Origin of the sequence: Nocardia rhamnosiphila NBRC 108938, from assembly GCF_000720425.1 — a bacterium.
In the GTDB taxonomy this organism is placed as follows: Bacteria; Actinomycetota; Actinomycetes; order Mycobacteriales; family Mycobacteriaceae; genus Nocardia; species Nocardia rhamnosiphila.
Genome location: NZ_JOAJ01000013.1, coordinates 1 through 113,431 on the forward strand (window position 1 = coordinate 1; position 113,431 = coordinate 113,431).

Below are 113,431 nucleotides of genomic sequence, written 5' to 3' on the forward strand. Positions count from 1 at the left end.
CGTCAAGGGCGAGAACATTCCGGAGCCGGGCATCCCGGAATCGTTCAAGGTTCTGCTCAAGGAACTCCAGTCCCTGTGCCTCAATGTCGAGGTGCTGTCCTCGGACGGCGCCGCGATCGAGATGCGCGACGGCGACGACGAGGATCTCGAGCGGGCGGCGGCCAACCTGGGCATCAACCTGTCCAGGAACGAAGCGGCCACCGTCGACGATCTGGCGAACTAGGGCGTTGGCCGGGTGCCGTGACGAATTACGGCACGGCATCCGGCCACCGCGTTCGAATCCAATAGAGAACTTTTGCTCGTATTCGACCCGCACAGGGGAAAGGAAGTTACGTGCTAGACGTCAACTTCTTCGATGAACTCCGGATCGGCCTGGCCACCGCCGACGACATCCGCCAGTGGTCCTACGGCGAGGTGAAGAAACCGGAGACCATCAACTACCGCACGCTCAAGCCGGAGAAGGACGGCTTGTTCTGCGAGAAGATCTTCGGTCCCACCCGGGACTGGGAGTGCTACTGCGGTAAGTACAAGCGCGTCCGCTTCAAGGGCATCATCTGTGAACGCTGTGGCGTCGAGGTGACCCGCGCGAAGGTGCGTCGTGAGCGGATGGGCCATATCGAGCTGGCCGCCCCGGTCACCCACATCTGGTACTTCAAGGGTGTGCCGAGCCGCCTCGGCTACCTGCTCGACCTGGCGCCGAAGGATCTGGAAAAGATCATCTACTTCGCCGCCTACGTCATCACCGCCGTCGACGACGAGATGCGGCACAACGAGCTGTCGACTCTCGAGGCCGAGATGGAGGTCGAGAAGAAGACCGTCGCCGATCAGCGTGACGCCGACCTCGAGGCCCGGGCCCAGAAGCTCGAGGCCGACTTGGCCGAGCTCGAGGCCGAGGGTGCCAAGTCCGACGTCCGCCGTAAGGTCAAGGACGGCGGCGAGCGCGAGATGAAGCAGCTCCGCGACCGCGCCCAGCGTGAGCTGGACCGGCTCGAGGAGATCTGGACCACCTTCACCAAGCTGGCCCCCAAGCAGCTGATCGTGGACGAGGTGCTCTACCGCGAGATCACCGACCGCTACGGCGAGTACTTCACCGGCGCGATGGGCGCGGAGTCCATCCAGAAGCTGATGGAGAACTTCGATATCGAGGCCGAGGCCGAGAACCTGCGCGAAACCATCCGCAGCGGTAAGGGCCAGAAGAAGCTGCGCGCGCTCAAGCGGCTCAAGGTCGTCGCGGCGTTCCAGACCAACGGCAACTCGCCGATGGGTATGGTGCTCGACGCCGTTCCGGTGATCCCGCCGGAGCTGCGGCCGATGGTCCAGCTCGACGGTGGCCGCTTCGCCACCTCCGACCTGAACGACCTCTACCGTCGCGTCATCAACCGCAACAACCGCCTCAAGCGACTGATCGACCTCGGTGCCCCCGAGATCATCGTCAACAACGAGAAGCGGATGCTGCAGGAGTCCGTCGACGCGCTGTTCGACAACGGCCGTCGCGGCCGGCCGGTCACCGGCCCGGGTAACCGCCCGCTGAAGTCCCTGAGCGATCTGCTCAAGGGTAAGCAGGGTCGTTTCCGGCAGAACCTGCTCGGTAAGCGTGTCGACTACTCCGGCCGTTCGGTCATCGTCGTCGGTCCGCAGCTGAAACTGCACCAGTGCGGTCTGCCCAAGCTGATGGCGCTGGAGCTGTTCAAGCCGTTCGTGATGAAGCGGCTGGTCGACCTGAACCACGCGCAGAACATCAAATCCGCCAAGCGGATGGTCGAGCGGCAGCGGCCGCAGGTGTGGGATGTCCTCGAAGAGGTCATCGCCGAGCACCCGGTACTGCTGAACCGTGCGCCCACCCTGCACCGCCTGGGTATCCAGGCCTTCGAGCCGCAGCTGGTCGAGGGTAAGGCCATCCAGCTGCACCCGCTGGTCTGTGAGGCGTTCAACGCCGACTTCGACGGTGACCAGATGGCCGTGCACCTGCCGCTGTCGGCGGAGGCGCAGGCCGAGGCCCGCATCCTGATGCTGTCCTCGAACAACATCCTGTCCCCGGCGTCGGGTCGCCCGCTGGCCATGCCGCGTCTGGACATGGTGACGGGTCTGTACTACCTGACCCGGCTCGACGAAGGCGCCAAGGGCGAGTACCGGCCCGCCAACGGTGACGGTCCGGAGCAGGGCGTGTACTCCTCGCCGGCCGAAGCACAGATGGCGGTGGACCGCGGTGAGCTCACCGTGCGGTCGACCATCAAGGTGCGGCTGACCGATCAGCGTCCGCCGCGCGATGTCGAGGCGGAACTGTTCCCGGAGGGCTGGCGGCGCGGTGACGCGTGGACCACCCAGACCACCCTGGGCCGGGTGCTGTTCAACGAACTGCTCCCCGGTGACTACGCGTTCATCAACGAGCCGATGCCGAAGAAGCGGCAGGCGACGATCATCAACGATCTCGCCGAGCGCTACCCGATGATCGTGGTCGCGCAGACCGTCGACAAGCTCAAGGACGCCGGCTTCTACTGGGCTACGCGTTCGGGTGTCACCGTCTCCATGTCGGACGTGCTCGTTCCGCCGGAGAAGGCCGAGATCATGGAGCGCTACGAGGCGCAGTCGGATCAGATCGAGAAGAAGTACCAGCGTGGTGCGCTCGATCACCAGGAGCGCAACAACGCCCTGGTCAAGATCTGGCAGGAAGCGACCGAAGAGGTCGGTAGGGCGCTGCGCGCGCACTACCCGGCCGACAACCCGATCATCACGATCGTCGATTCGGGCGCCACGGGTAACTTCACCCAGACCCGTACCCTCGCCGGTATGAAGGGCCTGGTGACGAACCCGAAGGGTGAGTTCATCCCGCGGCCGATCAAGTCCTCCTTCCGTGAGGGCCTGACGGTGCTGGAGTACTTCATCAACACCCACGGTGCTCGTAAGGGTCTGGCCGACACCGCGCTGCGTACCGCCGACTCGGGCTACCTGACCCGTCGTCTGGTCGACGTCTCGCAGGACGTGATCGTGCGCGAGCACGACTGCGGCACCGAACGCGGGATCATCGTGCACATCGCGGAGAAGCAGCCCGACGGCCTGCTCATCCGTGACCCGCACGTGGAGACCTCGGCCTACGCCCGGACCCTGGCCGCCGACGCGCTCGACCAGAGCGGCAATGTCGTGGTCACCAAGGGCGCGGACCTGGGCGATCCTGCGATCGAGGCGCTGCTGGACGCCGGTATCACCGAGGTGAAGGTCCGCTCCGTGCTGACCTGCACCACCGGCACCGGGGTCTGCGCGACCTGCTACGGCCGCTCGATGGCCACCGGCAAGCTCGTCGATATCGGCGAGGCCGTCGGTATCGTCGCCGCGCAGTCCATCGGTGAGCCCGGTACCCAGCTGACCATGCGTACCTTCCACCAGGGTGGTGTCGCGGGTGACGACATCACCGGCGGTCTGCCCCGTGTGCAGGAGCTCTTCGAGGCTCGGGTGCCCAAGGGCAAGGCGCCGATCGCGGAGGTCTCTGGCCGGGTGCGGCTGGAGGACGACGACCGCTTCTACAAGATCACCATCATTCCCGACGACGGCGGGGACGATGTGGTCTACGACAAGCTGTCCAAGCGTCAGCGGCTGCGTGTGTTCAAGCACGACGACGGCACCGAGCGGCTGCTCTCCGACGGCGATCACGTCGAGGTCGGCCAGCAGTTGCTGGAGGGCGCGGCGGATCCGCACGAGGTGCTGCGCGTGATGGGCCCCCGGCAGGTCCAGATCCACCTGGTCCACGAGGTCCAGGAGGTCTACCGGAGCCAGGGTGTGTCCATCCACGACAAGCACATCGAGGTCATCGTCCGCCAGATGCTGCGCCGGGTGACGATCATCGATTCGGGTGCCACCGAGTTCCTCCCCGGTTCGCTGACCGAGCGTTCGGAGTTCGAGGCGTCCAACCGTCGCGTGGTTGCCGAAGGCAACGAGCCCGCGGCGGGACGTCCGGTGCTGATGGGTATCACCAAGGCGTCGCTGGCCACCGATTCGTGGCTGTCGGCGGCGTCCTTCCAGGAGACCACCCGAGTCCTGACGGACGCGGCGATCAACTGCCGCTCCGACCGGCTCATCGGCCTCAAGGAGAACGTGATCATCGGTAAGCTGATCCCGGCCGGTACCGGTATCAACCGGTACCGCAATATCCAGGTTCAGCCGACCGAGGAAGCGCGTGCCGCGGCGTACGCGGTGCCGTCCTACGACGACACCTACTACAGCCCGGAGGGCTTCGGTGCCACCACCGGTGCCGCGGTCCCGCTGGACGATTACGGTTTCAGTGACTACCGGTAATCGGTAGGTAGCAACAGCGTTCGGCCCCGCACCGTTTCGGTGCGGGGTCGAAATGCGTTCCGGGCCGGGCTATCCGCCGGCTCGGTCCGGAAGGCTTTTCTGCAGTCCTTCCAGCAGCGCGGCCAAGCCGAATTCGAAACTTCTGTCGGGTGCGGCGGTGTATCCGGTGCCGGCCGCCGCCTCGATCAGGTCGCGCAGGCGGGGAAACTTCCGCGCGATCTCGGTGGCGGCGGTCGTGGTTTCGCGCAGCCGCGCCTCGGGGTCGCCGCCGCCGTGGGCGAGACGCCGGCCGATAGAGACATTGGCGGCCGCCTGAGCCGCTGAGTCGCTGAGCCGGTTCGGTTCAGCAGTGGGAATATGAATTGGGCATTTCGATCACATTGCGTACAAACGTCGTTCGTCCGAACAGTGATGAATAGCGTTGCAGCGCACTGTCTGCCGGAGTCGTCGAACAGTTGCCGAACCGACGACCGCCGGAGGGCTCATGACAATGCGAATCAACCGGCTCACGCGCGGTATTCGGGCACGTGTCGCGCGTCAGGAGGGCGGCAGCGCGGAGGTCACGAAGCCGGCGCGTCGCCGCCGATGGTTCCGGCGGCTCGCGGTGATCGGCGCGGTCCTGTTCGTGCTCCCCGCAATGCTCGGGGCGGCCGCGCTGGCCGCGACCGGGGATTCCGATTCGGTGGCGACTGCCGGTTTTCCGGCACTGAACTGGATGAACATCCGTGACTCCAGCGGCATCGAATTGACCCACTATCGGTTCGTCACCACACACGGGAGTCTGTTCGAGCCGCTGGAGACGGCCATTTCGATAGTGCTCGGGCTCGAATTCGCCGGCTATATCGTCATCGTGACGGGTGCGATCTGGGTGATCGGTTACACAATGAGTTTCCACTGGCTCGATCCGTTCGGGGACGCGCTGTCCGGAGTCGCCCGCAGCCTGCACGCGCAGCTCGGTATCCCGATGATGCTCCTCGTCGCGGCGTCTCTCGGCGCGTTCATCGTGGCGTGGTTCGTATTGCGCGGCCACCACGCGCGGGCCGCCACCCAGGCGGTGACCATGGTCGGGGTCGCCGTGATCGGGCCGGTCTTCATGGCCCAACCGCTCGAGGACGTCCTCTCTTCGCACGGGCTGATGTCGCAGGGGCGTGATCTCGGTATCGCGGTCGCCGCCGGGCTCACCGGGCATATGCACAGCGACCCCGCCGGACTGGTCGCGACAATGCAGGCGAATCTGGCCGATAATTTCGCCCGGCGCCAGGTCCAGGTGTGGAACTTCGGGCATGTGATCGACGACCGGCCGGGATGCGCGGCCGTCTGGTCGGCCGGAATGCAGTCGGGTTCGGATTCGGCCCTGGTGTCCGGGCTGCGTGCCTGCGGTGACGTGGCGGCGCAGCAGGCGGCGCTGAATCCGACCATGGGACAGGCCGGTTCGGGGCTGGTCGTGCTGATCTGCGCCGGTATCCTGCTCGCGTTCGGGACCTACCTTTCGGTCAAGATCATCTGGTCCGCTCTCGATTCGATCTTCCATGGTTTCGCGGCGATATTCGGTTTCGCGGCGGGCGGTTTCGTCTACGGCCCCACGCAGACGTTTCTGGTCCGCAATCTCGTGGACAGCTTCTACGGCGCCGTGGTGATGGCGGCGTACGTCATCTATCTGGGTTTGTACATCCTGTTCCTCGGCAACCTGTTCGACCAGGCGCGTGGTCAGGCGACCTTGGTCCTGATCCTCGGCGCGGTGGTGGAAATCGTCGGTCTGCTGCAGTTCCGGCGGTTCTCCGCCGCCCTGCGCCAGGGCAACGAGTGGATCGTGAACCGATTCTCTCTTGCTCTGCAGCAGGCGCCGGGCGGTGGTGCGGGCGGTGCCGGCGGCGGTTCGGCACTCGGTATGGGTTCCAGCGGAGTCGCGAACTCCGGCGTTCCAGGACTCGGGCTGATCGCCGGGGCCGCCGCACTCGGCACGTTGAACAGCACTCCGGCAGCGGCGTGGCTGTTCGACCGGGTCGCGCCGCTGGAACCGCACTCGCGGAAACGACAGAGCGCCATGCTCGACCAGTGGGGTGCGTGGAACATGCGATGGAACGGGGAGAAGATCGGTGGCCCGGACGGTCTGTTCACGCACGCCTTCCTCGATCGACTGCACCTCTCACACGCCGCCCGGGACGCGACGGCTGTCGCCAGCACGGCCGGCCGGGGTGGGGTGAACACGGCGCGGGGTGCGGCCGCCGCGGTCGACGGTGTACTCGTCGGCGGTGGCGGATTCCTCGGGCAGGTCGCCGCTTCGCTGCGCGGTGCCGGATTCACCGACGAGGAGATGATCCAGCGCGCGGTGGAAGCGCGGGGCTATGTGGTGAAACACGGTGGCGATGTGTCGCTGGCCGACAAGAATCTGGCCGAAGTCGTCGCGGCCTCGAATTACGCCGCGGCGATGAGCACCCCGGCGGCCCATGCGGAGCTGGAGCGGGCTGTCCTCGCCTACTCTCTCGGACGGGAGGGCGTCGAATTGCGGGGCATGGCGCGCCGGGCCGGCGAAGAGTATCTGTCCGCGCCGACCCGGGCGAAGCTCAACCGGATCCAGAAGGTCGCGACCGGCGAGGAGACGGCCGAGTACTCCGAGGAGGACGCGGCCCGGATCCTGCGCTGGATCGGTGACGAACACGCGCAACAGGTCTCCACCGCGATGACCTCTTTTGTGGTCAACCCGGCCGACGACGAGAGTCGCCGCCGCTTCTTCGCCGCGCAGAACGCGGCCGTCGACACCGATTACTGGGCTGCCGAAGCGACCCGATCGCCCGCCTCCGCCTTCGCCGTCGGCGTCTGAGTATCCGCATCGCTCGATTCGGTCCCGATGCCCGGCCCGGCCGGCGCGGCCGGGCGGGGCCGCGGCGTGGCGGTGCGCGCGTGGGTCGCATAGAGCGTCAGGCCGACGAAGGCCAGGCCGCCCACCAGATTGCCGATCACCGTGGGGATCTCGTTCCAGATCAGATAGTCGCCGATCGAGAAATCGCCACCGAGTAGCAGGCCGGACGGGAAGAGGAACATATTGACGATCGAATGTTCGAATCCCATGTAGAAGAACAACATGATGGGCATCCACATGGCGATGACCTTCCCGGACACCGAAGTCGACATCATCGCCGCGACCACACCGGTGGAGACCATCCAATTGCAGAGCACACCGCGAATGAAGAGGGTGAGCATTCCCGCCGCACCGTGATCGGCGTAACCGACCGTACGCGAGACGCCGATTTCACCGAGTTTCTGCCCGACTTCGTTGGGGTCCATCGAGAAACCCATGGTCACGATGACCGCCATCATGACCGCGACGGTGAACGCACCGAGGAAGTTGCCGGTGAACACCAGTCCCCAGTTGCGCAGCAGGGCTCGCCAGGTCACCCCGGGGCGCCGGTCCAGCCAGGCCAGCGGTACGAGGGTGAACACGCCGGTGAGCAGGTCGAACCCGAGTAGGTAGAGCATGCAGAAACCCACCGGGAACAGGACTGCCCCGAGTAGCGCCTGGCCGGTCTGCACCGTGATGGTGACCGCGAAGGCCGCGGCGAGCGCCAGGATCGCCCCGGCCATATAGGCGCGGATCACGGTATCGCGCGTGGACATGAATGCCTTCGCTTCGCCGGCGTCGATCATTTCTTTCACGAAATCCGCTGGTTTGAGATAAGACATGGCACGCCCTTCGGTTGTGGTCTTTCGTGCCGAAGTGTGCGATGCCGAGATTTCCCGCCCGTATCGTGCCGAGCGCACCCGTGTTACCGGGCCCTCACCGGATCTGTGCGGCGGTTTGTGCCCCGCGTGTGACCTTGTGGGACGGCCACGCCGATCATGATGTCTCGGAAGTAAACATTGTGATACCGATTCGGTTCGGCGCGTTCGGCGGTGGGAGGCTTTCGATGTTTCCCGATGCTAGGAGTCTCGTATGGAACCGATCATGAGCAAGCGCGCGGCCGCCGACCTCGTTGTCGCCGCCCGTATCCGCCAGGGGTTGTCCTGGGCCGATATCGCCGACGCTCTCGGTGCTCCGCTGGTTTGGACGACCGCGGCGTTGCTCGGGCAGCATCCGATGACGGCGGAGCAGGCGGGCAAGGTCTGCGACTTGCTCGGGTTGGACGATTCGGTGGCCGAAAGCCTCGCGTTGCAGCCGGCCCGCGGCGCCGATCCGGCGCTGATGAGCGATCCCACGATCTATCGCTTCGTGGAGGCGCTCTCGGTGTACGGGCCCGCGTTGAAGGAACTCATCCACGAGGAGTTCGGCGACGGGATCATGAGCGCCATCAACTTCAAGGTCGACTTCGCCCGCCGTCCCGACCCCGACGGCGATCGCGTGGTCATCACCTTCGACGGGAAGTTCCTCGACTATCGGTGGTGATCCGGGACCGCCGTCCGAGCGGTTCTCATTGGTTGTGCGGTAGTTCGTCGGCCAGCCGCTGGAGGTAGCCGGCGAACCGGCGGCGGTCGGCGGGGGACCAGTCGTCGGTGAGCCGGTCGAATACCTGCCGTTGCCAATCGTGCGCGTCGGCGAGCAGGCGGGTACCTGCGGGGGTGAGGTGCAGGGCGGTGCGGCGCCGGTCCAGGTCGGATTCGCGGCGTGAGAGGTAACCGGCGGTGGTGGCGTCGCGGACCATCCGGCTGGCTCCGGAATGATCGAGACCGAGCTGGTGGGCGACCGCGGTGATGGTCGCCTCGTCGGGGGCGTCGGCGGCACCGGCCACCGCCTCCACGACCTGGACGTGCTGAGCGTTGCCCAGCTCCGCGCTCTGCCCCCCGGCGCCGCGCTGTATCCAGCGCCGGGACCAGAACCGAACCAGGCGGAACAGGGCGGGCCCGCCGTCCGCGGGGGAGGAGCTGCCGCTCATATGGACCAATCTATCCTCTTCGAAAATTTCTATGCGATGCGCATGTATTTTATATGTGTACCGCATGTAATCGAGAGGAGGGGTCCATGTCCGACCCGAGTAACACCCCGCGCATCGTGCTCGACCACACCATCGTGCCCGTGCCGGATCGCGTGGCGGGGGCGACGTTCTTCGCCGAGCTCATGGGGTTGGCGGTGGGCGACCCGGCCGGCCCGTTCGTGCCGGTGCGGGTGAACGAGCATCTGACGTTCGAGTTCGACGACCGCGGCCGCGTCGAGCCGGGCCACTACGGCTTCCTGGTCGACGAGGCCACCTTCGACGCCGTCCTGCGACGGCTGGCGCAATGGCCCGCCGTCGAGTACGGGTCGGGGCCCGGGAGCGGCTGGGACCGGGATATCAACCACCTGGGCGGCGGTCGCGGCGTGTACGTCCGCTCGCCGGAAGGACACAGCTACGAAATGTTCACTGTGGCCTGTTGACAGCTCGCGGAGGCCCGGTTCAGCGCTCGCTGTCGAGTGCGCTCATCTGCGCCTCCGCGTACCGGCTACCGGCCACCGACCCGGCCGGTACCGCGGCCTCGATCGCGGCGATATCGGCCTCGGTGAGCGCGATATCCAGCGCGCCGAGCGCCTCCGACCACCGGGTACGGGTGCGCGCCCCGATCACCGGAACGATATCGTCGCCGCGGCTCAGTACCCAGGCGATGGCCAACTGGGCGGTGGAGACGCCGTGACGCCGCGCGAGGGCGGCGAGCGCGTCGACCAGGTTCAGGTTGGCGGCGAGGTTGCCGCCCTGGAAGCGGGGGGTGTGGGCGCGGTAGTCCGACTGTCCGAACCCGGTGTCGCGACCGGGAGCCGTATCACTGAGCAGCCCACGGGAGAGCACCCCGTAGGCGGTGATCCCGATACCGAGTTCGCGGCACACGGGCAGGATCTCGGCCTCGATCCCGCGCGAGAACAGCGAGTACTCGATCTGCAGATCGGCGATCGGGTGTACCGCGGCCGCGCGGCGCAATGTTTCGGCGCCGACTTCGGACAGGCCGATATGCCGCACATATCCCGCCTCGACGAGTTCGGCGATGGCGCCGACGGTGTCCTCGATCGGCACCGCCGGGTCCAGCCGCGCCGGACGGTAGATGTCGACATGGTCGACACCGAGCCGGCGCAGGCTGTAGCTCAGGAAGTTGCGCAGCGCGGCCGGACGGCTGTCGAACCCCTGCCAGGTGCCGTCCGGTCCGATCATGCCGCCGAACTTCACGCTGAGGACCGTTTCGTCCCGCGGACGGTCGGCGACCGCCCGGCCCACCAGCAATTCGTTGTGGCCCATACCGTAGAAATCGCCGGTATCGACGAGCCGGGCGCCGGAATCGAGTGCGGCGTGCACGGTGGCCGTCGATTCGGTCTCGTCGGCGGGGCCGTAGGAACCCGACATGCCCATCGCGCCCAGCACGATCCGCCCGACCGCCGGCCCGGTGTTGCCCAGTTGCGTCACTGCGATCTGTGTATTCGTCATACAGACCACTGTGGTGGACCCGTCCCGCTCGCGGCAGAGACGCTTTATCGGGGGAGCGGCGATCCCTGGCTCACCGCCCCGCGGTACGCGACAGTGGAGGTATGGATCGCCGCGAACTCGCCGATTTCCTCCGTCGCCGCCGGGAACAGCTCACCACCGAGGCGGTGGGGCTGCCCCCGGGTACCCGCCGCCGTACCCCGGGCCTGCGCCGCGACGAAGTGGCGCAGCTGGCCGGCATCTCCACCGACTACTACACGCGCCTGGAACAGGCGCGCGGGCCCCGGCCGTCGACCCAGGTGCTCGCCGCCCTGACCCGTGCGCTGCGCTGTACCGCCGACGAACGCGATCACATCTATCTCCTGTGCGAACACGCGCCGCCCGGCGGCAGCCGGACGGACAAACATGTCGGCCCCGGGCTGATGCATGTGCTCGCGAAACTGGACGATATCCCGGCAGCGGTCATCACCGACCTCGGCGAATGCCTGGTGCAGAACCGGATGCACACCCTGCTCTTCGGTGACCAGGCCGAACAGCGGGGCTGGAACCGGTTCTATGCCTGGCGGTGGTTCACCGAACCGGAGGCCCGGGCGATCGCTCCGCTGCGCGATACCGAGGGGCTCGCCCGCCGGCAGGTGGCCGACCTGCGGGCCACCGCCGCACGTCGGCCGAAGGACCCGGACGTCATCGAGTTCATCGGCGCGCTGCGAGCGAACAGTCCGGAGTTCGAGCGGCTCTGGAACGAGCACGAGGTGGCGGTCCGGCACTCCGACACCAAGAGCGCGGTGCACCCCGAGCTCGGGGTGATCGATATGTTCTGCGAGACCATGCTGACACCGAACGCCACCCAGCGGTTGCTCATCTATTGGCCGCTGCCGGGTACCGATGCCGCGGAGAAGATGGAACTGCTGCGCGTCATCGGCACCCAGCGGCTGAATGCGCCGGAGCGGCCGCCCTACTCGCGGCCCGCCGAGGTGAACGACATATCCGCGTAGCGCGGTCCGGCCACCCGGCCGGCGATCGGTTCCAGCCGGTCCAGTTCCGCCGCGGTCAGGGTGACCGCGGCCGCGGCGGCGTTCTCCGCGAGCCGGGTCCGGCGGCGGGTGCCGGGAATGGGCACCACCGGCAGCCCGTGGACCTGTCCCCGCGACTGCACCCAGGCCAGCGCGATCTGGGCGGGCGTGAGTTCGCGCGCTTCGGCGATCGCGTGCAGTGGGGCGAGGAGGGCGGCGTTGTGTGCCGCGTTGTCGCCCGTGAAACGCGGCATATGGCGCCGGAAATCGCTCTCGCTCAGCTCGTCGGTGCCGGGTAGGGCTCCGGTGAGGAAACCGCGGCCCAGCGGTGAATAGGGCACGAATGTGACGCCCAGTTCGGCGGCGGCGGGTACCGCCGTGCGCTCGACATCGCGGGAGAACAGCGACCACTCCGACTGCACCGCCGCGATCGGATGGACCGCGTGCGCGGCGCGCAGTTCCGCCCCGGTGACCTCGGACAGGCCGAGCGCGCGCACCTTGCCCGCGCGCACCAGCTCCGCCATGACACCCACACTGTCCTCGATCGGTACCTCGGGATCGCGTCGGTGCATGTAGTACAGGTCGATGGTGTCGGTACCGAGGCGGCGCAGGCTGGCGTCGACGGCCCGGCGGATGTAGTCGGGTGAGTTGTCGATACCGCGGTAGTGCGGGTCGTCGGCCTTGCGGACGATCGCGAATTTGGTGGCCAGCACGATCCGGTCCCGGTTGGCGCGGACGAAATCGCTCAGGAATTCCTCGTTGTCACCGGAGCCGTAGATATCGGCGGTGTCGAACAGGGTGATGCCGAGTTCGAGGGCGCGATCCAGGGTCGCGCGGGATTCCGCCTGGTCGGTGGGGCCGTAGAACTCGCTCATTCCCATGCAGCCCAGCCCCTGGACACCCACCCGGATCCCGGTGGTGCCCAGCGGAGCGGTCGGCAGTACTTCGGTCATGGTCTCGGGTATCCCTTCACGATGCTGCGTTGTCGGGTGACCGGGTGGCGCCGGCGGGGACGTGCTGCTCGTAGAGCGAGATCTTGTGATCCAGCACCGCCACGGTCTGTTCGAGTTCGGCGATACGTTCGAGGACATCGGCGCGGGTCTTGCGGAACATCGCGAGCCGTTCGGGAATCGTGCTCGCGCCGGCGCGGACGAGTTCGGCGTACCTGATCATGTCCGCCACCGTCATACCGGTGGTGCGCAACCGGGTGATCAGCGTCAGCCAGTCCAGGTCGCGGTCACTGAACCGGCGTTTGCCGGTGTGGTCGCGGCCGATATGGGCGAGCAGGCCGATGCGCTCGTACCAGCGCAGCGTGTCCTGGCTCAGACCGCAGTGCCGGGCGGCCGCCCCGATCGAATGCCGGGGGAGTTCCCGAGCCGGGTCGGTGACGTCCGGGCCGGGTTCGGTGATACTCACGCCGACTACTCTCCTTGCCGAAATCCATTGCGCCACAAGATTTTCTGTGTGGCGCTCGATATCCTCTCGTCGAACGAGGACAACGTTATCCACCTGGAGTGGACTCCAGGCAAGCGCTGATCGGCGGATCAGTTGCCGTGTGGTCGCCGGGCGCGGGGCCGCAGCTGCCCACCGGGCATCGGCGGCGCCGGAATCCGCTGGTCCGGAGTATGGCCGGCGATATCACCGAAACGCTCGGTGTTGTGCGACTCCCAATCGGTGCGGGCCGCCACGATCTCCGCGTGCTCGCGCGCGACGAAGTTCCACCACATCACCAATTCCTCCGCGAACGGCTCCCCGCCGATCAGGGCGAACCGGCCGCCGGAATCGCTGGACAGGTCGAGGCTGTCGCGGCCGGTGCCCAGATACAGCAGCGGGCCCGGCGTGAGCTCGCAGCCGGCGGCCGTGACCGTGCCCTCGATCGCCAGCAGCGCGTACTCGTACTCCGGCTCCAACGGCAACGTGGACGCGGTCGCGGGATCGATCTCGATATCGGCCCCCACCAAGGGGGTGTAGATCGTCGCCGGCGAGGCCACCCCGGCCAGCGAACCCAGCAGCACGGTCGCCCGCAGGCCCGGGGCGGTGTGGACGGGCAGATCCCGGTGCTGTTCGAAATGGGGAGCGATATCGCGGTGCCCCTCCGGCAGCGCGACCCACAATTGCAGCCCGCGCCCGGCGGGCGCCTCGGGCACCGTGTACTCCGAGTGGGCGATCCCGCGCCCGGAGGTCATCAGATTGAGCTGGCCGGGTTCGATGCGCACATCCGAGCGCACCGAATCCCGATGCCGGATCATTCCCTCGAACGGCCAGGTGACGGTCTGCAGACCGATATGCGGATGCGGATCGATATCCGGCGGCGCGTCGGTGACGGTCACCGTCGGAGCGCCGAAATAGTCCAGGAAACACCAGGCGCCGACGGTCGGCAGCTCCCGCTGCGGCAGGGTCCGTTCCACATAGGTGCCGCGCACACCGCCCAGCGGCACCTCCCGGGCCGGATACAGCCGCGTTATCGGACCCGGCCCGACTCCCGGCTCGCACAGGGTCTCGGTGGGGTGTGGATCGAGGTCACTCACCGCCGCCGACCACGTGCTCGTTGTACTGCGGATGCTTCTCCAGATAGCTCCGGATGAACGGGCACTCGGGCCGGATCCTGCGCCCGCGGTCCACGGTGTCGGAGATCGCGAACTCGGCCAGCCGGCTGCCCAGCCCTTTACCGCCGAACTCCGATCCGATCTCGGTATGGGTGAAGACGGTTTCCCCGCCGCGCTCGGTGTACTCGGCGAACCCGGCCAGTTCGGCGCCGTACCACACCTCGTAACGGTTCTCGCCGGGGTTGTGCACCACCTTGCTCTGCTCGGTCGCTTCGGTCATCTCCGCGGCTCCTTTCCGTGTCCGGCCATTTGCGCACGACGCCACGACCCGGGGCCGTACCGCCGAGCGCCAGCGTACTCAGCCGCACGCGACCCGGGCGCCGCGCTCGGACGGGCGATGTGGCCCCTGCCTGTCCAGGGGGGGGCACCGCCCGGAACACGCGCGCACCAGCGCATCCGGGGTCCGCCACGTAACCTGGGAGGATGGCCAAGGAAATCGACCGGGTCCGGGCGCGTTCGGCGTGGGCCACGGTCAGGGAGAGCCCGGTGATCACCGCGATCGCGGTGGCGCCGATCGTTGTGGTGTTCGGTCTGGTGTGGTGGCTGATCGGCGGCTGGGCGGCGTTCCTGCTGCTCGTCGTGCTCGGCGCCGGCGCGGTGTTCGGCGGCAAACTGCTGCGCTGAGTGTCAGCGCGGTACGTGGAAGGCCACCAGGTCGCCCGCCCCCGGGGCCACTCGGTCCCATTCGCCGGGTAGGCGCAGCACCGCCAGTGCGGACGTGGGGAACTTGCGGCTCAGCCGCAGGGCATCCTCGGTATCGTGCGCGGCCGCGAGGTCCCAGGCCGCCCACGGCATGCCCGGCGCATGCCCGATCACCAGCAGGGTCGAGACGGCGGGGTCGGTGAGCCCGACCAGTTCGACCAGATAACCGGACGTTGCCTCGTAGATCCCCGACTCGAACTCGACCGGCGCGGTGATACCGGTGGCGGTGAGTGTTTCCCGGGTACGGGTCGCCGTGGAGCACCGTACCGCGTCGATCGGCGGTTGGTTCGAGCGCAGCCAGGTGCCGGCCAAGGCCGCCTCCCGCTGCCCGCGCGGCGCCAGCGGGCGCTCATGGTCCTCGATTCCGGCCGGGTACGCCGATTTCCCGTGCCGCATCAAGATCAGAGTCCGAACCATGGGTCCACCGTAGGCACCCTCGGTGCAGAGATCCACCACACACTCGAGGCAAACTGAAAGCGGCGTCACAATAGAGATAGGCCCGGTGATCCCGGTCCACGCTCAGTCGTCACGCCCTGCCACCCGCGACCCGGACGGCACCAGCCCGCATATAAGTCTCGAGGATCTGCACAAATATGGCCTACGTAATCACGCAGCGTTGCTGTAACGACGCGAGCTGCGTTTCCGAGTGCCCGGTCGACTGCATCCGCCCGACTCCGGACCAGCCGGAATTCGCCACGACCGAAATGCTCTACATCGACCCCGACACCTGCATCGATTGCGGCGCCTGTGTCGACGCGTGCCCGGTGGAGGCCATCTTCTCCGAGGACGATCTGTCCGCGTCGCTGGCCCGCTTCCGGGAGATCAACGCGGCCTGGTTCGAGCGGCATCCGCTGGAGTCGAACCTGGATCCGATCGCGACCCCGGTGCGGCCGCCCAAGGATCTGGGTACGTTGCGGGTCGCCATCGTCGGCGCCGGCCCGGCGGCCGCCTACGCGGCCGACGAACTGTTGCGGCGCTGCGATGTCCAGGTGGAGATGTTCGACCGGCTGCCCACCCCGTGGGGTCTGGTCCGCGCAGGGGTGGCACCCGACCACCCCGGCACCAAAACGGTCGCGGGCATGTTCGAATCGGCGTTCCGCCGCGACACCCTGCAGTACTACCTGAACGTCGAAGTCGGTAAGCACATCACCCACGAGGAACTGCTGGCCCATCACCACGCGGTCCTCTATGCGGTGGGCGCCTCCTCGGACCGGCGGATGGGCATTCCCGGTGAGGACCTGCCCGGCAGCCATTCCGCGACCGAGTTCGTGGCCTGGTACAACGGGCACCCCGACTACGCCGACCGGGTCTTCGACCTCTCCGGCGAGCGGGCGGTCATCGTCGGCAACGGCAATGTCGCGCTCGACGTCGCCCGCGTGCTGACCGTGCACCCCGACGAGCTGGCGAAAACCGATATCGCCGACCACGCCCTGGCGGCCCTGCGCGGCAGCAATATCCGCGAGGTCGTGGTGCTGGGCCGGCGCGGCCCGCTGCAGGCGGCCTACACCTCACCGGAGTTCCTGGCGCTGGCGCACCTGTCCGGGGTCGATATCGTCATCGACCCGGCCGAACTCGAACTCGACCCGGCCTCGCAGGCGCTGCTCGACCACCCGGACGTCGAACCCTCGCTGAAACTGAAGTACGCGCTCGCCGAGGAGTTCGCGGCGAAACCGCCGACCGAGGGCAATAAACGGATCGTGTTCAAGTATCTGGCCGCCCCGACCGCACTCACCGGCACCGACAAGGTCGACGCGCTGGAGTACGCCCGCAACGAACTGGTGGAAGAGGACGGAATTCTCAATGCCCGCCCCACCAGCGAGATCGGCAGCCTCCCGGCCTCGCTGGTGCTCCGGTCGATCGGCTACCGCGGACAGCCCGTGCCGGACCTGCCCTTCGACGACAGACGCGCGGTGGTCCCCAACGAACACGGTCGCGTGATCGGCGCCGACGGTCGGCCTCTCACGGGGGTGTACGTCAGCGGCTGGATCAAACGTGGCCCGCGCGGGGTCATCGGTTCCAACCGGGTCGACTCCGAGGAAACGGTGGAAGGACTGATCGCCGACTTCATCGCGGGCAAGCTGGCCGCTCCGACCGCCGACCGGGACGCACTGCGCGCCCTGGTCCGGGAACGCCAGCCGGACCTGGTCGATCGGGTCGGCTGGAAAGCCATCGACCAGGCCGAACGCGGCGCCGGCAAGGAGTCGGGCCGGCCCCGGGTCAAGTTCACCACCCTCGCCGACCTGCTCCAGGCGGCCAAGGGCGGTAACTGAGAGCGACTGTCGACGGCCGGTGCCGGCCGGTCGTGCGGCACAGTGGGCCCGTGCCCGGAGCGATCCGGGGCACGGGCCCATGGTCGTCAACAGGGACCCGCTCGTCCTGATGCGGCCGGGTCACATTCTCGTACCGGTCCACACCCGACCCGAGCATGGAATGCCGACGCACCCCCCGTGCGTCGAGTTTTACGAGACACCTCGAAGGGTTGAGGCCCGTCTCGCCGTTTCGGCCTCGAAAGCGCATGAGCGAAGCTCGAGTCCCGAGGCCGAAACGGCGAGACCAAGGGGGCCTCAACCCCGCGCGCGCCAGCGCGCCAAAAACACAGCACCTTTACGAGCAGGTCACATACGCCCGCCTTCGCCGATAAGCACGCTCTGCCGCCGGCGCTTGGCGCACGCTCTGCCGCCGGCGCTTGGCGGTTGCACGCCTTGACCCCCGGGCTTCCCGGTCTCGCCACCGCCGACTCCGGGCCCGGTACTCGCGGTCTACAGCGGCGCTATACGGACGATCGTGGTGGTGATCCCGTCCACGACGAACCACAGGCGCAGGGTGGGACGGCCGGTGGTCCGGTCGCCCGGTTCGTACCGGCTGCGGACGCTGATGTGCTGCCGGGCCAGGACCGGCGCGACGTATTCGATAACCGCGCGGTGCGGGCCGCTGACCAGTTTGGGGTAGTCGACGAGATACTGCTCCACGGCCTGCCAGTAGCAGGTGTTGTTCACATGGTTGTACTGGTCGATATCGGTGGCCCGCAGCGGGAACGGCAGGTCGGTGTCGGATTCGGGTGGCGCGGGGTCGGTGAGCCAGGGACGCCAGCGGAGTCGCTGCTCGGCGGTGGTCTGGGCGAGGTAGGCCAAGCCCGCGTCACTGATCCGGGCGGGCATATTGTTCGACTCGTTGATATTGATCCAGAAACCTTCGGTTTCGATCAGGCCGCCCCGGTCGCTGGTGATGCGCACCCGCATATTCGCCCAGCGGGTGGACATACTCGAACACCAGCGTCGCAGGTGGACGTGGTCGGGCCACAGTACCGGGCGGACCACGTCGATGACCGTGCGCCGGATGATCCAGCTCGGGTCGCTCTGTTCCAGGACCGATTGCTGGAGGTGTTCCCAGGCGATGTCCTGGAGGTAGCGGGCGACACCGTCGAGGCGTACACGGTTGTACGGGTCCACGTCGCCGGCTCGCACCGGCCACGCCGTAACGAACCCCATGCCCTCCCTGGGAAGCGGGGCGAGTGGCTGATCGAGTGACACTTGTGCTCCTCGCGCGGCCGGTCGGGCCGCGGTACTTCTGCGTGTTTCCTGTGAGACGACTTTACGGGGCGTGTGTCACCGCGCCACGCCGAGCCGTCGGTTCGCTGTGCTCGGCGTGTGGCGGCGGTCAATATCCGACGTAGCCGGTGCCGTCGGAGACCCCGACGACCCCGGGCACATTGCCGAGCGAACCGTACCGTTCGATGGCGTACCTGGTGCCGGCGATGATGTTGTCCACCGGATTCCAGATATCGCCGTGACCGGGCAGTGAATAGGAGTTGAAGGTCGGGTCGATGGTCTGCATGAGACCCTTCGACGGGATACCGGCCGCGGCATTGCTGTCCCACAGATTGATGGCGTTCGGATTGCCGCCGGATTCGCGTTCGATGATCAGCGCGATGGTGGCGGCCTCGGAATCGTCGATGTCGTAGCCGTTCTCGCGCAGTACGCGGATGGCTTCCTCGATCCATTCGGCCTGGTCCCCGGTGGGCATGGCGGTGGGGACGCTTCCGGCGGAGAGCGCGGGGCCGCCCGCGCCGCTGTCGGTGCCGCCCATCAGCGAACTCGTCGGCGAGCCGCTGGTTGTGGGGTATCCGGAAGCGGGTTGCGGGCTGTCGCCGGTAGACGGCGGCGCGGTGGCGGCCGGGACCGTGGGCGCGGCGGCGGGCGGGCGGCCCGGTTCGCCCAATGTGCTGTAGGCGTTCTCGAGTTCGGTGACGGCCTGCTGCACCTGGGTGGCGGCCCGGTCCGCGGTGTCCGCGGCGGTTTTCAGGGCGTTCACGATATGCCACTGATGCGAGGCCGCCACGAGTCGCTGGCCCAGTTCGGTGCGCTGCATGTCGGGCGACTCGGCGGTCTCCCCGGCGGCCCGGCGCAGATAGTCGATCCGCGCCTGGGCGCTGACGGTGCCGTCGTCGGCGACCTCGAACGCGGGTAGCGGCGGTTGCGCGGTATTGCGGGCGGTGTCGCGCATCAGCAGGACCTTGTTCCTGGCCTCGATCAGATTGGCCACTTCGGCGCGTAACGCGGTATCGAGTTTCAGCAATGCCGCGCTCACCGCGCCGGTGCGGGTCCGTTCGGTGTCCATCCGGGTATTCGCGGCGGCTCCGGCGGGACCGGTCCAGTTCATCGCCCGGGTATCGGTGACCGCCGCGCCGGTGAGCCGGTCGAGGCGGCCGGCCAGCGTGGTCGCGTGGGTGGCGGCCGCGGTGAGGTGATCGGCCTGCCATTGTTCGACGTTGCCGAGGGTGAGGGTCATACCGCGGTCTCCGGCCCGACGGTGGTGAGCGCCTCGGTGACCTCCGCTTCGGTCATCTCGTAGTCGCCCGCGCTGGTACGCAGGGTGCCGGCGATCGTGGTGAGCCGGTCGCTCACCCGGCGCAGGCAGGCGGCGGTGAGATCGGCGGCGCGTTGCGCGGGCGGGCCGAAGCCGGTGCCGGGTAGTGCGGTGGCGGCCGCGGTGAACACCTCGGCGGTGTCGAGTGCGGTGACGGCGTCCGCCTCGGTGTCGAGCCGTCCGGCGAAACCGCGCAGCAGGCCGGGATCGACCCGGACCGTCGTGCCGGGCGCGCTCGTATCTTCTTCGTTCATCTGTCCCCCAAGGATTCCCACCCGTTGCTCTCGCGGCCGAGCCTAACAAAACGACGCTCTCCCCGAGGCGTGCCCGACCAGCGGTGATTCGATCGGTGGCGGCGCTCGTCTGCGCCGGTGCGGGCCGGCCCGGTCCGGGCGGGGGATGGACTCGTGCCGGTGGCGCCGATTAAGTTGATGAGGACGGGTGGATTGGTACATATCGACTGGCGCGTATCTATAACCGCCGGTCGGCGAACAGAGAGGTCGGCATATGCGCGCAGCTCAGGTCAGCAAACTCGAGGGGCCGGAAGCGATCGAGATCGTCGACATCCCGGAACCGCAGCCGCTGCCCGGCGGCGTGGTGATCGATGTGCACGCCGCCGGGGTGGCCTTCCCCGACGTGCTGATGACCCGCGGGCTCTATCAGATGAAACCCCAGCTGCCGTTCGTGGTCGGTGGCGAGGTCGCCGGTGTGGTGCGCGAAGCCCCCGAGGGGGCGCATGTGCAGCCCGGCGACCGTGTCTGTGCCCTGACCATGCTCGGCGGCGCCATGGCCGAAGTGACCCGCACCGCCGCCGAGATGGTCTTCAAACTTCCGGACAACATCTCCTTCGAGGCGGGCGCCGGAATCCTGTTCAACGATCTCACCGTGCACTTCTGCCTGCGCAACCGCGGCCGCCTCGCCGCAGGTGAATCCGTGCTGGTCCACGGCGCCGCCGGCGGGATCGGCACCTCCACCCTGCGACTGGCGGGCGCACTGGGCGCCGGCCGGGTGATCGCGGTGGTGAGCACCGAGGAGAAGGCCGAGATCGCCCGTGCGCACGGCGCCACCGATGTCGTGCTCACCGACGGCTGGCTGGACCGGGTCCGAGAGCTCACCGACAACCGCGGTGTCGACATCGTGCTCGACCCGGTCGGCGGGGACCGCTTCACCGACAGCATCCGCTCGCTGGCCCGCGGCGGCCGGCTGCTGGTGGTCGGCTTCACCGGCGGCGATATCCCGACGGTGAAGGTCAACCGGCTGCTGCTGAAGAATGTCGAGGTCGTCGGCGCGGGCTGGGGTGAATGGATGCTCTCGCACCCGGGGTACCTGGCCGAGCAGTGGGCCGAGGTCGAGCCGCTGTTCGCGGCCGGCAAGATCGCCGCGCCGCAGGCGGTGCTGTTCCCGCTGGAACAGGCCGCGCAGGCGGTGGCCTCGCTGGAAAAGCGCGCCGCCACCGGGAAAGTCGTGGTCACGGTTCGCTGAATGCGTCCGGCCCGCGGTGCGCGAGCTGCGGGCCGGACCGCCCGGACTCCGGAAACCACCGGCGACCTGCACCGCCGCCGGGAGCGATCTTTCGTCGGTATTGTGCACGGCATGCGGATCAGGTCGGCGATAGTCCTCGGGTTAACCGCGGCGTTTGCTCTGACGGGCTGCGGATCCGGCCAGAGTTCCGAGGAAGCCGACGGGCCGCGGGGGCCGGCGCCGAAGGTGGCCGCGCTCGGTCCGTTCGTGGGGGAATGCGGACATGTCACCGATAACGAGGTACGCGACGTAGGGGGTCTGCGGCAGATCGTCCAGTCGTACAAGAACGCGGTCGGTTGCAACTGGCAGTCGGGTGGACTGGGCGGCGCCTCGATCACCTTCGCCTCTTATCGGGGTAGCCCACTGGAAAGAGAGAAGGCCTGGGTCACCACGCACGGCCGTCCGCCGGAGCCGATCACCGTCGGCGGCCGCAACGGCTTCGCGGCACTCGATCCCACCGGCACCATCTGCGATCTCGCTGTCCAGCTCGACGACGACTTCTTCGAATGGTCGACCTCGCTGGGTTCGTTCAGTACCGACCGCGGTAATCCATGCGATCGCAGCCGGGCGCTGGCCGAACTGACCATCGAGCGGCTGGAGTGAAGAGATGCAACGTCTGCGAAGCCGTCACCGGCGACTGCGTACCGCCGCCGCCACACTGGCCCTGCTGGTTGTCGCGGTCCTCGGCGCCGGCTGCGGCAGTACCGTCCAAGGGACCGCGCTACCGGTCGGCGGCGGCGAATCGGTGGATACCGACCACATCGACAAGCTGCTCCGTGAATGTGATGTGGTGACCGAACAGCAGATCATCGACGCACTCGGCGGCAACACCTATATCAGCGATTCGTTCTTCGGTGCGGTCTGCATGTGGGATATCGGCGGCGGCTCCGGAATGCTCACGCTGAACTGGTACGAGAACGGGTCGTTGCGCACCGAACAGGCGACCAACGACAAACTCGGTTACACCAGCACGAAAACGACCGTGCAGGGGACGATCGCGCTGGAGGTCCGGCGGCCGAACGACCCGAATTCGTGCGGGATGACCGCGAGCGCCGCCGACTCCGGGGTGATCGGCTGGTGGGTGAACGCCTCGGGCGGCACGGCCGACCCGTGCGCGGCCGCCAAGAAACTGCTCGAGCTCACGCTCAATATCGCCCGGTAGCGCCGCATCGATGCGTCGCGCCGTGCTGCCGCGGGAGACCCGGGTGGACCGGGGAACAAGCGGCGGTATCCGGCGGTTGAGTAGGGAACGCGAGAATGCCCGGGAGGGGTCGAGAGCCGGAATCCGAGGGGCCGTGTCCGGCCCGCCATATCACAACATCACCCCGGTTTTGACCCTATTCACTACGCCCGAGTACAGTGGACCGCTGTGCCCGGAAGGATACGGGCAAGTTCGAGCGTAGACGTAGGCCAGCGAGAGCGGCTGACGATTCCAGCGTGCCTGTAAATCGGGCCCTGAACTGCGCGCGACACGCCCGACCTCGGGACGCGAGAAACGTGGTTGGACGTGCGGGTGAAAGCTCGATGAACAGCCCTGACACCGCCATAACCGATAAAAGGAAAGCCGGTATATGCCAACCATCAACCAGCTGGTCCGCAAGGGTCGCCGCGACAAGGTCGCCAAGACCAAGACCGCGGCCCTCAAGGGGAGCCCGCAGCGTCGTGGCGTGTGCACCCGCGTGTACACCACCACCCCGAAGAAGCCGAACTCCGCGCTGCGGAAGGTCGCGCGTGTGAAGCTGACCAGCGCGGTCGAGGTCACGGCTTACATCCCCGGTGAAGGCCACAACCTGCAGGAGCACTCGATGGTGCTCGTGCGCGGCGGTCGTGTGAAGGACCTCCCCGGTGTGCGTTACAAGATCATCCGGGGCTCGCTCGACACCCAGGGTGTGAAGAACCGCAAGCAGGCCCGCAGCCGTTACGGCGCCAAGAAGGAGAAGAGCTGATATGCCTCGCAAGGGCCCCGCTCCCAAGCGTCCGCTGATCAACGACCCGGTCTACGGGTCGCCGCTGGTGACCCAGCTGGTCAACAAGATTCTCCTCGACGGCAAGAAGTCCACTGCCGAGCGCATCGTGTACGGCGCGCTGGAGCAGGCGCGCGAGAAGACCGGCACCGATCCGGTCGTCACCCTCAAGCGCGCGCTGGACAACGTCAAGCCGGCGCTCGAGGTCAAGCCGCGCCGCGTGGGTGGCGCCACCTACCAGGTTCCGGTCGAGGTTCGTCCCGGCCGGTCCAATACTCTCGCGCTGCGCTGGCTGGTCAACTACTCGCGGGCGCGCCGCGAGAAGACCATGATCGAGCGCCTGGCCAACGAACTGCTGGATGCCAGCAACGGCCTCGGTGCTTCGGTCAAGCGTCGTGAGGACACCCACAAGATGGCCGAGTCGAACCGGGCCTTCGCGCACTACCGCTGGTGATGTCTGCCCGGCCCATCGCTCCTGGGCCGGGAGGCTTACGGAAGCTTCCGCTTCCGCTTTGACAGATATGACGGCCGTACGGTCGTCGGCGAAAATCCCAACTAGCTACGAGCGGGGAAGATTTCCGTGGCACAGGACGTGCTCACCGACCTGAACAAGGTCCGCAACATCGGCATCATGGCCCACATCGATGCGGGCAAGACCACTACGACCGAACGCATCCTCTTCTACACCGGTGTGAACTACAAGATCGGCGAAACCCATGACGGGGCGTCGACCACCGACTGGATGGAGCAGGAGCAGGAGCGCGGCATCACCATCACCTCCGCGGCGGTGACCTGCTTCTGGAACCAGAACCAGATCAACATCATCGACACCCCCGGCCACGTCGACTTCACCGTCGAGGTGGAGCGCAGCCTGCGTGTGCTCGATGGCGCTGTCGCCGTCTTCGACGGCAAAGAGGGCGTGGAGCCGCAGTCCGAGCAGGTGTGGCGGCAGGCGGACAAGTACGACGTGCCGCGGATCTGCTTCGTCAACAAGATGGACAAGCTCGGCGCGGACTTCTATTTCACCGTGCAGACCATCAAGGACCGCCTCGGCGCCAAGCCGTTGGTCATCCAGCTGCCGATCGGCGCGGAGGACACCTTCGAGGGCATCGTCGACCTGGTCGAGATGAACGCGAAGGTCTGGACCGGCGAGACCAAGCTCGGTGAGAAGTACGAGGTCCAGGAAATCCCGGCCGATCTGTTGGAGAAGGCCGAGCAGTACCGTCAGGAACTGCTCGAGACCGTCGCCGAATCGGACGAGGCCCTGCTGGAGAAGTTCTTCGGTGGCGAAGAGCTCTCGATCGACGAGATCAAGGGCGCCATTCGCAAGCTGACGGTCAACTCCGAGCTGTACCCGGTGCTGTGTGGTTCGGCGTTCAAGAACAAGGGCGTGCAGCCCATGCTCGACGCCGTGGTGGACTACCTGCCCTCGCCGCTGGATGTCGAATCCGTGCAGGGTCATGTGCCCGGCAAGGAAGACGAGATCATCACCCGTAAGCCGAGCGCCGACGAGCCGTTCGCGGCCCTGGCGTTCAAGATCGCGGTGCACCCGTTCTTCGGCAAGCTGACCTACGTCCGCGTCTACTCGGGCAAGGTCGACTCCGGTGCCCAGGTCATCAACGCGACCAAGGGCAAGAAGGAGCGGCTGGGCAAGCTGTTCCAGATGCACTCCAACAAGGAGAACCCGGTACCCCAGGTCAGCGCCGGCCATATCTACGCGGTCATCGGCCTGAAGGACACCACCACCGGGGACACCCTGTGCGATCCGAACAACCAGATCGTGCTGGAGTCCATGACCTTCCCGGACCCGGTCATCGAGGTCTCCATCGAGCCCAAGACCAAGTCCGACCAGGAGAAGCTGGGCACCGCGATCCAGAAGCTCGCCGAAGAGGACCCGACCTTCACGGTGAAGCTGGACCAGGAGACCGGCCAGACCGTCATCGGCGGTATGGGCGAGCTGCACCTGGATATCCTGGTCGACCGGATGAGGCGCGAATTCAAGGTCGAGGCGAACGTCGGCAAGCCGCAGGTGGCCTACCGCGAGACCATCACCAAGAAGGTCGAGAAGCTCGAATTCACCCACAAGAAGCAGACGGGTGGTTCGGGTCAGTTCGCGAAGGTCATCATCGCGCTGGAGCCGTTCGTCGGTGAAGACGGCGCCACCTACGAGTTCGAGAACAAGGTCACCGGTGGCCGCGTGCCGAAGGAATACATTCCCTCGGTGGACGCGGGCGCACAGGACGCCATGCAGTACGGTGTGCTCGCCGGTTACCCGCTGGTCAACCTGAAGGTGAGCCTGCTCGACGGTGCGTACCACGACGTCGACTCCTCGGAGATGGCGTTCAAGATCGCCGGCGCGCAGGCCATGAAGGAAGCGGCCCGTAAGGCCGGTCCGGTGATCCTCGAACCGCTGATGGCGGTCGAGGTCACCACGCCCGAGGAGTACATGGGCGATGTGATCGGCGACCTGAACTCCCGCCGTGGCCAGATCCAGGCCATGGAGGAACGCAGTGGTGCCCGTGTCGTCAAGGCGCTGGTTCCGCTCTCGGAGATGTTCGGTTACATCGGTGACCTGCGGTCGAAGACCCAGGGCCGGGCGAACTACTCCATGGTGTTCGATTCGTACGCGGAGGTCCCGGCCAACGTGTCGAAGGAGATCATCGCCAAGGCGACCGGCGAGTAAGTACCCCTCCGGAGCAGGTAGCCCACCTGCTCCGGATCTCCCGGGAGTTAGTACACCCGTTAGTTCCCCACGCACGTGGGGATGACCCCCGCACTGCTGCAACTGCAAGCACCAACAAGTCCAGGAGGACCACACAGTGGCGAAGGCGAAGTTCGAGCGGACAAAGCCGCACGTCAACATCGGCACCATCGGTCACGTCGACCACGGCAAGACCACGCTGACCGCAGCGATCACCAAGGTGCTGGCGGAGAAGTACCCGGATCTGAACGAGAGCTTTGCCTTCGATCAGATCGACAAGGCGCCGGAGGAGAAGGCTCGTGGTATCACGATCAATATCTCCCACGTCGAGTACCAGACCGAGAAGCGCCACTACGCCCACGTCGACGCCCCGGGTCACGCCGACTACATCAAGAACATGATCACCGGTGCGGCGCAGATGGACGGCGCCATCCTGGTGGTCGCGGCCACCGACGGCCCGATGCCGCAGACCCGTGAGCACGTGCTGCTCGCCCGTCAGGTCGGCGTGCCCTACATCCTGGTCGCGCTGAACAAGTCGGACATGGTCGACGACGAAGAAATCCTCGAGCTCGTCGAGATGGAGGTCCGCGAGCTGCTGGCTTCGCAGGAGTTCGACGAGGACGCCCCCGTCGTGCGCGTTTCCGGCCTGAAGGCGCTGGAAGGCGACGAGAAGTGGAGCGAATCCATCATCGAGCTGATGAACGCGGTCGACGAGTCCATCCCGGACCCGGTGCGTGAGACCGACAAGCCGTTCCTGATGCCGATCGAGGACGTCTTCACCATCACCGGTCGTGGCACCGTCGTCACCGGTCGTGTGGAGCGCGGTGTGGTCAACCTCAACGAGGAAGTCGAGATCGTCGGCATCCGCCCGGAGAAGACCAAGACCACCATCACCGGTATCGAAATGTTCCGCAAGATGCTGGACACCGCGCAGGCCGGTGACAACGCGGGTCTGCTGATCCGTGGCATCAAGCGCGAGGACGTGGAGCGCGGCCAGGTCGTCATCAAGCCGGGCACCACCACCCCGCACACCGAGTTCGAGGGTCAGGCCTACATCCTGTCGAAGGACGAGGGTGGCCGCCACACCCCGTTCTTCAACAACTACCGTCCGCAGTTCTACTTCCGTACGACTGACGTGACGGGCGTTGTGACCCTGCCCGAGGGCACCGAAATGGTTATGCCCGGCGACAACACCGAGATGCTGGTGAAGCTGATCCAGCCGGTCGCCATGGACGAGGGTCTGCGCTTCGCGATCCGCGAGGGTGGCCGCACCGTCGGCGCCGGTCGCGTCACGAAGATCATCAAGTGATTCACTGAATCGCTGCGAACGGCGTCGCTCCGAAAGGAGCGGCGCCGTTCTCGTTTCGGCACGGCCGGATGCACGATACGGACCAGGCTCGGAAGTAGCCCGACTCGTGCAATTCAGATAATCTGAATTCATGGTGACAATGTCCGCAGCCGAGGCGTCACGCAACTTCTCCGCCGTGCTCAGCCGTGCCGAGCACGGTGAGACGATTCGTATCGTCCGGCACGGGCGAGTCGTGGCGACCGTGACGCCGCCCGCGACGAGTACGGGCCGTTCGTTGCGGCTCGCGTTGGAGGAATCCGACGTACCACCGTTCGACGACGACTACGCCTCCGATATCGCGGCGGGGCTTGCCATGGTGTCCGACGATATGGAGGACCCGTGGGCAGGCGCTTGATTCTCGACACGGGTGTTCTGATCGCCTACGAGCGCGGAACGATCGACCGTACGGCCTACGACGACGACGATCTCGCGATAGCCGCAGTGACCGTCGCGGAGTTCCGGGTCGGGATCGAACTGGCCGACACCGCCGAGCGAGCGGCGCGACGTTCCCGTCGACTCGCCTTGCTGCTGGCCGACCTCGATATCCTCGAGTACAGCGACGCCACAGCCACACGCCACGCCCAGCTCCTGGCACAGGTGCGCCGATCGGGTAGACCCCGCGGCGCACACGATCTGATCATCGCCGCGCATGCTGCGGAAACCGGTCGTGCCGTCGTTTCCCTCGATACGAAGGCGAAGTTCGGTGATCTCGACGGCGTCACAGCGATAACGCCGTGATGCCGGCGCTGGCGTGAGTCGAGTTCGACGATCCGGTCGCCATGGACGACGGTCTGCGCTTCGCGATCCGCGAGGGTGGCCGCACCGTCGGCGCCGGTCGCGTCACGAAGATCTCGAGTGATTCACTGAATCGCTGCGAACGGCGTCGCTCCGAAAGGAGCGGCGCCGTTTCTCGTTCGAACGCCGGTCACAGTTCCCGTACCACGCACCGGAAACCGAGATGGCAGGTAGCGGTGTCCTCGGTTTGTCCCTGCCGGGCGGCGGGCCGGTAGCGCAGACAGTAGTTCGCGGAGCACAGGTAGGAGCCGCCCTTTACGACGTACCGGGGAAACCGCTGCGCGGCCGCTGGATCGGGGTGGTCGACGGAGGGATTGCGCGGCGCGCAGCAGGACGGCCGGGGGTGGGCGTCCCGGTAGCGGTCGCTGGTCCACTCCCAGACATTGCCGGCCATATCGGACAGGCCGTATCCGTTGGGAGCGTAGGTGCCGACCGGGGTGGTGGCGGGAACAGGTTTCTGCCCGCGGCCGGGATGGAACTGCCACGGGAATTCGCCGGCCCAGATATTGGCCATGCGCCGGCCGGTGGGTTCCGGTTCGTCACCCCAGACATAGGCGGCCGACTCCAGGCCGCCGCGGGCCGCGTACTCCCATTCGGCTTCCGTCGGCAACTGTTTACCCGCCCAGGCCGCGTATGCCGCGGCATCGGTGTACGCGACCTGGGTCACGGGGTGCCGGTCGAGACCTTCCAGCGTGCTCCCGGATCCCCGCGGATGGCGCCAACTCGCGCCGGGAACATAGCGCCACCAGCGCTGCCAGTCGTCCAGCGGCACCGGTCGCGAGGTGGACCGGAAGACCAGTGCCCCGGCGACCAGGCTTCCGGGGTCCGCCTCCGGATAGTCCTCGGCCGCCGGGTCGGTTTCCGCGACGGTCACGTACCCGGTCTGCTTGACGAAACGCCGGAATGCGGCGTTGGTCACCGGGTGCGCGTCGATCCAGAAGGGGTCCACCCGCACCCGATGCACGGGCCGCTCCTCCGGGAAGAAATCCGCGGACCCCATTGTGAATTCACCGCCGGGAATACGGAGCATCCCGTGGCGGATCCCGGCGCCGGGCACAATGGCCGGATCGTTGATCCTCAATCGCGTGAGAACGCCGACGCCGCCGCCATTTCCAGGTCCTGGTACGGCTTTCCGCTCACATCCTCGAGAACCTTGTGCACGATGCCCCCGGTGAACGGGAACGGAGCCCGATAACGCGTGGTCACCGACCGGCCGCCGTCCCGCCCGACGCGGACCCCCTCCCCGACACCGGAGAATACGGTGGGCTGAATGCGCATATCGGCGAACGAGCCCACCGGCTCCTCATCGATATAGAGAACGGCCTCGCCGGTGGGGGTGAAATTGTCCGAGCGCGTTCCGCGCCGTTCGTAGCGAACTCCGAGAATGTGCTCACCGGTCGGTACCGGACGATCGGAGACCATGACCTGATCTTCTTCGCCGAGAAAGTTGTAGAGATAGTGAAGGGTTCCGTTCTCCAGGTACAAAGTGTGTCCGCCGAGCCGGCCGCCGTGGGCGAACAGCACACCCTCGGCTGCCGTGCTGGTGATCGTGGTCTCCGCGAGCAACGCGAACGACCGGCCACTGATCTCCAGGGCCGCCCCGGGCCCCACCTCTGCCGTGCCGGGGTAGTAGACCGCCTGATCCCGTGCCTTGCCGTAGGTGGGCCGGTCACGCGTCATCATGGATACGACGTCGAGGTCGTTGAGCGGCATACCGTTGTATTTCTCCGCTTCGGCGAACCACAGCGCTTTCAGCTCCGCGAGCTTCTCGGGATGCTCGTCGGCGAGATCGTGCAGCTGGCCGCGATCGTTTTCGAGATGGAACAGCTCCCAGCGGTCGGTATCGAATTTCCCCCAGCCGGACGGGCACGCGGCGTGCACGGTATCGGCGAACCAGCCACGATGCCAGATTCCACGCGTGCCCAGCATCGAATAGAACTGCGTGTGCTTGCCGGTGTCGGCGTCCGGGTCGTCGAGCAGAGCCCGGAAGCTCACGCCTTCGAGGGGGCGCTGCGGCACGTTGCGGACCGTTTCCGGCGGGGTGATGCCGAGTAGCTCGAACACCGTCGGCGTGATGTCGCAGACGTTGAGGTACTGGTGACGTAGTTCGCCCCGGGCCGATATTCCGGCCGGCCACGACACCAGGCACGGGTCGGCGATACCGCCCTCGTGTGAGGCGTAGCGCTTGTACAGCTTGTACGGGGTGTTGAACGCCATCGCCCAGCCGATGCTGTAGTGGTTGTAGGTCGTCGGCGAGCCGAGTTCGTCGAGGCGGGACAGGCTGTCGTCGGTGGTGTCGATATAGCCGTTGAAGAACTTCATCTCGTTGGCCGAACCGTTCGGACCGCCCTCGCCGCTGGCCCCGTTGTCCGACAGGACGACGATGATCGTGTTGTCCAGCTGGCCGCTTTCGTCGAGATAGTCCAGCAACCGGCCGATCTGATCATCGGTGTAGGAGAGATAGCCGGCGAACACCTCGGCCTGCCTCCGGAACAACCGCTTCTCGTCCTCCGACAGCGAATCCCACGGTCGCACCGTGTCCAACGCCGGCCACGGCAGGCCGTCCGCGCTCGTCGCGGTCGAGTACGGATTCATGGGCGACAGCTCGGTGTCCTCCGGTACCAGCCCCATACGCTTCTGGTTGTCCAGGACCGATTCGCGGTATTTCTCGTAACCCATATCGAAGCGTCCGCGGTATCGGTCGGCCCATTCCGGAGACACATGGTGTGGGGCATGTCCGCAGCCGGGGCTCAGATAGAGGAACCACGGCTTGGCGGGGGCGATCACCTTCGAATCGCGGATGAACTCGATGGATCTGTCCGCAAGGTCCCTGGAGAGGTGATAACCGTCCTCCGGGGCGTAGGGCGGAGAGACCGGGTGGTTGTCGTAGACCAGGTTCGGATACCACTGGTCGGCTTCGCCGCCGAGGAAGCCGTAGAACCTCTCGAACCCGCGCCCCAGCGGCCAATTCCGTTTCGAGGCGGCGAGATTTTCTTCCTCCAGCGGAGTCATATGCCATTTGCCGACCGCATAGGTGTTCCAGCCCTGTTCGGACAGGACTTCCGAGCACAGCGCGGTCTCCGCCGGAATCCGGCCGGACATACTGGGAAATCCGTCGGTGAATTCCTCGATGGTCGCCATACCCACCGAGGTGGCGTTCCGCCCGGTGAGCAGCGAGGCACGGCTCGGCGAGCACAACGCGGTCGTGTGGAATTGCGTGAACTGGATTCCGCGGTCGGCGATACGGCGCATATTCGGCATCTCGACCAGACCGCCGTAGCAGTCCCAGGTCCCGATGCCGATATCGTCCCACACCAGGTAGAGCACATTGGGTGCGTTCGGCGGCGCGGTGGGCTCGACATACGGCGCCCAGTCCGCGACCGAATCACGGATATCGAGTGCGATACGTCCTCGGAACTGCTCGGACACGACCACCTCCAAGACGGTGATGGGTCAACAGGGCATATCACCGAGGTCCCATGGCCGGGAGCGGACGGGTGATTGCATCGAAAGCAGGAACTGCGGCGCTGTCGTCGACTGCGGGTGGGCCTGCGTAAGCCTATCGGTCTCCAGACCTTCGCTCCGGAGGCGGAGCCGAACAGTAGCCCGATCCCGGCCGAACCGTGACCGGACCACAGCGAGCCCGGCTCGCGCCGCCGGACGGTCGGTTCAGTGTCTGCGCGCGAGCATGGTGGCGGCGGCCAGTATCGGGGTCGCCGTCGCGGTGACCGTGGCCCCGAGCGGGGTATCGGTGGCTCGAATCCAGCGGACGGTCCGCATGGCCGCGGTGAGGGTTTCACTTCCCCGTATCCGCATCTCCCCCTCGAACCGGCTCACGGCGACGGGCAGCGTGGTCGTACCGGAAGCGACCGCGCGCAGGTTCGCGAGCAGACTCGCGGCGTCGCGGATGGCGGCCCCGGCGCCCATACCGGCGGTGGGCGGGGTGGCGTGGACGGCGTCGCCGAGAGCCGTGACAGGGCCGGCGGCCCACGGCGCCAGATCCTGGGCCCGGGTCGATGCCGCGTTGAAGCGGAAGGCGGCGATACTGCCGGGCTCGGCTCGTTCGACGACCTCGAGCGCGCGCCGGCTCCAGCCGCCGCGACCGAAAGCGGCGAGCAGCGCGGACCGGAGCGCGGTGCCGCGGAGCGTGCGCATCGCCTCGGTCGCGGTGGACTCGGGAAACATCGCGCCCCAGATATAGGTCGGTCCGGTGGTGACCGCTTCCCGGCCCTCGGGCGCGTCGAGCACGGCGTTGCCCACCGGGTCGAGGAAACCGATATACAGCGCCGTGGCGTGCGGGCCGATCGCCATACCCGAGCGCGATCCGAGCCGCTGCCGCTCGGATATGCCGAGGTGTTCTGCGCCGGTCCGGCCGGAGAAACCGATTATCCCGGTGGGTTCGCTGGTGGGCCCGCCCGCCAGATATCGGGCGACCGTTGAGTGGGCGCCGTCCGCGCCTACCAGCAGATCACCCCGGCACGCGGGTCCGTCGGCGAATACAGCCGCGGGTTCGCCGTCCGCGGCGCGGGCGATCGCGGTGACCGTCCGGCCCAGCCGCAGGTCGGGTCCGACCGCGTCGGCCAGCACGGTCCGCAGGGTGATGCGGTCGATATCGACGCTCGGGCTGTCACCGAGCAGCGGCCCGTACGTCAGGAGGCGCCCGCGCCGGTCCCAGAGCGCGTCCCGGTCGCGCAGCCGCAACGCCGACGCCGATCGCAAGAGCCGCTCGAAGATCTCCGGTGCGACGAGTTCCCGGAGCGCCGCCTGCGCGCGGCCGTCGAGTGTGATGTGGTAGCCCCCGGTCTCCGCGACGTCGTGATCGCGATCGAAGACCGATACCTCGAAGTTGTGCCGGCGTAGTCCGGCGGCCAGCGCCAGGCCGCCGATTCCGCCTCCGACGATGATGATGCGCATTGTGTTCCGGCTCCTCGAGCTGATGTCGGACGATTTCCGGCCCGACACTGCCATCGGTAGTGGCCGTCGAATGTCCACTACTTTGAAGCGGTGGCCGATACCTCCCGGCGCGCACTGCGCCTGCTGTCGCTGCTCGCCACTCGACGGAGCTGGTCGCTCGGTGCCCTCGCCGCCCGGCTGGAGGTCAGCGAGCGAACCGTGCGGCGGGATATCGAAACATTGCGCTCGCTCGACTATCCGGTCGTCACGCTCCGCGGGCCGGCCGGCGGTTATCGGCTCGGGGCGGGCCACACACTGCCCCCGCTGCAATTCGACGAGGACCAAGCGCTCGCGGTCGCGGTAGCGCTACAGACCGCCCCGACCACGGTGTCCGGCCTCGCCGCCGACACCGAACGGGCCTTGGAGGCACTCGAACAGGTCATGCCCGTCAGGCTGCGCGCGGCCGTGGAAGCATTGCGGCTGACGAGTTTGCAGAACTACTGGGAGTTTCCGGCGCCACCCATCGAGGCATCGGTGTTGCAGGCCGCGGGCAGTGCCGTACGCCGTCACGAGATGCTCATCGTCGAAACCCTCGGGCCCGACGGCACCCGCCCCGACCCCGGTACCGCCGAGTTCGCGCCGGCCCGGCGCATCGAACCCCACCACCTGGTGGTCTGGGCAGGCCGGTGGTACCTGGTCGGATACGACCACGCCGACGTCGGCTGGCGGGTGCACCGACTCGACCGCCTCCACCTGCACCCGCCCACGGGTATTCGGTTCACACCCCGCGAGCTGCCCGGCGGCGATCTCGCCGACCTGGTCATGAGTACCCACGACCGCGGGGACACTCCGGCCGCGTGGGAGTGCACCGGAAGCGCGCGGTTGAATCTGCCGGCGGAGACGGTCGCGCGCTGGGCGCCCGGCGGATCGGTGGTCGAGCACCTCGATGCCGCTCACTGCCGGCTCACGGTCGGTGCCTGGTCCTGGGCCGGTGTCGCGGGACTGCTCGCCACATTCGATACCGACCTCACCGACATCGAGCCTCCGGAACTGGTGGATGCCTGCCGTCGGCTGGGGCGACGGTGGCGGACCATCGCCGGTGACGCCGAACCGGCCCACTCGTGAACGCGGGGCGTCGACCGTAGGCACACGGACTCGACCATCTGTCTCTCTATTCGGCGACGGAATCGTGTTCGTACCCAGAACTTGCCGGGGTCGGCATCGATCCCTGGATCGTCGGCGATGGCGCTGATTCTTCCGGGGGCTCCAGCTGCTGTTCCGGCACCGGTGCGCGCCGCAAAGCACGTTTGATCTCTCGACCTGCCGATAGGATTGATCCATGTATCACGTGACGCCACCAGGCGCGACACCGGCGGTGTCGACGGGTGATGCGACGCGGCGGCGCAGATGAGCAAGCTCGTGAGTCTGCTCCCGGAGGCCCGGACTCGACTTCAGGATGCGATACTGACCGCTGGTGCTCGGATAATGCGCAACAACAAAGTAATCGCGGGCGCGGTGATGCAGGTACAACGGATCAAACACGCCGATACCTTCAACGGAAAAGTAGTTCCGGAAACACTACGGAACGCCCCGGACGGAAAACCCCTGCAATCGGTGGAACATCCGACCTTCGTGATGGTTTCGGCTCAGCCGGGGGCGGGCAAGACCACGGCGGTACACGGCATGCTGTCCTCGTTCGCCGATCAGGGCGGGGCGGCGCGGATAGCCGGGGATTCCTATCGGAAGTATCACCCCAGATACGAACAAATAGTGGCGGACAACGCCGTCACCACCGGGCGTCCATTTCTTCCGGACACCTTCGTGCTCCGCTCCATGGCATTGGATTATGCAATGAAGAAGCGTTTCAATATCGCCTACGAAAGCGCCGGCGGTATGAGTGCGCGTGGTGAGTTGGACACGGCAAGAAAGGCTATGGAGGACGGTTACCGGGGTGAATTCATCGGTATCGCCGTGCCCGACGAAGAGAGTAGCCTGTCCAGTATTATTCGCTGCGTCGATCAATGGTTCGAGACCGGTTCGGGTCGATACGTGGACCCTGTCGCGCAGAAAAAAGCTTCCGCAAGCGTATCGGATTTTATCCGAAGCCTGGAGTCGGACAACCCGACCGTTCCGGTGGACCAGATCACGATCCGCTCGCGAAGCGATGTGCTGTACACCAATGAGCGTCTGGACACGGGGCAATGGGTCAAGGACGACCCGGAGGGTGCATGGAGTGCCTTCGAGGCCGAACGTAACCGTCCCCCGTCGACCGAGGAGAAGATGGCCTTTACCGAACGGGTGGCCGAGACGCGCCACAAGCTCGAATCCGCGATCGACTCGACTCGTGCGGACCCGGCCAAGTCGACCCAATTGCAGTCGCTGCTGGATGATCTCGACCGGCTCGCCGAGCAATCCCGGCCGTGGCTGGCACGGACCGAATGATCGGATCTCGACAGAACCGCGTGGACCGCCGGGGTACGGAGAAGCGAAGGAAACATGATTCCCGAACACGACGAAAGTCTGTACTACGAATGCGCTGCGGAGATCGCCATCAGCCTGATGGCGCAGTGCAGTGCCGTACAGTCTATTGCCGAATATGTCGGAGACAGTGCCGTCCAGGGACAGATGAAGTATCTTCGCCGTGCTTATCTTGCCGAATTATCGCGGTTGGATCCGGGAGACGCCGCCTGTGTGCGACAGCAGATTCGCAGCTGGGGGTCCGTCCTCACCGGCAAGGTGGAAGCGCCTCGCCCTTATGGCGCGGAGCGCCGCCCTGCGGTGGACTACCGCCTGGAGCGCGACGAGCACGCGAGAATCTTCCGGGATTCGATAGCGGTGGAGATCTGTGGAAACAGTTCGGAGAGCGCGGCGCCGGCGGCCGTGATAGTTATGGGTGCACCGGGCGCCGGCAAAACCACTGTTCGGCAGCACCTCTTGGCCGAATGGAGCCGGGAACTCCCGATCGTGATCGATCCGGAGCTCTATCTGGCCTATCATCCGAACAGCTGGGACCTTGTACTCGCCGACGACGATGCGGCCCGTGAGGTCCTGATGGCCGATGCTCTGGGATGGGTAGCGATGGCACTCGATGTGGCCGTCACCGGCCGTCGCAACGTGCTGCTGGAGGTCGGTGCCGAATCGACCGACCCCGCAGCCGGATTTGCGAAAATGTTCCATGACAACGGTTATCGGGTGAGTATCGAATTCACCACCGCTCCGGAAGCGGAACGGCTCATGCATCTCGGCATGCGTTACCAGGCCCGCCACGGGAATTGGGGGGCGTTGGCCGTCGAGTGAAGTGGCGACGAGGTGGCCGATTGATCGACCGCGAGGATCACCGCCCGCCCGGCTCGCACTCGGCATGTCGTAATGGCCGTGCCACGCACATGCGGACGATGCCGCTGCGGAAACAGACAGCGGCATCGTCGAGAAAGTGATTTCAGGTTTCGCGGGCGGCCTGGAGCAGGGCGTTGGCGAACTTCACCATCTGAGCCGGGCCGCCGTACCAGGCGGTGACCGCGGAGAGGACCGCGGCTCGGGCCTCGCGTGCGGCGCGGGCCACCTCCGCGGCCGACACCTCGCCCGTCTCCGCCTGTCCGGCCAGGACTTCGAGATCATCGCTCGCGGTCAGCAAACGCATGATGAGGTGGATATCTATATCGGCGCCTTCCTCGCTGCGGCTGTGCCGGGATGCGGTGTCCTCCACCGGTGCCGGGTGCCGGGCCGCCGGCAGCGCCGGTACCGGTTCCGGTGCGGGGCCCGACAGCGCCGCCTCCGGACGGTCCGGCGCCGCGGACTTGGCGGCCTCGGCCTCGGCCGCCTCACGCGCCCGCCGGGAGCGGCGTGTTTCCAGCGGCGGCCGCGAATCGGCTTCCTCACCCGATTCCGGGGCCGGCTCGCCCGCGGTGTCGGGTACGAGGGTCAGCGGCGACAACGCAGCGGCGGTGGTTTCCGGTGCCTCCTCGGCCGGTTCGTCGGATCCGGAGTGCCGGGGATCCTCGGACTCCAGGATTCGGGTGAGCAATTCGGCCACCGGCGCGCCGGATTCGTCGCCGGGGTCGGTACCGTGCGCGGGTTCGGGCTCCAGCAGCCGGTCGAGGATCGGGGTGCCGTCCGGTGGGGCCAGCCGCGGCGGAGCGGTATGCGCACCGGTCTCGTCGGCCGGATCCGCTTCTTCGGGCTGTACCGCGATCCGCAGCGCGGGTTGCTGATCGCCATGGGCGCCCGGTTGTTCGTCGTCGGTGTTGTACCGGGCGGCGGACCGCGGCAACCGACGCGGCGCCGGCAGTTCGCGTTCGCTGTCCGCGGCCTCGGACGGGTCGCCGGTCTGCGCCGGTTCCGGCGGACTCACGGCGTTCGTCGAAAGCGCCTCGTGGGCGTTGGGCGCCACCGTGTTCGTCCCGTCGGCCGGGGCGGGGGCGTGCCGGGCCGCCGACCGCGGCAGGCGCCGGGCCGGCAGCGGCGGGGCGGCGGATTCCTCCTCGGCGCCCGGACCGGGGGCGGTGCGGCCGTGGGAGCTACGGGTGGGCAGTCCGCGCGACGGCAGCTCCGGCCGGGTGCCGGGATCGCCGTCGAGTGCGGTCTCGCGCTCCTCGCCCGGAGCCCCGGACAGCGGGTGCGGATCGGTGACCGCGACCGCGGGGTTCTCTTCCTGCCCGGGCGCATACTGGTCCTCGAACGGGTTGAACGCGTCGGCCGGTGCGCCGGATTCGGTGAGATCGAGTTTGCGGCGCCGGCCCCCGGTTTCCAGCGGGTGCGGTACCGGTTCGTCTCCGATCGAGCTGAGCCAGCTCGGCAGCGACCCGGTGTCCGCGGTTGGATCGCCGTAGTTGTCGGGTCGCTGCGGTGTCTCGGGCGGCAGCGGATAGGCGGACTCCAACGAGCCCGACGTGGGCAATTGAGTGGTCGGGACGGAGAACGAATCGGGCCGGCCGGCCGCGGGATCGGCGGACGGCGGCAACTCGGTCGCGTACGGCGATCCGGGCGCGGGGATACGTGCCGAGGAGGCGAGTGCGGCCGAGTGGTCGCCGGCCTGGCCGGGGCCCGGCGGCGAGATGCGCGGCAGCGCCCCGGGATCGGTTCGTCCGGGATCGCTCACGGGTCCGGCGCTGTGCCGGGTGGACAGCGCGGCGGTATCCGGTCCGTTGGGATCGTCGGGAGGTGCGGGGAACTGGGACGGGTCCGTGGGTGAGGTACTGAAGCGGGAATCCGGTTCCTGATTACCGGATGTCATGACGCCGACAGCGGCGGTGTCACCGATGACTCCGGGGGTGTTCCAGGCGGCGAACGGGTCCAATGCCGCCGATCCGCCGGTGCTGTGCTGGTTCTGCGCGGGAGTGGACGGTGGTGCGGGGGTCCACGTATAACCGTGATCCGGTACGGAATCGGATCGGTTCGTGGCGCCGTTCGTTCCATTCGCCGAATCGAATTGGTTCGATCCGAAGCCGGCGAAGCCCCTCGACTCGGAGTTCTCTTGCGCGCGGCCGTACTCCTCCTGGCGGCCGCGACGTTCGTCTCCGAGGCTGGCATTTTCGGCATCCATGGGCCCATTCTTACCCGCCGGGGTGGATTTCGTTCTAGTGTGCGAAGCCCATGAATGGTGCGTGAGCCGTCCGCGGTGATCAGTATTACATCCCGGTGGCGAGCGGCCGGCGCGCGGATCCGCGTCCGGGACATCCGGATACGCGGCTCTGACGTGCCCGGACGGCGGGATGTGCGGAAACCGGCGCGTAACGGTGCCTCGAAGGCCCGCTGCGCGCCGGGTCTGTCGGGTCCCCTCGAAATTTTCCCGGTGGTGTCGATGGCGCAAATGAGTCTGCCCGCCGGGCTCGGCCGGCGGGTAGCTCGTCGAGGTGGGTGCGGTTCAGTGGTGTGTCGCGGCCCCGTGCATCCGGCCGGCCACCGTCGGCAGCGCTGCCACGGCGACTACGACGGTGACGATTCCGACGACCCACGACGTCCACGACGCCCCGTTGTACCCGGTGTAGTTCATAGCCCACGGTGCGATGAACAGCAGTGCGCCGAACAGTGCCATTCCGTAGTCGGCCGCTGCCATCGCGGGCCGGTACATCTGGGCGAGTCCGGTGAGTGCGATGAGCGCTCCGAGCACGATCATCGTCCACACTGCCCGGTTGTTGGTCGCCACCCAGATCGGGGAGAGGGCGGTGAAGACACCGAGCACCACGGCCAGGAAATCCTGAGTCCGGCTTTCTGTGAACATAATGGCCTCCTGAGACTGGAAACAGGTCCGTAGAAAGGGCCTGACCTCGGTATAGCGTGTCCGGCCGCGACCGGTCGATATCGCAACGGACACGATTGCGCGGCGAAACGATGCGCAGCGGACGCGCTTCCGGCGCAGGGCCCGGCCGGCGGGGTACATCTCCGCGTGCGCTCCTCGGAGGCCTCCCTCATCGCCGCGGTCGTACGGATCGGGGATGGGCTTCGCCGAGCTGTGCTTGTTAGGGTGGGCTACACAATTTTCTGTAACCTGTTCCAGGCGCGGCGCCCGGGTGCCGCGGGGAGGGAGTTCGGTATGTCCGCACCGATCGTGATCGCCGGTGCCGGCCTGGCCGGATTGCGCACCGCCGAGGAGTTGCGCCGCGCGGGGTACGAGGGCGAGCTGGTACTGCTGGGCGACGAGCCGCGCGCGCCCTACGATCGTCCGCCGCTGTCCAAGCAGTTCGTCCGCGGTGAAACCACCGCGACGCCATTGCGTCCGGACGAGTTCTACGACGAGAAGCAGATCGACCTGCGCCTGGGTACGACCGCGACCGGCGTGGACACCGACGCCAAACAGGTGCGGCTGGCCGACGGCTCCACGATCGCCTACGAGCACCTGGTCGTCGCCACCGGGCTGCGGCCCCGGCTGCTGCCCGGCGCCGACGAGGTGACCGGCGTCCACGTACTGCGCAGCCATGACGACGCGGTCGCGATCCGGGAGGGGTTGCGCGACACCACCGCGGCCCTGGTGATCGGCGCCGGCTTCATCGGCTGTGAACTGGCCGCGAGCCTGCGCGCGCAGAACGTGCCCGTGGTGCTGGTGGAACCGCAGCCGGCCCCGCTGGCCGGGGTGCTGGGCGCGGAGCTCGGCGAACTGGTGGCCCGGTGGCATCGGGCCGAAGGTGTGGATCTGCGCTGTGGGGTCGGGGTGGCCGGACTGCTGGCCGATCCGGCGGGCCGGGTACGCGGCGCGCGGCTGGCCGACGGGTCCGAGGTGACCGCGGATCTGGTGGTGTCGGGTATCGGCTCGCGTCCGGTGACCGACTGGCTGGCCGGATCCGGGATCGAGCTGGCCGAACCGACTGCCGGTGGCGGAGTGTTCGCCGACGAGGCCGGGCGGACCAGTGTGCCCGGTGTCTGGGCAGTGGGCGATGTGGCGGCGTGGCGGACCCCTACGGGTGAACATCGCCGGATCGAGCACTGGACCAATGCCGGGGAACAGGCCAAGCTGCTGACGTGCGCTCTGCTGGGAGTGGCGGCGCCGGGTATCGCGCAGGTCCCGTACTTCTGGAGCGATCAGTACGACCTGAAGTTGCAGGCGCTCGGTACGCCGCGCGCGACCGACGATATCCGCATCCTCGCCGACGACGGCCGCAAGTTCCTCGCCTACTACTTCCGCGAGGGCCGGCTGTCCGGAGTGGTGGGCGCCGGGATGACCGGTCAGGTGATGAAGATGCGCGCCAAGATCGCCGCGGCTGCCCCGGTGGAGGAATTGCTCGGCGCGACTCAATAACCTGTGGGGGTGATCGTCGCGCTCATCGATTCGGGTTTCGGGTTGCTGCCCACCGCGGCGTGGCTGCGCAAGCTGCGTCCCGATGTGGACCTGCTGCTACAACTGGACCCCGAAGGGGCGCCCTGGGGCCCCAAACCACAGGACTGGATGATCGACCGGGTGGTCGCGGCCGGACGCACCGCGCGTGACCTGGGCGCCGAGGTGGTCGTGCTGCCGTGTAACACCGCCAGCGTGACCGCGCTCGAACACGTCCGGGCCGATCTGGGCGCCGCGATTCCGGTGGTGGGCACGGTCCCGGCGATCAAACCGGCCGCGGCGGCCTGCCGGTCGGTAGCCGTATGGGCGACCGCGGCCACTACTGCCAGCCCCTACCAGGCGGATCTGATCGCGCGGTTCGGTGGCGAGGCGAAGGTGACCGGGGTGGCCTGCCACGGACTCGCCGAAGCGGTGGACCGCGGTGATATGGCCGGGGTGCGCGCGGCGGTGGCGGACGCGGTGGCCCGGACGCCCGCCGATATCGAGGGTGTGGTGCTGGGCTGTACCCACTACCCGCTGATCGTGGACAGCATCCTCGCCGCGCTGCCCGACGGCGTCCGGCTGTTCGACAGCGCGCAGGCCGTCGCCGCGCAGACGGTGCGGCGGATGGAGGCACTGGGGGGCGCGACGACCGGCGACGGGACCGTACGGGTGTATTTGAGCGGCCGGCCCGGAGTGCTGCCGCCCGGTGCGGCCGCGTACGAGTCCGGTCGCATCCTGGGGGCCAGGTAGGCCGCCCTCACGGGCGTACAGGTGGTTCTTCGGCCGGGGAAGTAAAGGGCCGGCCTCCGCGCCGCGGTGCGAGCGGTCCGGGCCCGGCACACAGCCCTCCGAGCGGCCTCGCTGTGGACGAGCACGGAGCCGCTCCGTGCCGTGCCGTTTCAGTCGATGCCGAAGGAGCCCGCGATGGTGTCGGCGACCGCGGTGACGGTGCCGCGGGCCACCGGCTGGCGCACGATCCAGGTCTGCATGGTGATCGGCGGGTCGACCAGCCGCCGCCACACCCATCCGGGCAGCAAGCGGCCCGCGGTGGTGCGGCTCAGGATCGCCCCGCTCGCTCCCGTGGCATGCAGGCAGGCCCGCGCGTTCTCGGTGTAGTTGGCGAAATGCCATCGCGGTCTGATCCCGGCCTCGTGGGCCGCCGATACGAGCCGATCGTGGCCGATGGGGACCTGGTCACGAGCGTGCGCGAGAACGTCCATACCGTCGAGGGCACTCAGCGGGCAGATATCGCCGGTGAACTCGCCCTCGATTCGCGGATCGACGACGAACCCGAACGGTTCCTCGAGAACCCGGTGCCGGACCAGATCTCCCGAGGGCGGCTCATGCACAAATGCTATATCGAGCCGTCCGGCGCGCAGCTGCTGGAGTTGGACGGTGCTGGTCGCGTCGGTGAGCGAAAGGTATGCCTGGGGTACGGCCACCCGTACGGTGTCGATGATTTGCCCGAGCCAGGTGGGCGGTAGGCCGGGGGCCAGGCCGATCTGCACGATCTCGCGTACCGGGCCGGCCTCCCGGGCGGCGTCCTTTGCGGTGTCGGCGTAGCGGAGCAGGGTGAGGACATGCTGATAGAGGGCGGTTCCGGCGGGGGTCGGCACGATACCGGCAGGTACCCGGTCGAAGAGCGTCACGCCGCATTCGCGTTCGAGCTGCTGGACCTGACGGGTGAGGGCCGGTTGGGAGATCAGCAGTGCCTTCGCGGCCGCGGACAGCGAGCCGCGATCGAAGACTTCGACGAAATACCGTAGCTGTCGTAGCTCCATCGTTGCTCCCCATTTCGCATACCGAGCGGTATGCCATAACTTCAGGACATACCCGGGCCATCCAAGTGGCATTGGATCACGAGCCGTCCACGCGGTTGCATTGTGGTGGGCACCACAGCCGTCACGCATCGCGGGCGCCGGTGCCCCAGCTTCACTCGAAAGGACCTCCGGTGACCGCGATATCCCCCGCAACACCCGACACCCGATATCGCTGGGTGGTGTTGACCCTCTGCTGGGCCGCCTTCACGATGACCTCGGTCGACCGGGCCACCTGGGGCCCGGCGGCAGGCTCGGTGGGCGAAGACCTCGGGGTGGCGGTCGCCGGCCTCGGCGTCTTCGCCACCACCTACTACATCGGCTACGTGATCTCCAATGCCATCGGCGGTTTCGTCGCCGATTGGCTCGGCGCGCGGATGACCGTCGGGGTGAGCATCCTGCTCTCCGGCGGGTTCATGCTCGCCTTCGGCGAGGCCGACAGCCATGCGATGGGTCTGCTCTTCCAGGCGTGTATCGGATTGTGCGCGGGTGCCGAAGTGGGTGGCGGCGTCAAGCTTCTCACCAGCTGGTTCACCCCGCAGCGGCGCGGCTTCGCGATGGGCATCTTCATGACCGCGACCTCGCTCGGGCTGGTGATCGCGAACGCGGTCGTGCCCCGATTGATCGAATCGCACAGCTGGCGCACCTCCTATCACCTGTTCGGGATCACATCGATCGTCGTCGGCGTCCTGTGCCTGATCCTGCTGCGTCCCGGCCCGCTGGTGGAGGCGCGGGCCGAAACCGGTGGCCGCCCGAACCTGCGCCCGCTGCTGCGTAATCGCGGCCTGTTGTTGATCGCGCTCGCCGGGTTCGGCGCGCTGTGGGGCACCTACGGATTCATCACCTGGTCGAATCTGCTGATGGTCAAGGGCGTCGGTATCGATCCGGTGCGCGCCGGCACCGTGGTGGTGATCTTCGGCGCGGTGGCGGTCTTCTCCAAACCGCTGGTCGGCCTGGTCGGTGATGCGCTCGGGCTGAGTCGCCGACGGCTCACGATCGCGATCCTGGCGGCATTCGTCACCTGCCTGATCGTTTTCAGTTTCGCCACCACCGCCACCCAGTTCCTCTGGATCGCGCCGTTCCTCGGCATCACCGCCTACATCTACAGCCCGGTCATGATGGCGATGATCCCGACCCTGTCCGGGGCGGAACTCGCCGGGACGGCCACCGGCGGGGTGAACGCCTTCTGGCAACTCGGCAGCACCATCGTGCCCGCCGTGGTCGGCCTGGTCTTCGCCGCGAGCGGCTCGTTCCAGCTGGTCTTCCTGGTTCTCGCCGCGGGGCCCTGCCTGGCGATCCTCCCCATGTACTTCATCCGAGACGCCGACAACCGCGAATCCGCGTCCGGTACCGCCGCCTCCGGCGACGGCAATGCGCTGATCCTCGCCACCAATGGAAAGGTCTGATCCCCGTATGACCCCGAGCAGTACCCATTACGACGTCATCGTCGCGGGCGGTGGATCGGCCGGTATCGCCGCGGCGGTGGGCGCCGCCCGGACCGGTGCCCGCACCCTGTTGATCGAACGCGGTCCATGCCTGGGCGGCGCCGCGACCCTGCGCAATGTCGTCACCTACTGCGGCCTCTACACCCGCGACGACCTGCGACAGGTCGTCTTCGGTATCGCCGACGAGGTGATCGCGCGGCTGAAGGCGCGCGGCGCGGTCGGCGAGCCGCGCCGGTTCAACGCGGTCACCGTGGTCTTCGACCCGGAGAACGTGAAGGTCGTGCTGGACGAGCTGTGCCGGGAGGCCGACGTCGATATCCGCCTGCACAGCCTGCTGATCGGCGCGCATACCGAGGGCGACAGCATCACCGCCGTCGAGGTCGCCGATCACGAGGGCGTACACCGGTTCACCGCCGACGCGTTCGTCGACGCCACCGGGGACGCCGATCTCGCGCACCATGCGGGGGCCGAGGTCCGTTACGGCACCGACGGCTGGGTTCAGAACGGCAGCCTCGGGGTCCGGTTCGGCGGTATCGCCCCCGATGCCGAGGTCACGGTGGATACCGTCGGAGCGGCCGTCCGCAGTGCCAAGGCCGCCGGTGTGGACGGTCTGCTGGCCGAATCCGGGTTGGTCGCCCGGATGCCGGTCTCCGGCGACGTCATCATGTACCTGGTGGACGAGGGCTACGACGCCCGGTCCGCCGCCGACACCACCCGCGCCGAGATCAGTGCCCGCCGCCAGGCCCAGGCGTATCTGCCGGTGGTGCGGATGATCCCCGGCGCCGAACACGCCTATATCGTCACCACCGGCCCGGAACTCGGTACCCGGGAATCCCGCCATATCGTCACCCGGTATCGGCTGCGTGAAGCGGAGATCCTCCACCCGGACACCACCGAGAGCGCGGTCGCGATCGGGGCCTGGCCGATGGAATACCACCCGGGCCCGGGTATCCCGTCCACCTGGAAGTTCATCGGCGATCCCGGCTTCTATCCGATTCCGCTCGGTTGCCTGCGCAGTGTCGGCACGGACAATCTCTACGCCGCCGGGCGAACCCTCGACGGCGACCGGCAGGCGGGCGCGTCGCTGCGCGTTATGGGCACCGCCTTCGCCACCGGGCACGCGGCGGGGGTCGCGGCGGCGCAGCAGGCCCGAAACGGCGAGGTCACCACCGCGAGCGTCCGTGAGGAGCTCCAGCGTCAAGGGGCCCGGCTACCCGAGCCCGTGCCGGTCTGACCGGCCGGGGAGAGCGGGCGGTTCCGGTGGAGCGACCGGACGGAACCTCGGTGTTGTTCGACGAATGATCGATTGTGAACACTCCGGACGTGGCGGCAGTGAGTCCGGATCATGTGGCGACCGGCGTATGTACCGGAGGTCGCCGCCGAAGCAACGGATGTGAGATGCCGGGCGGCAGTATCCGACCAGCCCATCGACACAGCGACGACCATGATCGGTGCGCCGGTCGATCTAGGAGGCACAGCCGATTTCGTTGCCGACGTCGGCCGGAACGCCATGCCTGTTCACGCAGTCGAGGCCCTCGCCCACATCGATCACACGCCAGTGCGTGTGCCCGTTCTGTTCGGAGTACTCGAACAGGTACATGACCGGGTGGAGAGTGCCCTCCGGATAAGACATCGCCGAGGCGAAGGAGCCACTGCACCGTGCCTGCTGGAGATCGGCCAGGGGATACCGAGGCAACCCCGTCATTCTCAACGTGGTGATCAGGTACGCGTCGGTCACCTCGGCGCAGGGATCAGCCATCGGCGGTGCGGGTGCAGCGGAGGGGTCGGGCGCCGGAGGCGCGGCCGGCGGTGCGGGTGCAGCCGAGGGGTCGGGCGCCGCAGATGCGGCCGGCGGTGCGGGTGCAGCCGAGGGGTCGGGCGCCGGTGAGGCAACGGGCTCGGTTCCCCCATCGATGGGCTCCGTGGCGGATGCGGTGGCCGCAACGGTGCCCGGCGCTGCTGTCTCGGGTTCGGCTTCGCCTTCACCGCCACACGCTGAGACAGATATCGCGATGGTGGCCGTGATGGCGGCGAGTAGTTCGGTTCGGGGCACAGTGCCTCCTTGTTCGGGGTTCCACCTCAGGCCGGCTGCTGGTGCAGCGGCTGTGCGAGTCGAGAATTTCGGATAGTTCGTGCTGTCGCGCTCGACGCCGCGGGGCAGAGGTTCAGTCCCGGTAGACCGTGACGTAGGCGTTCGTAGCGGTCCCGATACTCATCGTCCCCAAGCATGAGGCCGCGCCATGTCCGGATGGGCCGAAGGAACCACTCCACGATCCCTGGTACGGGCCGATTGCCATGAGTGGAAAGGCGTTGGGCACGCCGTGCAGACCGAAGCACTCGACGATCAGCGTGTACTCCCGCCCAGCGGGGCCGTCGTCGTGGCATGTCGCCGTCGCGCCGGTCAGGTCTCGTGTGACCACACAATCCTGCGGCGCGGCGTGGGCGGACCCGGCACCGAGGGCCGTGGCGAAACCCGGAACCACGGCTGCGGCAACGACGGCTTGCGCGGCGACCACTGTCATCCTTCTCATGCGAAATCTCATCTCTTCGATCCGTTGGAATGTTTTCGTTGCCCACCGGAGGGCAGCCGGAGGTACAGGGTCAGCACCGAGACAGTCGCCACAACACCGACCCCGCGACCGCGTCAGCCGACCGGGCCGGTCCCGAGAGCGGCACGGGTCCCCAGGCCTACAGTTCCGCCGTCGAGACGGGAACTGCACTGCCACAGCACATCACAACTTCAGCGGAGGAGACCAATACTCAGCGTCCCCGCGAACGAGTCGGACTCGGTATCGCCGCAGCTCACCTGGGACGGACATGTCCGGAAGCTCCGCCGGCGAAGCCCTCTCGGCCGGTGCGGATCACACCGTGTGCGGCAGGTCCCGGGCTGAAGCTCGGACGAGGCTCGGCCGGCCTCCGAGTTCTCTGCACCGCATTTGACGGACGCGATCAGCACAGCCCCCGGCGAACTCTGAGGTCCCGTCGTCGGTAACGGAGACAGTGTTCGTTGCCACCGCAGTCGAGGGTGCTTTGCGGACAGTCTCGGTGGTGTGGGATCCGAGCGGGATGCGCTCATCGCTGAGTCGCCGCGGAACCGGAGGGGTCGGGGGTCTGTTCGTCGACGAGCGGGACCGGATCCTGCTGGTCGAGCCGCCCTGATCGCGCCGGTGGCCGCTCGAGCGGGCGGCGCTCAGAACTGGATACGCAGGTGGTCGGTGACCGGGCGGGCCTGGCAGCCCAGGATGTACCCGTTCTCGATGTCCTCGGGATCCAGTATCTCGGCGTTCTCCATCTCGACCTTGCCCTCGAGCACCGTGCAGGCGCAGGACCCGCACTCGCCCTCCTGGCAGGAGTAGGGCACATCGAGGCCCTTGTCCAGCATGATGTCGACCAGGGTCTGTTTCCGCGGCCAGCTCAGGTTGTGCGTCTCACCGTCGAGCTCGACCTCCACGGTCGCCGCGTCCGCGGCCTCCTCCTCGGAGATCTCGGCCGGGGCGGTTTCGGCGAACGGGTCACCGGCGAGTGAGTTGAAGATTTCGGCGTGGGTGCGGTTGCGCGGTACCCCGAGCTGGGTGAGAGCGTCGTGCACCCCGTCCATGAAGGGCCGCGGACCGCACATGAAGGCCGCGTACTCGGTGTAGGGCCGCAGCAGTTCGGACAGCGCGGTCACGGTCGGCAGGCCCTGCAGGGTCTCCAGCCAGTGCACCACCACCAGCCGCTGCGGGTTCTTCTCGGCCAGTTCGCGCAGTTCGGAGGCGAAGATCACCGATTCGGCGTCGCGGTTGGCGTAGAACAGCACGATCTTGCCGCTGCCGCGCGCCAGCGCGGATTTGAGAATGGACATCACCGGGGTGATACCGCTGCCCGCCGCGCACAGCAGCAGATCCTCGTCGAGGTCCTTCGGAGTGAACACCCCGGACGGCGGCAACACCTCGAGTTGGTCACCCGGCTTGATGTTGTCGCAGAGCCAGTTGGAGCCGTACCCGTCGCTGGTGCGTTTCACCGTGACCTTGGGTAGGTCGTCGGTGAAGGGCGAACTCGCCAGCGAATAGCAGCGCGCCACCGATCCGGTGCGGTCGCTGGGGATACGCAGGGTGAGGAACTGGCCGGGCTGGTACGCGAACTTCTCCCGCGCCTGCTCGGGGACCTCGAAGACCAGCGAGCTCGCGTCGGTGGTTTCCGCGATGACCTGAGCGACCCGCAATACGACGGATCGCGAGCCATGGGGCACTTCGACGGTGGTCATCTCGTCCTCTCGAAACACTGGTTGCCGGTGGCTCCGAGCCTACGGCAAAACTAGAACGTGTTCCAATTTTAGCCTATGCCGGCGGATTGTTGGCGGACGAGCTGACCCTCCAGGCCGGAGACCAGGACGCCCACGCCGAAATCGTAGGAATACTTGCCGCGCAGATCGGGCAGATATTCCATTGCGCGGGCCACTCGTTCCGGCATCACCACATCGGGCGGGGTGTCGAGGTTGCGCGGATTCACCCGGCGGCGGCCGAACAGGTAGGTGTGGATGGTGGCGTAACCGGCCAGGACATTGCGGTCGTCGAACCCGGCCTCGTAGAGGATTTCCATGATCCCGGCGATCAGGTCGAGCTGTTTCCCGAGCATCTGCTCGATGAGGACATCGCCCAGCCCGGGGTGCCGGCGCAGCCGTTCGTCGATCTGGGCGAGCAGATCGACCAGGCGGTCCTGCCAGGGACCCGAGTCGGGCGGCGGTTTGCGCACCCCGGCGAGCGCCGCGCTGGCCACCAGGTCCAGTAGCTCGCGCTTGTCGGCGACGTAGTAGTACGGCGCCATGGGGGAGACGCCGAGCTCCCGGGAGAGTCGCCGCATGGACAACTTCTCCACCCCATCGGCGCGTACCACCCGAAGTGCCGCTTCGACGATCTCGGTCTCCGAGAGGGTGCTGCCGTTACCGCCCCCACCCCCGCTCGTCTGCATTCGCACGACTCCCATTGCCACCTCTACACGTCGAGCGGCATCCGCTCGTCACGTTCTGTTCAGCTGCTCTGCCCCCGCAGTCTAAAGGTCGCGTTTCGGCGTGAGCGTGGACATTACCCGAAAACTGTTCCATTTTGTCAGTGGATGACGTTATGGTGTGACCGTGGTCGCACCGGGCGACCGCGGCGCCGGCACTGTGCCGGGGCCCACCGGCGGTACCCCAGCGGCGCCGCGGCGGGCGGGTCACCACGGCATCGAGCCGGCGCAGGCACCAATCTGTGGAGGTAGCCATGGCGGACAACCGCTCCTTCGGACCGGCCGAAACCGATCACCGCGGCCCGATCGCAACCGTCGAGACCGAGGCGGCCGGCACTGCGCCCGTGATCGAGGAATCGCTGATCGAAGAGGTGTCCATCGACGGTATGTGCGGCGTCTACTGATCGGCGGGAGCCAACCATGCTCGATCTGGAAAACCGCTGGCAGTTGCATCCCCGGGTGGCGCTGCGGCCGGAACCCTTCGGTGCGCTGCTCTACCACTTCGGGACCCGCAAACTGTCGTTCCTGAAGAATCCGCGGATCGTCGAGATCGTGCGTTCCCTGCCCGGGCACGCCTCGGCCCGGGCGGCCGTCCGGGCCGCCGGGATCGAGGACGCGGCCGCCGCCCCCTACCTGCGGGCGCTGACCGAGCTGGCCGATTCGCAGATGATCGAGCGCGCGCCGGAAACGGCGGCGCTCAGCGAGCCCGCACCCTTCACCGGGGTGGGACCGGCCGATCCGGCGGTTCGGCTGGTCGACCGTTTCGAATCGGGCCTGGCGGCTCCGATTTGCCTCACCTGGGAACTCACCTACGCGTGCAATCTCTCGTGCGTGCACTGTCTGTCCTCGTCGGGCAGACGCGATCCCGGTGAACTCAGCACCGAACAGTGCAAGGCGCTGATCGACGAATTCCAGCGGATGCAGGTGTTCTACGTGAACATCGGCGGGGGTGAACCCACCGTGCGTCCGGATTTCTGGGAACTGGTCGATTACGCGACCTCGCATCAGGTCGGGGTGAAGTTCTCCACGAACGGGGTACGGATTACCCCGGAGGTCGCACAGCGGCTCGCCGCCAGCGATTATGTCGACGTCCAGATCTCGCTGGACGGTGCCGATGCCGAGGTGAACGACGCGGTCCGTGGGGCGGGTAGCTACGCCACGGCGATCCGGGCGCTGGAGAATCTCGCGAACGCCGGATTCCGGGACGCGAAATTATCCGTGGTGGCGACCCGGCACAATATCGACCAACTCGACCAGTTCAAGGAGATCGCGGACCGCTACGGCGCCACCCTGCGGCTCACCCGGCTCCGGCCGTCGGGTCGCGGCGCGGACGTCTGGGACGAACTGCATCCGCTTCCCGAACAGCAGCGCACGCTCTACGACTGGCTGGTCCGCAACGGCGACGGGGTGCTCACCGGAGATTCGTTCTTCCACCTCTCCGCCTACGGTCAGGCGCTGCCGGGACTGAACCTGTGCGGGGCCGGCCGGGTGGTGTGCCTGGTCGATCCGCTGGGTGACGTCTACGCCTGCCCGTTCGCCATCCACGAGAAATTCCATGCCGGAAACGTGGTCACCGACGGCGGTTTCGCCACGGTGTGGCGGGAATCGGCGCTGTTCGAGGAACTGCGGGAACCCAGCGGCGGCGGAGCCTGCGCGTCCTGCGCGCACTACGACTCCTGCCGTGGCGGGTGTATGGCGGCGAAGTTCTTCACCGGACTGCCCGCCGACGGCCCGGATCCGGAATGCGTGCAGGGCTACGGGGAAGCGGCACTGGCCGCCACCGGGCGGGTGATCCCGCGTCCGGCGGTGGACCATTCGCGTAAGAGTGCCCCGCGCCGTTCGCGCTCCGGGGGTCCGGTTCCGCTGACGCTGTTGCCGCCGGCGCGGCGTCCGGAACGCGCGTGCGATGAGAGTCCGCTCGTGTGAGCACCTTCCGGGGAGCCACCCGGAGCGACGATAGCCAGACCGTTGCTCCGGGTGGCTTTTCATACCCGTGCTACTACGGTGGTGATCTATTTCATGCCCGAACTCCCGGTGATTCCGGGAATTTCTCCGGCTCGAAACACTTTTTCCCGGACTGCTGATGTCTTGTATCGAATCGGCAGTTACCATCCGTGGAATGCGCAATGATCGCCTGCCCGACGGATTCGGGGTGCGGATCGACCCACGGGTACGCGCATACTCGGGGGGTCGAATCCTTATCGGAGGTTCACCTGCCCGGTTGCTGCGCCTGGCTCCCGAGGCCGCCGAAATGATCGGCGACGGCTATCTCGAGGTGAACAGTCCGCAATCGGCAGTGGTTGCCAGACGGCTACTGGATTCCGGGGTGGCCAATCCCCGGCCGCGGCTGCTGCCGTCGCCGGAGGACGTGACGATCATCGTCCCGCTGCACAACAATCCCGGCGGACTGGACCGGCTGCTGGCCGCGCTGCGCGGGCATACGGTGATCGTGGTCGACGACGGTTCCGACGACGAGGTACGGATCGCCGATGAGCACACCGGCCGGTGCCGGGTGAAAGTGCTGCGGCACGAACGGCGCCGCGGTCCGGCCGCGGCCCGTAACACCGGCCTGCGGGCGGCGACGACCCAGTTCGTGGCCTTCCTCGACTCGGACGTGGTACCGCGCAGCGGCTGGCTCGAAGTGATGCTCGGGCATTTCAGCGACCCCCAGGTCGCCCTGGTCGCGCCGCGGATCGTGGCGCTGGATCCGGAGACCAATACGCTGGCGCGCTACGAGCACGCCCGCTCCTCGCTGGACCTGGGCCGCCGCGAATCGGCGGTGCAATCGCGCGGAGTGGTGTCCTATGTGCCCAGCGCGGCGCTGCTGGTGCGCCGCTCGGTGCTGGAGGCCGAGGGCGGTTTCGACGAGACCATGCAGGTCGCCGAGGATGTGGACCTGTGCTGGCGCCTCGAACGCTCGGGCTGGCGGGCCCGCTACGAACCGGCCGCACATGTGGCCCACGACCACCGGGTGTCGTTCCGGGACTGGTTCCGCCGCAAGATGTTCTACGGCACCGGCGCCGCCCCCCTCAGCGACCGGCACGCGGGAATGGTGTCGCCGCTACAGGTACCGAAATGGACCGCGGCGGCGGCTATGCTGCTGGCGACCCGGACTCGCTGGGGTGTGCTGGGCGCGGGACTCACGCTGCTGCTGCCGCTGCGCCGGTTGCGGCGCGCGTTCGCCGGCGTAGACAACCCGACCGGCGTCGCGGCGATCTACGTGGCACGCGGGTTCTTCGCCGGTCTGTGGCGGATCGCCTCGGCCATGTGCCGGCACTACTGGCCGATAACCCTGGCCGCCATGCTGTTCTCCCGCCGGATCAGACAGATCGCATTGTCGCTGGCGGTGGCCGAGGGCGCCGTCGACTGGTACACCCATCGCGAGCCGGGCGGACTGGATCCGCTGCGCTATATCGCGTTCCGGCGGGTCGACGATATCGGTTACGGCACCGGCCTGTGGCTGGGCGCGCTCCGGGCGGGCAGCCCCGCCGCCCTCAAACCGACCGCCCCGCCCCAGTAGTCCGAGCAGGTCACCCCGCATGGCGCACACGCTGATCATCGGCGCCGGGACCGCCGGATGTGTACTGGCCGCCCGGCTCAGCGAGGATCCGGGACATACCGTGCGGGTGGTGGAGGCGGGTAGTCACTGGGCTTCGGCCGACGACTTCCCCCCGGAGCTCGCCGACAGTGCCGATCTGCCGCTCGGTGATCAGGCGGCCTGGCTGTGGCGGTATTCCGTAGCCCTGACGCCGGACCGGCCGGGAACCATCGTGCGCGGCCGCGGTATCGGCGGTTCGGGGTCGGTGAACGGGTCCTATTTCATCCGGGCCGCGGCACGGGATTTCGCGGCGTGGAGCGGGGAGGTGGGCACCCGCTCGTGGGACTTCGAGTCGGTGCTGCCCTATTTCCGTGCGCTGGAGAACGATCACGACTACGGGGATCACCCCGGCCACGGCCGGGCGGGGCCGGTCCCGGTACGCCGGACACGCACGCCCACCCCGCTGGTCGAGGAGTTCGGCGCGGCCTGCCGGGAACTCGGATTCGGTGAGGTGGCGGACTGGAACGCGCTGCCCGGCGGCCCCGAATCGGGTGTCGGCCCGGTGCCGTGCACGGTCGGGCCGCCCGACGGCTCCGGGCGGCGTCATCGGATAGGGCCCGCGCATTCCTATCTGCTGCCGGCGCTGTCGCGTCCCAATCTGACGGTGCAGGGGGAAACCCTGGTGACGCGGCTGCGTTTCCGCGCCGGCCGGGTGGTCGGCGCCGACTGCCTCCACAGCGGTGAACCGGAGACGATCCCGGCCGACCGGGTGGTGCTGTGCGCGGGCGCGATCGAATCGGCGGCGCTGCTGCTGCGTTCCGGTATCGGGCCGGCCGCCGAGTCGACGGCGCTGGGTATCCCGGTGGTCGTCGACGCACCTGTCGGGCGATGGCTCACCGATCATCCCGAAATCGGGATCGATTACCGGCATCCGGCGCCCGCGGGCCGGTCCGTCCCGCTGGAATATGTCCTGGAGTTCGACGATATCGAGATCCGTCCCTACACGGTCGCGTTCACACCGGGGGTGTACCGGATGGGTGTGACCCTGATGCGGCCCACCAGTTCGGGCAGCATCGCGCTGAGCGCGGCCGATCCGCTGGCCGCGCCGCGGATCGAGCACGGCTACCTCGGGACCGGAATCGACCGGACCCGGTTGCGCAACGCGGTGGAACTCACCGGGCAGCTCTTCGGGGTCATGGCGGCCGAACCGGTGGGGTCCGCCGGCCCGGTTTCGGATCGGTGGCTGTACGACCGCCTCGGTACCTCACAGCATCTCGCGGGTACCTGCCGGATGGGACGCGCCGACGATCCGCGGGCGGTGGTCGACGAGCGATTCCGGGTGCACGGGGTGGACGGGCTGTCGGTGGTGGATCTCTCTGTGGTGCCGGTACCGCTGAGCCGAGGTCCGCAGGCGACCGTGGTGTTGCTGGCGGAACGGGCCACCGCCGAGCTGCGCTGAATCCCCCGGCCCATCGACCACCTGCCTATACGCTCCCGCAGCGCCTTTCGGACCATGGAGCAGTCGATGGTGCGCTAATCGGTGGCGAACTCGCTCGGCCGGGCTGCCCGGCGGCCCGCGAGGGCCCGAATCTCCCACTGGCGCGGCCGTGGCCGGTGCGGTACTTTCCACCGGTGCGATTCGCCGGTCGGTGATCAGGATCGGCCCCTGTGCGGAGATCCGGACACTGCCCGGCACCCGGGAGCGAATCGCCGCCACCGAGGTATAGCCGACCGCTATCGGTGTACCCCAACTGCCTGCGCCGGGCCAACCGGTGTGGTAGGTGAGCTGTATCGGTCGGGGATACAGCTCACCGGGGTCGGCCCGTCGAAATATCAAGCGGCACCGTGCAATATTGCGTCTCCAATTTCGACACCCCGGGCCGATCTCCCGGGAATCGGACCGCGAGCTTGTACTCTGGTCCCTCGGGTGGCCCGCTGCGGCAACGTGATCCGGCCACCCGAGAATCCGCACCCGGCGCCGAACACCGGGGAAGGTACGGCGCCGGTGCGGAAGACTCAGCGAACTCCCCGCGACCCACAATTGTCGATTCCGATCAACCCGGGACCGGTCAACTGCTCCAAGCGGACAATATGTCGTCCGGTTCCCAGACGAGGTCGGCATTGCACCGGGCCGTTCCGGACCGAGTCGCGATGACCAGGCCGGTTTTTCCGGGCTCGTAGTCCGGCATCTGCGCCATCGATTTGTGCAGGGCGGCCATATCGTGGTCGTCGAACGGGGTGTCCAGCCATTTGACAGATCCCGCGAAGTACACGTTCCGGGCGATGGGCCCGCGGTCCGCGCCGACCAGATCGATTTCGGGATCGAAACGCCGGTTCCACCAGCCACCAACGGTTTCCACCTCCGGCCAGGGAAGAGCACCGGAGAGTGCGGCGAGTTCCAGCGATTCCCGGATCAAGGGTTCGACTGCCCGGCCGCGCCAGGTCGACCAGCGTCGTTGGATCAGCCGGAACGCGCTCTGGTACCGCCCACGGCGCGAAAGCTCCTGCGCGGACCGCAGAATCGCCAGATACAACCGGAGGTTGCTGTCGGCGACCCGGTACAGCGCCGGCTTGCCGGGGCGGGTGGACAGTGGCTCGTCGATGGCCAGGACCCGTTTGTCATCGGTGAGGCGCCGCAGAATCGGTGACAGACTTCCGGATGCGATCGCTCCGGCGCGGCCACCCGCGGTGGCGGCGATATTCGCATGGGTGCGGTCGCCACCGCCGACCGCTTCGAGTACGCGACGTGTTTGATCGGGGGACGGGAATTCGGCCAGAAGCGCGGATTCGGGCACGCTGAACAGTGGCGCTGCCGGGTCCGCGGATTCTTGTTCCAGGAAGTCGAGGGGGGCGGTACCGTGCGGCCAGCTGCGCAGAATTCCGGGCAGCCCCCCGGTGATGAGGTGGGCGTCCAGAGCGTCCGCCGCGTCCAGTCCGGTGGCGGCGGCGATTTCGGCCGGATCGAGCGGCCCCAGGGTGAGGTTGTCGGCGCGCCCGAAAAACGGCCGGTCATAGGCGGTGAGGCGTTCCATCATGTGCAGATCGCTGCCCAGGAGCAGCAGGAGCACCGGGCGGCGGGACAATAGTCGATCCCAGGCGGTCTGGAGCACGCCGTCGAAGCTCGCGTCCTGCTCGGCCAGCCAGGGCAACTCGTCGATCACCACCACCGCCGGGCTCGACGGCAGCAACCCTGCCAGGATCCGGAACGCATCGGCCCATGAGCCCGCCAGCTCGGGAACGACTGCGGGGTCGGCGACCAGCGACGATTCTCGCAATTCGAGAAGGAAGGCAGCCAAGGATTCGGTCGGTGCGGCGCCCTTGGTGGCCATGAAATAGACGTACGGCAACCCTGCGCGGTCACAGAATTCCTGGACCAGCCGGGATTTGCCGACCTGGCGTCGGCCCCGGATGGCGACCGCTGAACCGGCAGCCGATTCGGTGACACGGCGCAACCGGATATCGAGCGTCGCGAGCTCGTTCTGTCTACCGACGAATCCGGACACCCGCGCCACCTCTCCGGGACCATCTATGTAGAGAAGATCTACATAGATGGTCTCTACATAGATTATAGCCACCGCAGGCCGGCGGTCCGTCGACCGTTTCGGGGGCGTGGTGGCCTTCGCGGGCGTGTTCAGGCGTGGGGTTGTGGCAGGACGCCGGTGAGTACGGCCGCTACCGACCTGTGGACGGCGGCCGCGGTGGGTGCGTGCTCGCGATCGGCGAACAGCAGGTGTGCCGCGCCGGTGAGCGTGGGGGCGAGGGTGGTGACATCGGCGTCCGCGGAGATGCGTCCCAGGTCTCGTTCGGTGGTGAGGTAGTCGGCGATCATCGCGGTGCCTTCGCCCAGGACGGGTATGGGGGCGGCACCGGCCGCGCGCAGGCGGACTCGTAAATCGTCGCGGGAAACGATGAGCGCGACGATCGCTACCGCGACCGGGTCGAACAGCTCGGTCAGGGCAGTGGTGAGATTCGCGGCGACGGGGCCGCGCCCGGCGGTGTCGCGTAGCGTCGCGGCCTGCCGGTCGAGCGCCGCGATCCGGTCGAGGACGAACTCGGCCAGGAAGGCGTCGAAGTCGGTGAAATGCCGGTGGATCACGCCTTTGGCGACTCCGGCCTCGGTGGTCACCGCCCGGCTGGTCAATCCATGGGGGCCGCCGGCGAGCAGGACACGCCGGGCGGCGGCGAAGAGTTGTTCGCGCGCATCACGCAACGCCACACCGGTCGGCATCGGGACACCGTCTTTCCGTCGTTCGCGCTGCGCGATTGACAAGTGGGCATGCGCCCACTCATAGTGGGCGCATGGTCACTTTACCGCCCGAGCCGTCGTCGTCCCCGCTGGGCAAATCCCACCACGCACGTGGGCTGGCCCAGTCCTTCGGCGACGACCCCGAACGATATGACCGGACCCGGCCGCGCTACCCCGCCGCGATGGTGGCCCGGGTCATCGCGGAGGCTCCTGGTCGCGATGTCCTCGATGTCGGAATCGGCACCGGGATTTCGGCGCAGCCCTTCGCCGCGGCCGGATGTCGCGTGCTCGGCGTCGAGGTCGACCCGCGGATGGCCGAATTCGCGGCCCGGCAGGGATTCGACGTCGAGGTGGCGAAGTTCGAGGATTGGGATCCGGCGGGCCGGGACTTCGACGCGGTGGTCTCCGGGCAGTCCTGGCACTGGGTGGACCCTGTCCGCGGAGCCACCAAGGCGGCGCAGGTCCTGCGGCCGGGCGGCCGGCTGGCCGTCTTCTGGAACGCGTTCGCGCCCCCGGCCGATCTCGCGCAGGCCTTCGGCGCCGTCTACCAGCGACTCCTGCCCGGCTCGCCGTTCGCCCGCGGGCCGTTCGGGGGTCCCACCACGTACGCCGGCCAGTTCACCGAGGTCGGCGACGGGATGCGTCGAGCAGGCGCATTCGAAACGCCCGAACAGTGGGAGTTCGCCTGGACTCGCCGCTTCACCAGGGACGAATGGCTCGAGCAGGTACCGACCTTCGGCGGTCACAGCCAGTTCTCGCCGGACACGCTCGAGCGACTGCTCGCCGGTATCGGGTCCGCGGTCGACGATGCCGGTGGCAGCTTCGTCATGAACTACACGACCGTGGTGATCACGGCACCGGCTACCGGGCGGAATCGGCCGGTAACGCGGTGACGATGCGGCCCGGTTCGTCACCGTCCACCGAAACCCGACATGCCGATACCGCGGAGGAATGCCTTCTGCGCGACGGCATAGACGATGACCAGCGGTAGCAGGATCAGCATGGACGCGGCCATCAGCACCGGCCAGTCCGAGACGTATTGCCCCTGCATCCACACCAGGCCGAGGGTGACGGTGGAGATCTCCCGGCGTTGGATCATCACCAGCGGCCACAGGAAATCGTTCCAGACGTTGACCCAGGTGAGTACGGCGAGAACCATCACCGCCGGTTTGGCATTGGGCAGCAGAACCCGCCGGTAGATCTGCCACGGGGAGCAGCCGTCGAGGACTGCGGCCTCTTCGAGTTCCACGGGGAGGGTACGGAAGAACTGCCGCATCAGATAGGTGCCGAACGCACTGCCGAACAGTCCGGGCAGGATCAACGCCCAGGGGGTATCGGTCAAACCCAGCACCCGCATGAGCAGGAACTGGGGCACCACGGTCACGGTGAGCGGGACCATGAGCGTGGCCAGATAGGCCACGAACAGGGCGTCGCGGCCGGGGAAGCGCAGCCGGGCGAACGCGTATCCGGCCAAGGAGCAGAAGAAGACCTGGCCGGCGGTGACGCATCCGGCGTAGAGGACGGTGTTGAGGAACATCCGGCCGAACGGCATCTCCTGGAAAACGGTGCGGTAGTTGGACCACTGTGGTTCACGCGGGAGCAGGGTCGGCGTGGTGACTTCGGACTGTTTCTTCACCGAGCCCGCCAACGCCCACAGGATGGGGAGCAGCGCGCACCACGCCATCGCGATGAGCGCGAGGTAGAGCGCGGCGGCCCGGACGAAGGCGCGGGTCTTCCAGCCGGGTACCACTTTCATCGCTCCGTCGAATTCTTGCGGGTGAACCACAATTGCGCGATGGTCGGTGCCAACAGGGCCAGGAAGATCAACCAGGCGATGGCCGACGCGTAACCGGCGTCACCGAACGCGAAGGCGTTCTGGAAGATCATGATGCCGAAGACGTAGGTGCCGGTTTCCGGGCCGCCGTTGCCGCCGGTGAGCACGTAGATCTGGTCGAAGGCCTGCACCGAGCCGATGACCGAGACGACGAGGACGAAGGACAGCGCCCCCCGGATCAGGGGCACGGTGATCGATACGAATCGCCGGACCGCGCCCGCTCCGTCGATCTTCGCCGCTTCGTAGAGGTCCTGCGGGACGCCCTGCATCGCGGCGAGCAGCACCACGGTGGCGAACGGGATGCTCTTCCACACGCTGACCAGGCATACCGAGACCATCGCCCACCGGGGTTCGACCAGCCAGGGAATGGGACCGAGGCCGACCCCGCCGAGCATCGTATTGAGCAGCCCGTTGTTCGTATCGAAGACGAAACGCCAGATCACCGCCATCACCACGCTCGATATCGCCAGGGGCAGGAACATGACCGTCCGGAAGAAGCCGGTCCCCCTGACTCCGCGGTTCAGGGTCGCGGCGACGACCAGGCTTATCGACACGGTGGGAATCAGCGTCCCGAGGGTGTAGACGAGCGTGTTCCGCAACGCGATGGCGAACAGCGGATCCGTGGTGAGCAGCTCGCGGAAGTTCCGCAGCCCGGTGAACTGGATCGGCCCGAACATATCCCACTCGTGGAAGCTCAGATAGAGCGAGAAGCCCAGCGGGAAGACCAGGAATACCGCGACCGCCAGGAGGTTCGGGGCGATGAACAGTCGTGCCGCCCGTGCCTGCCGCTTCGCCGACTCCGAGCGGCGTCCGGTGGCGGCAACCGGTGCCGCCGGTTTCCCGGTCGCGATCTCGTCGGTGGTGGTCATCGGTTGCGCAGCACCTCGTCGGCTGCCGGAGCGAGATGGTCCGCCAGCGAGGTCGCCGGAGCGGCGCCGCGGAGCACGGGGCCGATGTACCGGCCCATCAGCGCGTCGATGCGCGGCCATTCCGCCGTGACCGGCAGGGGAGCGGAATGCGCCGGTCCGTCGACGAGGATGTCCAGGTTGCGGATATCGCTGTGCGCCGCGGCGAACCCGGGGGATCGCACGGCGGAGCCGAGGGCCGGCACGAAAAGGCCGGTCTCCGCGACAACCGCCTGGCCGACCGGCCCGGCCGCGAATTTCAGGAACTTCCAGGCCTGCTCTTTTCGCGGGCTGTCGGCGGCTATGGCCAGACCCGTGGTGCCGATATTCGAGCGCGCACCGCGGCTCGCCGGGCCGGCCGGCAGGGCGGTGATATCGAAATCCAGGTCGCCGGCCTCGGCGAAGGTGCGGTACCGCCAGTGCCCGCCCATCGCCAGCGCGGCTCTGCCCTGCGTGAACAGGTCCATAGCCGAGATCGACTGCTGATCCGCCGGACTCGGCGCCACCCGATACCTGTTGGCCAGGTCCGCATAGAACTGGACGCCTTCGATGAAAGCGGCCGTGGAGAAGTCCGAACGGTCGGGTGCGGTGCGCGGGCTCGCCCATTCGGCGCCGTTGTTGACGGCGAAGAGACCGGCCGAATAGTACGGCACCCAGGTATCGACGAACCCCCACTGCCGGACCTCGCCGGACCGATCACGCTCGGTGAGCGCGCGGCCGATATCCAGGAACTCGGCGAAGCTCCACGCGCCTTCCCACCGGCCGGGCGGCCGCAGTCCGGCCTGGTCGAACAGTGCCCTGTTGCAGAACAGGAAGTTTCCCGACCACTGTTCCGGGAGCGCGTACTGCCCGCCTTCGAAAGTGAAGGTGTCGTACAGCGCCGAGGTGCCGCCTGCCGACAGGTCGGCGGCGAAGGCCGGATCGCGGTCGAGCAGGGTATTCAGATCCAGCAGCACGCCCCGGTCGGCGAGACCGGCATAGGTTTGTTCCCACGCCATCAACACGTCGGGACATCTGCCGCCCGCACAGAAGGTCAACATCTGCTGCATCGGGTCGGGGCCGGACAGCAGGGTGCGCACTCGAATATCCGGGTTTCGGCGAGTGAACTCGTCGATCACCCGCTGCCGTCCGTCGGCTTCGGCGGGGTTGGCCTGGAAGAAGAACGTCAGTGCGTCGTCGTCGCTGCACCCACCCAGCGCCGAAACCGCCAGCGTCGCGCCGACCCCGCCGGTGGCGCGGAGGAATTCGCGCCGCCCGAGCGGCGTTCCTCGCTCACCCACGCCGCGATCACCTCCTGCGCGCCGCGCGCTCGCGCGAAATCGTCCGAGTCCGGAACCGCGATTCGTGCCTCGAGCGCCGGGCGCCATCCCTTCCGTCTCCGACGGATGCCGCGGCCCGGCCCCTGCGATTGTCCAACGCCGCCGTGCGAATCGACCCGAGCGACTCGCCTGCATCTCGTGGGCGGGTGGCGGCGGAGAGCCACCGGACACCGCGCCGGGCCCGGCGGCGTCGACGAGCACGCGTCCTGAACGAGGCCGGCGGAGGCGCGGCATGGGCACGGTGACCGTGGCTACGCGGCCACCCGCGGTACGACTCTCCGGGGTCAGATGAGGTTCTTCTGCCCCTTGATGCGGCGCCGCACATCGGCCATCAGGGCGTGGCTGCCGCCGTGCCGCAGGAAGCGGGGGATGAATCGGTTCACGAAACCGACGAAGAGGAAGAGATTTTCGAACCGGCGCTGATCGGCATCGGACCATTCGACCCGCATCTGCCCACGGAACCAGGGGCTCAGGAAACCGATGGTGAGGAACCTGAGCAGGCCGCGGAACGGAATGCGCAGGTACCAGTGGATCATCCGCAGGTTCAGCAGGTCCTCGAGGTAGGAGCGGACGAAATCGTCGAGCACCGCCTGTTCGCACGCGGTGTTCCAGTATTCGTCGAACTCGGCCCGGGTGGCCGGCCACATATCCTCGGTGACCTGCAGCGTTGTGCCCAGGGAGGACGAGGACCGGTAGAACGCCTCGTTCTGTTCGGGGCTCATCCGGCCGGCGAGCAGCTGGTAGGTGTCCTCGAAGCCGATGTAGAGACAGGCCGCCACCCACAGCTGGAGATCGCGATCGAAGGCGTTGTACTTGACCGGGGCACCGGGTTCGGAGCGCACCTGGCGGTGGGCGCCGTTCACCGCTTCCCGGAAGGCCTTCTTCTCCTCTTCGTCACCGAGGATGGCCACGGCCAGGTACTGGGTGGTGGTGCGGGCACGTTTCCACGGCCGCTTCATGAGTGAACCCGATTCCACCTTGCTCTCGGCGACGCCGTAGCCGACCCCGGGCCGGGCCATCTGCATGATGACGTTCGCCGCGGCGCCCGCGAACTGCCAGAAGTCCAGAGCGTCGGTCAGTTTCAGGGGGCGTTTGGTGAACGGGCGATGGGTGGTGCCGATCCGGATGCGCGTCTGCTCGGTGGTCGGCCGCGGCCGATCGGCGGGCCGCGAATCGGGCGCGGCGTCGGTTTGCCAGGAGTGTGCGGCGGCGGTCATGCGTGTCCTTCCACAGGGATCCGGTGTGGTCTAAGTTACTCCAGATTCTACCGACAGTCAGTGGGTATCAATGAACAGTCGCTAACTTATGTCTCAATGGGCGCATTGTGAAACGCACCGAGAACAGGTCTCGAGCGGTGTTCCCGGACCAGGAATCTTCTTCAAAAGCTTCCGTCAACACAGGAATGCTGCGTAACATACCGCTCCGACCCGACCGTCTCAGACGTTCCCCCGCGGGGAGGGTGCGTCAACGGCCGGTCAAGGAAGGAACGCACTATGCTCAAGCGGCTGGATCGACTGTTCAGCTACGAGATGAAGGTGTCCGAGTTTCTCGGGACCCTGATCATCCTCGGCATTCCCTACGGGCTCATCGGGATCGTCTGGACGCTCACGCACACATCGCATCTGCGTGAGATGCACGGTCTGGACGTGATCATCTCGTTCCTCGGTTCCATCGTGTGCTGGCCTGTGCTCACCTTCGCGAACGTGACGATGACCTGATGATGGCGCTGGTATGGCTCATCGACATCCTGGTGATCATCGTCAAGATCCTCGGTGGGCGGATGAAGGTCAACCCGATCCTGCGTTTCGGCCTCTGGCTGGCTCTGCTGTGTGTCCTCGCGGCCGGAATCGCGGCGGTGGGCGCCGGTTTCGTGCTGTTCCAGCAGTACCTGACCGGTGACCTCGAGACAGCCGGTCTGCCATGGTGACGACCGGACCGGAGAAGCCGGCGCACCGTACCGACCTCGAGCAGGCGGTCGACGATCTCAAAGGGCTGTGGCGGCGGCATCCGCAGCGTTCCCTGGAAACCCTGGGTCGGCAGGTGACCCTGGGCCGGGAAGCCGTGGTGGAAACCGTGAAAGCGGTCCTCGCGCGGCGTTTCCCGTTCGAGGAGTTCGCCAAACAGTGCGCGTTCATGGCCAATGTGTCCGCCGCGCCCACCATCTTCGTGGCCATGCCCATCGCGGTGGTGGTCTCGATCCAGATCGGCGCGCTGGTGAACCAGGTCGGCGCCACCACCTTCATCGGCGCCGTGGCCGGCCTGGGCATCATCCGCCAGGGCGCGCCGCTGGTCACCTCGCTCATGATCGCCGGCGCGGTGGGTTCGGCCATCTGCGCCGATCTCGGCTCCCGGACCATCCGGGAGGAGATCGACGCCATGATGGTGATGGGGGTGAACCCCGTTCGCAGACTCGTGGCGCCACGGCTGGTGGCGGCCGTGGTGGTGAGCATGCTGCTGTGCGGGTTCATCGTGTTCGTCGGTTTCGCGACCGCCTATATGTTCAACGTCTACGCGCAATCCGGGACACCGGGCTCGTTCATCGGCTCGTTCGCCTCGTTCGCCGTCGCCAACGATATGGCGGTGGCGCTGGTGAAATCGGCGATCTTCGGGGTGCTGACCGCGATCATCGCCTGCGATATCGGATTGCACGCCAAGGGCGGGCCCGGGGGCGTGGCCGACGCGGTGAACTCGGCGGTCGTCTCCTCGGCGCTCATGCTGTTCGCCACCAACATCATCATTACGCAGGTGTACAACACCGTCTTCCCGACGAAGGTGATCTGAGGTGGGCACTCCGTACACGCCACCGGCGCTCAAACCGGTCCGGATGGTGACCTCCGCGGCGGCGGTGCCCATCGCCGCCAACCGCCGTCTCGGTCACCAGGGCATCACCTTCGTCCAGGCGCTGGTCGCGATCCCGTTCGTGCTGAAGCACTATCGCAAGGAAGTGCTGCGGCTGACCGCCGACGTGGGATGGGGCAACGGTTCGCTCGTCGTGGGTGGCGGGACGGTCGGTGTGGTGATCATCCTGTGCGGTTTCGGCGGGATCACCGTGGGCATGGAGGCCTTCAGCGCGCTGAACCTGCTGACCATGGGCCCGCTCACCGGGGCCATTTCCGGCTTCGCGACCACCCGGGAGTTAGCGCCGATTCTTGCGACTCTCGCGTTCGCGATCCAGGCCGGCTGCCGATTCACCGCGCAACTGGGGTCCATGCGGATCGCCGAGGAGATCGACGCGCTGGAATCCATCGCCATCCGGCCGCTGCCGTATCTGGTGAGCACCCGGATGATCGCGGCCACCGTCACCATCATCCCGCTGTACAGCGTGGGACTGGCGGTCGCGTATCTGGCCACGAAACTGTCGGTGCTGCTGCTGGGCGGCACCTCGGCGGGTACCTACGACCACTACTTCTTCCAGTTCCTCCTGGGCCCGGACCTTTTCTTCTCCCTGCTCAAGGTCGTGGTGTTCGTGCTGCTGGCGACCTATATCCAGTGTTACTACGGATTCTTCGCCACCGGCGGCCCCGAAGGTGTGGGGGTGGCGGCCGGGCAGGCGATCAAGATGGTGATCGTCGTGATGGTGTTCGCGAATCTGTTCCTGACCTTGGCCATCTGGGGTATCGACCCCGGATTCCGGATTTCGGGGTAGCCGGCGATGTTCATCGATCACAGCGGCCGCGGGCCGCGCCCGTGGCATATGACGGTGGCCGGTCTGGCGATGATCACGCTGGTGGCGGTGCTGCTGGGCCTGCTCGGCCTGCGCTACACCGGTCGCTTCGAGGACCGGGTGCCGGTCGACGCGGTGCTCACCAGTACCGGCGACGGGTTGCCCGAGCGTGCGGACGTGAAGTTCCGGGGCATGGTGGTGGGTGCGGTGACCGACGTGGACGTGGTGGCCGCCGGGCAGCGGCAGCAGGTCCGGATCGATCTCGACCCCCGGATCGCGCCGACCATTCCCGATACCGTGACCGCCCGGGTGATCCCGAACAACCTGTTCGGCGTCACCGGAATCGAACTCGTGGACAACGGCGCCGCGCCCGGCCGGCTGGCCGCGGGCGCGGAGATCCCCGAGGACACCAGCGACGGAACGGTGCAGTTGCAGACGACGCTCACCGTGCTGCGGAACGTGCTGGACAATATCCAGCCGGAGAAGCTCGGCCGGGTCCTGGCGACCTTCTCCGAAGCGCTGGACCCCGGCGCCCGGGCGCCCGGATCGACGATCGAGCGGCTGGACAAATGGGTCACCGAGGTCCGGCATATCGAAGGGGTCGGCGATCTGCTCGGTGACCTGGGCCGGGCCACCACCGCACTGAGCCGGTCGGCGCCCGAACTCGTCGGTGTGCTCTCGGAATCGGTGACCACCGCTCGCACCCTCACCGAACGCCGGGAAAACCTGATCACCATGCTCGCCAATGCCAGTGGCGCGGTGGATTCGGTGAACGAGCTGTTCGCCCGCAATCCCGACGCGGCCAAGGATCTGGTACCCGGCCTCGATGGACTCTTCGGGTCGCTGGCGCAGGACCCGGAGGCGATCCCGACCGCGGTGGCCAACCTCAACGAGGCTCTGGGGAAGCTCTCGGGTGCTTTCGGCTGGGGCGCGCAGCGGCAGATGCGCTGGAGCCTGGACGTATCGTTCACCCCGTTCCAGCAGTACACGGCGAAGGATTGCCCGCGCTACGGCGAAATGGCCGGCCCGCGCTGTGGCGGTCCCTCGGTGCCGCAGGTCGCGCCGCCGCAGGAGTATCCGCCGACGCTGCTGCCCGGCTGGGTCGAGGGGGCGGGACCGAAACCACAGCCGCAGATCCCGGGGATACCGGCACCGGCGCAGACTCCGGCCGTGCCACTGCTGCCCGGGCTTCCGGCGCTGCCCGGTCTGCCCGTCATCCCGGGGATCACCACGCCGCTGTTTCCCACCGCCCCGGCGCCCGAGGCGGCACCGGCAGTGCCCGGTCAACCGGCGGTGCCCGATCAACCGGCGGTGCCCGGCCAACCGGCTCCTCCCGCGGTGCCGGCGGGAGCGCCGATCGCGCAGTTGCGCGGTCACGCCGCCGTCGCCGCGCTGCTCGGCAGACAACCCACCGCGGCCGAACTGCTGTTGCTCACGCCGATACTCGCGGGCGGCACGATCGATGTCTACTCCGACGGGGAGGCCTGATGCGCCTGGCGCGGACAATTGCCGGTTTCAGTATCTTCGCCGTGGTCGCGATCGTGCTGACCTTCACCATCTGGTCGACATTGCAGCGGTCGGTGCCCGGCGAAACCGAGACCTATTCGGCCACCTTCACCGATGTGATGGGAGTGCGGGTCGGCGACGATGTGCGCATGGCCGGGGTGCGGGTGGGCCGGGTCGATTCGATCGAATTCGAGGACGACTACAAGGCCCGCCTGGTCCTGCGTATCGAGGCCCGGCAGCGGCTCACCGATACCACGAAAGCACTGGTGCGGTACCAGAACCTGATCGGCCAGCGCTATATCGCGCTGCTGCCGGGCCAGGATCGGGGCACCGAGGTACCGGCCGGTTCACATATCCCCGTCGAGCGCACCGAACCGTCCTTCGATGTGTCGGCGCTGCTGTCCGGGTTCGAACCGCTGTTCAGCGTGCTCCAGCCCGACCAGGTCAATTCGCTGTCGGACACCCTGATCCAAGCTCTCCAGGGTGACGGCGTCTCGTTGAGCGCCCTGATCACCCAGGCGGCGGAACTGGCGGAAACCTTCGGGCAGCGCGACGAGATCCTCGGCGCGGTGATCACCAACCTCAGCAGTGTGATCGCCGGGCTGGCCAATCGTAGCCAGGAGTTGGAGACACTGATCACCCAGACGAGAGGCCTGATGGACGCGCTGTACGCCGAAGGCGAGACGCTGAAGAGTTCGGTGGATCAGGTGGCGTACTCCACCGATTCGCTCACGGCGCTGATCGGCTCGGTCAAACCCGATATCGCCTCCGCCCAGGACCAGGCCACCACCGCGGTGGAACTGCTGCTGTTCAACGGCGCCGCCCTGGATCAGGCCGCGGTCGAACTGCCGAACGTACTGAACGGCCTGGCCCGATTCACCGGCTACGGCGCCTACGGCAACGCCTATATCTGCAATCTGGACGTCTCCCTGTGGGGTGTGCTGCTGCCGCCGGGACTGTTCTCTCAGATCGGTGGCGATTCGCAGACGGAGGTGTGCCGCTGATGGCCCGGTTGCGTCGTCCGTCCTTCGCGAAGAACCGGTTCCTGTGGCAGGGGCTGCTCGCCGCCGCCGCGGTGGCCGCGCTGGTCGTCGGTTCGAGTGTGCTCTCCCAGCTGCGGCTCGGCGACAAGACCGTGACCGCGGAATTCGCGCAGGCGGCCGGGATGCGCGCGGGCGCGACGGTGGACGTCTCCGGGATCGAGGTCGGCGAGGTGCGTTCGGTACGCCTGGCCGGCGACAAGGTCGAGGTCGTGATGAAGATCGGCCGCGATATCCGGGTGGCCACCGACGCGCGTGCCGCGATCAAGATGTCGACCATTCTCGGCCGCATGCACATCGAACTGGTGCCCGGTTCGGCAGAGGAATCGGCGGACGGCCGGATCCCGCTGGCCAACACCTCGGTCCCGTACAACCTGGCCAAGGTCATCCAGGATCCGAAGTACACCTCGTCGTTCGAGCGGATCGAGCGCATCGATCCGGACAAACTGCGGCAGGCGCTGGACGTCTTCTCCCAGCAGATGGGTGATTCCCCGGAGCTCGCGGTGACTGCGCTGGATTCGATCGGCGCGCTGGCGAAGGTGATCAATGCCCGGCGCGACGAGGTGGACACCCTGCTGCAGAGCATGGACCAGGTCTCGCAGCTGGTCGCCGACAACCAGAACAGCGTGCTGATGCTGCTCACTCGCGGTGAGGCGATCGGTAACGCGGTCGCCATGCGCCAGGACCTGCTGCGCCGGTTGCTGGACAATGTCGCCGCGCTGTCGGGGCTGCTGCGCGATATGGGCCTGGAGAACAACGGGCAGCTCGGCCCGCTGATCCAGAACCTGAACACGATGACCCAGGGCCTGGAGAAGAACCGGGACAACCTGGACCGGCTCTACGAGATCCTGCCGGTCTCGCTGCGGCAGTTCAACAATGTGATCGGCAACGGGCCCTACGCCGATGTGTGGGCGCCCTGGTTCCTGCCGGACAACTGGCTGTGCTTCGCACAGGTCGTACAGGGGTGTGGAAAGTGAACCTACGCATACTCGCGCGGGTGCTCGCGGCCGGTATCGCCGGACTGTGCGCGGCGGGCTGCTCGGTCCTGCCCGACAGTATCGCGGGACTGCCGGATCAGTACCTGGGCGAACACGTCCGGATCAGCGCCGATTTCGAGAATGTGGCCGGCCTGTACGCCGGGAACGAGGTGGCGGTGCTCGGGGTGCCGGTGGGCCGGGTCGAGACCGTGACACCGCGCGGCAGCTACGTCGAGGTCACCATGGCCCTGGACAAGAACGTCGACGTACCCGCCGACGCCATGGCCGCGCTCATCTCGCCGCAGCTGATCACCAACCGGCATGTCGAACTCGCCCCCGCCTACAGCGGTACCGGCCCGAAATTGGTGGACGGGGCACATATTCCGCTGGAACGCACTCGGGTCCCGGTGGAACTGGACCGCATCCTGGACAATTTCGACCAGCTCGGCGCCGCGCTCAAAGGTGACAGCGAGGCCGGGCCGCTGGCCAGCCGGGTGCTGTTCCCGCTGCTCGAGGGTAACGGCGACCGGTTGCGCGAAACCCTCGACGACCTGTCGGCCGCCTTCGAGGTGACCTTCGCCAACAAGGACCAGATCGCCAACACCATCATCAAGCTGAACGAGATCACCCAGGTCGTCGCTCAGAACGATCAGACCGTGCGCGATTTCAGTGCCCGGCTCACCGAACTGCTACAGCTGATGGGGGAGCAGTCGCCGGGCCTGCACGCGGTTCTCGTCCAGTTGAACGATTTCGTGAACAACACCTCGACGCTGGTCGGGGAGAACCGCGACCAGCTCGCCGGGGCGCTGCAACGATTCGTCACCATCACCGCGCAGATGCGGGCCAATGCCCGTGGCCTGACCGAACTGGTGGACGTGGGCCCGCTGTTCTTCGAGAACCTCGCCAACGGCGTGAGTCACGAACACCAGGCGTTCCGGGTGCACGCGCTGCTGGACAAGGCACTGCTCGACAACGAGGTGCTGTCCACCTTCTGTGAACGGGTGCAGATGCGTTCCGACGGCTGCCGCACCGGCCGGATCCAGGATTTCGGACCGGATTTCGGAATCACCGCCGCGCTGCTGGGGATGACGCAATGAAGAGGATGCACGCAAGGCTGGCGGTTCTGCTGACGGCGGCGGTACTGGCGGTACCGGGGTGTGGTGTGCTGACGGTGCAGAACGTGCCGATGCCGGAACCGGGTATCGGCGGGCCGGGATACACCCTGCGCGTGCGGTTCGCCGACGCGCTCAACCTGCCCGACCGCGCCCATGTGAAGATCGGCGGCACCGATATCGGGGTGGTCACCGATATCTCCACCACCGATTTCGTCGCCGATGTGGACATGCTCATCCGCGAGGACATCCGATTACCGCGCGGGACCACCGCGGAATTGCGGCAGGGGACTCCGCTCGGCGATATCTTCGTCGCCATGACCCTGCCCCGGGAGGAACCCGGCGCGGTCCTGCTGGGCGAAGGCGATGTGATCGATACCGATCACACCGGCGCCGGCGCCTCGGTGGAAGAACTCATGATGTCGGTATCGCTGCTGCTCAACGGTGGCGGGTTGAACCAGGCGGCGCGGATCACCGCCGAAATGGATTCGATGTTCGCCGGCCGCGCCCCGCAACTGGGCCATCTGATCACCGAGATGACGCAGGTGCTGAACGCACTGAACACCCGGACCGCCGATATCGACAGTGTGCTGCACGGGGTCACTGTGCTCACCGGCGCACTCGCCGCGCGCAAACAGGAACTGGGCCTGGCCGCGGACACCTTCCCCGATCTGCTGGGGCTGGTGGCGGAGAACAACCGGGATATCACCTCGCTGATCCAGAAGATCTCGGTGACCATGTCGGCGCTGGGTGATTTCAGCGATACCACCAGCCCGGAATTCATCAGCCTGTTCGACAGCATCCGGCGGCTCATGGGTGGTTTCACGGCGATGGGCGACAACCTGCGGCAGACCCTGGACGGCCTGCACACGCTGTACCCGTCCCTGGAACAGTCCTTCGAGGGCCCGACCCTGGCCGTCGCGGCGCGGGTCTCCTACCTGAGCGTCGGCGCGCTGACCGATCCGGCGGGCAGCCGGCTGCCGGACGGATCGGATGTGCCGGCCTTCATCGGCAGCCTCACCCAGGTGCTGCAGAAGATCCAGGGCCGGCTGACCGGTCCGCCGCAGCCCGGCCCGGCGCCGCAGGAGGGTCCGCGATGAACATTCCGCTCTGGAACTGGCTGGTCCGGCATCGGGTCGGCGTGGCGAACCTCGGCCTGGTGGTGGTGCTGGTCGTGGGGTGCGGGTATCTGGGCGCCGAGGTGCTGCGGATCAATCTGCTGCCCAACAGCACCTACCGGGTGACGGTGGAACTGACCGGGTCCGGCGGGTTGCTCACGGACAACGATGTCAATTTCCGTGGCTCCCGGGTGGGGCGGGTCGCCGATGTCCGGGTCTCGGAGACCGGGATCGAGGCCGTCGCCGAAATAGATTCCGCGATAGATATTCCGGTGGGCGGCACCGTGGTGGTAGGGCGGCTCTCGGCGGTGGGCGAGCAGTACCTGGACTTCCGGCCCGACGCCGACACCGGCCCCTACCTACGCGACGGTGACCGGGTCGAGGTGGCGCGCACGCGAATTCCGGTGACGACGCATTCGCTGCTGTCGAATATGAGCGCGATGATCAGCGGACTCAATCCCGAGCGGCTCACGGTGATCGTCGACGAACTGGACAAGGCGCTGGCCGGCGGGCCGGACCGGCTGCGCAATATGATCTCCGGCATCAGCCGCGCCATGGCGGGTCTGGAGGGTCTGCTGCCGCAGACCCGGCAGCTCATCGAGAACCTGACCGTGATCGCCGACACCACGCAGTACGCCCAACCCGACCTCGGGACCCTCACCGGTTCCGCCGGGGCGCTGTTCCGGCAACTCACCGCGGCCGACCAGGAAGTGCGCCGACTGCTGGACCTCGCGCCCGGGCAGCTGGCCACCCTGGGCGGTTTCGTCACCGAGACCCAGGACCCGATCACGAACCTGGTCACCAACTTCGTGGCCATCACCCGGGCCGCGAAACTGCGGCAACCGGCGATCGCGGCGCTGTTCCCGGCGCTGCGGGCGGGTACCGCGGCGCTGAATGTGCCGGTGCACGACGGGATCTTCCATACGCTGGTGGATATCTGGCCGCGTCCCACCTGCGAATACAACACGATTCCGCTGGTCCCGACCGAGCGTATGGCCGATACCCGGGTGCCTTTGTACAACTACTGTGTGACCGATGATCCGGCGTTGCAGGTACGTGGTTCGGCCAACGCGCCCCGGCCGAATGTGCCCGACAACACCGCCGGACCACCGCCCGGCGTCAGCGGTGACGAACTGTCCCGCCCGATTCCGGGCCGTTGAGGAGTAGACGAGCATGAGTGAGGACACATCCGTGACAAGCGGGGACGCGGCGGATTCCGCGGCAGCGAACGCGGAAGCCCCGTCGCCCGGCACGGCGGATTCCGCACCTGCCGCGAGCGCCCCGGATCCGGCGCCGGGTGGCGGCGCGGACCGGTTGCGGAAGGTCACCGAGCCGGCCGACGAGGGCACCGATACAGGCACGGGGAAGCCGCGCTCCACCGCCCGGATCACCCGTCCGGTGATCGCTGTTCTCGTCGCGGCCGTGGTCGCGCTGCTGGGCGCGGTCGGGGTGGCCGGCTACCTGTATGTGCAGGAACAGGACAAATCCGAAACCCTGGCCGCGTACGAGGAAGCGCGGCAGGCGGCCTGCCGCTACGCTCCGGTGCTCGCCAACTACGACGCGAAGAATCTGGACCCGTACTTCTCGGCCGTAGCGGCGGGCGCCACCGGCGACTGGAAGAAGGAATTCGAGACGACCACCGCCGAACTGCGGGAGGCGCTCGTCGCGGGTCAGGTGGTCTCCACCGCCGGTGATATCCAGTGCGCGGTGAAACAGGCCGATGCGGATTCGGCCGAGACCGTGGTGGTGATCGGGCAGACCATCACCAGCCTGGGCACCCGGGGGCAGCCCGCGCCGGGGCAGTTGAGCATGGTGATGCGGATGCAGAAGATCGACGGACACTGGCTGGTCGACCAGATGATCACTCCGCTCGCTCCGAGCCCGGCATCGTGATCGGGTACGCGCCCGGGCACGGGTCGCCGGCTCGTGACGGGACGCCCGACCGGGGCAGGCGGGCGAACGGCCGGGGCTAGTTAGTGGGCGAACGGCCGGGGGCTAGTGGGCGGGCCGGCCGTACAATACGGCTCGCATGAGCAGGGCCACCCGTTCCTGTGAGGCGGTCGCGACCGTGCCGAACGCGCGACCCAGGTCGACCACGAGGGCGAAGGCCGCGTGGACGAGGAAACGTGCCTGCGGACCGGAGAGTTCGGGACGCACCTGCCGGACCAGCCGCGCCCATTCCTCCACGCTCAGCCGCTGCACATTGCGCAGGGCGGCGCGTTCCTCGGCGGGGACGTGCTGGAATTCGGTGTAGTAGACGAAGGTGAGTTCCCGTTCGGCGAACGAACCCTCGACGTACTGGTCGATCAGCGAATCCAGCGCCTCCCGCGGTCCGGCCGCCCCGGCCACCGCGGGCCCGATCGCGCTGGATACCCGTTCGGCGGCGCGCCGGAAGGCGGCGGCCAGCAGATCGCTCTTACCGCGGTAGAAGCGGTACACCGCGGACGCCGCGGACAGGCCCGCCGCGGTGGCGATGTCCTCCACGCTCACATTCGGGTATCCGCGGGCGTGGAAGAGTTCCACACCCTTGCGGAGCAGTAGTTCGTGTTTGAACGATTCCGGGATCTCCACCGGGCGGGCGGGTTCGACCTCCCCCGGTTCCGGCAGCGTTACCGCCGCGAGATCCATGGCGGTGGAAACAAGCAGTCCGGCAAGGGCCTTCGTAGGTAGCGCCGCATGGTGATCGGCGATGCTGGTGATCACCGACAGCAGGGCCACCACCAGCACCTGGCGGTCCTGACCGCGTAGCTGCGGACGGTAGGCGGCGAGCCGGGTACCCAGCGCCTCCAGCACCGCGTTCTGCTGGACCTCCCGGATCTCGCGGTCCGCCGGCTCCAGGTAGCGGCCTTCCCAGCGCACCAGCGCCACACTGGCCCGGTTGGCGACCGTGACCGCGCTGAGTGCTTCCAGCACCGTACGCAACCGCTGCTCGGGCGGGGCCGCCGCGGCGTCGGTGTCGAGCCGCACCGATTCGGCCATGGCCTGGCCGACCCGCAGCGACTCCTCCTGGAACAGCGCGTACTTACTGGGGTAGTGGCGGTACAGGGCGGCGGAACTGATACCGAGCCCGCCGGCGATGTCCTCCATGCTCACGCCGTGGTATCCCAGCGAACCGAACGCGTTGGCCGCGGCCGCCGCGATCTGTGCCCGCCGGTTCTTCGGCCGGCGCCGCACGGGGCGAGCCGCCGCGGCACTCTCCTTCTTCCCGGTGGCTGCGTCGCTGCCCGGATCGTCGCGACCGTTCGCGCGCACCGGCGGCGCGGACGACCGGACCCGGCGATTGTCGACGCTCATTCCGTAATCCTATCGTCGGGTAACCAGCGACAATGCCGCGCACCCCGCTCAGGGCCCGTTTCCGGGCGGCCGGTGCCCGGCCCGGCCCGGGTTTCCGGCTCGTCGCCGGGTGGCCGCGGGGGCCGGGGGCACGAGGACTCCCCGAGGGGAGAACACAACCATGGCACAAACCGGGGTCCCCGAGTCCCGGATACGGGGTACCGCGGCGGTCGAAGTGACCGGGGATTCCGGCCGGGCGGGACACGCCGGCGCAATCGCGGCGCCGAAACGTGTCCACTGACCGGGAACGCGGCTGGGTCGACCCGGCGCCCCAGGTCACTATCGGCGCAGTCACACAACTCCGCTGGAACATGGAGGTTCCGATGCCGGATCTTGCACCGAACGGGCGACCCCAGCACGGTACAGACGAATACAGGCAGATCGAGGCGGCCGCGGCCCCGACCCGGTTCGCGCGCGGCTGGCACTGCCTGGGCCTGGCGAAATCGTTTCGGGACGGGCAACCGCACGAGGTCAAGGCATTCGGCACCACGCTGGTGGTGTTCCGGTCCGAGACCGACGACACGCTGCACGTGCTCGACGCGTACTGCCGGCATATGGGCGGCAACCTGGCCCAGGGGACGGTCAAAGGCGATTCCATCGCCTGCCCGTTCCACGACTGGCGCTGGGGCGGTAACGGCAAGTGCACCGGGATCCCGTACGCCCGGCGGGTACCGCCGCTGGCCCGCACCCGGGCCTGGCCGACGCTGGAACGTAACGGTCAGCTGTTCGTCTGGCACGACCCGCAGGGCAGCAAACCCACCGACGCGGTGACGGTCCCGGAGATCGAGGGCTACGGCACCTCGGAGTGGACCGACTGGACCTGGAACTCCCTGCTGGTCGAGGGGTCGAACTGCCGGGAAATCGTGGACAACGTGGTCGATATGGCCCACTTCTTCTACGTCCACTACTCCTTCCCGCGCTACTTCAAGAACGTTTTCGAAGGGCATGTGGCGACCCAGTACATGCGGTCCACCCCCCGTGGGGATATCAACGTCGGTACCAACTACGACGACCCGAATTCCTCGCTGCGCTCGGACGCCTCGTATTTCGGCCCGTCCTACATGATCGACTGGCTGTGGAACGAGGCGCAGGGCATGACGATCGAGACGGTGCTGATCAACTGCCACTACCCGGTCACGTCGAATTCGTTCGTCCTGCAGTACGGCGCGATGGTGAAGAAACCCCAGGGTATGTCGGACTCCGACGCCGAGGCGATGGCGGCGCAGTTCGCGCGCGGTGTCGAGGTGGGTTTCGAACAGGACGTCGAGATCTGGAAGAACAAGGCGCCCATCGACAACCCGCTGCTCTCCGAGGAGGACGGGCCGGTCTACCAGCTGCGCCGCTGGTACCAGCAGTTCTATGTGGATGTCGAGGACATCACCGAGGACATGACCAAACGCTTCGAATTCGAGATCGATACCGAACGCGCCGTCACCAGCTGGGAGGCGGAGGTCGCGGACAACATCGCCCGCGGCGCGGTACTCGACACCACCACCTGACCCGAACATTTCTCCTGCGCGCCGGGTGAACACCCGGCGCGCGTTACCTAGGAACCCATCATGACCAGAGTTCTCGACAATCTCGCGGCGATCGCCGACCAGCTGCGCGACCAGGCCCCGGAGGCCGAACGGCTCGGCCGGCTGCCGGATTCGACCGCGAAACTACTGAAGTCGGCCGGCCCGATCCGGTTGTTGCAGCCGAAGAAGTACGGCGGGTTCGAGGCGCATCCGCGGGAGTTCGCCGAATCGGTGATGTCCGCGGCGGCGCTGGATCCGGCCACCGGCTGGATCTGCGGCATTGTCGGGGTACATCCCTGGCAGCTGGCCTTCGCCGATCCGCGGGTGCAGGAAGAAGTGTGGGGCGCCGACAACGACACCTGGATGGCGTCGCCGTACGCGCCGACCGGTATCGCCCGTCCGGTGGACGGCGGCTATATCTTCAACGGCCGCTGGCAGTTCAGTTCCGGAACCGACCACTGTGACTGGATCTTCCTCGGTGCCATGCTCGGCGACGAGCAGGGTGGGATCGCCGGTCCGCCGACGATGCTGCACATGATTCTGCCGCGGGCCGACTACGAGATCGTCGAGGACTCGTGGAACGTGGTGGGGCTCAAGGGCACCGGCTCCAAGGACATCGTCGTTAAAGACGCGTTCGTGCCGTCGTACCGGGTGATGAACGGGGACCACGTCATCGACGGCACCGCGCAGCGCGAGTACGGCGTCACCGAGACGCTGTACAAGATGCCGTGGTCGACGATGTTCCCGCTGGGTATCAGCGCGGCGGTCATCGGGATCGCGGAGGGCGCGCTGGCCGCGCATCTGGACTACCAGCGCGGCCGGGTGGGTGCGCAGGGGACGGCGGTCAAGGACGATCCGTACGTGCTGTTCGCGATCAGCGAGGCCGCCGCCGATATCAACGCCGCGCGCCAGGAACTGCTGGCCAATGTGGACCGGATCTGGGGCATTGTCGAATCCGGCGGCGAGGTGGATTTCGCGCTCCGCGCGGCCGGACGCCGCACCCAGGTGCGGGCGGCCTGGCGAGCGGTGATGGCCGTGGACCAGATCTTCGCCCGGTCGGGCGGTAACGCGCTGCGCATGGACAAACCGCTGCAGCGGTACTGGCGCGACGCCCACGCCGGCCTCAATCACGCCATCCATGTACCGAGCACCGTCTACCACGCCTCGGCGCTGAGCTCGATGGGTTTCGACCCGGCCGAGCATCTTCGCTCGATGATCTGACCGGCCGGGGACGAGAAGAACGACAGGAACGAAATGACCGATATCAAGAGCCTCGGCTATGTACAGATACAGACCACGAATATGGAGCGCTGGCGGCAGTTCGCCTTGGACGTGCTCGGCTTCGCGGAGGGGTCCGGACCCGACGAGAACGCGCTCTACCTGCGGATGGACGAGCGGGCCGCGCGGATCGTGGTAGTCGCCGGGGAGACCGACGAGGTGGTGCGGATCGGCTGGGAGGTCCGTGACCACGCCGCGCTGCGGCGGGTGCGGGAGACCGTGTCCGAGGCGGGTATCACGGTGGAATCGCTGTCCCAGGCCGATGCCGACGCCCGCCGGGTGGAGGAGGCGATCACCTTCACCGACCCCGCCGGCGCCACGCTGGAGGTATTCCACGGCCCCGTACTCGACCACAGCCCGGTGGTGACCCCGTTCGGCGCCCGGTTCGTCACGGGCGCCCAGGGCCTGGGGCACGTGGTGCTGCCCACCATGGACCTGGGCGGTGCGTTCGAGTTCTATACCGAGGTCCTCGGTTTCCTGCCGCGCGGCGCGTTCCGGGTGCCGGCGCCGCCCGAGTTCGGGCCGGTGCGGATCCGTTTCCTGGGCGTGAACGAACGCCACCACAGCCTGGCGCTGTGCCCCGCGCCGCACGGCGGCGCGCCCGGGTTGGTGCACATCATGGTGGAGGTCGATTCGCTCGACGCGGTGGGCCAGGCGCTGGACCGGGTGGCGAAGGACGGGTTCTCGGTGTCCTCGACGCTGGGCCGGCACACCAACGACAAGATGGTGTCGTTCTACGTGCGCGCCCCCGGCGGCTGGGATATCGAATTCGGCACCGACGGGATGAAGGTCGACGAGAAGTACTACACCGCGGAGGAGATCACCGCGGACAGCTACTGGGGCCACGATTGGTCCGGTAGCGAACCACTGGCAGCGATGTAACCGCGCCGCCTGCGGCGATGTGGAGCCGAGGCCTCGGACGGGGCCTCGGCTCCTTACGCGTCTCATGAGATCGGCGGACGGGGATGTCCCGGGCGGGCCTGTATCGAGACGGTTGGAACGGCCCTTGGGGCCGGGTTTAGCACCCGGTTCTGGGGGCCGTTCGTGATTTTCGGCCAACCTTTGCGATTCGTGTGACAGCTACCACAAAGGAATGCTACTAATAGGAATATGCCTATTCGGCATATTCGATTGGGCATCAGCTCGTAGACCCAATGGAGGGCTCATGACTATGCAGGCCGACGCCGCCACCCCGAGCGCTGTGCTCGACCGCGTCTCGCTCGTTCTCGACGCGTTCGAGGGCCCGGGACGCCTCACGCTCGCCCAGATAGTGCGGCGGACCGGGCTACCCCGGTCCTCGGCGCACCGCATCCTGGAGCGGCTCGTACAACTGCGCTGGTTGCGGCGCGACGGCCGGGACTACGAACTGGGCCTGCGGTTGATGGAACTCGGCTCGCTGGCGGTGCACCAGGACCGGCTGCACCGCGCCGCCGTGCCGTTCCTGCACGAACTGCACCGCACCACCGGATGCGTGGTGCATCTGGCCGTGCTCGACGGCACGGACGTGGTGTACCTGGACAAGGTCGGCGGACGGCTGGCGGGCGCGGTACCGACCCGCGTCGGAGGCCGCCAGCCCGCGCACTGTACGGCGGTGGGCAAAGCGATCCTCGCCTACGCCGACGGCGAGCGCGGCAATGTGTTCGGTGCCGGCCCCGTCCGGCCGAAGACGCGGTACTCCATCGCCACGGCCGCGCAACTGCGGGCCGAACTGGCCAAGGTCCGCGCGCACGGTATCGCCTTCGAGCGCGAGGAATCACTGGCCGGATTCGGGTGCGTGGCGGCACCGGTCGGAGAGATCGGTCAGGCGGTGGCCGCGGTATCGATCTGCGGGCCGGTGGACCGGATGAGCTTCGATCACCGGACGGCCGCACCGGTGCGGATGACCGCGCTGGGGATCTGGCGCAATGTCGAGGACGGCCGGGTCCGGGTGCATCCCACGCTGCAGCAGTCCCGCCCGCTGGGCTCGGTGCCGAGGCCCCACCCGACGCCGGCCCTGCAGTACGTCTGACCGGTGTCGTGCTCGCTCAGCTACCGGCCTGACGGCGATCACCCAGCTTGCGCATCAGCGCGACCAGGCTCAGACCGAACGCGGGCGCCAGATCGACGCCGCGTACCAGCGCACCGCGCCATCGCGGCATCACCCGGAAGATCTGCCGGCTGTCCATCAGCGCCATACCGGCGCGGGCGACGGCGTCCTCGTCCATCGGCTTCGGCCCGGCGAACAGCAGCGCCGCGCCGGGATCCGCCGCCCGTGCGGTCACCATCCGGGTGCCGACCACATCGGGACACAGCGCGCGCACCCGGACGGGTAGCCCGGCATGCCGGAGGTCGCCCTGCACAGAGGTCGTGTAGGACAGGACGGCCGCCTTGGTCGCGGCGTACAGCGCGAGACCCGGGACCGGAGTGAGCGCCGACAGCGACGCGACATTCAGCACGACCCCGCCCGCCTGCCCCATCTGCGCGATCGCGGCCGCGGTCCCCGCCACGACGCCGCGAATATTCACATCCAGGATGGTGGTGATCTCCTCGTCCGGATGGGTCCAGGCGGCGCCCGCGAAGAGCACCCCGGCATTGTTCACCCACGTCGTGAGCTGTCCCAGGGTCGCGGCTCGCGCGGCGATCTCGCGGTGGCCGGCGATATCGCGGACATCCTGCGCGAGCCCGACCGCGCCCCGGCCGATCTCCGCGGCGGCCCGCCGGGCGGCGTCACCGTCGATATCGGTGAGCACGACCAGGTGTCCCGCGTCGGCGAGATGGCGGGCGAAGGCGAATCCGATACCGCGGCCGGCGCCGGTCACAACTGCTGTGGTGGTCATGGCAGGACGCTAGGCCGGATGCGCTGTCGACCGCCAGTGCCCGTTCGTGGCAGCGCGGCCGCGGGGCGCTTCACCACCGGCCCGCCCGCACGACTGTCGCTGTCGACCGGCGCCGTGCCGGTGATCGCCCGGCCCAGGTCTGCGCGCGTCACCGGTTCTGCAGGCCGGCCAGTATCAGCACGGCGCCGACGAAGCTGGTGACCGTGCGCGCGTGGTTCCATGCCGTCCAGGTCGTGAAGTACGCCTGCCATTCGCGCGCGGCGTCGGCCACCGACAGTCCCTCGGGGTTCACGGTGTCCAGGTGGTTGTTGAGTGGAACGTTGAAGACGATCGTGATGATCGCACCGAGGATTACGAAGATCGCGCCGATCAGCACCCACCAGCTGCCGGTCTGAGGTAACCGCTTCAGCGCGATCACACCGGCCACCAGCGCCAGGATGGTCGCACTGAAGTACCCCAGCAGGAATGCCGGGTTGGTGTTCGCGTCGGCGTTGATGCCGCGCATCGCGGTGATGGCGTCGATGGGGCCGGTGCGGTCCAGCCCGCGCATCACAGATGTGGAGAACACGTAGTTCATTCCGCCGACCGCGGCACTTGCGAGAGCCGCGAGGGACGTCAGGATCACAAACGGGCTTGTACTCATGACCAGAAGTCAAGCGGAGACGGCGACCACCATCCATCGTTCAGAGTCCCGGCTCCATACGCGTGCGTCTACGCCCGTCCGCACGCCACGGACGGCGCTCACGTCACCTGGCCACAACGTCCCGAGGAACTACAGCTATCGGGTCGGAAGTGCGGCGCGCACCATTTCCCAGATCTCCGCACGCGCGGTCCGAGTGACCGCGAGCGCCGGGATCGTCAGGAACCCGTGGAACAACCCGTCGTAACGCCGGTGGCGCACCGCGACACCGGAGTCGGCGAGCAGCCGGGCGTAGGTGTCACCGGACGAGCAGGGTGGGTCGAGTTCGGCGGTGATCACCACTGCGGGCGGGAGGCCGGCCAAAGTATCCGCGCGGGTCGGCACCAGACGGGTGTCCGCGGTGCCGTGCGGTGCGTACTGCTGCCAGTACCAGCGCATCGCCGCGGCGGTGTTGTAGTAGCCGCTGCCGTAGCGCCGGTAGGACTCGGTGTCGAAATCGTCGTCGATCACCGGGTAGAGGAGCAGTTGCGCGGCGATCGGGGGTCCGCCCCGATCGCGGGCCGCCAATGCCACGGTGGCGGCGAGATTTCCGCCGGCACTGTCCCCGGCGACCACGAGCGCGGCGGGATCGCCACCGTATTCGGTGGCGTGCTCGGCGGCCCAGCCGAGCGCGGCGTACATGTCCTCGTGCGCCGCGGGTGCGGGATGCTCCGGGGCGAGCCGGTAGTCCACCGACACCACGACCGCGCCGACACCCTCGGCCATCGCCCGGCAGAACTCGTCGTGGCTGTCCAGGTCGCAGAAGACGAACCCGCCCCCGTGCGCGAATACGACCACCGGGAGCGCCGAGGCGTCGTGCCGGGGCCGGTAGACCCGGAGGGGCAGCGGGCCGCCCGGCCCGTCGACGGTCAGGTTCGAGACATCGCGCATGGCGGGCAGCCACTGCAGCGGCGCGCGGCGGGACCGGATGATCGCCCGCAGTTCCGGCGCAGTCAGGGTGGTGACGTCCGGGAAGCCACTGTCCAGGGCGGCGAGCATCGAGGCCACCTCGGGAAGCAGTCCGGGCTCCGAGTCGCGTACGGCTCCTGATTCCAACTGCGGCCTCCTCGATCTCGTGGCCGGTAGCTCCCGGCTCTGCAGCTGATCGGGCCACCGTAGGTCGGCGACGGCGCGGACGGAGCCGCGTCTCCCGGAGAGTGGGCCGGTCCCGGCCGGACCGCCGGGTGCGGCCATACCGTGGCGCTATGGGTGCAGCGAAGGTCTATATCGTCGACCGGATCGAGACGATGCCCGGCCGGGCACGGGAATTCGTGGACCGCTATCTCGCCGAGTACGTCCCCGGGGCGACCGCGCGGGGGATGGTCCTCGACCGGGTGCTGGTGGCGCCGCCGCTCTGGCTCGACGACCGGCCCAATACGGTCACCGTGACCTGGGAGCTCGATGGTCCCGCCGGATGGTGGGAGACGACCTGGCGAAGCCGGCCCGACCCGGAGCCGGCCCGATGGTGGGCCGGGGTCGAGCACCTGATAGCCCGGCGGACCCGTGAGTCGGCCGCCGCGGCCGGCGATATCGAGGCGCTCGCCGATGTATGAGATCACCCGACTGATCCATCTGATCCCGGACGTCGCCCCGGGCGCGCTCGATACTCTGCTCGCCGAGCTGCGGGCCGCAGCCGGTGTGGCGCGGCGCGCGTTGATCGAACCGACTCTGCCCGGGGTGCGCAACGGTGGCGATATTCTGCTGCGCCTGAGCTTCGCGGAGCCCGCGGTGGGGCGGGCGGCAGCGACCCGGCTGGCAGAGTTGTGCGACCGGGCGGAGGTGCTGCGCGTCGACGGGGCCGACCACGGTCCCGGCGTGCACGGTGTGGCCGGGCCGAGCAGCCCGGGCACGGTGTACCGCACCCTGCTGTTGCGCGTGGACCCGGCCACGCCGCCGCGGGCGCTGGCCGAATTCGAGGCCGACCTGCTGCGGATGCCCCGGCATATATCCACCATCCGCGCCTGGCGGCTGAGCCGGGCCCTTCGGGCCGAGGGCACCACGCAGTGGACGCATATCTGGGAGCAGGAGTTCAGCGACCTCGACGGCCTGGTGGGCGCCTACCTCGCGCATCCCGTGCACTGGGGTTTGGTGGACCGCTGGTTCGACCCGGAATGCCCGGAGGTCGTCGTCCGCGACCGGGTCTGCCACAGCTACTGCGTCCGTACAGAACCGGTGCTGACCTGACCGGTTTACGACGGGTCACGCCTCCGGCCCGGTGCGGGTGCCGGGGTTCGGTGTCGGTGCCCTCGTACCGGGCGCCCCGTGCCGGCCCGGTCGAGCGCGCCTGCGCTGCCGAGCGCCCGGCCCGCATCGGCGGACCGGGCGCCGGGCGATCGCGATCAGCGCCGCCCGGGTTCCTCGTCCTTCACCCGCTGCTCGACCTCGCGCCAGCGGCCCGGGGTGGGATGCGGATAGGCGGCCTGTTCGTCGCGTTCGGCCGCCACCAGCGCGGTCTCGGCCGCGTCGATATCGTCGATCAGCTGCTGGGTCAGGACACGTTCGGAGGCGTAGTAGCGTTCGGCCCACTGCAGCACGATCTGCGAGTAGGCCCAGCCCGGTTCGGATTTCGCGGCCGCCGCGTCGACGGCGGCACTGTGTTCGAGCCGTTCGGCATCGGCCATATGGTCGCGCAGGATCTCCTTGAGTCGCTCCGGCGAACTCAGATGCCCGAACATGATCCGCAACATCACATGATGTTTCAGCATCGGCGGGTCGACCGGCGCGCTGTTGGTCCAGGCGGTCACGGCGGCCCGGCCGGCCGGGGTGATCCGGTAGAGGCGGCGGCCGCGCATGGCGTTGTCGGCGTCGACCCGCGAGTGCGCGAACCCGTGCCGTTCGAGCTTCTTCAGCTCCGAGTAGATCTGACTGTAGGAGGGGCTCCAATAGAAGTAGCGGATACTCCAGTCGGCCCACTTCTTCAGGTCGTACCCGGAGATCTCCTCCTCGTAGGAGAGCATTGCGAGCACCGCCCAGCTGGTCGGCGGCAGGTTGATCTGCGCCAGGTCGGGTTCGCTCGTCGTCATTCGCCGAATGCTATCAGTGGTCATATACCGGTCCGGCATATGACCACCGCGGCGGGCGCAATCGTGTCGCTCACCGATCCAGTAGGTCGAAACCCTTGTAGTCGGCGGCCGCGACCTCGGCGATGATCTCGCCGTACACCCCGAAACCGCTGACGAACGGCATGAAGACCCGCGGTTTGCCCGGGATGTTCGCCCCCAGGTACCAGGAGTTCGCCCGGGTCATCAAGGTCCCGGACGCTCGCTCGGCGCATTCGGCGACCCAGGCCGCCGCCGCGTCGGCACGGGCCTCCAGCGCGGTGGCTCCACGTCCGTCGACGAACCCGATCGCCTCGGCCACCCAGTCCACGTGTAATTCCGAGTGCAGCACCATATTGGCCAGTACCGATGGGCTGCCCGGGCCGGTGAGGTTGAACAGATTGGGGAAACCGGGGACACCGAGCCCGAGATAGTTCACCGGGCCCTCCGCCCACGCCTCGTTGAGTGTCCGTCCGCCGCGGCCGGTGATCGCGATCTTGGCGACCGAACCCGTCATCGCGTCGAATCCGGTGGCCAGCACCAAGGCGTCCAGCGGGAAATACGAACCCGTGGTGTGCAGACCGCCCGCGTCGATCCGTTCGATCGGGGTGGCGCGCAGGTCCACCAGCTGCACGTTCTCCCGGTTGAAGGTGCGGTAGTAGTTCGTATCGGTGCAGATGCGTTTGGTGCCGATGGGATGGTCGCGGGGGATCAGCAGCTCGGCGACCCGGGGGTCGTCGAGCTCGGCGCGGATCTTCTCCTCCCAGAACAGCCGGGCGGTCTCGTTGGCGGCGGGATCGGTGAGCTGGTCGGGGAAGGTCTTACTGAACAGCACACCGCCCAGCTGCCAGCGCTGTTCGTAGGCGGCGCGCCGCTCCGCCTCGCTCACCGCGAGGGTCGATTTCGGATGCGCCTGGTGCGGGGATCCACCACCGCTGGCCATCGACAACCTGCGACGCTGCGCGTAGTTCGCCTTCTGCTCGCGCCGGAGGTCGTCGTCGAGGGCGGTGTTGCCGGCGGGCACGCTGTAGTTGGCGGTGCGCTGGAAGACGTGTAGCCGCGCGGCCTGTTCGGCGAGCACCGGGATCGCCTGGATTCCCGAGGAACCGGTGCCGATCACACCGACCCGCCGGCCGGTCAGGTCGACACCCTCCTGCGGCCAGGCCGAGGTGTGCAGCAGCCGCCCGGCGAAGGTGTCGAGGCCCTCGATCGCCGGGGTGTTGGCATTCGACAGCGGGCCCGTGGCCAGCACCACGAACCGGGCCGTCACGCGGCGACCGGTATCGGTGTCCACCTCCCAGGTCAGTGCCGACTCGTCGAGGCGGATATCGGTGACCCGGGTGCCGAATTCGATATCGCGGCGCAGATCGAACCGGTCGGCCACGTGTTCGAGATAGGCGAGGATCTCCGGCTGCGCCGCGTACTTCTCGCTCCAATCCCATTCCTGCTGGAGGTCTTCGTCGAAGGAGTACGAGTAGTCCACGCTCTCCACATCGCAGCGGGCGCCGGGGTAGCGATTCCAGTACCAGACCCCGCCCACCCCGTCGGCGGCCTCGAACACTTGTACCGTGAGGCCGCGGCTACGGAACCGGTGCAGCGCGTACAGTCCCGCGATACCCGCGCCGACGACCGCCACATCGACTCGGGTCCGGCCGGGTGACGAGGGGTTTCCGGGGTTCACAGTGCCTCCAACTGCTCGGGTGTCCGGTGCTCTTCGGCGACGGTAGGGACAGCCGCGGCCTCCTGGTCGCCCTTCTCCCGCTGACCGGCACATTCACCGGATAACGCCGGTTCTCCCGGTGACCGGGAGAACCGTTCGCCCGCGCCGCGCACCGGCCCTACCGTCGGCCTCGGCACGAGCCGGCAGCGCGAGGAGGCGGTGGAGCAGTGGTGGACTTCGACGACGAAGTGGATGTGCTGGTGGCGGGATCCGGCGGTGGACTCGCCGGCGCCTACACCGCGGCCCGGGAGGGATTGTCGGTCGCGGTGGTGGAGGCGACCGACAAATTCGGCGGCACCACGGCGTATTCCGGTGGTGGCGGGGTCTGGTTCCCGTGCAATCCCGTACTGGAGCGCGCCGGTACCGATGACACCCTCGACGACGCGCTCACTTATTTCCGCGCGGTTGTGGGTGACCGCACCCCGGGGGAACTGCAGGAAACCTTCGTGCGCCGCGGTCGCGACCTCATCGAATACCTGGAGGGCGACGAGCGTTTCGAATTCCAGATGTACCCGTGGCCGGACTATTTCGGCGCCGCGCCGAAAGCGCGAACGGACGGACAACGCCATATCGTCCCGGTACCGCTGCCCGCCGCCGAACTGGGCGACCTGCGCGCACATCTGCGCGGCCCGCTGGACACCGACCGGCTGGGCGCCGAACCGCCGGAGCTCCTGATCGGCGGGCAGGCGCTGATCGGCCGTTTCCTGCGTGCGCTGGCGGCCTATCCGGACGTCCGCCTGTACCGCAACGCCGCCCTCGCGGAGTTGATCGTCGAGGACGGCACGGTGATCGGCGCGCGTATCGAACGGCCCGAGGGCACGATCGCGATCCGGGCCCGGCGCGGTGTGGTCTTGGCGGCGGGCGGATTCGAGGGCAACGAAGAGATGCGCCGCCACTACGGGGTGCCCGGTGCGGCCCGCGACACCATGGGCCCGCCCGGTAATCAAGGAAAAGCGCATCGGGCCGGTATCGCCGCCGGAGCCGATACCGATCTCATGGACCAGGCGTGGTGGTCGCCCGGGCTCACCCATCCGGACGGGCGGTCGGCCTTCGCGCTGTGGTTCACCGGCGGCATCTTCGTCGACCAGGACGGTAAGCGGTTCGTCAACGAATCCGCGCCCTACGACCGGCTCGGCCGGGCGGCCATCGAACGGCTGCGCGCCGGCAGTATGACCCTGCCGTTCTGGATGATCTACGACGATCGGGACGGGGTCAGGCCGCCGGTACAGGCCACAAATGTGTCCATGGTCGAGACCGAGAAGTACCAGGCGGCCGGGTTGTGGCATACCGCCGAGACGCTCGAAGGACTGGCCGCGGCCATCGGTGTCCCCGCCGCGCACCTCGTCGAGACGGTCGAGCGGTACAACGCGATGGTCGCCGCGGGGGCCGATACCGATTTCGGCCGCGGCGACGAGGCCTACGACCGGGCCTTCTCCCAGGGCGAGCTGCCGTTGGTGCCGATCGAGCGGGGGCCCTTCCACGCCGCCGCCTTCGGCCTGTCCGATCTGGGCACCAAAGGCGGGTTGCGCACCGACAGTGCCGCCCGGGTGCTGGACCGCGACGCGACGCCGATCCCCGGCCTGTACGCCGCGGGCAACACCATGGCCGCGGTCAGCGGCACCGTCTACCCCGGCGGCGGCAACCCGATCGGCGCATCGATGCTGTTCGCCCACCTCGCTGTTCTCGACATGCTCGGCCGTTAGCGCCGACCGGCGACCGCTCACCCCACGGGCCGGCCGGATCACGGCGCCCCGAACCCGAACAGGAAACGCCCATGCCCGAACCCGAACAGATCCGCGCGGCCATACACCGCTACCTCGACGCCGTGGCCACCGGAACCGCGGCCGATATCGCCGCCCTCTACGACGAGAACGCCACCCTGGAAGACCCGGTGGGCAGTCCGTCGCACACCGGCCGCGCGGCCATCGAGAAGTTCTACGGGAGCCTCGAATCCGCGGGTCGCAGTACCGAACTGCTGACCTTGCGGGTGAGCGGCGGCAGCGCCGCGTTCGGTTTCCGGGTGGTCACCGAGACCGGTGACCAGACCATCACCGTCGAACCCATCGACGTCATGACCTTCGACGAGAACGCGCGGATCACGAGTATGCGCGCGTTCTGGTCGGCCGAGGACATCAGCTTCGGCTGAGTTCGAGTTCTACGAGAAAAGAGATATCCGTGTCCCCTACCGAACAGCCCTGGGATCACGAGGTGGGTTTCCTGGTCGTGGGCAGCGGCGCCGGCGGCCTCACCGGCGCACTGGCCGCCGCGGACCGGGGCGCGGACACCCTGGTCATCGAGAAGGCCGGCTATTACGGCGGCAGTACGGCGCTGTCCGGCGGCGGGATCTGGGTACCGAACAACCCGGTGCTGCTGCGCGAGGGCCTGCGTGATTCCCGCGCCGAGGTGCGGGCCTACCTGGACGCGGTGGTCGGTGACCGGGTGCCCTCGGCCAATCTGGACGCGTTCATCGATGAGGGCCCGGCAATGCTGGACTTCCTGGAGAGCAGCGGCCCGCACCTGCGTTTCCAGTGGTGCACCGGCTATTCCGACTACCACCCGGAAGCCCCCGGCGGACGTCCGGCCGGCCGGTCGATCGAACCGCTGCCGGTGAACCTGCGCGAACTCGGTGTCGACGAGCCCTACCTGCGTCCGGCCGCGCTCGCCACCCCGCCCGGGCTGTTCATCACCTCCAAGGATTTCGTCCAGCTGAACATGGTCACCCGGACCTGGAAGGCCCGCTGGACCGCGCTGCTCACCGGACTGCGGGCAGTGAAAGCCGTGGTTTTGCGCCGGCATATGGACACTCTCGGCCGCGCCCTGATCGCCCGGCTCCGCCTGGCCCTGCGCGACGCCGGGGTCCCGCTGTGGCTGAATACCGCGATGCGGTCGCTGATCACCGACGAAACCGGTGCGGTGCTGGGGGTGGTGGCCGAACGGTCCGGCCGGGAGATACGGATCCGGGCCCGCGACGGAGTGCTGCTCGCGACCGGCGGTTTCGAATACAACCAGGCGCTGCGCAAACGGCATCTGCCCGCCGGGGGCCGCGACAACTTCAGCGCCGCCTCCACCGACAACACCGGTGACGGGATCGTGGCCGGGGAACGGGTCGGCGCCGCGGTCGATCTCATGGACGACGCCTGGTGGATGCCGTCGTTCCAGCGGCCCGACGGGATCAACCAGGTTCTGGTGTCCGAACGGTCCATACCCCGGTCGATCATCGTGAACGGCTCCGGCGCCCGGTTCACCAACGAGGCCGCCCCCTACGTCACCTTCGTGCACGCGCAACTGGCCGGTGGTCACGACCCGGCGTGGCTGGTGTTCGACGGCAGAGCCAAGAACCGCTACCCGATAGGCGGGATCATGCCGGGACAGAAGTTCCCGGCGGACTGGTTGTCCTCGGGGCTGGTGCGCAGCGCGGCCACCGTCGGTGAACTCGCGGACGCGATCGGCGTGCCCGCCGCGGCCCTGGAGGCGACCGTGCGCCGGTACAACGACGCCGCGCGCACCGGCCGCGATACCGATCACGGGCGCGGCGAGAGCGCCTACGACAATTACTACGGCGACCCGACTCTCCCGCAGCCCACCCTCGACGTACTCGACCGGGCGCCGTTCTACGCGTTGCGAATCCGCATCGGCGACCTCGGTACCAAGGGTGGGCTGGTGTACAACCAGAATGCGCAGGTTCTACGCGCCGACGGCTCCGTGATCACGGGTCTGTACGCGACGGGCAACACCTCCGCCGCGGTGATGGGCACCGATTACGCGGGCGCCGGCGCCACCATCGGACCCGCCATGGTGTTCGGCTATATCGCCGCCCGCCACGCCGCGACGAAGGAGTGATCGTGCAGCCCGTACAGTGCGCCAACTGCGGTAACCGAGTGCTGGTGGAGAAGTTCAGCCCCAGCCACACCAGTGTGCAATGGCTCGACGACGCCGAATCCGCCTGCCCCGAATTCGCCCGCCGGGCGGCCCTCGGCGAGCACAGCAAATGGATCCCCACCTGCCCGGCGCTGCGCGATTCCATCGAACGGGCCGTCGCCGACGGTGATCTGCCCACCGACGAACGCCGCCGGGAACCCGTGCCGGGCCGCCTGGGCTGACACGGCTTCCCCGGTGCTCGCCCGCCGGTGGGGCTACACCCTACTCAGGCGAAGCGATAGATACTGACCGAAGCCGGCACGCCGCGCGAATCGGACGGGGCGTTGCTGGTACTCGGTGAAGCCGAACTTGCGGTAGAGGCTCAGCGCGGGTGTGTTGGTGTCCTTGATCTCGCGCAGGATGAACTCGTCGTAGCCGGGAAGGCTGATGATGTACTGCATCAGCGCGGTTCCCACTCCGCGCCCCTGGTGGGCGGGGGCGGTGGCGACGAAGGCGATCTCGGCCAGCCCGTCCCGCGCTTCATCGGGGGCGCCGAGGAATTGTGAGCGGACCACCGGATAGCCGATGGTCCCGCGGAGGAGTCCGAGATGGCGGCGGAACTCGGGTGGTCGCGGTGCGAAGCATTCCTGATCGCCGGAGGTGACCGACGCGATGGCGGCGGGCTCGCCGTCGACCAGGGCCACGACGAAACGCTCCAGTATGAGCATGTGCGCGAACGCGGCGGTCAGCTGCTCGGGGTCGGAGGAGAAGAAGGCGAAGTCCTCGGCGAAGCCATGGACGAGCACTGCGGTGATCGATCTGCGGTAGTCCTCACCGAGCTCGTCGCCGTGCCTGATCGTGATCATTGTATGGGTCCCTGGGTGAGCAGTTTGAGTACGACATCGACGTCCGGGGCGGTGAACTCGGCGCCGAGACCTACTCGGATCGAGGTGAGACCGCCGAGCATCGCGAAATAACAGGTCGTGAGTTGAGCCGGATCTCCTCGACCGAGTTCGCCGCCCGCCTGTCCTCGGCGGATCAGGTTCTCGAAGGTGCGCCGCATCAACCTGTGCGCGTCGCGGATTCGGGTGATCGACGCGGACGGCGCATCAGCGGTCACGCCCTGGTTGATGACGATCATGAACTCGGCGGCGCCGTCGTCGGCTGTGAGACCGGCCAGGTATCGAGTGGTGAATTCCCGGATGATCTCGACCGGGCGCCCTGGTCCGGAGAGTTCCCCGGTCAGGCTGTCGAGCCCGGTCAGTGCCTGGTCGAGCAGGTCGGCGTACAGCGCGTCTTTGGTCGGATAGTGACGGTAGATCGTGCCGACGCCGACGCCGGCCTCGGTCGCGATGTCACGGATGGCCGATGCGGCGTATCCGTGCCGGGCGAAAACGCGAACCGCCGCGGTCTGCACCGCGCTGCGCGTTGCCGCGCTCAGGGCCGCGCTCTGTTCGGTGGTGCGCGCCACGGGCCGCCCTCCCATCTATAGAATGAACCAATGTTCATTCTATAGGCAGGGTGACCGTGCAGCAGAACTCGGCCTTTACCTCGGCGCACCGAACCCCCTCTCGAAGGTCCGGTGCCGCTTCCCCGGACGGCACGGGGCGACCGCTCACCGGGAACTTCGGATGAGCGGTCGCCGCGCACCTGGCAGCGTGGTTCGGAAGGAAGTACGCGGAGATGGAGGGTTGACGATGACGACGGTTCCCAGCACCGAGCACGAGCTGCGGGAGATACGTACCGACGCCGGAATGCTGCGGTATTACGAGGCAGGCTCCGGTACGCCGCTGCTGCTGTTGCACGGTTCCGGGCCCGGGGTCACCGGCTGGCGTAACTTCCGCGGCAATCTCGATTTCTTCGCCGAACGGTTCCGCACTCTGATCCTGGAGTTCCCCGGTTTCGGCGTCAGCGACGATTTCGGCGGGCATCCGATGATCACCGCCCTGGACGCGGTGGTCCGCTTCGTCGACGCGCTCGGCCTCGACCGGGTCGATATCGTCGGCAACTCGATGGGCGGCGGGGTCGCGCTGAACTACGCGATCGCCCACCCCGACCGGGTCGGCAAGATCGTCACCATCGGCGGTATCGGCAAGAACATCTTCAGTCCGGGTCCGGGGGAGGGCATCCGGCTGCTCCAGGACTTCACCGAGAACCCCACCCGGGAACGGTTGATCGCCTGGCTGCACTCGATGGTGTACGACCCGGCCCTGGTCACGGAGGAGATGATCGAGGAGCGCTGGGCCCAGGCCACCGATCCGGCCACCCTCGACAGCGCCCGCCGCATGTACAGCCGGGCCGCGTTCACCGCGATGGTGCGTGCCATGGACGCCGCGGACACACCGCCGCCGTGGGCGCTGCTGCACAAGGTGAAGGCGCCGACCCTGGTGACCTGGGGACGTGACGACCGGGTGAGCCCGCTGGATATGGCCCTGCTGCCGATGCGCACCATCCCGCGCGCCGAACTGCACGTGTTCCCGGATTGCGGCCACTGGGCGATGATCGAGCAGAAGGCCGCCTTCGAATCCGCGGTCATGGCCTTCCTGACCCGCAAGGACTGAGGCCGCAGGCAGCACGTCTCGGTATCCGGTACTCCTCGGTGTGGCCTTTCTCGGGATGTGTCCGGACCCCCGGCTCTCGCCGGAAACGTGGGAGCTGCGCATCCACGCAGGCGTGCTGCCAGGGGTCCGCGGCGGCTCTAGCCGGACACATCGGCAACGAGAACGGGCCCGGAACCCTTCGCCAGCGATTGCGCACCGGCCACGCCGACCAGTGATGCCGCGACGGCGTGACGCACCGGAATGAGCGGGGGCGTGCCGTGTTCCACCGTGGCACGGAATCCCTCCAGTATCGCCACGGTGCCCTCGGCCATCCGGTCGATCGGTTCGTCGTTCACAAGATAGGGACCGGGTACGCGGACCTCCTCACGTGTCTGCCCGTCGGCTCGAGCCCAGCCCTCCTCGCGCACTCGCACCGACCAGGCGTCTTCGCCAGGGGCGCGAAGGGACTCGGCCAGGCCGTGGCCGCCCCGCACCGAGATCCAGCTCCAGTGGCTGCCGGCCTCCCCGGCCAGGAACCCGTGGCGGGCAAGGGCCAGAACGCCGTCGGAGAATCGGATGGCCAGTACGACGGCGGCGGGACGACCGTCACCCGGACCAACCGGGAAGGCGCTGACCTCGAGCGGCCGTGCTCCGGTGAGCTCCAGCAGGGGCGATACGGTGTGGGTGCAGTAGGCGGTCGGCGGGATGCGACCACGCCAATGAGCCGGATCGCCGATGAGCGCGGCGGTGTCCGCGGGCGACAAGCTGTGCAGATAGTCTGCTTCCACCAGTGTGATGCCGCCCAGTTCGCCGGAGTCCACCGACTCCCGGAGCAACCGAGTGTGTGGATGGAACACGTAGTTCTCCGCGAACGAATAGGTGGCCGTGGACCGCTCGGCCGCAGCGATCAGCCGGCGCCCTTCCTCCTCCGATACGCAGGCCGCCGTCTCCGACAGCACATGGATCCCGCGATCCAGAAAGGCAATGGACAACGCCGCGTGTGCGTCGAAATCATTGGCGAGCACGACCCCGTCGAGACCGGCGTCGAAGAAATCCGCCCAGTGCCCTGTCGCGCGGGCCGTCGGAAATCTCGCGTGCGCGGCGGCCAGCCGTTCGGAGTCACGATCACACACCGCGCTCACCTCGATCCCGAGCCGATGTGCCCACTCGGCCATGTACAGACCCCGCGACAAACCCACGATTCCGATGCGCATCGAACTGGTATACGCAATGAGCAACCACGCGCAAAATGGTTTTCGAACCCGCGCGCACGAACGTCGGCCCAGGGTTCCGAGCCGGGCTACCTCTACCGCTGGGTGCTGCCCGCGTCGACCGGCAGGGTCACCGCGGTGATGTAGCGGGCCTCCTCCGAGGCCAGGAACAGGGATGCGTTCGCGATATCGACCGGCTCCACCCATGGGATCGGCAGCATGTTCATGGTCCGCGCGGCCTCCGCGAATTCTTCGCGGGTGGGGTTCTCCCGGTCGGGGCGGAACGACCGGCGGACCATATCGTTCTGGATCATCGGGGTATCCACATTGGTCGGGTGCACCGAGTTCACCCGGATTCCGTGCGGCGCCAGCTCCTGCGCCAGCGACCGCATCAACCCCACCACACCGTGTTTGGCCGCCGTGTAGTGCGCGACCCCGACCAGTCCACGCAGTCCGGCGATCGAACTGGTGAGGATCATCGACCCGCCGCCGCGGGCGATGAGATGCGGGGCGGTCGCCTTGCAGGTCTGCCATACGCCGGTCAGGTTGACGTCCAGCATCGTCCGCCACTGTTCCTCGGTCAGCTGCAGCCCGGGCGCGCTGGAGGTGATCCCGGCCGTCGCGCACACCACGTCCAGACCGCCGAGTTCGTCCACGGCCCGGTCGGCCGCCGCCCGCAGCGCCGCGCCGTCGCGGACATCGGCAGTGGCGGCCACGACCCGCGCCCCGGTCTTCTCGACAGCCCGCACGGTCTGCTCGAGGTCTTCCGGCGTCGCCGGTGGGATGACCACCGTCTCCACCGGGCCGCAGAGATCCAGCGCGACGATATCGGCGCCCTCCTCGGCCAGCCGGACCGCCTGGGCCCGCCCGATACCCCGTGCCGCGCCGGTGACCAGCGCTACCTTGCCCGAAACCCGTCCCATCTCACACCTTCTGAGTAAGTCCGGCGTCCACGACGAGCTGGGTGCCGGTGATGTACCGGGACTCGTCGGACGCGAGGAACAACACCGCATTGCTGATATCGACCGGCTCTACCCAGGGCACCGGCAGGATCGTCCGTTCCGCGAGAACGCGCGCCGCGTCGTCGCGGGTCGGATCCGCCATCCCGGGCAGCAATTTCGCGTACACGTCGTCGTTCAGGATCATCGGCGTCGCCACCGATCCCGGATGCACGGTGTTTACCCGGATGCCCTGCGGGCCGAGCTCGTTGGCCAGTGTCCGCGCCAGTCCCACCACCGCGTGTTTACTCGCCGAATAGTGGGCGGCCGAAGCCCCGCCTTTGAGGCCGTTCGTCGACCCGACGATCACGATCGAAGCGCCCGTGTCGAGGTGGGCGGCCCCCGCCCGGACGGTGTGCCAGACTCCGGTGAGATTGATATCGAGGGCGCGCTGCCAGGCGTCGTCGGACAGTTCCCAGGTCGGCGCCAGATCCGCGTAGACGCCGGCATTGGCGACGACCACATCCAGCCGGCCCAGCTGCGTCACTCCGGTGTTCACGGCTTCCTCGACCGCCAGCGGGTCACGGACATCGGCGAAACCGGTGACGCACCGGCGGCCGAGATCCTCCACCTCCCCGGCCACCGCGACCAGGTCGGCCGCGCTCTCCGCGAGGTCGAGCGCGACGATATCGGCGCCCTCCTCGGCCAGCCGGCGGCAATGGGCGCGGCCCATCCCGCCCGCTGCCCCTGTCACCACCGCTACCCGGTCCTGCAGGCGCTTCATCGGGCGCCTCCGGCACATACCGCATCCATGCGGGTGACGCTAGGTGCGCCGAATCTCCCGCGCCGGTGTTTCTCCCGGTCACCGGGCCGTGACCGGGACCGCTCCCGCTGGGCGGGAAGGGCGTCCGCCGGTATCTCCGCCCTCCACTATCGGGTGTGTGCCGGTGTGCCGCTCATCGGATCGGGCCGGGAGATTTCGACCAGTGCGCACTCGGTCCCGTATCGGGCGCCGGCCGGAATTCCCGGCCTGTGGCCCGGGGCGGACGTCAGGGAACGACGACCGCCCGGCCGCGCAGCGTTCCGGCGGCGAGCCGGCGATACGCCTCGGGGGCCTCGTCGAGGCTGAACCGTTCGGTCGCGATATCCAGGACTCCGGCGTGCGCGAGATCGATCAGTTCGATCAGTTCGGCCCTGGCCCCCCAGTACGGTGAGGTCGCGGTCGCTTCGTACGGGCTGATGCCGAATCCGACCCGGGCGGCGGACTTTCCGTCGCCGATACCGACGATGGTCACATCGGAATCCACCCCGGCCACCGCCATGGCGGTATCGATGGTCGGCTGGAAGCCGACGAAATCCAGGACCAGGCTCGCCCCGGCCGGCCCGGTGATCCTGCGGACGTTGCCGGCGGCCCGGTCATCGGAGAGCACCGCCTCGTGCGCACCCACCGACCTGGCGAATTCGAGTTTCTCGTCGTTCACGTCGAGGGCGATGATGCGTGTGGAGGACAGATACCGCAGCAGCTGGATGGCCACGTGGCCGAGACCGCCACTGCCGATCACCACCGTCCACGAACCGGGGCGGATCTTGTCCAGCGACCGTTTGATCGCGTGATACGGGGTCAGGCCGGCATCGGTGAGCGGTACGGTCGCCACCGGGTCGAGGTCGCCGATCGGCACCAGATGGCGGGGTGAATCGACAATCAGGTATTCGGCGATGGCGCCCGGTGAGCCGAGTCCCGGCGGCATGATGCCCAGTTCGGCGGCCCGGGAACAGTAGTTCTCCTGGCCCTGGGCGCAGAACCAGCAGTTTCCGCAGCCCCAAGGGCCGTAGACCACGACATTCGTGCCGATATCGATACCGCGCACCCCCTCGCCCAGGGCGGTGACCTGCCCGGCGCCCTCGTGCCCCAGGGTCAGGGGCAGTTCGATACCGAACTGTTCCGGCGGGTTGTTCATGACGAAATCGTCGGAATGGCAGACCCCCGCCGCGGTCACCCGCAGCAGTACCTCGCCGGGGCCGGGTTCGGGGGTGGGGATCTCGCGGACCTCCGGTTCTGCCCCGACGGTCACGTATTGCAGTGCCTTCATGCGCCTGTCCTCTCCGGGCCGAGCGACTGGGTGCGTACTGGTGGAACGGCAGCGAACGTGCGGATACAGCAACTGCGACCAGGCTAGCCGGGACCTACCGGGCCGGGGCGCATTTATGCCGCCCACCCTCGTGATCACCGCTACAGCGGCGACCACGCGCGGGGAAGGGCATCGATCCGGACCCTCGTCTCTCGGGTCGGGCCGGGTCCGTCGGGCAGGTCAGAGTGCCCAGGAGTAGGCGGGCGTTATCGAACGGCCGAGCAGTGTGCTGGGCAGGAGCGGAAGCGCGGTGTCGCGGAGCCGGGTCGCCAGTGGTGAGTCCCAATGCGCGGGGGCGCCGACCCGGCGGGAGAGCCGGGCGATCATCTGGGTACGTGGCCTGCGGAGGCGGTCGTAATCCGCCAACCCCGCATCGATGCCGCGGGTGTCCACGGCCGCGGCGAGCGTGACTGCATCCTCGAGTGCCTGGCAGGCACCCTGTCCGAGGTTGGGTGCCATGGCATGTGCCGCGTCCCCGAGGACCGCGACCTTCCCGCGGACGTACGTACGCAGATTCGGTAGCTCGTAGGTGTCGTGCTGCAGGACGGCATCCGGGTGCGCGGCATCGAGTAGCGCCGGGACGGGATCGTGCCAGCCCGCGAATCGCTCGCGGAGTCGATCCAGCCCGGCGCGGGATCCGGCCGGGGCGTTGGCCATCAGATAGCAGTAGATACGGCCGTCGGGCATCGGAACGTAGCCGGCTCGTTCGCCCCGACCCCAGATCTCGACGCTGCCCTCGACAGGCTGAGGCGCGGTGAGCAGGCGCCAGGTGGTGTATCCCACGTAGCGTGGCCCGGCGGCGTGCGGCCGGATGGAGCCCCGGGTCACGCTGTGCACGCCGTCGGCGCCGATCACGAGATCCGCGGTGTCGGTTCCGCCGTCGTGGTGGACTGTGCCGTCGGGCAGTACTTGTCGCACGGTGGTTCCCGGTCTCAGGGCCTGCGCGGGTAGGGCTCCGCGCAGGATGTTTACCAGTGCGGCCCGATGCACGATCGCCCATGGACCGAAGCGCCGTTGGAGTTCTTCGATGTCGTTGCGGATCAACCAGGTGCCATCGACACGTCGGATACCCTGCGGCGGGCCGGCCGGCCCGCCGGTGCGCAGGCGGTCGCCGAGCCCGAGCGTATCCAGCGCGCGCAGCCCGTTCGGTTGAATCGACAGTCCCGCACCGATTTCGGTGATCTCCGGCGCACGCTCGAGCACCTCGACCTGCCACCCACGCTGGTGGAATGCCACCGCCACCGCCAGCCCGCCGATACCGCCGCCCACCACGAGCGCCTTCATCGCCGGCCCCCATGATCGCAGGCCGACCCGATACCGCCACGCGTCCTTGCGGATCTGGACTGTCGCCACCACACCGCCGTTGTGACCAGCGCACCCGCCGGAAGCACCCACCACCAACGTTTCATGCCATCTCCTAGAGTCTCTAAGTAATTTTAGAGACATTAAGAAAACATAGATGCTCTAGGATGTCAACGAGTGTGCCGAACCAGCAGAAGGGTGACGATGTCGACGCAGACGGGCGGCAGGCGTGAGCGGCTACGCAAAGCCACTGTGAAGGAAATCCACGAGGCAGTACGCACACTGCTGGTGGAGCGGGGGCCGTCCGCGGTGTCCATCAACGCGGTAGCCCGTGAGGTCGGGATGAGCGGGCCGGCTCTCTATCACTACTACGCCGGCCTCGACGCCTTGGTCGGCGCGGTGACCGCGGACTTCTTCGACGAGCTGGCCATCGCAATGGAACAGGTTCGTGACGTTCGCGCCCAGGCGCCTGTCGGTGACCGCATACTGGCGGTCTGCCGCGCCATGCGTACTTGGGCGATCACCCACCCGGCCGAGTTCGGCTGGATCTTCGCGGCCCCGATCACTCCGCTGAACCGGCGACCGGATTCCGAGCGCCACAGGGCCGGGCAGCGGTTCGAACGAGTGCTGCTGGACCTGACGATCGAACTCTGGCAGACGCGCCCGTTCCCGGTACCCGACCCGGCGGAGCTGCCCGAGTCGTTACGCGAGCAGCTGATCGCCTACTCGGCCACAATCGGCGACCAGTTGCCGCCCGAGGCCGCGCACGTCTTCCTGTCCTGCTGGATCCGGCTGTACGGCCTGCTGTGTATGGAGGTGCTGCACCAGCTCGACTTCGCCTACTCCGACCTCGAACCGGTCTACGAAGAATGCCTCCGCGACCTCACCGGCATCCTCGGCCTGGCATCCACCGATCAGCCGACCACGTGACCATCTCCCATCCCGGTACCCGACCCCGGACTCGGCCCCGGCCAACGGTCGTTCCCGCGCCCTGCCCGTAACCGATCATCTGCGGTCGGCCGATACGGCCGGGGGTTCGCAGCGGACCAGGCACGGTGGCGGCCGTGTCCGAGCCCTGTCCGTAGGTCTCGGGGCCTGGTACGAAGCGCGTCCGTTCGGTGCTTCGGTGTACCGGACCGCTCCCGCGCCGGCGGGTCAGCGCTGGGCCGGTGGGCGGATCCCGGAGTACCAGTCGAGCAGGGCGGGATCGTCGACGGCGCTGCGCTCCACCACGCGGGCCGGGTCGGCGCCCTGGAACAGGCGTTTGATCGGGACCTCGAGTTTCTTGCCGGTCCGGGTGTGCGGGACCGCCGGGGCGAGGAGGATCTCGTCGGGAACATGTCGCGGCGAGACCTCGGTGCGGATCACCTCGTTGATGCGGCCGCGCAGTTCGTCGGTGAGTTCGGCGCCGGGAGCCAGGACCACGAACAGCGGCATCCAGTACCCGCCCTCGGGTTGTTCGGCGCCGATGACCAGCGCTTCGGCCACCTCCGGAAGCCGCTCGACCGCCTGATAGATATCGGCGCTGCCCATCCGGATACCGTGCCGGTTGAGGGTGGAATCGGAGCGGCCGTGCACGACCACGCTGCCGCGCCCGGTGAGGGTGATCCAGTCGCCGTGCCGCCACACGCCGGGGTAGGCGTCGAAATAGGCGTCGTGGTAGCGGGCGCCGTCGGGGTCGCGCCAGAAACGGATCGGCATGGACGGCATGGGGGCGGTGATCACCAGCTCGCCCACCTCGCCGCGAACCGGCTGCCCGACCTCGTCGTAGGCGTCGAGAGCGACCCCCAGATAGGGCGCCGACAGTTCCCCCGGCCAGACCGGCACAGTGGGCGCCCCGCCGGCGAACGCCGAGACGACATCGGTGCCGCCGCTGATCGAGGCCACCGGAATGCTCCCGGCGTTGTCGCGCAGCCACAGCGCCGACGCCGGCGGCAGGGACGAACCGGTGATACCGATCAGCCGCAGGGCGGACAGATCGTGATCGGTCCGTGGTACCGCACCCGCCTTCATACAGCCCAGCACATAACCGGGACTGGTACCCAGCACGGTAGCGCGGGTGCGGGCGGTGATTTCCCAGAGCGTGTCCGGCCGGGGATGGGCCGGGCTGCCGTCGTAGCAGACGATGGTCGCCCCGGCGAGCAGCCCGGCGACCTGGAAGTTCCACATCATCCAGCTCGGGCTGGTGTACCAGAAGAAGGTGTCCTCCGGACCGATATCCGATTGCAGCGCGACGGCTTTGAGATGTTCGAGCACCACCCCGCCGTGACCGTGCACGATGCCCTTGGGCAGTCCGGTGGTACCGGAGGAGAACACGATCCACAGCGGATGCGCGAAATCGACGGTTTCGGTTTCCGGGAGCGGTTCGCCGCCGGACGGATCGACTGCGGCCGACCACGGTGTGCTGTCGGGAATTTCGATACCCAGTCGCGACACCACCACGGTGGCGCGCACGGTCCCCAGACCGGCTCGCAAGGCGGCGATATCCGCGCTCTTGTCATGGGTCTTCCCGCCGTAGCGGTACCCGTCCGCGGTCACCAGGACCACGGGCTCCAGCTGGCCCAGCCGATCCAGCGCGGCTTTGGCCGAATAGTCCTGCCCGCAGGCGCTCCACACCGCGCCCACGGCCGCGGTACCCAGGAACGCCACCACCGTTTCGGCGATATTCGGCAGATAGCCGACCACCCGGTCGCCGGGCCGGACACCGAGGCCGCGCAGGGTCCGGGCGAACGCGGCCACTCCGGCCAGCAACTCCGCCCACGACGTCGCGACCACGTCCGCGCTGTCCTCGGTGACCTGCAGGATCGCCGGCCGGTCGGTCCGCGCCTGCGCGACCACCCGATCCACATAGTTCAGCGTCGTCCCGGGAAACCAGCGCGTCCCGGGCATCTCCGGACAGGGCAGTACTTCACCGGCGACGGGCCCGAGCTCGAAGTATTCCCACACCGCCAGCCAGAACTCGGCCAGATTGTCCACCGACCAGCGCCAGAGCGTGTGGTAGTCGGGCAGTTCCGCACCGGAACGCGCGGCCACGAAGCGGGCGAAATCGGTGACCCGGGCATCGGCGATATCCCGTTCGGTCGGTACCCACTGAGGTTCCACCGGCAAAGGACCCTTCTGTGTTTATTTGCGCGCCTCCGGCGCGCGGGTCGGGGCCCTGTGACCCCGACCATGGAGGTAGACCATCCGGAGTAGGCAGAAGGTGCATGCTGTCGCGCGCCTCGACCGGCCTGGGGAGGCTCACATCACTGTAAGTGCTCAATGGTCACCGATCCATGGACTGTGGACTGCACGCACTCGGTCGCTGCGCGTCTTCGCTCTGTCGCTCCAGAACCGGGGCGGCCCGGCCGCGGATGCCGACTTCCTGAAGAGGGCCGGGGTTCATTCGACGCTGCGCTGGAGGAGTTGTTCGGCGTGACGGAGTAGGGGGGCGTCCACCATTCTGCCGTCGTAGGCGAAGACTCCGCGGTGGTTCGGGGCCGCGGCCAATACGCCACGGGCCCAGTCCAGTTCCGCGGGCGACGGGGCGTAGGCGGCGCGGATGACCGGGAGCTGGGCGGGATGGATGGCGACCTTGATATCGAAGCCCACTGCCACCGCGTCCTCCGCTTCGGCACGCAGGCCGTCGAGATCGCGGATGTTCAGGTACACCATGTCCAGGGCGAGGCGCCGGTGTGCTTTGGCGGCCAGCAGGCCGGTGCTGCGCAGGTGCCGTGCCACATCGCGGTAGTTGCCGTCGGGGCGGCGGGTGCCGATGCCGCCCATGGCGGCGACCAGGTCCTCCACGCCGCACATCACGCCGCGGGTATTGGGCGCGGCAGCGATCTCCTGGATTGCCAGGGCGCCCGAAGGGGATTCGATCAGGGCGAAGACCTGGTATCCGCCGAGGCCGGTGACCTGGTCGGCGGATTCGGTTTTCGGCAGCATGACCAGCCGGTATCCGGTGCGCCGCAGGGCTTCCAGGTCGAGGTCGTGGTCGGGGGTGCCGGCCGGGTTCACCCGCACCACGGTGGTCGCGGGGTCGAGCGGGGTCTCCACGAGCGCGACGCGGGCGGCGGGTTTGTCGGCGGGGGCGACACCGTCCTCCAGATCGAGGATCACCACATCGGCGGCGTCGGCGGCCTTGCGGTAGCGCTCGGGGCGATCCGCGGGGCAGAACAGCCATGCGGGGCCCGCGGATTGCCAGGCGGCGTCCGCGCTGTACTGATCGGTCACTGCCGGTACCCCCTCGAGGTGTTGTCGCCGCCGGCGCTCACGGGCGCTCTTCCGACGGGCGCAACCGGATCAGCGCGTTGCGGACGGCCACCCCGACCACGGTGCCGTGCTGATTGCGGGCGACGTGGCGGAAGGTGACCACGCCCTGACCCGGCCGGCTCTTGGATTCCCTCTTGTCGAGCACGACGGTCTCGGTGTACACGGTGTCGCCGTGGAACAGCGGCGCCGGGAACTTGACCTCTTCGAAGCCGAGGTTGGCTACCGTGGTGCCCTGGGTCAGATGCGCCACCGCCTGCCCGATCATGGTGCCCAAGGTGAACAGGGAGTTCACCAGCCGCTCGTGGAACGGCTCCTGGGCATCGCTGAAGGCTTTGTCGATGTGCAAGCCCTGGGTGTTCATCGTGAGGGTGCTGAACAGGACGTTGTCGGTTTCGGTCATGGTGCGGCCGGGACGGTGCTCGTAGAGCACTCCGGTCTCCAGCTCCTCGAACCACAGACCGGTCTGCACCACCCGTTTCAGGCCGGAGATGTCGTGGTCGACGTCTTTGGTGATCTTTTCGCCGCTCACAGGCCGAGCTCCCGTCCGATCAGCATGAGTTGTACTTCGGTGGTGCCCTCGCCGATTTCGAGGATTTTGCTGTCCCGGTAGTGCCGGGCCACCGGGTATTCGTTCATGAACCCGTAGCCGCCGAAGATCTGGGTGGCGTCGCGCGCGTTGTCCATGGCCGCTTCACTGGCCACCAGTTTGGCGATGGAGGCCTGCTTCTTGAACGGTTTCCCGGCCAGCATGAGCGCTGCGGCATCGTAGTAGGCGGTGCGGGCGGTATGGGCGCGGGCTTCCATCCGGGCGATCTTGAACGCGATCGCCTGGTTGCTCCCGATCGTCTTCCCGAACGCCTCACGCTCCCCGGCGTAGCGCACGCATTCGTCCACACAGCCCTGGGCCGCCCCGACCGACAGCGCGGCGATGGCGATCCGGCCCTCGTCGAGGATGCGCAGGAAGTTGGCGTAGCCGCGACCGCGTTCGCCGAGCAGGTTCTCCGTGGGGACCCGGACATCGTCGAAGGTGAGTGGGTGGGTGTCCGAGGCGTTCCAGCCGACTTTGTTGTAGGCGGGTTCGGCGGTGAACCCGGGCGTGTCCGCGGGCACCAGGATGGTGGAGATCTCCTTCTTGCCTCCGGTCTGCCCGGTCACCGCCGTCACCGTGACCAGGGCGGTGATATCGGTGCCCGAGTTGGTGATGAACTGTTTGTTGCCGTTGATCACCCAGCTGTCACCGTCTTCGACCGCGGTGGTGCGGGTGCCGCCGGCGTCGCTGCCCGCGCCCGGCTCGGTGAGCCCGAACGCGCCGAGATTCTGCCCGCTCGCCAGCCGCGGCAGCCACTCCTGCTTCTGTTTCTCGTCGCCGAAACGGTAGATCGGCATGGCGCCGAGCGAGACCCCGGCCTCCAGGGTGATGGCCACGCTCTGGTCGATCTTGCCGAGTTCCTCGAGGGCCAGGCAGAGGGCGAAATAGTCACCGCCCATCCCGCCGTACTCTTCCGGGAACGGTAAGCCGAACAGACCCATCTTCGCCATCCCGGCGACGACTTCGTACGGGAAACTGTGCTCGGCATCGTGTTTCGCCGCCACGGGAGCGACCACCTGGTTCGCGAAATCCCGGACGGTCAGTGCCAGGTCGCGGTAGTGCTCGGGCAGCGTGCCGGTGGACAGGAAATCGGTCACCTGTGCCTCTTCTCGTTCTCGGTGTGGATTCGCCGGGACCCGGGCCGGATCAGCTCGCGGCGGGTTCGGCTGCGGTATCGGCCGATTCGCCGGCCTCGGGCGCGGGTTCCGGATGCACCCGCGCGAGCACTTCGTCCAACCGCACCGGCGCGCCCGCCGCGACGAGTATCTCGACGGTGCCGGCCAGCGGCGCGGTCAGCGAATGCTCCATCTTCATGGCCTCGACCACCAGAATCGGGTCACCGGCCGCCACCGGTTTCCCGGTTTCCGCCGTGACAGTGAGCACCGTTCCCGGCATGGGACTGCGGATCTCGGCGTCGTGCGCGGCGGCGTCGCCCGCGCGCTCCGACTCCTCCGCCAGTTCCCGCAGCAGGGCCGGCCCGGCCGCGCCGGCGACCCAGATCGCGTCCGCGGATTCCGCCACCCGATAGTCGCGGCGTATCCCGTCGAGCGTGAGGGTCACCGTGTGGACCACGGTTCCGGTGGGCAGTCCGGCGGCGGCCTCGTCTCGGCCGAGCGCGGCAGCGGCGCGCGCGGGCTCGCCGTCTTCGATGCGTACCTCGGCGGCCTCCGGGGTACCGGTGAGGTCGACGTGCACCACCCGCTCCCCGCCCGCCAGCCGGATCCGGATCGGTGCCTGCGCCCCGAGCCGCCAGCCGTTCGGCCGGTCCCACGGGTCCGCCGGACCTGTCGGCCAGCGGCGTAGCCACCGGTACACGGCCGCGGCCGCGAAGATATCGTCGGTGACCGGCGGCGCGCGGAAGTCACCGGCCCGCCGGTCCAGCAGCGCGGTGTCCAGCCGGCCCGCCGCCACATCCGGGTCGGCCAGCAGGAACCGCAGGAAGTCGATATTCGACCGGACCCCGAGCAGCACCGTCTCGGCGAGTGCCCGGTCCAGAGTGGCCAGCGCCGAGTCCCGGTCGGGACCGTGCGCGACGACCTTGGCTAGCATCGGGTCGTAATCGCTGCCCACCACCGTGCCGACCGCGAGCCCGGAATCCACCCGGACCCCCGGGCCGCCGGGTTCCGCCAGATCCAGCACGGTACCGCCGGTGGGCAGGAAATCGCGGGCCGGATCCTCGGCGTACACCCGGGCCTCGACGGCATGGCCGTGCAGCCGGATATCGTCCTGTTCCAGCCGGATCCGCTGCCCCGCCGCGATCCGGACCTGGCAGTCCACCAGGTCGAAACCGGTGATCATCTCGGTGACCGGATGCTCCACCTGCAGGCGGGTGTTCATCTCCATGAAGAAGAATTCGTCGGGCCGGTCGGCGGAGACGATGAACTCCACCGTGCCCGCGCCCACATAGTCGACGCTGCGCGCGGTGGCGCAGGCGGCGGCCCCGATCCGGGCGCGGGTGGCCGGGTCGAGCAGGGGTGAGGGCGCTTCCTCGATCACCTTCTGGTGCCGGCGTTGCAGGCTGCATTCGCGTTCGCCGAGATGCAGCACGGTGCCGTGGGTGTCGGCCAGGATCTGCACCTCGATATGACGGGGCCGGGTGACGAACCGTTCCAGGAACAGGGTGTCGTCGCCGAAGGCCGCGGCCGCCTCACGCCGGGCGCTGACCAGCGCGGCGGGCAGCGCCGCGGGCTCGTCGACGCGGCGCATCCCTTTGCCGCCACCCCCCGCGGACGGTTTGACCAGCACCGGGAAACCGATATCGGCGGCCGCCGCGACCAGCTGCTCGTCGGTCAGGCCGGGTTCGGCGATCCCGGGCACCACCGGGACACCGGACGCGGCGACCGTGGTCTTCGCGGTGATCTTGTCACCCATGATCTCGATCGCCGCGGCGGGCGGGCCCAGGAAGACGATTCCGGCGGCGTGCAGCGCGGCGGCGAAAGCGGCATTCTCGGAGAGGAATCCGTAGCCGGGATGGACCGCGCCTGCCCCGGTGCGGTGGGCGGCGTCGACAATGCGGTCGATGTTCAGATAGCTGTCCCGGGCGGCGGCCGGACCCAGCCGCACCGCGATATCCGCGGCCCGGACATGCGCGGCCCGGGTGTCGGCGTCGCTGTACACCGCGACCGAGCGCAGGCCCATGGCCCGCAGCGTCCGGATGACCCGCACCGCGATCTCACCGCGGTTGGCCACCAGCACCGTGTCGAAGGGCAGGGGGTGATTGGAGTTCAGCATGGTGATCACATCCGGAAGACGCCGTAGGAGACCGGTTCCAGCGGCGCCTGCGCGCACACCGAGAGCGCCAGCCCGAGCACGGTGCGCGTGTCGGCGGGGTCGATGACGCCGTCGTCCCAGAGCCGGGCCGTCGAATAATAGGGATTGCCCTGCTCTTCGTACTGTTGGCGGATCGGTTCCTTGAACGCCTCCTGGTCGGTTTCGCTCCACGGCTGCCCGTTCCCGTCGAGCTGGTCACCGCGCACCGTGGCCAGTACCGACGCCGCCTGTTCGCCGCCCATCACCGAGATCCGGGCGTTCGGCCACATCCACAGGAAACGCGGCGAATAGGCGCGCCCGCACATCGAGTAGTTCCCGGCGCCGTACGAGCCGCCGATCACGACGGTCAGTTTGGGGACCCGCGCGCACGCCACGGCGGTCACCATCTTCGCGCCGTGTTTGGCGATACCGCCGGCCTCGTAGTCACGGCCGACCATGAAACCGGTGATGTTCTGCAGGAACAGCAGCGGGATCGCGCGTTTGTCGCATAGTTCGATGAAATGCGCGCCCTTCATGGCGGATTCGCTGAACAGCACGCCGTTGTTGGCCACGATGCCCACCGGATGCCCGTGGATACGGGCGAAACCGGTGACCAGTGTGGTGCCGTACTCCGCCTTGAACTCACCGAACCCGGCGGCGCCGGACTCGTCCGCGTCGACGATGCGGGCGATCACCTCGCGCACATCGTAGGGAGTGCGCAGATCCGCGGGCACGATGTCGTAGAGCTCGTCGGCGGGGGCGGCGGGTTCGCGGGCGGGCCGCACCTCCCAGACCGATTCCGGGCGCGGGCCCAGGGTCGCCACGATCCGGCGGACCGTGCGCAGGGCGTCGCGGTCGTCGTCGGCCAGATGGTCGGTGACCCCGGAAGTCCGGGAATGCAGGGCGCCGCCACCGAGCTCCTCCGCGGTCACCACTTCACCGGTGGCCGCCTTCACCAGCGGCGGGCCGCCCAGGAAGATCGTGCCCTGATCGCGCACGATCACCGCTTCGTCGCTCATGGCCGGGACGTAGGCTCCGCCCGCGGTGCACGACCCCAGGACCGCGGCGATCTGGGCGATACCGCGGGCGCTCATGGTGGCCTGGTTGTAGAAGATGCGGCCGAAATGTTCGCGGTCGGGGAACACCTCGTCCTGTTCGGGCAGGTAGGCGCCTCCGGAGTCCACCAGGTACACACACGGCAGGTTGTTGTGCAGCGCCACTTCCTGGGCGCGTAGATGCTTCTTCACGGTGACCGGGTAGTAGGTGCCGCCCTTGACCGTGGCGTCGTTGGCCACGATCACGCATTCCCGGCCGGAGACCCGCCCGATCCCGGTGATGATGCCGGCACCGGGGGAGGCGCCGCCGTACATACCGTCGGCGGCCAGCGGGGACAGCTCCAGGAACGGGCTACCGGGGTCCAGTAGCTGGTCCACCCGGTCGCGGGGTAGGAGTTTGCCGCGGGCGATATGGCGCTGCCGGGCCTTCTCCGGACCGCCGAGGGCGGTCTCGGCGAGACGTCGGCGCAACTGGTCGGCCAGGGCGAGGTTCGCGGTCCGGTTGGCGGAGTCGGACCGGGTGGCGGGCACTGGGCTCGCGGTGCGGGTCATCGCGTCGTCCTGACGTCTGAGTTAATCTCTGATAACTGGAATTGAGGTTAATCTTGACTAACCGAGTTGTCCAGGTCTGCTGAAAGGAGTGCCGGTGACCAGTGCCGATTCTGCCACCCCGACCCGGCGCGAACTGCTGAAACAGCAGCGGCGCGGCCAGTTGCTCATGGCCGGGGCACGGCTCATCGCCGAACGCGGATACCTCGGTATGCGCCTGGACGACCTCGGCGCCGCGGTCGGGATCAGTGGACCCGCGGTGTACCGGCACTTTCCCAACAAGGAGGCGCTGCTGGTCGAATTGCTGGTGGGCATCAGCCGCCGGCTGCTGGACGGCGGCAGCGCCGTCGCCGCCGACGCGGACGGACCCCGGCAGGCGCTGGCCGGGCTGGTGGAATTCCACCTCGACTTCGCGCTCGGCGAACCCGAACTCATCAGCATCCAGGATCGCGACCTCGACAATGTCCCGCTACCCGCCCGCCGCGAGATCCGGCGCACCCAGCGCCGCTATGTGGAGGTGTGGGTCGGGGTGCTGTGCGAGATGACGCCCGGCCTCACCGAGGAGACCGCCCGGGTACAGGCCCACGCGGTGTTCGGCCTGCTCAACTCCACCCCGCACAGCGCCGGCCCGGCCCGGGACCGCAGTCGCGCTGTGCTGCGCTCGATGGCCCTCGCCGCGCTCACCGATCCCTTGTCGGACTGAGCAATTGCGTTGCGGGACGGGCTCGTGTGCCGAGCATTTGTCCGATTGGTTGCCTGCCGACCGCTGGCCATAGAGTCGCGGCATGACCGAGCAGCGGTCCAACCCGCACGACGCGTATTTCCGCAAAGTGATGTCCCGCCCCGCCAACGCAGCTTCCGAACTACGCGCCGCGCTACCGGAGTCGATCAGCACCCGCCTGGACTGGGCCGCTCTACAGTTGCAGCCGGGCAGCTTCGTGCACTCCGACCTCCGCAACCGGTTCAGCGACCTGCTGTTCCGCACCCGCCTCGACGGGCATCCCGCCTACGTGTACCTGCTGATGGAACACCAATCCAGCAGTGACCGGTTCATGGCCTTCCGCATGCTCGAATACATGGTCGCCATCTGGCGCCAGTACCTGATCGACAACGAAAAAGCCAAGACTCTGCCCGCGATCATTCCGTTGGTCGTGCACAACACCGCCGATGGCACCCGATGGTCGCCGGCGCACCCCACCGAACTCGCCGACCTGCTCGATCTCGACTCCGCCGCCCGCGCGGCCCTCGGTCCCCACTTGCCACGGCTGAAATTCCTGCTGGACGATATCGCCGTCCTGGACCTCGCTGCCCTACGTGAACGTGACCTCACCCCCGAGGCCAGGGTTCTCCTGATCCTGCAGCGGATCGCACCGAGAAACGGGCGGCTGGGACACGATATGCTGGACTGGCTCGAAGACCTCCGCGCCCTCGACACCGGCCCGGATCCACTCGGCGATTACCTGACCGTTCTGACCTACATCATGACCGTCGGGGAGACCGGCGAGGCCGATCTTGCGGCGGTCTTCGAACAGCTCGGTCCGCGAGCGAAGGAGGCGATCGTGACCACAGCAGAAATCATCGAAGCGCGCGGCGAGGCACGCGGTGAGGCACGCGGTGAGGCACGCGGTCGTATGGAGGGGCGCGTGGAGGCGCTGCTCGAACTGCTGACTGCCAAGTTCGGGCCACTGCCCGATGCGGTGGCCGACCGTATCCGCTCGGCCGACCCGACCCAGGTCCGTCTCTGGACGGCTCGGGTGCTGACCGCCACCACCCTCGATGAACTGTTCGCCTGACCCCGAGCGTCGCCCGCAAATGCTATCCGGCCGGATCCCGCTGGATACGGGTAGCGTCGCACCGCATCGGGGTGTCGGCAGTTGACCTTGACGCAGGGTCAACCTCTGAGCATGGTCGGCATGACTGCGAAAATCGATCACTTCACGGTCCGCCGCGGTGATGTCACGATTGCGATGTCCCGTGGCGGACGAGGACGACCGCTGGTCCTGTGCCCCGGACTCCTCACGACACAGGCCGATCTGCACGAGCTGACCGAGCTGCTGCGGCGCGAGCACGACGTGGTGACCTTCGATCTGCGGGGCCATGGTCTCTCCTCGGCCGCCGACCGGTACTCGTTCGAGGCGTTCCTGGGCGATTTCTGCGCCGTCATGGCGGAGGCGAGTCGCCTCGGACTACCCGCGCAGCCCGTCCTCGTGGGCCACTCGCTGGGCGCGGACCTGGTCGTGCACTATGCCTGTGAGCATCCCGGCGCCGCTGCCGAGCTGGTTCTCGTCGATGGCGCGAATCCGGTGCCCGAACCGTTCGTCACCGAGGCCGACCTGCCGGAATTCCGTGCGATGTTCGACAGTCTCGCGACCTGGGCCCAGAGCCTGGAAGGCACACCGCGTCAGGTGGTGCTCACCGCCCAGGAGACGCTCGACCTGAATCTCGAGGTGGATGTCGTCCGGTCTGCGATCCTCGACCGGTATCGGAAGATCGACGCTCCGATCAGCATGATCATGTCGACTTCGATGGCCGGCGACAGCGGCGAAGGGCGCGCGCCGTGGCGCAATCAGAACTGGCGGGCCGGTATCGAGCGGCTGGTCGAGGACCGGCCGCACATTTCCGTATCGTGGCTCGACGCAGGTCATGGGCTGATCGTCAGCCGTGCCCAGGAGATCGCCCGGCTCGTTCGGGGCATCACCGGCCGGCCGGATGCGTAACCGGCCCGGGGTCCAGCAGACTGGTTCGATGCTTACCATCGGCGAGGTGGCCTCGTACGCCGGGGTGACGGTCCGGGCGGTGCGGCACTACCACGCGAAAGGACTGCTGCCAGAGGCGCAGCGGGACCACTCCGGTTATCGGAGATACGACGCCGCCGCTGTGGTCGAGTTGATCCGGATCCGTACCCTCGCCGAGGCCGGGGTTCCGCTGGCGCGCGTGCGGGAGCTTTTACAGGCCGGCGCGGCGGAGTTCGCGGCGGCGGTCGCAGATATCGACGAGCGGTTGCAGGCAGAGATCCGGCAGCGGCAGCGGCTGCGCGGCCGGATCGCCTGCCTCGCTGCCGGGGACAATCTGGTGCTGCCCGCGCAGTTGGTCGAGTTTCTCGACCGGCTGCGGGCGCTCGGAGTCGACGAGCGGATCGTCCAGGTCGAACGTGACGGCTGGATCCCGCTGGTCGCGCACTCGCCGGAACGGGCCTCGGAGTGGATCACCCGGAAGTGGGAACAGCTGGTCGACCCCCAGCTCATCGATTTCTATCTCACGCTGGGCGAGGCGCTGGATCGGCCCGATGATCGAAGCCTTGCCGAATTGGCCGACAAGATGGTCGCCTACATCACGCAGATAGTCGATACGCGGGGCGAACACTATCTCAACACCTCCGATATCGAGCCACCTCTGGTCGAACTCCTGGACACACTGGCGTTCGAGACCTGGCCGCCGGCCCGTCGCCTGGCCGAACTACTGGCCGAGCGAGGCTGGAGCGGCTGGACCGAGCTCCGGCAGATGGACCCGCCACGGGACGTTGGAAGGTCCTGATCCGCGCCGGTAGACCGATAGCGGCTGCTTGCGGCCGTGTTTCAGCGCCGGACGCTCGCCGCTGCGTCGCGGGCGGCATCGGCCCGATCGATATCGGCCAGATCGAAACCCTTGGTCTCCCGGGCGACCAGCACCGCGACGGCGGTCACCGCGGCCGCGCCCGCGAGATACAGCGCGATCGGTACCGCCGAATCGAAGACCTCGAGCAGTTTCACGGCGATCACCGGGGCCAGCGAACCGGCGACGATCGAGGTCACCTGGTAGCCCAGCGACACCCCGGAGTACCGCATTCTGGTCGGGAACATCTCCGCCATGACGGCGGGCTGCGGGGCGTACATCCCGGCGTGCGCGATCAGGCCGAGCATGATCGCGGCCGTGATGATCCAGCCGTTGCCCGTGTCCATCATCGGGAAGGCGAAGAAACCCCAGGCGCCGGCCGCGACGGTACCGGCCAGGTAGACCGGTCGGCGGCCGATCCGGTCGGCCAGGGTACCGGCCAGCGGAATCGCCGCGAAGTGCACCGCGTGCGCGGCGAGCAGCCACCACAGGATGTCGTCCGTGGCCATACCCTCGCGCACCTTCAGATATGTGATGGTGAAGGTGACGACCAGGTAGTACATGATGTTCTCGCCGAAGCGCAGGCCCATCGCGGTGAACACGCCCCGCGGATACCGTTTCAATACTTCTACGGCGCTGAACGACGAGGACCGCACCTGTTCGGCTTCGCGTTGCGCGGCGGTGAAGATCGGCGCGTCGCTCACCTTGGTGCGCACGTAGTAGCCGATCAGCACGACCACCGCCGACAACCAGAACGCGATCCGCCAGCCCCACGAGAGGAAGGCGTCGTCGGACAGGGTCGCGGTGAGGGCCAGCAGCACCAGGGTGGCCAGCAGGTTCCCGCCCGGCACGCCCGCCTGCGGCCAGCTCGCCCAGAAACCGCGACTCCGGTTCGGGCTGTGCTCGGCCACCAGCAGCACCGCGCCGCCCCATTCCCCGCCGACCGCGAAACCCTGTAGGAACCGCAGCGCCACCAGCAGCGCCGGCGCCGCGTAACCGATCTGGCCGTAGGTCGGCAGACAGCCCATCAGGAAGGTCGCCGCACCCACCAGGATCAGGCTGAACTGCAGGAGGCGTTTGCGCCCGTAGCGGTCGCCGAAATGGCCGAACACGATCCCGCCGAGCGGGCGGGCCGCGAAACCCACGGCATAGGTGAGGAAGGCTTTGAGGATCGCGTCGAGTTCGCTGTCGGACTCGGGGAAGAAGATCTTGCTGAACACCAGCGTCGCGGCCGTGCCGTAGAGAAAGAATTCGTACCACTCGACCACGGTCCCCGCCATCGAGGCGGCGACCACCCGGCGCAACCCGGACCGATCCGGTGGCGCGGCCCCGTCGGCTTTCTCGGACCTGTCCACCACACTCATCGCCGACTCCTCACACGCTCCGGCCCCGGCGGCGGGGCCACACGGAGTATTACCCGGCTGCGGTCACGGTATCGGCGGTTTCGCGAGGTTGATCGAGGGGCGCCCGACCCGGCGGTGGCGCCGTCCGAGACCGGCTGCGGCCGACCCGTGGTCACGCACCCGCCGCCACGGTCACGCGGCGGGTGCGGTCGCGGTGGGCCGTCTCACCGGGCCAGTTGCAGGACGAGCGTGGCGACTACCGGAGCGAGATAGAGCAGCGGGAACACTGCGGTGTTGTACGAGCGTGCCCGCAGTGCGGTCGCGGTCGCGCCGAGGAAGTAGACGATCAGGCCGACGGCCGCGGCCACACCGAGCACGGGTACGGCGAAACCGGCGAGCAATCCCAGCGCCCCGGCGCTCTTGGCCAGTGCCAGCCAGTTCCACCACGACCGCGGCACACCGTACTGTTCGAGCGATTCGACCACGAACTGCTTCTTCGCGAACAGCGAGTAACCCGAGAACCCGACCCACAGGGCAGTCAGTACCGCGACGATGTAATAGGCGACGTTCATGACGAACCTTTTCTCTCCGGCCGGTGCGATCCCGGCGAATACTGCATCGACGACGCGGGCGGCCCGGGTGTGACATCGGGAGGGGCGGAGCGGAGGAGCAGGGACGATCCGGCCGCACGACGGTCCCGACCCGCGGGGCCGTAGGCGATGGAAATGGACCCGTCCGCCCTAGGCTTATCCGTATGGCCTCACTTTCCGACCCCAAGGTGCGTGAATTCCTCAGTTACGGAACCCGAACCGCCAAAGTGGCGTTCACCGCGAGCGACGGGCGTCCGCTGGTGACGCCGGTGTGGTTCCTGCTCGACGGCGACGAGATCGTCTTCAACACCGGCAAGGAGACCGCCAAGGGGAAAGCGTTGCAGCGCGACCCCCGGATCGCGATGGTGGTGGACCTCGAGGAGCCGCCCTATGCGGCCGTGCAGATCCAGGGCACGGTCACCCTGTCCGAGGATCCGGCCGAGTTGTTGCGGTCGGCGACCGCGCTCGGCGGGCGCTATATGGGTACGGCCCGCGCCGACGAGTTCGGCCGGCGTAACGGTGTGCCGGGTGAACTCCTGGTCCGGGTACAGCCGACCAAGATCATCGCTTTCTTCGACGCCGTGGGGAGCTGATCGCGGCGGTCGGACCGGCCGTGGCTCGCCCGCGTCCCGTCGGCGCCGCACCCGGGGACGCGGTGCCCGGCACCGGCCGGCGGCTGCCGCGCGGGCCCGGGCCGGGTACGGGCGGCCGGTCCGGCATCGGCCGGTGCCTACACTCCACGCATGACTGTGCACTTCATCGGAGCCGGGCCCGGCGCCGCGGATCTGCTGACGGTGCGCGCGGTGGAATTGTTGCGGCGGTGTCCGGTCTGCCTGTACCCGGGCACATATCTGGATCCCGAGGTGCTCGCTCACTGCGCCCCGGCCACCGAACTCATCGATACCCAGCGGCTCGACCTGGACGAGATCACGGCGCATATGGTGCGCGCCACAGCGGCGGGTCACGAGGTGGCCCGGTTGTGTTCGGGTGATCCGTCTCTCTACTCCGCCCTGACCGAACAGACGCACCGGCTCGATGCCGCCGGCGTGCCGTGGGATATCACCCCCGGCGTCCCCGCCTACGCCGCCGCGGCGGCGCTGCTGGGTACGGAGTTGACCGTTCCCGAGGTCGCGCAGTCGGTGGTGCTCACCCGGACGCGGGCACGGTCGACGGCGATGCCGGAGACCGAAGCGCTGGCGGGGTTCGCGCGCACCCGGGCCACGCTGGTGCTGCACCTGGCGATCACCCGTATCCGGCAGCTCGCGCTGGAACTCGTCGCGGACTACGGCCCGGACTGCCCGGCCGCGGTGGTCTATCGCGCGAGTCAACCGGACCAGATCGTGTTACGCGGCACATTGGCCGATATCGCGGATCGGGCCGAGGCGGCGGGGCTGTCCAGGGCGGCGGTGATCCTGGTCGGACGGGCGCTGGCGACCGGCATCGACTGTGCGCAATCGCACCTCTACGACCCGGCGCGTGACCGCAGTCACCTGGGCGGATGAGGAAGGGGCGGCCCGACCGC

General features: G+C 68.0%; 108 protein-coding genes and 1 pseudogene. 60 read left to right on the top strand and 49 right to left on the bottom strand.

Annotation, left to right across the window (positions count from 1 at the left end):
• Together IG75_RS36795 and IG75_RS0132780 are read left to right on the top strand one after the other, a co-directional pair.
• A partial coding sequence (locus IG75_RS36795; protein WP_036544191.1) for a hypothetical protein occupies window positions 1-223 on the top strand: 223 nt, incomplete at its 5' end.
• 110 nt (window positions 224-333) lie between these two features.
• Entirely contained in the window at window positions 334-4,287 is a 3,954-nt protein-coding gene (locus IG75_RS0132780; RefSeq protein ID WP_030525225.1) for a DNA-directed RNA polymerase subunit beta', read from the top strand.
• Window positions 4,288-4,356: 69 nt separating this feature from the next.
• On the opposite strand, the gene IG75_RS40495 is transcribed toward IG75_RS0132780, so the two are convergent.
• Complete coding sequence (locus IG75_RS40495; protein ID WP_081877318.1) at window positions 4,357-4,650, bottom strand: TetR/AcrR family transcriptional regulator C-terminal domain-containing protein; 294 nt, start codon at window positions 4,648-4,650, stop codon at window positions 4,357-4,359.
• A gap of 121 nt (window positions 4,651-4,771) precedes the next feature.
• On the opposite strand from IG75_RS40495, the gene IG75_RS0132790 reads away from it, so the two are divergent.
• Window positions 4,772-7,108, top strand: coding sequence for a hypothetical protein (locus tag IG75_RS0132790; protein ID WP_156059338.1), 2,337 nt, complete (start codon window positions 4,772-4,774; stop codon window positions 7,106-7,108).
• On the opposite strand, the gene IG75_RS0132795 is transcribed toward IG75_RS0132790, so the two are convergent.
• Window positions 7,051-7,968, bottom strand: a complete 918-nt coding sequence (locus IG75_RS0132795; RefSeq protein WP_081877308.1) for a formate/nitrite transporter family protein — start codon at window positions 7,966-7,968, stop codon at window positions 7,051-7,053. The two genes, IG75_RS0132790 and IG75_RS0132795, sit on opposite strands and share 58 nt — an antisense overlap.
• 250 nt (window positions 7,969-8,218) lie before the next feature.
• On the opposite strand from IG75_RS0132795, the gene cynS reads away from it, so the two are divergent.
• Window positions 8,219-8,668, top strand: a complete 450-nt coding sequence (gene cynS / locus IG75_RS0132800) for a cyanase (RefSeq protein WP_030525229.1) — start codon at window positions 8,219-8,221, stop codon at window positions 8,666-8,668.
• Between the two features lie 25 nt (window positions 8,669-8,693).
• On the opposite strand, the gene IG75_RS0132805 is transcribed toward cynS, so the two are convergent.
• Window positions 8,694-9,155: a MarR family winged helix-turn-helix transcriptional regulator gene (locus IG75_RS0132805; RefSeq protein ID WP_030525230.1), complete on the bottom strand. Its 462-nt coding sequence runs from the start codon at window positions 9,153-9,155 to the stop codon at window positions 8,694-8,696.
• An 86-nt stretch (window positions 9,156-9,241) separates the two neighbouring features.
• Between IG75_RS0132805 and IG75_RS0132810 the strand changes: the two genes are divergently transcribed.
• Window positions 9,242-9,634: a VOC family protein gene (locus tag IG75_RS0132810; protein ID WP_030525231.1), complete on the top strand. Its 393-nt coding sequence runs from the start codon at window positions 9,242-9,244 to the stop codon at window positions 9,632-9,634.
• 19 nt (window positions 9,635-9,653) lie between these two features.
• Here IG75_RS0132810 and IG75_RS0132815 read toward each other — a convergent pair whose 3' ends face one another.
• On the bottom strand, window positions 9,654-10,667 hold the full coding sequence (locus IG75_RS0132815) for an aldo/keto reductase (RefSeq protein ID WP_030525232.1): 1,014 nt from the start codon (window positions 10,665-10,667) through the stop codon (window positions 9,654-9,656).
• A gap of 101 nt (window positions 10,668-10,768) precedes the next feature.
• On the opposite strand from IG75_RS0132815, the gene IG75_RS0132820 reads away from it, so the two are divergent.
• The gene (locus IG75_RS0132820) at window positions 10,769-11,659 is read left to right on the top strand and encodes a helix-turn-helix transcriptional regulator (protein WP_051715434.1); all 891 of its coding nucleotides are present in this window, start codon (window positions 10,769-10,771) and stop codon (window positions 11,657-11,659) included.
• On the opposite strand, the gene IG75_RS0132825 is transcribed toward IG75_RS0132820, so the two are convergent.
• From IG75_RS0132825 to IG75_RS0132840, 4 genes are all read right to left on the bottom strand, one after another.
• Window positions 11,620-12,630 carry an aldo/keto reductase gene (locus IG75_RS0132825; RefSeq protein ID WP_030525234.1) on the bottom strand — a complete coding sequence of 337 codons (1,011 nt, stop codon included), beginning with the start codon at window positions 12,628-12,630 and terminating at the stop codon, window positions 11,620-11,622. The two genes, IG75_RS0132820 and IG75_RS0132825, sit on opposite strands and share 40 nt — an antisense overlap.
• A 16-nt stretch (window positions 12,631-12,646) precedes the next feature.
• Window positions 12,647-13,093: a MerR family transcriptional regulator gene (locus IG75_RS0132830; protein WP_245713418.1), complete on the bottom strand. Its 447-nt coding sequence runs from the start codon at window positions 13,091-13,093 to the stop codon at window positions 12,647-12,649.
• Between the two features lie 128 nt (window positions 13,094-13,221).
• Window positions 13,222-14,205, bottom strand: a complete 984-nt coding sequence (locus IG75_RS0132835) for a pirin family protein (protein ID WP_030525236.1) — start codon at window positions 14,203-14,205, stop codon at window positions 13,222-13,224.
• Window positions 14,198-14,503 (bottom strand): GNAT family N-acetyltransferase, encoded by a 306-nt coding sequence (locus IG75_RS0132840; RefSeq protein WP_030525237.1) that lies wholly within the window; start codon window positions 14,501-14,503, stop codon window positions 14,198-14,200. Before IG75_RS0132840 ends, IG75_RS0132835 begins: the two co-directional genes overlap by 8 nt.
• A gap of 203 nt (window positions 14,504-14,706) precedes the next feature.
• Here IG75_RS0132840 and IG75_RS0132845 point away from each other — a divergent pair, with 203 nt between their 5' ends.
• Complete coding sequence (locus tag IG75_RS0132845; protein WP_030525238.1) at window positions 14,707-14,907, top strand: hypothetical protein; 201 nt, start codon at window positions 14,707-14,709, stop codon at window positions 14,905-14,907.
• Between the two features lie 3 nt (window positions 14,908-14,910).
• On the opposite strand, the gene IG75_RS0132850 is transcribed toward IG75_RS0132845, so the two are convergent.
• Entirely contained in the window at window positions 14,911-15,402 is a 492-nt protein-coding gene (locus IG75_RS0132850) for a SixA phosphatase family protein (protein WP_030525239.1), read from the bottom strand.
• Between the two features lie 176 nt (window positions 15,403-15,578).
• On the opposite strand from IG75_RS0132850, the gene IG75_RS0132855 reads away from it, so the two are divergent.
• A complete protein-coding gene (locus IG75_RS0132855; protein WP_030525240.1) occupies window positions 15,579-17,255 on the top strand; it encodes a 4Fe-4S binding protein in 1,677 nt (558 codons plus the stop codon).
• A 489-nt stretch (window positions 17,256-17,744) separates the two neighbouring features.
• Here the strand turns inward: IG75_RS0132855 and IG75_RS0132860 are convergent, their stop codons facing one another.
• The 3 genes from IG75_RS0132860 to IG75_RS0132870 form a co-directional block, all read right to left on the bottom strand.
• A complete protein-coding gene (locus IG75_RS0132860; RefSeq protein ID WP_030525241.1) occupies window positions 17,745-18,515 on the bottom strand; it encodes an acyl-[acyl-carrier-protein] thioesterase in 771 nt (256 codons plus the stop codon).
• A gap of 127 nt (window positions 18,516-18,642) precedes the next feature.
• Window positions 18,643-19,773, bottom strand: a complete 1,131-nt coding sequence (locus IG75_RS40795; protein WP_030525242.1) for a transglycosylase SLT domain-containing protein — start codon at window positions 19,771-19,773, stop codon at window positions 18,643-18,645.
• Window positions 19,770-20,105, bottom strand: a complete 336-nt coding sequence (locus IG75_RS0132870; protein ID WP_030525243.1) for a type VII secretion target — start codon at window positions 20,103-20,105, stop codon at window positions 19,770-19,772. Before IG75_RS0132870 ends, IG75_RS40795 begins: the two co-directional genes overlap by 4 nt.
• A gap of 253 nt (window positions 20,106-20,358) precedes the next feature.
• Here IG75_RS0132870 and IG75_RS0132875 point away from each other — a divergent pair, with 253 nt between their 5' ends.
• The 10 genes and pseudogenes from IG75_RS0132875 to IG75_RS39450 all read left to right on the top strand — a co-directional run.
• Entirely contained in the window at window positions 20,359-21,333 is a 975-nt protein-coding gene (locus IG75_RS0132875; RefSeq protein ID WP_030525244.1) for an NADPH:quinone oxidoreductase family protein, read from the top strand.
• Window positions 21,334-21,444: 111 nt separating this feature from the next.
• Window positions 21,445-21,975: a DUF3558 domain-containing protein gene (locus IG75_RS0132880; protein WP_030525245.1), complete on the top strand. Its 531-nt coding sequence runs from the start codon at window positions 21,445-21,447 to the stop codon at window positions 21,973-21,975.
• A gap of 4 nt (window positions 21,976-21,979) precedes the next feature.
• Entirely contained in the window at window positions 21,980-22,534 is a 555-nt protein-coding gene (locus tag IG75_RS0132885) for a DUF3558 domain-containing protein (RefSeq protein WP_030525246.1), read from the top strand.
• A 409-nt stretch (window positions 22,535-22,943) separates the two neighbouring features.
• Complete coding sequence (gene rpsL / locus IG75_RS0132890) at window positions 22,944-23,318, top strand: 30S ribosomal protein S12 (protein WP_030525247.1); 375 nt, start codon at window positions 22,944-22,946, stop codon at window positions 23,316-23,318.
• A gap of 1 nt (window position 23,319) precedes the next feature.
• The gene (rpsG, locus tag IG75_RS0132895) at window positions 23,320-23,790 is read left to right on the top strand and encodes a 30S ribosomal protein S7 (RefSeq protein WP_030525248.1); all 471 of its coding nucleotides are present in this window, start codon (window positions 23,320-23,322) and stop codon (window positions 23,788-23,790) included.
• A gap of 126 nt (window positions 23,791-23,916) precedes the next feature.
• Entirely contained in the window at window positions 23,917-26,019 is a 2,103-nt protein-coding gene (fusA, locus tag IG75_RS0132900; protein WP_030525249.1) for an elongation factor G, read from the top strand.
• 136 nt (window positions 26,020-26,155) lie between these two features.
• A complete protein-coding gene (tuf, locus tag IG75_RS0132905; RefSeq protein ID WP_030525250.1) occupies window positions 26,156-27,346 on the top strand; it encodes an elongation factor Tu in 1,191 nt (396 codons plus the stop codon).
• 130 nt (window positions 27,347-27,476) lie between these two features.
• Window positions 27,477-27,740: a type II toxin-antitoxin system Phd/YefM family antitoxin gene (locus IG75_RS0132910; RefSeq protein WP_030525251.1), complete on the top strand. Its 264-nt coding sequence runs from the start codon at window positions 27,477-27,479 to the stop codon at window positions 27,738-27,740.
• The gene (locus IG75_RS0132915; RefSeq protein ID WP_030525252.1) at window positions 27,725-28,123 is read left to right on the top strand and encodes a PIN domain-containing protein; all 399 of its coding nucleotides are present in this window, start codon (window positions 27,725-27,727) and stop codon (window positions 28,121-28,123) included. The genes IG75_RS0132910 and IG75_RS0132915 overlap by 16 nt, the downstream gene beginning before the upstream one ends.
• A 17-nt stretch (window positions 28,124-28,140) precedes the next feature.
• Window positions 28,141-28,236: pseudogene (locus IG75_RS39450) on the top strand (EF-Tu C-terminal domain-related protein); the annotation flags it as partial.
• A gap of 74 nt (window positions 28,237-28,310) precedes the next feature.
• Here IG75_RS39450 and IG75_RS0132920 read toward each other — a convergent pair.
• The 3 genes from IG75_RS0132920 to IG75_RS0132930 all read right to left on the bottom strand — a co-directional run bounded on the left by IG75_RS0132920 (window position 28,311) and on the right by IG75_RS0132930 (window position 33,094).
• The gene (locus IG75_RS0132920; protein ID WP_030525253.1) at window positions 28,311-29,210 is read right to left on the bottom strand and encodes a formylglycine-generating enzyme family protein; all 900 of its coding nucleotides are present in this window, start codon (window positions 29,208-29,210) and stop codon (window positions 28,311-28,313) included.
• 47 nt (window positions 29,211-29,257) lie between these two features.
• Window positions 29,258-31,609: an arylsulfatase gene (locus tag IG75_RS0132925; RefSeq protein WP_030525254.1), complete on the bottom strand. Its 2,352-nt coding sequence runs from the start codon at window positions 31,607-31,609 to the stop codon at window positions 29,258-29,260.
• A 240-nt stretch (window positions 31,610-31,849) separates the two neighbouring features.
• A complete protein-coding gene (locus IG75_RS0132930) occupies window positions 31,850-33,094 on the bottom strand; it encodes an FAD-dependent oxidoreductase (protein WP_030525255.1) in 1,245 nt (414 codons plus the stop codon).
• A gap of 90 nt (window positions 33,095-33,184) precedes the next feature.
• Between IG75_RS0132930 and IG75_RS0132935 the strand changes: the two genes are divergently transcribed.
• The 3 genes from IG75_RS0132935 to IG75_RS38685 all read left to right on the top strand — a co-directional run bounded on the left by IG75_RS0132935 (window position 33,185) and on the right by IG75_RS38685 (window position 36,370).
• Window positions 33,185-34,198 (top strand): helix-turn-helix transcriptional regulator, encoded by a 1,014-nt coding sequence (locus IG75_RS0132935; RefSeq protein WP_030525256.1) that lies wholly within the window; start codon window positions 33,185-33,187, stop codon window positions 34,196-34,198.
• A 360-nt stretch (window positions 34,199-34,558) separates the two neighbouring features.
• Window positions 34,559-35,515: a zeta toxin family protein gene (locus tag IG75_RS0132940; RefSeq protein WP_030525257.1), complete on the top strand. Its 957-nt coding sequence runs from the start codon at window positions 34,559-34,561 to the stop codon at window positions 35,513-35,515.
• Window positions 35,516-35,569: 54 nt separating this feature from the next.
• Complete coding sequence (locus IG75_RS38685) at window positions 35,570-36,370, top strand: zeta toxin family protein (RefSeq protein ID WP_081877313.1); 801 nt, start codon at window positions 35,570-35,572, stop codon at window positions 36,368-36,370.
• A gap of 142 nt (window positions 36,371-36,512) precedes the next feature.
• Here IG75_RS38685 and IG75_RS36800 read toward each other — a convergent pair whose 3' ends face one another.
• A complete protein-coding gene (locus IG75_RS36800; protein ID WP_036515815.1) occupies window positions 36,513-38,615 on the bottom strand; it encodes a hypothetical protein in 2,103 nt (700 codons plus the stop codon).
• A 321-nt stretch (window positions 38,616-38,936) separates the two neighbouring features.
• Window positions 38,937-39,293 carry an SPW repeat domain-containing protein gene (locus IG75_RS0132955; RefSeq protein ID WP_030525259.1) on the bottom strand — a complete coding sequence of 119 codons (357 nt, stop codon included), beginning with the start codon at window positions 39,291-39,293 and terminating at the stop codon, window positions 38,937-38,939.
• 312 nt (window positions 39,294-39,605) lie between these two features.
• Between IG75_RS0132955 and IG75_RS0132960 the strand changes: the two genes are divergently transcribed.
• Together IG75_RS0132960 and IG75_RS0132965 are read left to right on the top strand one after the other, a co-directional pair.
• On the top strand, window positions 39,606-40,805 hold the full coding sequence (locus IG75_RS0132960; protein WP_030525260.1) for an NAD(P)/FAD-dependent oxidoreductase: 1,200 nt from the start codon (window positions 39,606-39,608) through the stop codon (window positions 40,803-40,805).
• 9 nt (window positions 40,806-40,814) lie between these two features.
• The gene (locus IG75_RS0132965) at window positions 40,815-41,573 is read left to right on the top strand and encodes a glutamate racemase (protein ID WP_030525261.1); all 759 of its coding nucleotides are present in this window, start codon (window positions 40,815-40,817) and stop codon (window positions 41,571-41,573) included.
• Window positions 41,574-41,722: 149 nt separating this feature from the next.
• On the opposite strand, the gene IG75_RS0132970 is transcribed toward IG75_RS0132965, so the two are convergent.
• Window positions 41,723-42,604, bottom strand: coding sequence for a LysR family transcriptional regulator (locus IG75_RS0132970; RefSeq protein ID WP_030525262.1), 882 nt, complete (start codon window positions 42,602-42,604; stop codon window positions 41,723-41,725).
• Between the two features lie 170 nt (window positions 42,605-42,774).
• On the opposite strand from IG75_RS0132970, the gene IG75_RS0132975 reads away from it, so the two are divergent.
• Window positions 42,775-44,046, top strand: coding sequence for an MFS transporter (locus IG75_RS0132975; RefSeq protein ID WP_030525263.1), 1,272 nt, complete (start codon window positions 42,775-42,777; stop codon window positions 44,044-44,046).
• A gap of 7 nt (window positions 44,047-44,053) precedes the next feature.
• Window positions 44,054-45,319 (top strand): FAD-dependent oxidoreductase, encoded by a 1,266-nt coding sequence (locus IG75_RS0132980; RefSeq protein ID WP_030525264.1) that lies wholly within the window; start codon window positions 44,054-44,056, stop codon window positions 45,317-45,319.
• A gap of 231 nt (window positions 45,320-45,550) precedes the next feature.
• On the opposite strand, the gene IG75_RS0132985 is transcribed toward IG75_RS0132980, so the two are convergent.
• Together IG75_RS0132985 and IG75_RS37655 are read right to left on the bottom strand one after the other, a co-directional pair.
• Complete coding sequence (locus IG75_RS0132985) at window positions 45,551-45,844, bottom strand: hypothetical protein (protein WP_030525265.1); 294 nt, start codon at window positions 45,842-45,844, stop codon at window positions 45,551-45,553.
• A gap of 406 nt (window positions 45,845-46,250) precedes the next feature.
• Entirely contained in the window at window positions 46,251-46,616 is a 366-nt protein-coding gene (locus IG75_RS37655; protein WP_030525266.1) for a hypothetical protein, read from the bottom strand.
• A gap of 499 nt (window positions 46,617-47,115) precedes the next feature.
• Between IG75_RS37655 and IG75_RS40680 the strand changes: the two genes are divergently transcribed.
• Window positions 47,116-47,244 (top strand): hypothetical protein, encoded by a 129-nt coding sequence (locus IG75_RS40680; protein WP_281181659.1) that lies wholly within the window; start codon window positions 47,116-47,118, stop codon window positions 47,242-47,244.
• 31 nt (window positions 47,245-47,275) lie between these two features.
• Here IG75_RS40680 and IG75_RS0133000 read toward each other — a convergent pair whose 3' ends face one another.
• Together IG75_RS0133000 and mftR2 are read right to left on the bottom strand one after the other, a co-directional pair.
• Window positions 47,276-48,331, bottom strand: a complete 1,056-nt coding sequence (locus tag IG75_RS0133000; RefSeq protein ID WP_030525267.1) for a ferredoxin--NADP reductase — start codon at window positions 48,329-48,331, stop codon at window positions 47,276-47,278.
• A gap of 68 nt (window positions 48,332-48,399) precedes the next feature.
• Window positions 48,400-49,050, bottom strand: a complete 651-nt coding sequence (gene mftR2, locus IG75_RS0133005; RefSeq protein WP_245713420.1) for a mycofactocin system transcriptional regulator MftR2 — start codon at window positions 49,048-49,050, stop codon at window positions 48,400-48,402.
• Window positions 49,051-49,376: 326 nt separating this feature from the next.
• On the opposite strand from mftR2, the gene mftA reads away from it, so the two are divergent.
• From mftA to mftG, 4 genes are all read left to right on the top strand, one after another.
• Window positions 49,377-49,475, top strand: a complete 99-nt coding sequence (gene mftA / locus IG75_RS37925; protein WP_307689240.1) for a mycofactocin precursor MftA — start codon at window positions 49,377-49,379, stop codon at window positions 49,473-49,475.
• Between the two features lie 16 nt (window positions 49,476-49,491).
• On the top strand, window positions 49,492-50,997 hold the full coding sequence (gene mftC / locus IG75_RS0133015; RefSeq protein ID WP_081877314.1) for a mycofactocin radical SAM maturase: 1,506 nt from the start codon (window positions 49,492-49,494) through the stop codon (window positions 50,995-50,997).
• 193 nt (window positions 50,998-51,190) lie between these two features.
• A complete protein-coding gene (gene mftF / locus IG75_RS0133020) occupies window positions 51,191-52,591 on the top strand; it encodes a mycofactocin biosynthesis glycosyltransferase MftF (protein WP_030525270.1) in 1,401 nt (466 codons plus the stop codon).
• 19 nt (window positions 52,592-52,610) lie between these two features.
• Window positions 52,611-54,068: a mycofactocin dehydrogenase MftG gene (gene mftG, locus IG75_RS0133025; protein WP_030525271.1), complete on the top strand. Its 1,458-nt coding sequence runs from the start codon at window positions 52,611-52,613 to the stop codon at window positions 54,066-54,068.
• Between the two features lie 610 nt (window positions 54,069-54,678).
• On the opposite strand, the gene IG75_RS0133035 is transcribed toward mftG, so the two are convergent.
• Together IG75_RS0133035 and IG75_RS0133040 are read right to left on the bottom strand one after the other, a co-directional pair.
• Window positions 54,679-56,112: an AAA family ATPase gene (locus IG75_RS0133035; RefSeq protein WP_030525272.1), complete on the bottom strand. Its 1,434-nt coding sequence runs from the start codon at window positions 56,110-56,112 to the stop codon at window positions 54,679-54,681.
• Between the two features lie 128 nt (window positions 56,113-56,240).
• Window positions 56,241-56,837 (bottom strand): TetR/AcrR family transcriptional regulator, encoded by a 597-nt coding sequence (locus IG75_RS0133040; RefSeq protein WP_030525273.1) that lies wholly within the window; start codon window positions 56,835-56,837, stop codon window positions 56,241-56,243.
• A 71-nt stretch (window positions 56,838-56,908) separates the two neighbouring features.
• Between IG75_RS0133040 and IG75_RS0133045 the strand changes: the two genes are divergently transcribed.
• Window positions 56,909-57,748: a class I SAM-dependent methyltransferase gene (locus IG75_RS0133045; RefSeq protein ID WP_030525274.1), complete on the top strand. Its 840-nt coding sequence runs from the start codon at window positions 56,909-56,911 to the stop codon at window positions 57,746-57,748.
• A gap of 17 nt (window positions 57,749-57,765) precedes the next feature.
• Here the strand turns inward: IG75_RS0133045 and IG75_RS0133050 are convergent, their stop codons facing one another.
• The 4 genes from IG75_RS0133050 to IG75_RS0133065 form a co-directional block, all read right to left on the bottom strand.
• Window positions 57,766-58,611 carry a carbohydrate ABC transporter permease gene (locus tag IG75_RS0133050; RefSeq protein WP_030525275.1) on the bottom strand — a complete coding sequence of 282 codons (846 nt, stop codon included), beginning with the start codon at window positions 58,609-58,611 and terminating at the stop codon, window positions 57,766-57,768.
• On the bottom strand, window positions 58,608-59,558 hold the full coding sequence (locus tag IG75_RS0133055) for a carbohydrate ABC transporter permease (protein ID WP_051715437.1): 951 nt from the start codon (window positions 59,556-59,558) through the stop codon (window positions 58,608-58,610). The genes IG75_RS0133050 and IG75_RS0133055 overlap by 4 nt, the downstream gene beginning before the upstream one ends.
• On the bottom strand, window positions 59,555-60,874 hold the full coding sequence (locus IG75_RS0133060) for an ABC transporter substrate-binding protein (RefSeq protein WP_030525277.1): 1,320 nt from the start codon (window positions 60,872-60,874) through the stop codon (window positions 59,555-59,557). Before IG75_RS0133060 ends, IG75_RS0133055 begins: the two co-directional genes overlap by 4 nt.
• 323 nt (window positions 60,875-61,197) lie before the next feature.
• Window positions 61,198-62,130, bottom strand: a complete 933-nt coding sequence (locus IG75_RS0133065) for an oxygenase MpaB family protein (RefSeq protein WP_030525278.1) — start codon at window positions 62,128-62,130, stop codon at window positions 61,198-61,200.
• A gap of 276 nt (window positions 62,131-62,406) precedes the next feature.
• Between IG75_RS0133065 and IG75_RS0133070 the strand changes: the two genes are divergently transcribed.
• From IG75_RS0133070 to IG75_RS0133120, 11 genes are read left to right on the top strand one after another with little or no spacing between them, the layout of a single operon-like run.
• Complete coding sequence (locus IG75_RS0133070; protein ID WP_030525279.1) at window positions 62,407-62,631, top strand: hypothetical protein; 225 nt, start codon at window positions 62,407-62,409, stop codon at window positions 62,629-62,631.
• Window positions 62,631-62,840 carry a hypothetical protein gene (locus IG75_RS0133075; protein ID WP_030525280.1) on the top strand — a complete coding sequence of 70 codons (210 nt, stop codon included), beginning with the start codon at window positions 62,631-62,633 and terminating at the stop codon, window positions 62,838-62,840. Before IG75_RS0133070 ends, IG75_RS0133075 begins: the two co-directional genes overlap by 1 nt.
• Complete coding sequence (locus IG75_RS0133080) at window positions 62,834-63,694, top strand: MlaE family ABC transporter permease (protein WP_030525281.1); 861 nt, start codon at window positions 62,834-62,836, stop codon at window positions 63,692-63,694. The genes IG75_RS0133075 and IG75_RS0133080 overlap by 7 nt, the downstream gene beginning before the upstream one ends.
• 1 nt (window position 63,695) lies before the next feature.
• Window positions 63,696-64,559, top strand: a complete 864-nt coding sequence (locus IG75_RS0133085) for an ABC transporter permease (protein WP_030525282.1) — start codon at window positions 63,696-63,698, stop codon at window positions 64,557-64,559.
• 6 nt (window positions 64,560-64,565) lie between these two features.
• Window positions 64,566-66,065, top strand: coding sequence for an MlaD family protein (locus IG75_RS0133090; protein WP_030525283.1), 1,500 nt, complete (start codon window positions 64,566-64,568; stop codon window positions 66,063-66,065).
• Window positions 66,065-67,087, top strand: a complete 1,023-nt coding sequence (locus IG75_RS0133095) for an MCE family protein (protein WP_030525284.1) — start codon at window positions 66,065-66,067, stop codon at window positions 67,085-67,087. The genes IG75_RS0133090 and IG75_RS0133095 overlap by 1 nt, the downstream gene beginning before the upstream one ends.
• Window positions 67,087-68,100, top strand: coding sequence for an MCE family protein (locus IG75_RS0133100; protein ID WP_030525285.1), 1,014 nt, complete (start codon window positions 67,087-67,089; stop codon window positions 68,098-68,100). The genes IG75_RS0133095 and IG75_RS0133100 overlap by 1 nt, the downstream gene beginning before the upstream one ends.
• Window positions 68,097-69,197, top strand: a complete 1,101-nt coding sequence (locus IG75_RS0133105; protein WP_030525286.1) for an MCE family protein — start codon at window positions 68,097-68,099, stop codon at window positions 69,195-69,197. Before IG75_RS0133100 ends, IG75_RS0133105 begins: the two co-directional genes overlap by 4 nt.
• Window positions 69,194-70,312: an MCE family protein gene (locus tag IG75_RS0133110; RefSeq protein ID WP_030525287.1), complete on the top strand. Its 1,119-nt coding sequence runs from the start codon at window positions 69,194-69,196 to the stop codon at window positions 70,310-70,312. Before IG75_RS0133105 ends, IG75_RS0133110 begins: the two co-directional genes overlap by 4 nt.
• On the top strand, window positions 70,309-71,490 hold the full coding sequence (locus IG75_RS0133115; RefSeq protein ID WP_030525288.1) for an MCE family protein: 1,182 nt from the start codon (window positions 70,309-70,311) through the stop codon (window positions 71,488-71,490). The genes IG75_RS0133110 and IG75_RS0133115 overlap by 4 nt, the downstream gene beginning before the upstream one ends.
• Before the next feature lie 13 nt (window positions 71,491-71,503).
• Window positions 71,504-72,223: a hypothetical protein gene (locus tag IG75_RS0133120; protein ID WP_051715440.1), complete on the top strand. Its 720-nt coding sequence runs from the start codon at window positions 71,504-71,506 to the stop codon at window positions 72,221-72,223.
• Window positions 72,224-72,325: 102 nt separating this feature from the next.
• Here IG75_RS0133120 and IG75_RS0133125 read toward each other — a convergent pair whose 3' ends face one another.
• Window positions 72,326-73,624 carry a TetR/AcrR family transcriptional regulator gene (locus tag IG75_RS0133125; RefSeq protein ID WP_081877316.1) on the bottom strand — a complete coding sequence of 433 codons (1,299 nt, stop codon included), beginning with the start codon at window positions 73,622-73,624 and terminating at the stop codon, window positions 72,326-72,328.
• 362 nt (window positions 73,625-73,986) lie between these two features.
• On the opposite strand from IG75_RS0133125, the gene IG75_RS0133130 reads away from it, so the two are divergent.
• The 4 genes from IG75_RS0133130 to IG75_RS0133145 all read left to right on the top strand — a co-directional run bounded on the left by IG75_RS0133130 (window position 73,987) and on the right by IG75_RS0133145 (window position 78,466).
• The gene (locus IG75_RS0133130; RefSeq protein ID WP_036515851.1) at window positions 73,987-75,162 is read left to right on the top strand and encodes a 3-ketosteroid-9-alpha-monooxygenase, oxygenase component; all 1,176 of its coding nucleotides are present in this window, start codon (window positions 73,987-73,989) and stop codon (window positions 75,160-75,162) included.
• Between the two features lie 57 nt (window positions 75,163-75,219).
• Entirely contained in the window at window positions 75,220-76,401 is a 1,182-nt protein-coding gene (locus IG75_RS0133135; RefSeq protein WP_174561225.1) for an acyl-CoA dehydrogenase family protein, read from the top strand.
• A gap of 33 nt (window positions 76,402-76,434) precedes the next feature.
• A complete protein-coding gene (gene bphC / locus IG75_RS0133140) occupies window positions 76,435-77,340 on the top strand; it encodes a biphenyl-2,3-diol 1,2-dioxygenase (RefSeq protein ID WP_030525293.1) in 906 nt (301 codons plus the stop codon).
• Between the two features lie 289 nt (window positions 77,341-77,629).
• A complete protein-coding gene (locus IG75_RS0133145) occupies window positions 77,630-78,466 on the top strand; it encodes an IclR family transcriptional regulator (RefSeq protein ID WP_030525294.1) in 837 nt (278 codons plus the stop codon).
• Between the two features lie 16 nt (window positions 78,467-78,482).
• Here IG75_RS0133145 and IG75_RS0133150 read toward each other — a convergent pair whose 3' ends face one another.
• From IG75_RS0133150 to IG75_RS0133160, 3 genes are all read right to left on the bottom strand, one after another.
• On the bottom strand, window positions 78,483-79,274 hold the full coding sequence (locus IG75_RS0133150; protein ID WP_030525295.1) for an SDR family NAD(P)-dependent oxidoreductase: 792 nt from the start codon (window positions 79,272-79,274) through the stop codon (window positions 78,483-78,485).
• A 148-nt stretch (window positions 79,275-79,422) separates the two neighbouring features.
• Window positions 79,423-79,917 carry an anthrone oxygenase family protein gene (locus tag IG75_RS0133155; protein ID WP_030525296.1) on the bottom strand — a complete coding sequence of 165 codons (495 nt, stop codon included), beginning with the start codon at window positions 79,915-79,917 and terminating at the stop codon, window positions 79,423-79,425.
• A gap of 135 nt (window positions 79,918-80,052) precedes the next feature.
• Window positions 80,053-80,952 carry an alpha/beta hydrolase gene (locus IG75_RS0133160; protein WP_036515854.1) on the bottom strand — a complete coding sequence of 300 codons (900 nt, stop codon included), beginning with the start codon at window positions 80,950-80,952 and terminating at the stop codon, window positions 80,053-80,055.
• 206 nt (window positions 80,953-81,158) lie between these two features.
• Between IG75_RS0133160 and IG75_RS0133165 the strand changes: the two genes are divergently transcribed.
• Together IG75_RS0133165 and IG75_RS0133170 are read left to right on the top strand one after the other, a co-directional pair.
• The gene (locus IG75_RS0133165; protein WP_030525298.1) at window positions 81,159-81,506 is read left to right on the top strand and encodes a hypothetical protein; all 348 of its coding nucleotides are present in this window, start codon (window positions 81,159-81,161) and stop codon (window positions 81,504-81,506) included.
• Window positions 81,499-82,137: a Dabb family protein gene (locus tag IG75_RS0133170; protein WP_030525299.1), complete on the top strand. Its 639-nt coding sequence runs from the start codon at window positions 81,499-81,501 to the stop codon at window positions 82,135-82,137. The genes IG75_RS0133165 and IG75_RS0133170 overlap by 8 nt, the downstream gene beginning before the upstream one ends.
• A 155-nt stretch (window positions 82,138-82,292) precedes the next feature.
• On the opposite strand, the gene IG75_RS0133175 is transcribed toward IG75_RS0133170, so the two are convergent.
• Window positions 82,293-82,976 (bottom strand): PadR family transcriptional regulator, encoded by a 684-nt coding sequence (locus tag IG75_RS0133175; protein WP_030525300.1) that lies wholly within the window; start codon window positions 82,974-82,976, stop codon window positions 82,293-82,295.
• 70 nt (window positions 82,977-83,046) lie between these two features.
• On the bottom strand, window positions 83,047-84,672 hold the full coding sequence (locus IG75_RS0133180) for a flavin-containing monooxygenase (RefSeq protein WP_030525301.1): 1,626 nt from the start codon (window positions 84,670-84,672) through the stop codon (window positions 83,047-83,049).
• Window positions 84,673-84,878: 206 nt separating this feature from the next.
• Between IG75_RS0133180 and IG75_RS0133185 the strand changes: the two genes are divergently transcribed.
• From IG75_RS0133185 to IG75_RS0133200, 4 genes are all read left to right on the top strand, one after another.
• Complete coding sequence (locus IG75_RS0133185; RefSeq protein ID WP_030525302.1) at window positions 84,879-86,414, top strand: FAD-binding protein; 1,536 nt, start codon at window positions 84,879-84,881, stop codon at window positions 86,412-86,414.
• Between the two features lie 71 nt (window positions 86,415-86,485).
• Window positions 86,486-86,857: a nuclear transport factor 2 family protein gene (locus IG75_RS0133190; RefSeq protein ID WP_030525303.1), complete on the top strand. Its 372-nt coding sequence runs from the start codon at window positions 86,486-86,488 to the stop codon at window positions 86,855-86,857.
• Between the two features lie 29 nt (window positions 86,858-86,886).
• Window positions 86,887-88,551 (top strand): FAD-binding protein, encoded by a 1,665-nt coding sequence (locus tag IG75_RS0133195; protein WP_030525304.1) that lies wholly within the window; start codon window positions 86,887-86,889, stop codon window positions 88,549-88,551.
• A 2-nt stretch (window positions 88,552-88,553) separates the two neighbouring features.
• A complete protein-coding gene (locus tag IG75_RS0133200) occupies window positions 88,554-88,811 on the top strand; it encodes a hypothetical protein (protein ID WP_030525305.1) in 258 nt (85 codons plus the stop codon).
• A 33-nt stretch (window positions 88,812-88,844) separates the two neighbouring features.
• On the opposite strand, the gene IG75_RS0133205 is transcribed toward IG75_RS0133200, so the two are convergent.
• Entirely contained in the window at window positions 88,845-89,435 is a 591-nt protein-coding gene (locus IG75_RS0133205; protein WP_030525306.1) for a GNAT family N-acetyltransferase, read from the bottom strand.
• Window positions 89,432-90,055: a TetR/AcrR family transcriptional regulator gene (locus IG75_RS0133210; protein WP_210436870.1), complete on the bottom strand. Its 624-nt coding sequence runs from the start codon at window positions 90,053-90,055 to the stop codon at window positions 89,432-89,434. The genes IG75_RS0133205 and IG75_RS0133210 overlap by 4 nt, the downstream gene beginning before the upstream one ends.
• A gap of 211 nt (window positions 90,056-90,266) precedes the next feature.
• On the opposite strand from IG75_RS0133210, the gene IG75_RS0133215 reads away from it, so the two are divergent.
• Window positions 90,267-91,130 carry an alpha/beta fold hydrolase gene (locus IG75_RS0133215; RefSeq protein WP_030525308.1) on the top strand — a complete coding sequence of 288 codons (864 nt, stop codon included), beginning with the start codon at window positions 90,267-90,269 and terminating at the stop codon, window positions 91,128-91,130.
• 137 nt (window positions 91,131-91,267) lie between these two features.
• On the opposite strand, the gene IG75_RS0133220 is transcribed toward IG75_RS0133215, so the two are convergent.
• The 5 genes from IG75_RS0133220 to IG75_RS0133240 form a co-directional block, all read right to left on the bottom strand.
• Window positions 91,268-92,323, bottom strand: coding sequence for a Gfo/Idh/MocA family protein (locus tag IG75_RS0133220; protein WP_030525309.1), 1,056 nt, complete (start codon window positions 92,321-92,323; stop codon window positions 91,268-91,270).
• A 92-nt stretch (window positions 92,324-92,415) separates the two neighbouring features.
• Window positions 92,416-93,243, bottom strand: coding sequence for a mycofactocin-coupled SDR family oxidoreductase (locus tag IG75_RS0133225; protein WP_030525310.1), 828 nt, complete (start codon window positions 93,241-93,243; stop codon window positions 92,416-92,418).
• A 1-nt stretch (window position 93,244) separates the two neighbouring features.
• The gene (locus IG75_RS0133230) at window positions 93,245-94,042 is read right to left on the bottom strand and encodes a mycofactocin-coupled SDR family oxidoreductase (protein ID WP_030525311.1); all 798 of its coding nucleotides are present in this window, start codon (window positions 94,040-94,042) and stop codon (window positions 93,245-93,247) included.
• A 265-nt stretch (window positions 94,043-94,307) separates the two neighbouring features.
• Window positions 94,308-95,348, bottom strand: coding sequence for an NAD(P)-dependent alcohol dehydrogenase (locus IG75_RS0133235; RefSeq protein ID WP_030525312.1), 1,041 nt, complete (start codon window positions 95,346-95,348; stop codon window positions 94,308-94,310).
• 219 nt (window positions 95,349-95,567) lie between these two features.
• Window positions 95,568-96,743 carry an FAD-dependent monooxygenase gene (locus IG75_RS0133240; RefSeq protein WP_245713421.1) on the bottom strand — a complete coding sequence of 392 codons (1,176 nt, stop codon included), beginning with the start codon at window positions 96,741-96,743 and terminating at the stop codon, window positions 95,568-95,570.
• 150 nt (window positions 96,744-96,893) lie between these two features.
• Here IG75_RS0133240 and IG75_RS0133245 point away from each other — a divergent pair, with 150 nt between their 5' ends.
• Entirely contained in the window at window positions 96,894-97,619 is a 726-nt protein-coding gene (locus tag IG75_RS0133245; RefSeq protein ID WP_030525314.1) for a TetR/AcrR family transcriptional regulator, read from the top strand.
• Between the two features lie 225 nt (window positions 97,620-97,844).
• Here IG75_RS0133245 and IG75_RS0133250 read toward each other — a convergent pair whose 3' ends face one another.
• The 6 genes from IG75_RS0133250 to IG75_RS0133275 form a co-directional block, all read right to left on the bottom strand.
• The gene (locus IG75_RS0133250; RefSeq protein ID WP_030525315.1) at window positions 97,845-99,791 is read right to left on the bottom strand and encodes an acetoacetate--CoA ligase; all 1,947 of its coding nucleotides are present in this window, start codon (window positions 99,789-99,791) and stop codon (window positions 97,845-97,847) included.
• A 279-nt stretch (window positions 99,792-100,070) separates the two neighbouring features.
• Complete coding sequence (locus tag IG75_RS0133255) at window positions 100,071-100,904, bottom strand: HpcH/HpaI aldolase/citrate lyase family protein (RefSeq protein WP_030525316.1); 834 nt, start codon at window positions 100,902-100,904, stop codon at window positions 100,071-100,073.
• A 37-nt stretch (window positions 100,905-100,941) separates the two neighbouring features.
• Window positions 100,942-101,472, bottom strand: coding sequence for a MaoC family dehydratase (locus tag IG75_RS0133260; RefSeq protein ID WP_373863785.1), 531 nt, complete (start codon window positions 101,470-101,472; stop codon window positions 100,942-100,944).
• Window positions 101,469-102,629 carry an acyl-CoA dehydrogenase family protein gene (locus IG75_RS0133265; protein ID WP_030525318.1) on the bottom strand — a complete coding sequence of 387 codons (1,161 nt, stop codon included), beginning with the start codon at window positions 102,627-102,629 and terminating at the stop codon, window positions 101,469-101,471. The genes IG75_RS0133260 and IG75_RS0133265 overlap by 4 nt, the downstream gene beginning before the upstream one ends.
• Window positions 102,630-102,678: 49 nt before the next feature.
• Complete coding sequence (locus tag IG75_RS0133270; protein ID WP_030525319.1) at window positions 102,679-104,763, bottom strand: acetyl/propionyl/methylcrotonyl-CoA carboxylase subunit alpha; 2,085 nt, start codon at window positions 104,761-104,763, stop codon at window positions 102,679-102,681.
• A 5-nt stretch (window positions 104,764-104,768) separates the two neighbouring features.
• Complete coding sequence (locus IG75_RS0133275) at window positions 104,769-106,388, bottom strand: carboxyl transferase domain-containing protein (RefSeq protein ID WP_036515821.1); 1,620 nt, start codon at window positions 106,386-106,388, stop codon at window positions 104,769-104,771.
• A 94-nt stretch (window positions 106,389-106,482) separates the two neighbouring features.
• Between IG75_RS0133275 and IG75_RS0133280 the strand changes: the two genes are divergently transcribed.
• The 4 genes from IG75_RS0133280 to IG75_RS0133295 all read left to right on the top strand — a co-directional run bounded on the left by IG75_RS0133280 (window position 106,483) and on the right by IG75_RS0133295 (window position 109,919).
• On the top strand, window positions 106,483-107,088 hold the full coding sequence (locus IG75_RS0133280) for an SACE_7040 family transcriptional regulator (protein ID WP_030525321.1): 606 nt from the start codon (window positions 106,483-106,485) through the stop codon (window positions 107,086-107,088).
• An 82-nt stretch (window positions 107,089-107,170) separates the two neighbouring features.
• Entirely contained in the window at window positions 107,171-108,178 is a 1,008-nt protein-coding gene (locus tag IG75_RS0133285) for an Rpn family recombination-promoting nuclease/putative transposase (protein WP_030525322.1), read from the top strand.
• Window positions 108,179-108,298: 120 nt separating this feature from the next.
• Entirely contained in the window at window positions 108,299-109,102 is an 804-nt protein-coding gene (locus IG75_RS0133290; RefSeq protein ID WP_245713422.1) for an alpha/beta fold hydrolase, read from the top strand.
• A 28-nt stretch (window positions 109,103-109,130) separates the two neighbouring features.
• Window positions 109,131-109,919: a MerR family transcriptional regulator gene (locus tag IG75_RS0133295; RefSeq protein WP_030525324.1), complete on the top strand. Its 789-nt coding sequence runs from the start codon at window positions 109,131-109,133 to the stop codon at window positions 109,917-109,919.
• 41 nt (window positions 109,920-109,960) lie between these two features.
• Here IG75_RS0133295 and IG75_RS0133300 read toward each other — a convergent pair whose 3' ends face one another.
• Complete coding sequence (locus IG75_RS0133300) at window positions 109,961-111,340, bottom strand: MFS transporter (protein WP_051715442.1); 1,380 nt, start codon at window positions 111,338-111,340, stop codon at window positions 109,961-109,963.
• Between the two features lie 203 nt (window positions 111,341-111,543).
• Complete coding sequence (locus tag IG75_RS0133305; protein WP_030525326.1) at window positions 111,544-111,891, bottom strand: DoxX family protein; 348 nt, start codon at window positions 111,889-111,891, stop codon at window positions 111,544-111,546.
• A 182-nt stretch (window positions 111,892-112,073) separates the two neighbouring features.
• On the opposite strand from IG75_RS0133305, the gene IG75_RS0133310 reads away from it, so the two are divergent.
• Together IG75_RS0133310 and cobM are read left to right on the top strand one after the other, a co-directional pair.
• On the top strand, window positions 112,074-112,502 hold the full coding sequence (locus tag IG75_RS0133310) for a PPOX class F420-dependent oxidoreductase (RefSeq protein ID WP_030525327.1): 429 nt from the start codon (window positions 112,074-112,076) through the stop codon (window positions 112,500-112,502).
• A 150-nt stretch (window positions 112,503-112,652) separates the two neighbouring features.
• Window positions 112,653-113,411, top strand: a complete 759-nt coding sequence (gene cobM / locus IG75_RS0133315) for a precorrin-4 C(11)-methyltransferase (RefSeq protein ID WP_030525328.1) — start codon at window positions 112,653-112,655, stop codon at window positions 113,409-113,411.
• Window positions 113,412-113,431: the final 20 nt, after the last annotated feature.

What these genes read in the sequence shown, in the direction of transcription:
- IG75_RS0132790 (WP_156059338.1), top strand. Translation starts at nt 4,772, where the DNA reads ATGACAATGCGAATCAACCGGCTCACGCGCGGTATTCGGGCACGTGTC.
- IG75_RS0132795 (WP_081877308.1), bottom strand. Translation starts at nt 7,968, where the DNA reads ATGTCTTATCTCAAACCAGCGGATTTCGTGAAAGAAATGATCGACGCC.
- cynS (WP_030525229.1), top strand. Translation starts at nt 8,219, where the DNA reads ATGGAACCGATCATGAGCAAGCGCGCGGCCGCCGACCTCGTTGTCGCC.
- IG75_RS0132805 (WP_030525230.1), bottom strand. Translation starts at nt 9,155, where the DNA reads ATGAGCGGCAGCTCCTCCCCCGCGGACGGCGGGCCCGCCCTGTTCCGC.
- IG75_RS0132810 (WP_030525231.1), top strand. Translation starts at nt 9,242, where the DNA reads ATGTCCGACCCGAGTAACACCCCGCGCATCGTGCTCGACCACACCATC.
- IG75_RS0132815 (WP_030525232.1), bottom strand. Translation starts at nt 10,667, where the DNA reads ATGACGAATACACAGATCGCAGTGACGCAACTGGGCAACACCGGGCCG.
- IG75_RS0132820 (WP_051715434.1), top strand. Translation starts at nt 10,769, where the DNA reads ATGGATCGCCGCGAACTCGCCGATTTCCTCCGTCGCCGCCGGGAACAG.
- IG75_RS0132825 (WP_030525234.1), bottom strand. Translation starts at nt 12,630, where the DNA reads ATGACCGAAGTACTGCCGACCGCTCCGCTGGGCACCACCGGGATCCGG.
- IG75_RS0132840 (WP_030525237.1), bottom strand. Translation starts at nt 14,503, where the DNA reads ATGACCGAAGCGACCGAGCAGAGCAAGGTGGTGCACAACCCCGGCGAG.
- IG75_RS0132845 (WP_030525238.1), top strand. Translation starts at nt 14,707, where the DNA reads ATGGCCAAGGAAATCGACCGGGTCCGGGCGCGTTCGGCGTGGGCCACG.
- IG75_RS0132850 (WP_030525239.1), bottom strand. Translation starts at nt 15,402, where the DNA reads ATGGTTCGGACTCTGATCTTGATGCGGCACGGGAAATCGGCGTACCCG.
- IG75_RS0132855 (WP_030525240.1), top strand. Translation starts at nt 15,579, where the DNA reads ATGGCCTACGTAATCACGCAGCGTTGCTGTAACGACGCGAGCTGCGTT.
- IG75_RS40795 (WP_030525242.1), bottom strand. Translation starts at nt 19,773, where the DNA reads ATGACCCTCACCCTCGGCAACGTCGAACAATGGCAGGCCGATCACCTC.
- IG75_RS0132870 (WP_030525243.1), bottom strand. Translation starts at nt 20,105, where the DNA reads ATGAACGAAGAAGATACGAGCGCGCCCGGCACGACGGTCCGGGTCGAT.
- IG75_RS0132875 (WP_030525244.1), top strand. Translation starts at nt 20,359, where the DNA reads ATGCGCGCAGCTCAGGTCAGCAAACTCGAGGGGCCGGAAGCGATCGAG.
- IG75_RS0132880 (WP_030525245.1), top strand. Translation starts at nt 21,445, where the DNA reads ATGCGGATCAGGTCGGCGATAGTCCTCGGGTTAACCGCGGCGTTTGCT.
- IG75_RS0132885 (WP_030525246.1), top strand. Translation starts at nt 21,980, where the DNA reads ATGCAACGTCTGCGAAGCCGTCACCGGCGACTGCGTACCGCCGCCGCC.
- rpsL (WP_030525247.1), top strand. Translation starts at nt 22,944, where the DNA reads ATGCCAACCATCAACCAGCTGGTCCGCAAGGGTCGCCGCGACAAGGTC.
- rpsG (WP_030525248.1), top strand. Translation starts at nt 23,320, where the DNA reads ATGCCTCGCAAGGGCCCCGCTCCCAAGCGTCCGCTGATCAACGACCCG.
- IG75_RS0132910 (WP_030525251.1), top strand. Translation starts at nt 27,477, where the DNA reads ATGGTGACAATGTCCGCAGCCGAGGCGTCACGCAACTTCTCCGCCGTG.
- IG75_RS0132920 (WP_030525253.1), bottom strand. Translation starts at nt 29,210, where the DNA reads ATGCTCCGTATTCCCGGCGGTGAATTCACAATGGGGTCCGCGGATTTC.
- IG75_RS0132930 (WP_030525255.1), bottom strand. Translation starts at nt 33,094, where the DNA reads ATGCGCATCATCATCGTCGGAGGCGGAATCGGCGGCCTGGCGCTGGCC.
- IG75_RS0132940 (WP_030525257.1), top strand. Translation starts at nt 34,559, where the DNA reads ATGCGCAACAACAAAGTAATCGCGGGCGCGGTGATGCAGGTACAACGG.
- IG75_RS38685 (WP_081877313.1), top strand. Translation starts at nt 35,570, where the DNA reads ATGATTCCCGAACACGACGAAAGTCTGTACTACGAATGCGCTGCGGAG.
- IG75_RS36800 (WP_036515815.1), bottom strand. Translation starts at nt 38,615, where the DNA reads ATGGATGCCGAAAATGCCAGCCTCGGAGACGAACGTCGCGGCCGCCAG.
- IG75_RS0132955 (WP_030525259.1), bottom strand. Translation starts at nt 39,293, where the DNA reads ATGTTCACAGAAAGCCGGACTCAGGATTTCCTGGCCGTGGTGCTCGGT.
- IG75_RS0132960 (WP_030525260.1), top strand. Translation starts at nt 39,606, where the DNA reads ATGTCCGCACCGATCGTGATCGCCGGTGCCGGCCTGGCCGGATTGCGC.
- IG75_RS0132970 (WP_030525262.1), bottom strand. Translation starts at nt 42,604, where the DNA reads ATGGAGCTACGACAGCTACGGTATTTCGTCGAAGTCTTCGATCGCGGC.
- IG75_RS0132980 (WP_030525264.1), top strand. Translation starts at nt 44,054, where the DNA reads ATGACCCCGAGCAGTACCCATTACGACGTCATCGTCGCGGGCGGTGGA.
- IG75_RS0132985 (WP_030525265.1), bottom strand. Translation starts at nt 45,844, where the DNA reads ATGGCTGATCCCTGCGCCGAGGTGACCGACGCGTACCTGATCACCACG.
- IG75_RS37655 (WP_030525266.1), bottom strand. Translation starts at nt 46,616, where the DNA reads ATGAGAAGGATGACAGTGGTCGCCGCGCAAGCCGTCGTTGCCGCAGCC.
- IG75_RS0133000 (WP_030525267.1), bottom strand. Translation starts at nt 48,331, where the DNA reads ATGACCACCGTCGAAGTGCCCCATGGCTCGCGATCCGTCGTATTGCGG.
- mftR2 (WP_245713420.1), bottom strand. Translation starts at nt 49,050, where the DNA reads ATGGGAGTCGTGCGAATGCAGACGAGCGGGGGTGGGGGCGGTAACGGC.
- mftC (WP_081877314.1), top strand. Translation starts at nt 49,492, where the DNA reads ATGCTCGATCTGGAAAACCGCTGGCAGTTGCATCCCCGGGTGGCGCTG.
- mftF (WP_030525270.1), top strand. Translation starts at nt 51,191, where the DNA reads ATGCGCAATGATCGCCTGCCCGACGGATTCGGGGTGCGGATCGACCCA.
- mftG (WP_030525271.1), top strand. Translation starts at nt 52,611, where the DNA reads ATGGCGCACACGCTGATCATCGGCGCCGGGACCGCCGGATGTGTACTG.
- IG75_RS0133040 (WP_030525273.1), bottom strand. Translation starts at nt 56,837, where the DNA reads ATGCCGACCGGTGTGGCGTTGCGTGATGCGCGCGAACAACTCTTCGCC.
- IG75_RS0133045 (WP_030525274.1), top strand. Translation starts at nt 56,909, where the DNA reads ATGGTCACTTTACCGCCCGAGCCGTCGTCGTCCCCGCTGGGCAAATCC.
- IG75_RS0133050 (WP_030525275.1), bottom strand. Translation starts at nt 58,611, where the DNA reads ATGAAAGTGGTACCCGGCTGGAAGACCCGCGCCTTCGTCCGGGCCGCC.
- IG75_RS0133055 (WP_051715437.1), bottom strand. Translation starts at nt 59,558, where the DNA reads ATGACCACCACCGACGAGATCGCGACCGGGAAACCGGCGGCACCGGTT.
- IG75_RS0133065 (WP_030525278.1), bottom strand. Translation starts at nt 62,130, where the DNA reads ATGACCGCCGCCGCACACTCCTGGCAAACCGACGCCGCGCCCGATTCG.
- IG75_RS0133070 (WP_030525279.1), top strand. Translation starts at nt 62,407, where the DNA reads ATGCTCAAGCGGCTGGATCGACTGTTCAGCTACGAGATGAAGGTGTCC.
- IG75_RS0133075 (WP_030525280.1), top strand. Translation starts at nt 62,631, where the DNA reads ATGATGGCGCTGGTATGGCTCATCGACATCCTGGTGATCATCGTCAAG.
- IG75_RS0133080 (WP_030525281.1), top strand. Translation starts at nt 62,834, where the DNA reads ATGGTGACGACCGGACCGGAGAAGCCGGCGCACCGTACCGACCTCGAG.
- IG75_RS0133090 (WP_030525283.1), top strand. Translation starts at nt 64,566, where the DNA reads ATGTTCATCGATCACAGCGGCCGCGGGCCGCGCCCGTGGCATATGACG.
- IG75_RS0133095 (WP_030525284.1), top strand. Translation starts at nt 66,065, where the DNA reads ATGCGCCTGGCGCGGACAATTGCCGGTTTCAGTATCTTCGCCGTGGTC.
- IG75_RS0133100 (WP_030525285.1), top strand. Translation starts at nt 67,087, where the DNA reads ATGGCCCGGTTGCGTCGTCCGTCCTTCGCGAAGAACCGGTTCCTGTGG.
- IG75_RS0133110 (WP_030525287.1), top strand. Translation starts at nt 69,194, where the DNA reads ATGAAGAGGATGCACGCAAGGCTGGCGGTTCTGCTGACGGCGGCGGTA.
- IG75_RS0133115 (WP_030525288.1), top strand. Translation starts at nt 70,309, where the DNA reads ATGAACATTCCGCTCTGGAACTGGCTGGTCCGGCATCGGGTCGGCGTG.
- IG75_RS0133120 (WP_051715440.1), top strand. Translation starts at nt 71,504, where the DNA reads ATGAGTGAGGACACATCCGTGACAAGCGGGGACGCGGCGGATTCCGCG.
- IG75_RS0133125 (WP_081877316.1), bottom strand. Translation starts at nt 73,624, where the DNA reads ATGAGCGTCGACAATCGCCGGGTCCGGTCGTCCGCGCCGCCGGTGCGC.
- IG75_RS0133130 (WP_036515851.1), top strand. Translation starts at nt 73,987, where the DNA reads ATGCCGGATCTTGCACCGAACGGGCGACCCCAGCACGGTACAGACGAA.
- bphC (WP_030525293.1), top strand. Translation starts at nt 76,435, where the DNA reads ATGACCGATATCAAGAGCCTCGGCTATGTACAGATACAGACCACGAAT.
- IG75_RS0133145 (WP_030525294.1), top strand. Translation starts at nt 77,630, where the DNA reads ATGCAGGCCGACGCCGCCACCCCGAGCGCTGTGCTCGACCGCGTCTCG.
- IG75_RS0133150 (WP_030525295.1), bottom strand. Translation starts at nt 79,274, where the DNA reads ATGACCACCACAGCAGTTGTGACCGGCGCCGGCCGCGGTATCGGATTC.
- IG75_RS0133155 (WP_030525296.1), bottom strand. Translation starts at nt 79,917, where the DNA reads ATGAGTACAAGCCCGTTTGTGATCCTGACGTCCCTCGCGGCTCTCGCA.
- IG75_RS0133160 (WP_036515854.1), bottom strand. Translation starts at nt 80,952, where the DNA reads ATGCTCGCCGCCCTGGACAGTGGCTTCCCGGACGTCACCACCCTGACT.
- IG75_RS0133165 (WP_030525298.1), top strand. Translation starts at nt 81,159, where the DNA reads ATGGGTGCAGCGAAGGTCTATATCGTCGACCGGATCGAGACGATGCCC.
- IG75_RS0133170 (WP_030525299.1), top strand. Translation starts at nt 81,499, where the DNA reads ATGTATGAGATCACCCGACTGATCCATCTGATCCCGGACGTCGCCCCG.
- IG75_RS0133175 (WP_030525300.1), bottom strand. Translation starts at nt 82,976, where the DNA reads ATGACGACGAGCGAACCCGACCTGGCGCAGATCAACCTGCCGCCGACC.
- IG75_RS0133190 (WP_030525303.1), top strand. Translation starts at nt 86,486, where the DNA reads ATGCCCGAACCCGAACAGATCCGCGCGGCCATACACCGCTACCTCGAC.
- IG75_RS0133205 (WP_030525306.1), bottom strand. Translation starts at nt 89,435, where the DNA reads ATGATCACGATCAGGCACGGCGACGAGCTCGGTGAGGACTACCGCAGA.
- IG75_RS0133210 (WP_210436870.1), bottom strand. Translation starts at nt 90,055, where the DNA reads ATGGGAGGGCGGCCCGTGGCGCGCACCACCGAACAGAGCGCGGCCCTG.
- IG75_RS0133215 (WP_030525308.1), top strand. Translation starts at nt 90,267, where the DNA reads ATGACGACGGTTCCCAGCACCGAGCACGAGCTGCGGGAGATACGTACC.
- IG75_RS0133220 (WP_030525309.1), bottom strand. Translation starts at nt 92,323, where the DNA reads ATGCGCATCGGAATCGTGGGTTTGTCGCGGGGTCTGTACATGGCCGAG.
- IG75_RS0133225 (WP_030525310.1), bottom strand. Translation starts at nt 93,243, where the DNA reads ATGGGACGGGTTTCGGGCAAGGTAGCGCTGGTCACCGGCGCGGCACGG.
- IG75_RS0133230 (WP_030525311.1), bottom strand. Translation starts at nt 94,042, where the DNA reads ATGAAGCGCCTGCAGGACCGGGTAGCGGTGGTGACAGGGGCAGCGGGC.
- IG75_RS0133235 (WP_030525312.1), bottom strand. Translation starts at nt 95,348, where the DNA reads ATGAAGGCACTGCAATACGTGACCGTCGGGGCAGAACCGGAGGTCCGC.
- IG75_RS0133245 (WP_030525314.1), top strand. Translation starts at nt 96,894, where the DNA reads ATGTCGACGCAGACGGGCGGCAGGCGTGAGCGGCTACGCAAAGCCACT.
- IG75_RS0133270 (WP_030525319.1), bottom strand. Translation starts at nt 104,763, where the DNA reads ATGCTGAACTCCAATCACCCCCTGCCCTTCGACACGGTGCTGGTGGCC.
- IG75_RS0133275 (WP_036515821.1), bottom strand. Translation starts at nt 106,388, where the DNA reads ATGACCCGCACCGCGAGCCCAGTGCCCGCCACCCGGTCCGACTCCGCC.
- IG75_RS0133285 (WP_030525322.1), top strand. Translation starts at nt 107,171, where the DNA reads ATGACCGAGCAGCGGTCCAACCCGCACGACGCGTATTTCCGCAAAGTG.
- IG75_RS0133290 (WP_245713422.1), top strand. Translation starts at nt 108,299, where the DNA reads ATGACTGCGAAAATCGATCACTTCACGGTCCGCCGCGGTGATGTCACG.
- IG75_RS0133295 (WP_030525324.1), top strand. Translation starts at nt 109,131, where the DNA reads ATGCTTACCATCGGCGAGGTGGCCTCGTACGCCGGGGTGACGGTCCGG.
- IG75_RS0133300 (WP_051715442.1), bottom strand. Translation starts at nt 111,340, where the DNA reads ATGAGTGTGGTGGACAGGTCCGAGAAAGCCGACGGGGCCGCGCCACCG.
- IG75_RS0133305 (WP_030525326.1), bottom strand. Translation starts at nt 111,891, where the DNA reads ATGAACGTCGCCTATTACATCGTCGCGGTACTGACTGCCCTGTGGGTC.
- IG75_RS0133310 (WP_030525327.1), top strand. Translation starts at nt 112,074, where the DNA reads ATGGCCTCACTTTCCGACCCCAAGGTGCGTGAATTCCTCAGTTACGGA.
- cobM (WP_030525328.1), top strand. Translation starts at nt 112,653, where the DNA reads ATGACTGTGCACTTCATCGGAGCCGGGCCCGGCGCCGCGGATCTGCTG.